95 protein-coding genes, 1 tRNA gene and 4 pseudogenes (2 of these 100 running past the window's edge) are annotated in these 115,343 nt (G+C 41.4%); 53 read left to right on the top strand and 47 right to left on the bottom strand.

Going from position 1 to position 115,343, the window contains the following annotated elements; translation table 11 throughout:
- Nucleotides 1–759 carry the 3' portion of an ATP-dependent sacrificial sulfur transferase LarE gene (larE, locus tag RMY16_RS00780; RefSeq protein ID WP_322669300.1) on the top strand. It extends 69 nt beyond the left edge of the window, so the window shows 759 of its 828 coding nt (coding positions 70–828); the start codon falls outside the window, past its left edge; the stop codon is at nucleotides 757–759.
- A 25-nt stretch (nucleotides 760–784) separates the two neighbouring features.
- On the opposite strand, the gene RMY16_RS00775 is transcribed toward larE, so the two are convergent.
- Nucleotides 785–1,141 (bottom strand): DUF4864 domain-containing protein, encoded by a 357-nt coding sequence (locus tag RMY16_RS00775; protein WP_322734749.1) that lies wholly within the window; start codon nucleotides 1,139–1,141, stop codon nucleotides 785–787.
- 63 nt (nucleotides 1,142–1,204) lie between these two features.
- Nucleotides 1,205–2,260: an SGNH/GDSL hydrolase family protein gene (locus RMY16_RS00770; RefSeq protein ID WP_322734748.1), complete on the bottom strand. Its 1,056-nt coding sequence runs from the start codon at nucleotides 2,258–2,260 to the stop codon at nucleotides 1,205–1,207.
- Nucleotides 2,261–3,207: 947 nt separating this feature from the next.
- Between RMY16_RS00770 and RMY16_RS00765 the strand changes: the two genes are divergently transcribed.
- Nucleotides 3,208–3,402: a hypothetical protein gene (locus RMY16_RS00765; protein ID WP_292740248.1), complete on the top strand. Its 195-nt coding sequence runs from the start codon at nucleotides 3,208–3,210 to the stop codon at nucleotides 3,400–3,402.
- 97 nt (nucleotides 3,403–3,499) lie between these two features.
- Here the strand turns inward: RMY16_RS00765 and RMY16_RS00760 are convergent, their stop codons facing one another.
- Nucleotides 3,500–4,387: a site-specific DNA-methyltransferase gene (locus RMY16_RS00760; protein ID WP_322669298.1), complete on the bottom strand. Its 888-nt coding sequence runs from the start codon at nucleotides 4,385–4,387 to the stop codon at nucleotides 3,500–3,502.
- A 286-nt stretch (nucleotides 4,388–4,673) separates the two neighbouring features.
- Here RMY16_RS00760 and RMY16_RS00755 point away from each other — a divergent pair, with 286 nt between their 5' ends.
- Complete coding sequence (locus RMY16_RS00755; RefSeq protein ID WP_322734747.1) at nucleotides 4,674–5,867, top strand: tetratricopeptide repeat protein; 1,194 nt, start codon at nucleotides 4,674–4,676, stop codon at nucleotides 5,865–5,867.
- Nucleotides 5,868–5,951: 84 nt separating this feature from the next.
- Here RMY16_RS00755 and RMY16_RS00750 read toward each other — a convergent pair whose 3' ends face one another.
- The 3 genes from RMY16_RS00750 to psaA all read right to left on the bottom strand — a co-directional run bounded on the left by RMY16_RS00750 (nucleotide 5,952) and on the right by psaA (nucleotide 11,225).
- Complete coding sequence (locus RMY16_RS00750; protein WP_322734746.1) at nucleotides 5,952–6,422, bottom strand: REP-associated tyrosine transposase; 471 nt, start codon at nucleotides 6,420–6,422, stop codon at nucleotides 5,952–5,954.
- Between the two features lie 171 nt (nucleotides 6,423–6,593).
- Nucleotides 6,594–8,825, bottom strand: a complete 2,232-nt coding sequence (gene psaB, locus RMY16_RS00745; protein WP_322734745.1) for a photosystem I core protein PsaB — start codon at nucleotides 8,823–8,825, stop codon at nucleotides 6,594–6,596.
- Between the two features lie 141 nt (nucleotides 8,826–8,966).
- A complete protein-coding gene (gene psaA, locus RMY16_RS00740; RefSeq protein WP_322667605.1) occupies nucleotides 8,967–11,225 on the bottom strand; it encodes a photosystem I core protein PsaA in 2,259 nt (752 codons plus the stop codon).
- Nucleotides 11,226–11,758: 533 nt separating this feature from the next.
- Between psaA and RMY16_RS00735 the strand changes: the two genes are divergently transcribed.
- Nucleotides 11,759–13,417 (top strand): hypothetical protein, encoded by a 1,659-nt coding sequence (locus RMY16_RS00735; RefSeq protein WP_322734775.1) that lies wholly within the window; start codon nucleotides 11,759–11,761, stop codon nucleotides 13,415–13,417.
- 177 nt (nucleotides 13,418–13,594) lie between these two features.
- A complete protein-coding gene (locus RMY16_RS00730) occupies nucleotides 13,595–15,412 on the top strand; it encodes an ATP-binding protein (RefSeq protein WP_322734744.1) in 1,818 nt (605 codons plus the stop codon).
- Here RMY16_RS00730 and glsA read toward each other — a convergent pair.
- Complete coding sequence (glsA, locus tag RMY16_RS00725; RefSeq protein ID WP_322734743.1) at nucleotides 15,377–16,291, bottom strand: glutaminase A; 915 nt, start codon at nucleotides 16,289–16,291, stop codon at nucleotides 15,377–15,379. The genes RMY16_RS00730 and glsA overlap by 36 nt on opposite strands.
- Nucleotides 16,292–16,699: 408 nt before the next feature.
- Here glsA and RMY16_RS00720 point away from each other — a divergent pair, with 408 nt between their 5' ends.
- The 6 genes and pseudogenes from RMY16_RS00720 (at nucleotide 16,700) to RMY16_RS00695 (ending at nucleotide 22,093) form a co-directional block, all read left to right on the top strand.
- Nucleotides 16,700–17,152 (top strand): hypothetical protein, encoded by a 453-nt coding sequence (locus RMY16_RS00720; protein ID WP_322734742.1) that lies wholly within the window; start codon nucleotides 16,700–16,702, stop codon nucleotides 17,150–17,152.
- A gap of 350 nt (nucleotides 17,153–17,502) precedes the next feature.
- Nucleotides 17,503–19,017 (top strand): thioredoxin-like domain-containing protein, encoded by a 1,515-nt coding sequence (locus RMY16_RS00715; RefSeq protein WP_322734741.1) that lies wholly within the window; start codon nucleotides 17,503–17,505, stop codon nucleotides 19,015–19,017.
- 94 nt (nucleotides 19,018–19,111) lie between these two features.
- A pseudogene (locus RMY16_RS00710) lies at nucleotides 19,112–19,678 on the top strand (HAD family hydrolase); the annotation flags it as partial.
- Nucleotides 19,679–19,801: 123 nt separating this feature from the next.
- On the top strand, nucleotides 19,802–20,152 hold the full coding sequence (locus RMY16_RS00705; protein ID WP_322734774.1) for a DUF952 domain-containing protein: 351 nt from the start codon (nucleotides 19,802–19,804) through the stop codon (nucleotides 20,150–20,152).
- A gap of 154 nt (nucleotides 20,153–20,306) precedes the next feature.
- Nucleotides 20,307–20,957: a Uma2 family endonuclease gene (locus tag RMY16_RS00700; RefSeq protein ID WP_322734740.1), complete on the top strand. Its 651-nt coding sequence runs from the start codon at nucleotides 20,307–20,309 to the stop codon at nucleotides 20,955–20,957.
- A gap of 218 nt (nucleotides 20,958–21,175) precedes the next feature.
- Entirely contained in the window at nucleotides 21,176–22,093 is a 918-nt protein-coding gene (locus RMY16_RS00695; protein WP_322734773.1) for an RluA family pseudouridine synthase, read from the top strand.
- A 243-nt stretch (nucleotides 22,094–22,336) separates the two neighbouring features.
- On the opposite strand, the gene RMY16_RS00690 is transcribed toward RMY16_RS00695, so the two are convergent.
- From RMY16_RS00690 to RMY16_RS00680, 3 genes are all read right to left on the bottom strand, one after another.
- On the bottom strand, nucleotides 22,337–23,104 hold the full coding sequence (locus RMY16_RS00690; RefSeq protein WP_322667611.1) for a phycobilisome rod-core linker polypeptide: 768 nt from the start codon (nucleotides 23,102–23,104) through the stop codon (nucleotides 22,337–22,339).
- Nucleotides 23,105–23,564: 460 nt separating this feature from the next.
- Nucleotides 23,565–24,113 (bottom strand): hypothetical protein, encoded by a 549-nt coding sequence (locus RMY16_RS00685; RefSeq protein ID WP_322734739.1) that lies wholly within the window; start codon nucleotides 24,111–24,113, stop codon nucleotides 23,565–23,567.
- Nucleotides 24,110–24,718 carry a phycobiliprotein lyase gene (locus RMY16_RS00680; RefSeq protein WP_416211633.1) on the bottom strand — a complete coding sequence of 203 codons (609 nt, stop codon included), beginning with the start codon at nucleotides 24,716–24,718 and terminating at the stop codon, nucleotides 24,110–24,112. Before RMY16_RS00680 ends, RMY16_RS00685 begins: the two co-directional genes overlap by 4 nt.
- 303 nt (nucleotides 24,719–25,021) lie before the next feature.
- Here RMY16_RS00680 and RMY16_RS00675 point away from each other — a divergent pair, with 303 nt between their 5' ends.
- The 4 genes from RMY16_RS00675 to RMY16_RS00660 all read left to right on the top strand — a co-directional run bounded on the left by RMY16_RS00675 (nucleotide 25,022) and on the right by RMY16_RS00660 (nucleotide 27,389).
- Nucleotides 25,022–25,192 carry an NblA/ycf18 family protein gene (locus RMY16_RS00675; protein ID WP_242060871.1) on the top strand — a complete coding sequence of 57 codons (171 nt, stop codon included), beginning with the start codon at nucleotides 25,022–25,024 and terminating at the stop codon, nucleotides 25,190–25,192.
- Nucleotides 25,193–25,469: 277 nt separating this feature from the next.
- Nucleotides 25,470–26,027 (top strand): bleomycin hydrolase, encoded by a 558-nt coding sequence (locus RMY16_RS00670; RefSeq protein WP_322667613.1) that lies wholly within the window; start codon nucleotides 25,470–25,472, stop codon nucleotides 26,025–26,027.
- A 78-nt stretch (nucleotides 26,028–26,105) separates the two neighbouring features.
- Nucleotides 26,106–26,600 carry a bleomycin hydrolase gene (locus tag RMY16_RS00665; protein ID WP_322734738.1) on the top strand — a complete coding sequence of 165 codons (495 nt, stop codon included), beginning with the start codon at nucleotides 26,106–26,108 and terminating at the stop codon, nucleotides 26,598–26,600.
- A gap of 180 nt (nucleotides 26,601–26,780) precedes the next feature.
- On the top strand, nucleotides 26,781–27,389 hold the full coding sequence (locus tag RMY16_RS00660) for a HEAT repeat domain-containing protein (protein ID WP_322734737.1): 609 nt from the start codon (nucleotides 26,781–26,783) through the stop codon (nucleotides 27,387–27,389).
- 51 nt (nucleotides 27,390–27,440) lie between these two features.
- Here RMY16_RS00660 and RMY16_RS00655 read toward each other — a convergent pair whose 3' ends face one another.
- Both RMY16_RS00655 and RMY16_RS00650 read right to left on the bottom strand, forming a co-directional pair.
- Nucleotides 27,441–28,349 (bottom strand): HEAT repeat domain-containing protein, encoded by a 909-nt coding sequence (locus RMY16_RS00655; protein ID WP_322734736.1) that lies wholly within the window; start codon nucleotides 28,347–28,349, stop codon nucleotides 27,441–27,443.
- A gap of 32 nt (nucleotides 28,350–28,381) precedes the next feature.
- Entirely contained in the window at nucleotides 28,382–28,621 is a 240-nt protein-coding gene (locus tag RMY16_RS00650; protein WP_322667616.1) for a hypothetical protein, read from the bottom strand.
- A gap of 614 nt (nucleotides 28,622–29,235) precedes the next feature.
- Between RMY16_RS00650 and RMY16_RS00645 the strand changes: the two genes are divergently transcribed.
- A complete protein-coding gene (locus RMY16_RS00645; RefSeq protein ID WP_322734735.1) occupies nucleotides 29,236–30,504 on the top strand; it encodes a HEAT repeat domain-containing protein in 1,269 nt (422 codons plus the stop codon).
- Here the strand turns inward: RMY16_RS00645 and RMY16_RS00640 are convergent.
- The 4 genes from RMY16_RS00640 to RMY16_RS00625 form a co-directional block, all read right to left on the bottom strand.
- Nucleotides 30,475–30,660 carry a hypothetical protein gene (locus RMY16_RS00640; protein WP_322734734.1) on the bottom strand — a complete coding sequence of 62 codons (186 nt, stop codon included), beginning with the start codon at nucleotides 30,658–30,660 and terminating at the stop codon, nucleotides 30,475–30,477. The two genes, RMY16_RS00645 and RMY16_RS00640, sit on opposite strands and share 30 nt — an antisense overlap.
- Before the next feature lie 82 nt (nucleotides 30,661–30,742).
- Nucleotides 30,743–32,179 carry a glycogen synthase GlgA gene (glgA, locus tag RMY16_RS00635; RefSeq protein ID WP_322734733.1) on the bottom strand — a complete coding sequence of 479 codons (1,437 nt, stop codon included), beginning with the start codon at nucleotides 32,177–32,179 and terminating at the stop codon, nucleotides 30,743–30,745.
- A 137-nt stretch (nucleotides 32,180–32,316) separates the two neighbouring features.
- On the bottom strand, nucleotides 32,317–33,288 hold the full coding sequence (hemC, locus tag RMY16_RS00630) for a hydroxymethylbilane synthase (protein ID WP_322734732.1): 972 nt from the start codon (nucleotides 33,286–33,288) through the stop codon (nucleotides 32,317–32,319).
- A 209-nt stretch (nucleotides 33,289–33,497) separates the two neighbouring features.
- Nucleotides 33,498–34,235 carry a phycobilisome rod-core linker polypeptide gene (locus tag RMY16_RS00625; RefSeq protein ID WP_322734731.1) on the bottom strand — a complete coding sequence of 246 codons (738 nt, stop codon included), beginning with the start codon at nucleotides 34,233–34,235 and terminating at the stop codon, nucleotides 33,498–33,500.
- 863 nt (nucleotides 34,236–35,098) lie between these two features.
- Here RMY16_RS00625 and RMY16_RS00620 point away from each other — a divergent pair.
- Entirely contained in the window at nucleotides 35,099–36,070 is a 972-nt protein-coding gene (locus tag RMY16_RS00620) for a YegS/Rv2252/BmrU family lipid kinase (protein WP_322734730.1), read from the top strand.
- A gap of 161 nt (nucleotides 36,071–36,231) precedes the next feature.
- Nucleotides 36,232–37,794 carry a metallophosphoesterase gene (locus RMY16_RS00615; protein WP_322734729.1) on the top strand — a complete coding sequence of 521 codons (1,563 nt, stop codon included), beginning with the start codon at nucleotides 36,232–36,234 and terminating at the stop codon, nucleotides 37,792–37,794.
- Between the two features lie 112 nt (nucleotides 37,795–37,906).
- On the opposite strand, the pseudogene RMY16_RS00610 reads toward RMY16_RS00615, so the two are convergent.
- The 6 genes and pseudogenes from RMY16_RS00610 to RMY16_RS00585 all read right to left on the bottom strand — a co-directional run.
- Nucleotides 37,907–38,674 (bottom strand): annotated as a pseudogene (locus tag RMY16_RS00610) (NADPH-quinone oxidoreductase); the annotation flags it as partial.
- Nucleotides 38,675–38,732: 58 nt separating this feature from the next.
- Nucleotides 38,733–39,086, bottom strand: a complete 354-nt coding sequence (locus RMY16_RS00605) for a hypothetical protein (RefSeq protein ID WP_322734728.1) — start codon at nucleotides 39,084–39,086, stop codon at nucleotides 38,733–38,735.
- A gap of 169 nt (nucleotides 39,087–39,255) precedes the next feature.
- On the bottom strand, nucleotides 39,256–39,663 hold the full coding sequence (locus RMY16_RS00600; protein ID WP_322734727.1) for a hypothetical protein: 408 nt from the start codon (nucleotides 39,661–39,663) through the stop codon (nucleotides 39,256–39,258).
- Nucleotides 39,664–40,006: 343 nt separating this feature from the next.
- Nucleotides 40,007–40,441 carry a CAAD domain-containing protein gene (locus RMY16_RS00595; RefSeq protein ID WP_322667626.1) on the bottom strand — a complete coding sequence of 145 codons (435 nt, stop codon included), beginning with the start codon at nucleotides 40,439–40,441 and terminating at the stop codon, nucleotides 40,007–40,009.
- Nucleotides 40,442–40,634: 193 nt separating this feature from the next.
- Nucleotides 40,635–41,096, bottom strand: coding sequence for a BON domain-containing protein (locus RMY16_RS00590; RefSeq protein ID WP_322667627.1), 462 nt, complete (start codon nucleotides 41,094–41,096; stop codon nucleotides 40,635–40,637).
- 142 nt (nucleotides 41,097–41,238) lie between these two features.
- Nucleotides 41,239–42,519, bottom strand: coding sequence for a histidine kinase (locus tag RMY16_RS00585; protein WP_322734726.1), 1,281 nt, complete (start codon nucleotides 42,517–42,519; stop codon nucleotides 41,239–41,241).
- A 578-nt stretch (nucleotides 42,520–43,097) separates the two neighbouring features.
- Between RMY16_RS00585 and RMY16_RS00580 the strand changes: the two genes are divergently transcribed.
- From RMY16_RS00580 to ilvD, 6 genes and pseudogenes are all read left to right on the top strand, one after another.
- Entirely contained in the window at nucleotides 43,098–46,220 is a 3,123-nt protein-coding gene (locus tag RMY16_RS00580; RefSeq protein ID WP_322734725.1) for an MFS transporter, read from the top strand.
- Nucleotides 46,221–46,317: 97 nt separating this feature from the next.
- Nucleotides 46,318–46,395 (top strand): annotated as a pseudogene (locus RMY16_RS32960) (hypothetical protein); the annotation flags it as partial.
- Between the two features lie 19 nt (nucleotides 46,396–46,414).
- Nucleotides 46,415–46,591 (top strand): hypothetical protein, encoded by a 177-nt coding sequence (locus RMY16_RS00575; RefSeq protein ID WP_322734724.1) that lies wholly within the window; start codon nucleotides 46,415–46,417, stop codon nucleotides 46,589–46,591.
- A gap of 903 nt (nucleotides 46,592–47,494) precedes the next feature.
- On the top strand, nucleotides 47,495–48,193 hold the full coding sequence (locus RMY16_RS00570) for a calcium-binding protein (protein WP_322734723.1): 699 nt from the start codon (nucleotides 47,495–47,497) through the stop codon (nucleotides 48,191–48,193).
- A gap of 1,194 nt (nucleotides 48,194–49,387) precedes the next feature.
- On the top strand, nucleotides 49,388–50,050 hold the full coding sequence (locus RMY16_RS00565) for a calcium-binding protein (RefSeq protein ID WP_322734722.1): 663 nt from the start codon (nucleotides 49,388–49,390) through the stop codon (nucleotides 50,048–50,050).
- A 599-nt stretch (nucleotides 50,051–50,649) separates the two neighbouring features.
- Nucleotides 50,650–52,335, top strand: coding sequence for a dihydroxy-acid dehydratase (gene ilvD, locus RMY16_RS00560; RefSeq protein ID WP_322734721.1), 1,686 nt, complete (start codon nucleotides 50,650–50,652; stop codon nucleotides 52,333–52,335).
- Nucleotides 52,336–52,484: 149 nt separating this feature from the next.
- Here ilvD and RMY16_RS00555 read toward each other — a convergent pair whose 3' ends face one another.
- Together RMY16_RS00555 and RMY16_RS00550 are read right to left on the bottom strand one after the other, a co-directional pair.
- Nucleotides 52,485–54,380, bottom strand: coding sequence for a sensor histidine kinase (locus RMY16_RS00555; protein ID WP_322734720.1), 1,896 nt, complete (start codon nucleotides 54,378–54,380; stop codon nucleotides 52,485–52,487).
- 98 nt (nucleotides 54,381–54,478) lie between these two features.
- Nucleotides 54,479–60,367: an AAA family ATPase gene (locus tag RMY16_RS00550; RefSeq protein ID WP_322734719.1), complete on the bottom strand. Its 5,889-nt coding sequence runs from the start codon at nucleotides 60,365–60,367 to the stop codon at nucleotides 54,479–54,481.
- Nucleotides 60,368–60,581: 214 nt separating this feature from the next.
- Here RMY16_RS00550 and RMY16_RS00545 point away from each other — a divergent pair, with 214 nt between their 5' ends.
- The 4 genes from RMY16_RS00545 to RMY16_RS00530 all read left to right on the top strand — a co-directional run bounded on the left by RMY16_RS00545 (nucleotide 60,582) and on the right by RMY16_RS00530 (nucleotide 63,533).
- Nucleotides 60,582–61,307 carry a pyridoxine 5'-phosphate synthase gene (locus RMY16_RS00545; RefSeq protein WP_322734718.1) on the top strand — a complete coding sequence of 242 codons (726 nt, stop codon included), beginning with the start codon at nucleotides 60,582–60,584 and terminating at the stop codon, nucleotides 61,305–61,307.
- A gap of 183 nt (nucleotides 61,308–61,490) precedes the next feature.
- Nucleotides 61,491–62,210: a SnoaL-like polyketide cyclase gene (locus tag RMY16_RS00540; RefSeq protein ID WP_322734717.1), complete on the top strand. Its 720-nt coding sequence runs from the start codon at nucleotides 61,491–61,493 to the stop codon at nucleotides 62,208–62,210.
- A gap of 62 nt (nucleotides 62,211–62,272) precedes the next feature.
- A complete protein-coding gene (locus RMY16_RS00535; protein ID WP_322734716.1) occupies nucleotides 62,273–62,602 on the top strand; it encodes an MgPME-cyclase complex family protein in 330 nt (109 codons plus the stop codon).
- A 271-nt stretch (nucleotides 62,603–62,873) separates the two neighbouring features.
- A complete protein-coding gene (locus RMY16_RS00530; RefSeq protein WP_322665884.1) occupies nucleotides 62,874–63,533 on the top strand; it encodes a hypothetical protein in 660 nt (219 codons plus the stop codon).
- A gap of 291 nt (nucleotides 63,534–63,824) precedes the next feature.
- Here RMY16_RS00530 and RMY16_RS00525 read toward each other — a convergent pair whose 3' ends face one another.
- From RMY16_RS00525 to folD, 3 genes are all read right to left on the bottom strand, one after another.
- A complete protein-coding gene (locus RMY16_RS00525) occupies nucleotides 63,825–64,280 on the bottom strand; it encodes a divergent PAP2 family protein (protein WP_094350479.1) in 456 nt (151 codons plus the stop codon).
- Between the two features lie 280 nt (nucleotides 64,281–64,560).
- Nucleotides 64,561–65,493, bottom strand: coding sequence for a geranylgeranyl diphosphate synthase CrtE (crtE, locus tag RMY16_RS00520; RefSeq protein WP_322734715.1), 933 nt, complete (start codon nucleotides 65,491–65,493; stop codon nucleotides 64,561–64,563).
- Between the two features lie 156 nt (nucleotides 65,494–65,649).
- Nucleotides 65,650–66,537 (bottom strand): bifunctional methylenetetrahydrofolate dehydrogenase/methenyltetrahydrofolate cyclohydrolase FolD, encoded by an 888-nt coding sequence (gene folD, locus RMY16_RS00515; RefSeq protein ID WP_322665880.1) that lies wholly within the window; start codon nucleotides 66,535–66,537, stop codon nucleotides 65,650–65,652.
- A 301-nt stretch (nucleotides 66,538–66,838) separates the two neighbouring features.
- Here folD and RMY16_RS00510 point away from each other — a divergent pair, with 301 nt between their 5' ends.
- The 6 genes and pseudogenes from RMY16_RS00510 (at nucleotide 66,839) to RMY16_RS00485 (ending at nucleotide 71,279) form a co-directional block, all read left to right on the top strand.
- Nucleotides 66,839–67,255 (top strand): hypothetical protein, encoded by a 417-nt coding sequence (locus RMY16_RS00510; protein WP_322734714.1) that lies wholly within the window; start codon nucleotides 66,839–66,841, stop codon nucleotides 67,253–67,255.
- A 21-nt stretch (nucleotides 67,256–67,276) separates the two neighbouring features.
- Complete coding sequence (locus RMY16_RS00505; RefSeq protein ID WP_094350476.1) at nucleotides 67,277–67,711, top strand: NUDIX hydrolase; 435 nt, start codon at nucleotides 67,277–67,279, stop codon at nucleotides 67,709–67,711.
- A gap of 129 nt (nucleotides 67,712–67,840) precedes the next feature.
- Nucleotides 67,841–68,944, top strand: a complete 1,104-nt coding sequence (locus tag RMY16_RS00500) for an AI-2E family transporter (protein WP_322734713.1) — start codon at nucleotides 67,841–67,843, stop codon at nucleotides 68,942–68,944.
- 387 nt (nucleotides 68,945–69,331) lie between these two features.
- Nucleotides 69,332–70,078 carry a hypothetical protein gene (locus RMY16_RS00495; RefSeq protein ID WP_322665872.1) on the top strand — a complete coding sequence of 249 codons (747 nt, stop codon included), beginning with the start codon at nucleotides 69,332–69,334 and terminating at the stop codon, nucleotides 70,076–70,078.
- A 132-nt stretch (nucleotides 70,079–70,210) separates the two neighbouring features.
- A pseudogene (locus RMY16_RS00490) lies at nucleotides 70,211–70,684 on the top strand (DUF4231 domain-containing protein); the annotation flags it as partial.
- Between the two features lie 274 nt (nucleotides 70,685–70,958).
- Entirely contained in the window at nucleotides 70,959–71,279 is a 321-nt protein-coding gene (locus tag RMY16_RS00485; RefSeq protein WP_322734712.1) for a hypothetical protein, read from the top strand.
- A gap of 156 nt (nucleotides 71,280–71,435) precedes the next feature.
- Here the strand turns inward: RMY16_RS00485 and RMY16_RS00480 are convergent, their stop codons facing one another.
- The 6 genes from RMY16_RS00480 to RMY16_RS00455 all read right to left on the bottom strand — a co-directional run bounded on the left by RMY16_RS00480 (nucleotide 71,436) and on the right by RMY16_RS00455 (nucleotide 76,341).
- Nucleotides 71,436–72,170 (bottom strand): HAD family hydrolase, encoded by a 735-nt coding sequence (locus RMY16_RS00480; RefSeq protein ID WP_322734711.1) that lies wholly within the window; start codon nucleotides 72,168–72,170, stop codon nucleotides 71,436–71,438.
- Between the two features lie 232 nt (nucleotides 72,171–72,402).
- A complete protein-coding gene (locus tag RMY16_RS00475; RefSeq protein ID WP_322734710.1) occupies nucleotides 72,403–73,497 on the bottom strand; it encodes a 30S ribosomal protein S1 in 1,095 nt (364 codons plus the stop codon).
- Between the two features lie 315 nt (nucleotides 73,498–73,812).
- Nucleotides 73,813–73,920 (bottom strand): photosystem II reaction center protein T, encoded by a 108-nt coding sequence (locus RMY16_RS00470; protein WP_084227385.1) that lies wholly within the window; start codon nucleotides 73,918–73,920, stop codon nucleotides 73,813–73,815.
- Nucleotides 73,921–74,031: 111 nt separating this feature from the next.
- A complete protein-coding gene (psbB, locus tag RMY16_RS00465; protein WP_322734709.1) occupies nucleotides 74,032–75,561 on the bottom strand; it encodes a photosystem II chlorophyll-binding protein CP47 in 1,530 nt (509 codons plus the stop codon).
- A gap of 142 nt (nucleotides 75,562–75,703) precedes the next feature.
- On the bottom strand, nucleotides 75,704–75,880 hold the full coding sequence (locus RMY16_RS00460) for a hypothetical protein (protein ID WP_322734708.1): 177 nt from the start codon (nucleotides 75,878–75,880) through the stop codon (nucleotides 75,704–75,706).
- A 134-nt stretch (nucleotides 75,881–76,014) separates the two neighbouring features.
- Nucleotides 76,015–76,341 (bottom strand): hypothetical protein, encoded by a 327-nt coding sequence (locus RMY16_RS00455; RefSeq protein ID WP_289795423.1) that lies wholly within the window; start codon nucleotides 76,339–76,341, stop codon nucleotides 76,015–76,017.
- Nucleotides 76,342–76,877: 536 nt separating this feature from the next.
- Between RMY16_RS00455 and RMY16_RS00450 the strand changes: the two genes are divergently transcribed.
- The 3 genes from RMY16_RS00450 (at nucleotide 76,878) to RMY16_RS00440 (ending at nucleotide 80,778) form a co-directional block, all read left to right on the top strand.
- The gene (locus tag RMY16_RS00450) at nucleotides 76,878–78,530 is read left to right on the top strand and encodes an ABC transporter substrate-binding protein (protein ID WP_322734707.1); all 1,653 of its coding nucleotides are present in this window, start codon (nucleotides 76,878–76,880) and stop codon (nucleotides 78,528–78,530) included.
- 249 nt (nucleotides 78,531–78,779) lie between these two features.
- Nucleotides 78,780–79,805 (top strand): ABC transporter permease, encoded by a 1,026-nt coding sequence (locus tag RMY16_RS00445; protein WP_322665859.1) that lies wholly within the window; start codon nucleotides 78,780–78,782, stop codon nucleotides 79,803–79,805.
- 286 nt (nucleotides 79,806–80,091) lie between these two features.
- A complete protein-coding gene (locus tag RMY16_RS00440) occupies nucleotides 80,092–80,778 on the top strand; it encodes a hypothetical protein (protein ID WP_322734706.1) in 687 nt (228 codons plus the stop codon).
- Nucleotides 80,779–80,847: 69 nt separating this feature from the next.
- Here the strand turns inward: RMY16_RS00440 and RMY16_RS00435 are convergent, their stop codons facing one another.
- Both RMY16_RS00435 and RMY16_RS00430 read right to left on the bottom strand, forming a co-directional pair.
- A complete protein-coding gene (locus RMY16_RS00435) occupies nucleotides 80,848–81,447 on the bottom strand; it encodes a hypothetical protein (protein ID WP_322734705.1) in 600 nt (199 codons plus the stop codon).
- Nucleotides 81,448–81,488: 41 nt separating this feature from the next.
- Nucleotides 81,489–81,821: a hypothetical protein gene (locus RMY16_RS00430; RefSeq protein WP_322734704.1), complete on the bottom strand. Its 333-nt coding sequence runs from the start codon at nucleotides 81,819–81,821 to the stop codon at nucleotides 81,489–81,491.
- Between the two features lie 10 nt (nucleotides 81,822–81,831).
- On the opposite strand from RMY16_RS00430, the gene RMY16_RS00425 reads away from it, so the two are divergent.
- A complete protein-coding gene (locus tag RMY16_RS00425) occupies nucleotides 81,832–82,122 on the top strand; it encodes a helix-turn-helix domain-containing protein (protein WP_322734703.1) in 291 nt (96 codons plus the stop codon).
- 119 nt (nucleotides 82,123–82,241) lie between these two features.
- Here the strand turns inward: RMY16_RS00425 and RMY16_RS00420 are convergent, their stop codons facing one another.
- Together RMY16_RS00420 and RMY16_RS00415 are read right to left on the bottom strand one after the other, a co-directional pair.
- Nucleotides 82,242–83,357, bottom strand: a complete 1,116-nt coding sequence (locus RMY16_RS00420) for an ABC transporter permease (protein ID WP_322734702.1) — start codon at nucleotides 83,355–83,357, stop codon at nucleotides 82,242–82,244.
- Nucleotides 83,358–83,477: 120 nt separating this feature from the next.
- Nucleotides 83,478–84,359, bottom strand: coding sequence for an Npun_R2479 family HD domain-containing metalloprotein (locus RMY16_RS00415; RefSeq protein ID WP_292728868.1), 882 nt, complete (start codon nucleotides 84,357–84,359; stop codon nucleotides 83,478–83,480).
- Between the two features lie 570 nt (nucleotides 84,360–84,929).
- Between RMY16_RS00415 and RMY16_RS00410 the strand changes: the two genes are divergently transcribed.
- The 6 genes from RMY16_RS00410 (at nucleotide 84,930) to RMY16_RS00385 (ending at nucleotide 93,939) form a co-directional block, all read left to right on the top strand.
- The gene (locus RMY16_RS00410; RefSeq protein ID WP_322734701.1) at nucleotides 84,930–86,387 is read left to right on the top strand and encodes an efflux RND transporter periplasmic adaptor subunit; all 1,458 of its coding nucleotides are present in this window, start codon (nucleotides 84,930–84,932) and stop codon (nucleotides 86,385–86,387) included.
- 98 nt (nucleotides 86,388–86,485) lie between these two features.
- On the top strand, nucleotides 86,486–89,650 hold the full coding sequence (locus RMY16_RS00405; protein WP_322734700.1) for an efflux RND transporter permease subunit: 3,165 nt from the start codon (nucleotides 86,486–86,488) through the stop codon (nucleotides 89,648–89,650).
- 290 nt (nucleotides 89,651–89,940) lie between these two features.
- Nucleotides 89,941–90,417, top strand: a complete 477-nt coding sequence (locus RMY16_RS00400) for a hypothetical protein (protein WP_322665850.1) — start codon at nucleotides 89,941–89,943, stop codon at nucleotides 90,415–90,417.
- 286 nt (nucleotides 90,418–90,703) lie between these two features.
- On the top strand, nucleotides 90,704–90,928 hold the full coding sequence (locus RMY16_RS00395) for a hypothetical protein (protein WP_322734699.1): 225 nt from the start codon (nucleotides 90,704–90,706) through the stop codon (nucleotides 90,926–90,928).
- A gap of 246 nt (nucleotides 90,929–91,174) precedes the next feature.
- Nucleotides 91,175–91,642, top strand: coding sequence for a DUF29 domain-containing protein (locus RMY16_RS00390; protein ID WP_322734698.1), 468 nt, complete (start codon nucleotides 91,175–91,177; stop codon nucleotides 91,640–91,642).
- A 626-nt stretch (nucleotides 91,643–92,268) separates the two neighbouring features.
- Complete coding sequence (locus RMY16_RS00385; RefSeq protein WP_322734697.1) at nucleotides 92,269–93,939, top strand: MBL fold metallo-hydrolase; 1,671 nt, start codon at nucleotides 92,269–92,271, stop codon at nucleotides 93,937–93,939.
- Nucleotides 93,940–94,003: 64 nt separating this feature from the next.
- Here RMY16_RS00385 and RMY16_RS00380 read toward each other — a convergent pair whose 3' ends face one another.
- The 5 genes from RMY16_RS00380 to RMY16_RS00360 all read right to left on the bottom strand — a co-directional run bounded on the left by RMY16_RS00380 (nucleotide 94,004) and on the right by RMY16_RS00360 (nucleotide 97,669).
- The gene (locus tag RMY16_RS00380; protein ID WP_012408115.1) at nucleotides 94,004–94,315 is read right to left on the bottom strand and encodes a DUF6679 family protein; all 312 of its coding nucleotides are present in this window, start codon (nucleotides 94,313–94,315) and stop codon (nucleotides 94,004–94,006) included.
- Between the two features lie 578 nt (nucleotides 94,316–94,893).
- Complete coding sequence (locus RMY16_RS00375; RefSeq protein ID WP_104904795.1) at nucleotides 94,894–95,112, bottom strand: hypothetical protein; 219 nt, start codon at nucleotides 95,110–95,112, stop codon at nucleotides 94,894–94,896.
- Between the two features lie 281 nt (nucleotides 95,113–95,393).
- Nucleotides 95,394–96,182 carry a Nif3-like dinuclear metal center hexameric protein gene (locus RMY16_RS00370; protein ID WP_322734696.1) on the bottom strand — a complete coding sequence of 263 codons (789 nt, stop codon included), beginning with the start codon at nucleotides 96,180–96,182 and terminating at the stop codon, nucleotides 95,394–95,396.
- A 32-nt stretch (nucleotides 96,183–96,214) separates the two neighbouring features.
- The gene (locus RMY16_RS00365; protein ID WP_322734695.1) at nucleotides 96,215–96,964 is read right to left on the bottom strand and encodes a hypothetical protein; all 750 of its coding nucleotides are present in this window, start codon (nucleotides 96,962–96,964) and stop codon (nucleotides 96,215–96,217) included.
- Nucleotides 96,965–97,255: 291 nt separating this feature from the next.
- On the bottom strand, nucleotides 97,256–97,669 hold the full coding sequence (locus RMY16_RS00360; protein ID WP_322734694.1) for a secondary thiamine-phosphate synthase enzyme YjbQ: 414 nt from the start codon (nucleotides 97,667–97,669) through the stop codon (nucleotides 97,256–97,258).
- A 435-nt stretch (nucleotides 97,670–98,104) separates the two neighbouring features.
- On the opposite strand from RMY16_RS00360, the gene RMY16_RS00355 reads away from it, so the two are divergent.
- Complete coding sequence (locus RMY16_RS00355; RefSeq protein ID WP_322734693.1) at nucleotides 98,105–98,851, top strand: class I SAM-dependent methyltransferase; 747 nt, start codon at nucleotides 98,105–98,107, stop codon at nucleotides 98,849–98,851.
- Nucleotides 98,852–99,218: 367 nt separating this feature from the next.
- On the opposite strand, the gene RMY16_RS00350 is transcribed toward RMY16_RS00355, so the two are convergent.
- Together RMY16_RS00350 and RMY16_RS00345 are read right to left on the bottom strand one after the other, a co-directional pair.
- On the bottom strand, nucleotides 99,219–100,304 hold the full coding sequence (locus RMY16_RS00350; protein WP_322734692.1) for a glycosyl transferase: 1,086 nt from the start codon (nucleotides 100,302–100,304) through the stop codon (nucleotides 99,219–99,221).
- 79 nt (nucleotides 100,305–100,383) lie between these two features.
- The gene (locus RMY16_RS00345; protein WP_322734691.1) at nucleotides 100,384–101,571 is read right to left on the bottom strand and encodes an aminotransferase class V-fold PLP-dependent enzyme; all 1,188 of its coding nucleotides are present in this window, start codon (nucleotides 101,569–101,571) and stop codon (nucleotides 100,384–100,386) included.
- A 477-nt stretch (nucleotides 101,572–102,048) separates the two neighbouring features.
- Here RMY16_RS00345 and RMY16_RS00340 point away from each other — a divergent pair, with 477 nt between their 5' ends.
- The 8 genes from RMY16_RS00340 to ftsH2 all read left to right on the top strand — a co-directional run bounded on the left by RMY16_RS00340 (nucleotide 102,049) and on the right by ftsH2 (nucleotide 113,250).
- The gene (locus tag RMY16_RS00340) at nucleotides 102,049–103,509 is read left to right on the top strand and encodes a TM0106 family RecB-like putative nuclease (RefSeq protein WP_322734690.1); all 1,461 of its coding nucleotides are present in this window, start codon (nucleotides 102,049–102,051) and stop codon (nucleotides 103,507–103,509) included.
- 222 nt (nucleotides 103,510–103,731) lie between these two features.
- Nucleotides 103,732–104,916, top strand: coding sequence for an esterase-like activity of phytase family protein (locus tag RMY16_RS00335; RefSeq protein ID WP_322734689.1), 1,185 nt, complete (start codon nucleotides 103,732–103,734; stop codon nucleotides 104,914–104,916).
- Nucleotides 104,917–105,221: 305 nt separating this feature from the next.
- Nucleotides 105,222–106,832, top strand: coding sequence for a serine/threonine-protein kinase (locus RMY16_RS00330; RefSeq protein WP_322734688.1), 1,611 nt, complete (start codon nucleotides 105,222–105,224; stop codon nucleotides 106,830–106,832).
- 113 nt (nucleotides 106,833–106,945) lie between these two features.
- The gene (locus RMY16_RS00325) at nucleotides 106,946–108,472 is read left to right on the top strand and encodes a serine/threonine-protein kinase (RefSeq protein WP_322734687.1); all 1,527 of its coding nucleotides are present in this window, start codon (nucleotides 106,946–106,948) and stop codon (nucleotides 108,470–108,472) included.
- A 110-nt stretch (nucleotides 108,473–108,582) separates the two neighbouring features.
- Nucleotides 108,583–108,656, top strand: a tRNA-Asp gene (locus tag RMY16_RS00320).
- A 134-nt stretch (nucleotides 108,657–108,790) separates the two neighbouring features.
- Nucleotides 108,791–110,236, top strand: coding sequence for a glutamate--tRNA ligase (gene gltX, locus RMY16_RS00315; protein ID WP_322734686.1), 1,446 nt, complete (start codon nucleotides 108,791–108,793; stop codon nucleotides 110,234–110,236).
- A gap of 223 nt (nucleotides 110,237–110,459) precedes the next feature.
- Complete coding sequence (locus RMY16_RS00310; RefSeq protein ID WP_322665820.1) at nucleotides 110,460–110,954, top strand: hypothetical protein; 495 nt, start codon at nucleotides 110,460–110,462, stop codon at nucleotides 110,952–110,954.
- 409 nt (nucleotides 110,955–111,363) lie between these two features.
- Nucleotides 111,364–113,250 (top strand): ATP-dependent zinc metalloprotease FtsH2, encoded by a 1,887-nt coding sequence (gene ftsH2, locus RMY16_RS00305; protein WP_322665818.1) that lies wholly within the window; start codon nucleotides 111,364–111,366, stop codon nucleotides 113,248–113,250.
- Nucleotides 113,251–113,401: 151 nt separating this feature from the next.
- Here the strand turns inward: ftsH2 and rnc are convergent, their stop codons facing one another.
- The 3 genes from rnc to RMY16_RS00295 all read right to left on the bottom strand — a co-directional run.
- The gene (gene rnc, locus RMY16_RS00300) at nucleotides 113,402–114,088 is read right to left on the bottom strand and encodes a ribonuclease III (protein ID WP_322734685.1); all 687 of its coding nucleotides are present in this window, start codon (nucleotides 114,086–114,088) and stop codon (nucleotides 113,402–113,404) included.
- A gap of 96 nt (nucleotides 114,089–114,184) precedes the next feature.
- Complete coding sequence (locus tag RMY16_RS32955) at nucleotides 114,185–114,421, bottom strand: HNH endonuclease (RefSeq protein WP_416211632.1); 237 nt, start codon at nucleotides 114,419–114,421, stop codon at nucleotides 114,185–114,187.
- A 451-nt stretch (nucleotides 114,422–114,872) separates the two neighbouring features.
- Nucleotides 114,873–115,343 carry the 3' portion of a hypothetical protein gene (locus RMY16_RS00295; protein ID WP_322734684.1) on the bottom strand. It continues 138 nt past the right edge of the window, so 471 of the gene's 609 nt are visible here — the last part of the coding sequence; the start codon falls outside the window, past its right edge; it ends in the stop codon at nucleotides 114,873–114,875.

The following is a 115,343-nucleotide window of genomic DNA, read 5'->3' as shown; positions in this document are numbered from 1 at the left end:
TCTGGGGGCGTTGATAGCACTTTGGTTGCCAAAATTGCTTATGATGTGTTGGGCGATCGCGCTTTGGCTGTCACTGCTGTTTCTCCTTCACTGTTACCAGAAGAATTGGAAGACGCGAAAATTCAAGCTGCAACAATTGGGATTCCTCATAAAATCGTCCAGACTCACGAGATGGAAAATCCCAATTACACTTCTAACCCGGTTAACCGCTGTTATTTTTGCAAAAGTGAGTTGCACGACACTCTCAAACCTTTAGCTTTAGAACTGGGTTATCCTTATGTGGTAGATGGGGTGAATGCTGATGATTTGCATGATTATCGCCCAGGAATTCAGGCGGCTAAAGAAAGAGGGGCGCGATCGCCTTTAGCAGAAGTGGGTGTCACCAAAGTTGAAGTTCGCCAACTTTCGCAACAACTCGGTTTACCTTGGTGGGATAAACCTGCTCAACCTTGCCTCAGTTCCCGGTTTCCTTACGGTGAAGAAATTACTGTCGCTAAGTTGCAACGAGTCGGCAGAGGAGAAATTTATCTGCGAAAGCTAGGCTGGCAGAATTTGCGCGTGCGATCGGAAGGGGATACAGCACGTATTGAATTACCACCAGAACAAATCAAAGAGTTTGTATTAACTAACGATTTACAAACATTAGTTTCGGCATTTCAAGATTTTGGATTTATCTACGTAACCTTAGATTTAGAAGGTTATCGTAGCGGTAAGTTAAATCAGGTTTTAAATAGGGAAGCCTTGGGCGTTAAAGTATAGGATTTTAGTTCTATAAATATAGGGTTTATTTACCTTCTAGAGAAACTAGAAAGCAACCGTTAATTCTCCAGATATTATTGGGCTGTTTTTCCATAAAATATAAAGCCCTCAAGGGGATTCCATCAGGAGCAAGTAGCAGCACTGGTTGAGTTATGTTTCCCTGGATGGTTGTTATCTTCTCAAAAAATACAGAACGAGGACGGTATACTGCTCGGTAGCTTGTTTTTACCATCTGCATAAAATTTTCTGGGCTTTGGAATTGCGCCTGAATCGCCGGACTAGCAAAGGCAAAAGCGCCTTGGGCATCATCTTTTTTAAAGGCTGCCAATTGGTATTCAATTACAGAACGTATGTTGATGGCATCAGTATCAGTAACTTCCATAAATTTAAAAATTGCGTAGGCGCAGCCCATCGTAGACATTGCAGCAAGTGTTGGCACGATCGCTCAATTCTCACGCTGAGTGAGTGTGTATTCTATCTGCTGTAGTGCCGTTCGCCACACATCATATCCCTCTTGAGACAGGTGCAACCCATCTGTCGTCAACTCTGAGCGCAAATTGCCTTCCATATCCGTAAACCAGCTATAAATATTGAGATAATTAGCACCTTCTTGTTTAGCAATTACGGTTAGTTGGATGTTGAGGTGACGAATACGGCTATTGGAAATTTTTGGTAGACGAGTAGGCAAAATTGATTGGACAATGATTTGAGCTTTGGAGTGAGTCTGGCGTAAACGCCGGACAATCCGGCGATAATTATGCAAAATTGTTTCATCACTAGCGCCTTTTCGTAGGTCGTTAATCCCAGCCATGAGGTAAATAACATCTGGCCGTGTTGCTGAAAATGCCCCCAATCTTTTTAAAACGCCACTAGAAGTATCTCCAGATATGCCTTGATTCAGCCATAATTTACCAGTAGGCAGTTTTTCTCTGGGAAACCACATGCTCAAAGAATCACCAACCAAAATACTTAGATGATTGGCACCTTGACCTTGAGCGATCGCTCTAGCTTCTAAAGCTAATAAACTTTTCCAGTCGTCATAAGTTAGTTGACGTTTCTTGATCGACTCCCACAATGATTGTAAATTATCACTATTTACGCGTGTATAAATCTGACCTGTTTTCAGAGCTGCCAATCTTTGGTAGTAAAGTTGATTTCCAGATGTCAATAAGAGGCTAGTTGCTTGGGTGCTGGGCTTGAGTGATGACTCTGTTGATACTGGTAATCCCTGACTGCTGAATTCTGGTACGCTAGAGACGTTTTTCTCACTTACTATTGGCTGCGAACTTTTTAGGGGTTGGAACGCTTGAGAGCTGAGTTCGGGTAAGGAAAGATCGACGCTGGGGATAATTTTTGTACTGACTATTGTCTGCGAACCTTGTTTTAAATCCCACAGGAATCTAGAACTTTCTGGCAGGACAATTGACAGATGTGGAAGAGCCGATGCTGGTATTGCTAATCCTGTTAACAAGCCTGCTGCCAACAGATAAGGGTCCCTCATCGCTTTCTCTCTCCTCTACTCACTGCTTTTCCTTATGACGGCATTAATTGCCTGTATTCAGGAAAATTTTACTTCGGTTAAGTTATTATTCTTATTTACGCTGTATAGTTCTGTAAAGCGTGTTCATGAGATTATATTTGACAATTTACGATCTCTTTAAAGTAGGGTTTTCCCGGTGGTATACAAGTCTTATTTGTGCGAATACTTCTACTGAAAGCACTGTTTTCATCAGCCACTCGCTTTTTCTAACTCAGTTATCACAAATATAACTAGGTTTGCAAACTGGCGATTAGTGAGTTCTTTTAGAGGATCTAAGAACAGAGGTTTTTGCTTTTGATGTTGCTAATATGTGAAAGAAACAGCAGATTTTAGGTTTCTATATTTCAGCTAATTGTCGCGATCGCGTGAGAGTTGGCTAGACCGATAAGGCTACGGGAATACGTATACATTTTCGTTTTGTCATCTAAAATTAAGCAGTGCATTTGCACCAGTTCTTAAAGATGTGATTAGTTTAAATTACACCTTCGAGAACTAGCATAAGTGAAAGTCTGGTCACTAAAAGAAATTTCTGACCTTTGTAGGGTGATTTGCAGCAGAGTTACAAGTTATGCGCGTCGTTACAAAACGACAACAGTTGACTTTCCTGCTATATCCAAATTAGCTCGTATCTTTAATATGACGATTGAGAACTTAGTGAAATTTTGGGAAAAAATAGGCAAAATTTTAACTATTAAGAATATTTATATCATACGATAACATGTCGTCCGTGAGCAAGTATGACGTTTGCCATACTGAAAATTTAATAACTCACTATACGTAATTTTAAATTTCTGTTTACTCATTGAAGTATGAGTTGAAACACACTTAAATTAAGTTTTAACTCTAGAGAATAACCTCATTGAAAGTGCTAAGATTTAGGCTGAATCATTAGTGTTTTCTTTTCTTCTGTGGCAAGAGCTAGTACAGCAATTGGTGTCAGTCCCATTATTAAAGAGATTGTGCAAAAACAGGCACATTCCACACGTTTGACCCTGAAAGAAGTTATTCTCATGGGTATGTTAGCTATTGATAAACTAGATGATCGGGGCCGTCAAGAGCTAGCAGATCAAGTTCATCAAATGCAGGTGAATGGAGAAATTTAATTGAGTAACTATGAGTTAAGAGTTATAAGCGATGCCCTGAGCCTGCCGAAGGGTTATCAATTTTAACTTCTCACTCCTGACTCTTTACTTAATTTGGTTATTGGCTAAATCGATAACGACTTCCCATTACATAATTTTCATTAATTTCAAAAGATATCCATCGGCGTTGCAGAGTTTCAGCAACAAACCCAGTTGTATTAGAACCTGCGAACGGATCTAATACCATATCACCTTCATCAGTTAAGAATTTGATGAAGAACTCGGCGAACCCTTGAGGAAACCGTGCTGGATGGGGTCTAATTTTTGCTGTTTTGCAGCGTTGTAAATAAGCACTATTCGATTCAGTATTAGCAATTTCTAGTAAATTCGGCGGAATTGCACCTTGGTTATTTTTTTGAAATTTATCAGAAATATCATGTCCACTAGGACGTATTTTTGCTTTATAGCCATTTTTGAGTAACTGTTTCATACTTTGGCTATAGGGCTTTAAAACTTTTCTGTTATCTGCTTTAGGATTTGGTGTTTTAGACAACCACCAAACTGTATTTACAGAATCTTTCACACGAATTCGCCTGATTGTCACCCACTCAGCAGGGGTTGGCAGTCGAGCCGGATTATAGTGGTAAAGTTCTTGAGCCAGAAAGAAACCTACTTCTTTGCATAATCTGACTAAAAGTTCGTATTGGTAGATACTCCGCACTGGATTACCAGGGAGGTAAGCGCCGCCTAAATCTAATACGAATGAGCCAGTCTCTGCTAGTACTCTTTTAAATTCATAGGCAAAAGGTAAAAACCACTCGATATATTTTTCCGCAGTTTCGTTACCGTATTCTTTTTTTCTTGTAAGAGCAAATGGAGGTGAGGTGAGAATGAGATTAATACTGTTGTTTTCAATAGATTTTATTAGTTCTAGGCTATCACCTAGATATATTGCGCCGTGATTTTGGGTGTAATATGATTTTAAATTTATTTGTTGTGAGTTCAAGAGTTATAAAATTATCTCGGCTTTGGGGACTTACAAATCAAAAATAGTATCCAATAATATCTTGTGGGGTGGGCATCTTGCCCGCCCTTGGTTATGGGCAAGATGCCTACCCCACAAAAGCCATCAAGATTATCCGGCATATAATGTCAAGTCAGCAGTAGCCAGTATTTATATCAGCATAATATCAAAAATTTGGTACATCACATTAGTATAATACCGACAATGCTACAAAAAATTTTTACTCTCAGAAAAAATTCTATTCAATCAAGAAATCGGCGTGATTTATATGACAAGCAACTTAGAGAATCACAAGTCTAAATATTCTTTAATACCTTATATAGGTGCAGCAATTATAGGAGTGAGTATAATCTGGTTTAACTATACTAATTTTACTTCTCCATCAGAGTATATTAAGTCAAGTAAAGCTCACAGGGCTTCTGGAAATTATAAAGCAGCTTTAGAGGCTCTTAACACAGCTATTAAGCTAGATTCTAAAAATCCACAGTTATACATTGATCGGGCTGAAGTTCGTGAGAAATTAGGCGATGAGTCAGGATTCATAGAAGATTACAAAAAAGCGATTCAAATTGACCCTAATAACAAGGATAGTTATCTATTCGACTTAACTTCATCAGGGAATAGTGATGAAAAATCACGGTTACAACGCTACAACCAAGCAATTCAAATTGATCCAAATAATTACAAACTTTATATTGTTCGAGGTGAATTACGTCGCGGCTATCCCTTAAATGACACAAAAGGAGCTTTGCAAGACTACAATAAAGCAATTGAGCTTGACCCTCAACATTTATATTTCTTTGATTATAGCGAGCGCGCTAAGTTGCGGAGTGAATTAGGGGATAAGCAAGGAGCTTTGGAAGATTACAACAAAGCAATTGAACTTAACCATAAAAGTTATAGTATACTTGACCGGGCGGAGCTTCGTCATGAAATTGGCGATAACCAAGGTGCTTTACAAGATATCAACCAATTTTATAAACTTCATCCGCCTAAATATGCTGATACCTATCATGCTAGAGGGTTGCGTCGCAGTAAATATGGTGATAAACAGGGAGCTTTACAAGATTTAAACACAGCAATTCAGCTTGTTCCTCAATACTATATATATTATAAATCTCGAGCTGATTTTCGCTCCGATTTAGGTGATAATCAAGGAGCATTGCAAGACTACAACATAGTAATTAAGCTTGAGCCTGAATATGATGTAGCTTATAGTAATCGAGGTGTTGCTCGCTACAATTTAGGTGATAAACAGGGAGCTTTACAAGACTATAATAAAGCGATTCAGTTAAATGCAAAAAATGCTACTGCCTACTTTAATCAAGCTTGGGTTCGCGATGGCTTAGGAGATAAGCAAGCTGCAATTAAAGATTGGCAGCAAGCTGCTAACCTTTATTTACAACAAGGGGATACAAAAAAATATTTAGAGACAATAGAGAGAATTAAATTGATTCAATAGTCAATCCTAGACTGGTATTTAAGGTTACAAAAGGGGCGGGCAAGATGCCCACCCCACAAGAAAGAGAGAATGTGATGAGTGAGATTATTCAGGAAGTTGCCACAAGAAGGGGTAATTTTCTGGGCTTGATGACAACTCTGCTTTTACAGGATTTTGTCTGATATATTCCCAATATTGTTGAAACTCTTCATCATTCCTAACAATACGGTCATATCTTTCATCTTGCCAAACTGTTCCTATATGTTTCATCACTTTGTGAATTTGTTTAGCACTATAACCTTTAATACTTTTCATAATGCTACTCAATGACCAAAACTCATTTTCCGACTTGAGTAATGGCTGAATGAGCAGATGCACATGATTTGTCATTACCACAAGGACAAATATACGATATCTATTTTTATTAAAAAACAAGCACGAATTAAAAACTATTTCTCTAGCTTCTAGGCTAAGTTCTAACTTTTCCCAAGTATTAAAGGTAATGAAATAAACTGCCCCATCTAACTCCCAATGAGGTAATCTTCTCTGAAAAATTTTCAACTTTGGCTCTTGCATTCAGAATAGAGAACTATTTGTAATTTTTCTGTAACTTTTCTTTCTTGTGGGGTGGGCATCTTGCCCGCCCCTTCTCTATTGTTCCCATCCTCTCCACCTAAAACCCAAAAAAAATCCCCCACCTTGCGGCAGGGGATTTTTATTACTTACCCACAAAACTAGCAGTCGAAATTAACCGAACTTACCAGCAGTAGAAGCAATCAAGAATGCAGCGTAAGTTACGACGTAGCCGACAGTGAAGTGAGCTAGACCAACTACACGACCTTGAACAATGGACAGAGCCACGGGCTTGTCTTTCCAGCGAACTAGGTTAGCTAGAGGAGTACGTTCGTGTGCCCAAACTAGGGTTTCAATCAACTCTTGCCAGTAACCTCTCCAGGAGATTAAGAACATGAAGCCAGTAGCCCAAACTAGGTGTCCAAACAGGAACATCCAAGCCCAGACAGACAGGTTATTCACGCCGTAAGGGTTGTAACCGTTAATCAACTGAGCAGAGTTAGCCCAGAGGTAATCGCGGAACCAGCCCATGAGATATGTAGAGTTCTCATTGAACTGAGCTACGTTGCCTTGCCAAATACCTAGATGTTTCCAATGCCAGTAGAACGTAACCCAACCAAGGGTATTGAGCATCCAGAACGCAGCAAGGTAGAAGGAATCCCAACCTGAGATGTCGCAAGTACCGCCACGACCAGGACCGTCGCAAGGGAAGGCATAACCGAAGTCCTTTTTATCGGGCATCAGCTTAGAACCACGGGCATCCAAAGCACCTTTGACCAAGATCAAGGTGGTGGTGTGCAGACCTAAAGCGATCGCATGGTGTACCAAGAAGTCGCCAGGGCCAATTGTCAAGAACAGGGAGTTAGTACCAGCATTGATGGCATCTAACCAGCCTGGCAACCAAACGTTAGCGTAGTTGGGCCATGCTGTGTAAGCAATACTATCTGGGTTAGATAACAAGGCATCTAAACCGTAGAGTACTTTACCGTTAGCAGCTTGGACGAACTGGGCAAACACTGGCTCAATCAGGATTTGCTTTTCAGGAGTACCGAAAGCAACCACTACATCGTTGTGGACGTACAAGCTGAGGGTGTGGAAGCCTAAGAAAAGGGATACCCAGCTAAGGTGGGAGATAATCGCTTCTTTGTGCTTCAACACGCGCTCAAGGACGTTGCCCTTGTTTTGTTCTGGATCGTAATCACGTACCCAGAATATAGCTCCGTGAGCAAAAGCACCAAGTATCAGGAAACCAGCAATGTATTGATGGTGCGTGTACAGCGCTGCCTGAGTTGTGTAGTCCTTAGCAATAAATGCATAAGGAGGCATGGCGTACATGTGCTGTGCCACCAAAGAGGTGATGGTTCCTAGAGCAGCTAGGTGAATACCCAACTGGAAGTGCAGTGAATTGTTATAGGTGTCGTACAATCCTTGGTGAGGTAGGTTGAACTGACCTTCACTTTTGCTACCAGGTACTAAACCGGATTTGGAGTTCAGCATTTCTTTGATGCTGTGACCAATTCCGAAGTTAGTCCGGTACTGGTGTCCGGCAACTATAAAGATAACTGCGATCGCCAAGTGGTGATGAGCTATATCAGTCAGCCACAAAGCTTCTGTCTGGGGATGAAAACCACCCAAGAAAGTCAGAATTGCAGTACCTGCACCTTGAGATGTGCTGAATATATGCCCAGGAGTGTCAGGGTTTTGAGCGTAAACGCCCCAGTTACCGGTGAAGAAAGGTGTCAAACCTGCTGGGTGGGGTGGTGTGTTGAGGAAGTTATCCCAACCTACGTGCTGTCCGCGAGCTTCGGGGATAGCAACGTGAATTAAGTGACCAGCCCAAGCCAAAGAACTAACACCAAACAAACCTGCTAAATGGTGGTTTAGGCGATGTTCAGCGCTCTTAAACCATGCCAAGCTAGGACGGTACTTGGGTTGCAAGTGCAGCCAACCAGCAAACAACAGTACAGCTGCTAACAGCAATAGGAATACTGAACCGTTGTATAGTTCGCTGTTCGTCCGCATCCCGATGGTATACCACCAGTGGTAGATACCAGAATAGGTAATGTTTACGGGATTACTAGCGCCAGCTTGGGTAAAAGCTTCGATCGCTGGTTTACCAAAGTGGGGGTCCCAAATCGCATGAGCGATGGGACGGATGTGAAGGGGATCTTTAATCCACTGTTCAAAGTTACCTTGCCAGGCCACGTGGAACAGGAGGCTGGATGCCCACAGGAAGATGATTGCCAAGTGACCGAAGTGAGTAGCGAAAATCTTTTGGTAAAGATTTTCCTCTGTTATGCCATCATGGGTTTCAAAATCGTTGCCTGTAGCGATCGCATACCATATCCGACGAGTCGTCGGGTCCTGTGCGAGATCCTGGCTAAATTTCGGAAATTTTGTCGCCATAGGTTTAATAAATCCTCTGACCTTTAGCCATCAAATACCAGCGTCTAGAGTCCTGAGTTTTGAGTCTTGAGTACTGAGTTTGGAGTATTTTTTCAACACTCAGCACTCAGCACTCATCACTCAGCACTCAATAACTGATTGCTACCCTACTGAAAGGATGTGTGCATGGAAGAACGCCCAAGTTGTGGCAATTCCTCCTAAGAGGTAGTGAGCTACCCCTACAGCCCGACCCTGAATAATACTCAAAGCGCGAGGCTGAATTGCTGGTGCTACCTTCAGTTTGTTATGCGCCCAAACAATGGACTCAATTAGTTCTTGCCAGTAGCCGCGACCACTGAACAGGAACATCAAGCTGAATGCCCAAACAAAGTGAGCGCCTAAGAACATGAGTCCATAAGCAGATAGCGCACTGCCATAGGAATTGATGACTTGCGTAGCTTGCGCCCACAAGAAGTCTCGCAACCAACCGTTGATGGTGATGGCGCTTTGGGCAAAGTTACCACCAGTGATATGAGTCACAGCCCCATCTGCATCTACGGTTCCCCAGACATCTGATTGCATCTTCCAGCTGAAGTGGAAAATTGCAATGGATATTGTGTTGTACATCCAGAAAAGTCCGAGGAACACATGGTCCCAACCAGACACTTGACAGGTACCACCACGACCAGGACCATCGCAGGGGAAGCGGAAGCCCAGGTTTGCTTTGTCTGGAATCAGACGAGAGCTACGGGCAAACAGTACACCTTTGAGCAGAATTAGGACAGTAACGTGGATTTGGAATGCGTGAATATGGTGGATTAAGAAGTCCGCCGTACCCAAAGCAATGGGCATCATCGCAACTTTACCGCCTACAGCCAAAATCCCACCGCCGAAAGCATAGCTAACGGGTTCTAGCGCATTGGGAGCAGTGCCACCAGGAGCTAGGGTGTGGATATTTTGTACCCACTGGGCAAACACTGGCTGCAACTGAATTGCATTATCAGAGAACATGTCTTGGGGACGCCCCAAAGCACGCATTGTATCGTTGTGGATGTAAAGCCCAAAGCTATGGAAGCCGAGGAAGATACACACCCAGTTAAGGTGAGAAATAATCGCATCGCGGTGACGAAGCACCCGATCCAGCAAGTTGTTTTGATTCACAACTGGATCGTAATCCCGCACCATGAAGATGGCAGCGTGAGCTGCACCGCCGACTATAAGGAATGCACCAATCCACATGTGGTGGGTGAAAATGCACAACTGTGTAGCATAATCAGTTGCCAAATATGGATAGGGGGGCATCGCGTACATGTGATGCGCGATGATGATGGTCAGCGAACCCAAGAAGGCCAGGTTAGTAGCCAACTGAGCGTGCCAGGATGAGGTCAGGTTTTCGTAGAGACCTTTGTGACCTTCACCGGTGAAAGGACCTTTGTGGTTTTCCAGGATCTCTTTAATGCTGTGACCAATACCCCAGTTGGTACGGTACTGATGTCCAGCAACGATAAAGAGAACTGCGATCGCTAAGTGGTGATGAGAAATATCAGTCAACCACAAGCCGCCTGTAACCGGGTTCAGACCGCCCTTGAAGGTAAGGAAGTCAGCATACTGACCCCAGTTCAAGGTGAAGAAAGGTGCTAAACCAGCTGCAAAGCCAGGGTACAGTTCGGTCAACAAGTCTTTGTTCAAGATGAACTCGTGGGGCAGGGGTATGTCTTTGAGAGCAACGCCTGCATCCAAAAGCTTGTTGGTCGGTGCGGACACGTGGATTAAGTGACCTGCCCATCCCAAGGAACCACAACCTAGCAGTACTTGCAAGTGGTGATTCAGCATCGATTCCACATTCTGGAACCATTCCAGTTTGGGAGCGCGTTTGTGGTAATGGAACCAGCCGGCAAATAAGAATAAGCCTGCTAATACCAATCCACCGATCGCAGTCACGTAAAGCTGGAAGGAGTTTGTGATACCCCAGCCACGCCATACTTGGAACAAACCGGAGGTGATTTGAATACCGTGGAAACCACCGCCAACATCACCGTTTAAAATGTCTTGTCCCACGATGGGCCAAACTACTTGAGCACTGGGTCTAACGTTCAACGGGTCGCTTAACCAAGCTTCGTAGTTAGAAAACTTTGCGCCGTGGAAAATCATCCCGCTCAACCAGATGGTCACTACAGCCAAGTGGCCGAAGTGGGCTGAGAATATCTTGCGGGAGATGTCTTCTAAATCGCTTGTATGTGTATCAAAATCATGGGCGAGTGCGTGCAGGTTCCAAATCCATGTGGTGGTTTTGGGACCTCTGGCTAAGGTTCTGTCAAAGTGTCCAGGTTGCGCCCATCTTTCGAATGAGGTTGGAACTGGGTCATTGTCGACGATTACTCTTGCCTTTTTTTCCTCTCGCTCCGGAGGACTTATTGTCATTCGACCTCCTCTCTTGATAAGGAATGAGGAATCATGAATACCACAAAGTTAACCATTACCGCAAATTCCATTTTGCTGAAGCCGCGATGAAGACCTATGTGGATTGTTGTTTCTCGTTGAATTATAAAGTCTTCACTTGTACATTGTTGGAGATATTTTAACAATAATTCAAACTTGCTCAAATATTGCTGAAATTCATGCCTTAACTGGCTTTTAACTCCAAACTTTTTGTCCAAAAGTCAATAGTTTAGCTATTTAATTTACAAACAATAACAATTCGTAAAATTTATGGTGTGACTGTATGTAGCCGATGTCCCAGCTTTTACTGCGATTACTCATGAATATTTATGTCATATTTCAATTTTTGCAAGTAAAACGCTGTAAGGAATATGACTTATTTTAAAATTTTATGAGATACAAAGGAAAACTTATAGGATGTGAGGCAGATTTCACCTTTTGGGCTATAGTTCCAGATGGACAGTTTGAGCCAAAATAATCTGTCAATTGTCGAAGACTATCACTGGGTGCAACGCATGAACTCGTGGCAGAAAAGGGTGTTAGAAAAGCTCCTCCCTCAGAGGTTCCCGATTCTCAGGTGGGTAATGATATTGGTGCTGGTATTAAGCTTGACCAGTTGCGGCGAGAAAGCCGACAGCCAAGAAGTATCTACTGGCTATAGAGAAAACTCCCCACAGATTTCTCAAATTTCAAAGCAATTTTCGGAAGTTTCCCCTCCATCTGTTATTCAAGAACTGCGTCCAATTTTGGAAGTCTATCAGCCACAAGTGACAATTCTTACTCCAAGATTTGATGAAGTTCTTCAAGACAACAAAGTTACAGCCAGTTTTCAGGTTAAGGATCTACCAATATTTAAAGACCCACAATTACAACTGGGGCCACATTTACACGTAATTCTGGATAATCAACCTTATATACCTGTTTACGACCTGAATCAGCCCTTAGTTTTGCCAGACTTATCTCCAGGTAGTCATACCTTGCGTGTATTTGCCTCTCGTCCTTGGCATGAAAGCTTTAAGAATGAAGGCGCTTATGCCCAAACAACATTTCACGTCTTCACCAAAACCGACGACAACACCCCAGATTCTAAATTACCTCTGCTAACTTACAGCCGTCCTCAAAGTAGCTACGGGGCAGAACCAATCTTACTGGACTTTTACCTCACTAACGCTCCTCTGCACCTTGTTGGTAAGGAAAACCCCAACGACGAGTTCAGTGATTGGCGCATCCGTTCCACTATTAATGGTGAAAGCTTTATTTTTGATCGTTGGCAAGCAGTTTACCTTAAAGGCTTCCGTCCAGGGAAAAACTGGGTAAAGCTAGAATTTCTCGATAACCAGGGAAATCCTGTAAAAAATGCTTTTAATACTACAGTTAGATTGATTGACTATCAGCTAAATGGTAGGGACACTCTGTCGAGAATCGTCAGAGGAGAACTGACAGCAGATGATGTACGCGGTATTGTAGACCCGAATTATAAACTTGCACCTAAACCCACACCTACACCGCCCGTTGAAAAAACACCCCAAACACAACCGAAAGTAGAAAAACAGCCTATTCCTGAAACTGAAATTCCAGAACAATCCAAAACACAGCCAGAAAAACCAAACTTAGAAGTTCCAACGGCTGCACCATCTCCCAGCTTGTCCCCAACGTCACCAGAAATTATTGAGTCTCCAGCACCAGAACTACAGCCAGAGGTAACACCAACTCCTGAATCAACGCAGTTACCCGAAAAAGTAACGCCTCAGCCAACAAAACCTAAATTTGGTGGATTTTTTAACCGTAGGGCTGGTAAAGTTCCTACACCAGAAGCACCAGTTGCACCATCTCCTAGTTTGCCACCGACACTGCCAGAGATTATTGAGTCTCCAGCACCAGAAATTATTACGCCAACACCAGAACCACAGCCAGAGGTAACGCCAACTCCTGAATCAACGCCGTTACCCGAAAAAGTAACACCTCAGCCAACAAAATCTAGATTTGGTGGATTTTTTAACCGTCGAACGGCTAAGACACCTACTCCCCAAGTAACAGTTACCCCATCTCCTAGTTTGCCATCCACGCTGCCAGAGATTATTGAGTCTCCAGCACCAGAAATTATTACACCAACCCTAAAACCACAGCCAGAGGTAACGCCAACACCTCCGTCTGCTGAATTACCCGAAAAATAAGTGTAACAGCCATAAAAAAGAAGACTAGTAGAGGCAGCAGAGAAGTTAAATAAATCACTTTTCTTCTGCGTTATCGGACTCAGCAATATGCGTTAGAAAATTTCAAAATTTTGCTTTTACTGAATAACTGGGGAACTCTAAGTAAGCATTGACTCTTATTGCTTACTTAGGATTAATATGGCTTTCCAAACTCCAGATTCAGATTTTCCATCAGTTTGCGGTGATATCGCCTTCGTAAAATCGAACCAAAAGGGATGGTTCTCAAAAATTACCAATGGTCTGAGTATTGGCAACAAAATTAAATTTGGCTACAGTCTGGCTGTGGGTGTGGGAATTGTCGGAACCACAATTGGGTTAGTTTTAGGGGATCGCTATCACCAAGAGGCGTTGCAGCAGCAACAAAATGCTTTTAAGGAACTCAATTTGCTCTATCGCCTTCAGACAAGTGTCCTGCAAACCCGGACGCACCAGCAGCAGCTCATTCCCTTAGTGGGAAATCTAGAGCTTTACAAAGAGGAATATGCCCACATTACTAATACACATGCACCTGAGATTAAGCAGATTTGGTTGGAACTCCAAACATATATAAAAACTGTCGGTTATGCGAACCAAAAGCACACTGAGAATATTCCCCTGCTTCTAAAAACTTATGAAGCCATAACACACACTTATGTCCAGCAACTTGAGGAAGTATCTCAACAACTTGATTTATCTCCTCTAACTGAGAATAAAATTGCGATCGCACAACAAAGACTGTTGAAGTTTACCAATAGTGAGTTAGCAATTGAGTTTGATGGTATCTCCGATGAACTAGTTACTGTCATCAATGCTTCTTATCAAGAATTACAAGCAGCAACGATGACGTTCAAGACAGTAGCACAAATACGGATTCAAATTATTGTTGCTAGCATTCTGTTGTCAGCAGTAATTGCTACTCTTTTAGCTTTTTTGACGAGTCGAACTATTACCCATCCTGTCGAAGTGTTGACAAATGTCGCGCAGCGAGTCACTAAAGAATCTAACTTTGATCTGCAAGCACCCGTCATAACTACAGATGAAATTGGCATACTTGCTACTGCATTTAACCAAGTTTTGCACAGGGTTAAATGCTTACTGGAAGAAGAGCAAGCAGCCGCCTTTCGTCAGCAGCAAATGCAAGAAGCGCAATTGCTTCAAAGTGAGAAAATGTCTAGTTTAGGACGAATGGTAGCTGGCATTGCCCACGAAATTAATAATCCGGTAAATTTTATCTATGGCAATTTAGATCATGCTATTCAGCATGTAGAAGATTTATTAGCATTGTTACAAACCTATCGCCAAGAAATACCTAGTCCACCTCTAGCGGTACAAGACCACGCTAGCGAAATTGATGCAGAATTTGTAGAAGAAGATTTACCTAAAGTTTTGCAGTCGATGAAGTTCGGCGCTGATCGCGTCCTGCAAATTGTCCTGAGTTTGAAAAACTTCTCTCGTCTAGATGAAGCAGAGGCCCATGCAGTTAATTTGCATGAATGTATTGATAGTACGTTACTCATCCTGAATAACCGGATTAAAAAAGGTGTTACGGTTGAGCGCTGCTACGGTGATATTCCTAACATTGAAGGTTTTTCTAGCTCGCTTTACCAGGTGTTTATGAACATTATCAACAATGCACTTGATGCTTTGGACGAACAGCACAATACTCAAGACAACCCACAAATTACGATCGCTACCGAACTTCAAGAAAAAAACTGGGTAGTTATCCGTATTGCTGATAACGGTTCTGGTATTGCCCCTGATACTCAAGAGAAAATTTTTGAGATGTTCTTTACCACCAAGCCAACAGGCGTTGGCACTGGGATGGGACTTTCGATTAGTCATCAGATTGTTGTCGAAAAACATGGAGGACAACTAATCTGTAAATCTGAGGTGGGTAGTGGTACGGAATTTATCATTTCTCTGCCCATTCAAAAACAGGATTTAGCCAAAAATGCTCAACTGCAACTCTTGTGCTAAAGCCTCAATGAAGACAAGCCCTGCTACCGGATTTCCTACTCGATCCAAAGCTGGACTATAACAAGCGATCGCTCCCTCTCCTGGTACTATTGCTACAAGTCCACCACCAATCCCTGATTTCATCGGTAAGCCAATTCTGACTGCAAACTCGGCAGAAACTTCGTATAGTCCACAAGTTGACATTACAGCATTTACAATCCGGCGGTTTTGTGAGGATAAATAGCTATTTTCACAAGCTAGGAGTTTTCCTAACAGGGCTAAATCTTCAACTCGCCCAGATAAAGAGCATATTTGCTCATAAGTGTCAAGTGCTGTTTCAATATTTTTTATATAACCGACTTGGGCGAGATAATTAGCGATCGCTTCATTAGCTGTTGAACGGGTTAGTCGCACTGAAGCCAGCATTTCCTCATCTAAACTTAGTTGGCAACCTGCTAATTGGTTAAGCCATTGACACAATAAGAGAGTGCGATGATTAGCGTCCTTTCCTGGTAACTTCTCAGACAAAGTAATTGCCCCACTATTAATCATCGGGTTACGGGGATGACCGCGATCGCTAATTAATTGTTCTAAAGAATTGAAGGGTGCATCTGATGGTTCAACCCCAACCCAACCGAAAACCTTTTCTGCTCCTAGATGTTCTAGCAGATAAAGTAGAGAAAATGTCTTAATCACGCTCATTAGCGGGAAAATAGAAGCTGTATCCCCAAAGCTGATGGTTTTCCCCGATTCACAGCAGATATGAACTGCAAACCAAGCAGAATTAGCTTTAGCTAATAGCGGAATGCGATCGGCAACTTGTCCTCGTTCAGCTTGGGTTTTGGCTAGTTGCACCCAGGCTAATAACTTCGTAGTAGTTAGTTTGTTAAGTCTTTTCAAATTGTAAACTTTTTAACAGTTTATTTCTTAAATAGCAATTAACAGTATAGTTCGATGTTAGTATAATTTGGTGTTAATCAAAGCTGACTTTACTCCTAAGTGGTTACGCAAAATTAAATTATTTATGTCATTGTCAGCGAAATGAAATGTAGGGTTCGCGGTAGCTCTCTGATAGAGAAAGAATTCTAAACTGCAAGCGAATTGCTTCGTTTTGCTTGGCTTTATTCACAATGACAAATTGTATATAGTGTTTCCTGAGCAACTGAGGTACACTTAAATCTTTTCTAGCAGAATAAGCAGCTTTAAAAACGTACCTCACCAGGCCGAAAACCCCTATATTTAATTTTGCACTACTTATCAAACCTCAGCACTGTCTATAAAAAACAGAACTTTATTGGAGGTAGGTTTGTGAAATTATCTAAACTCTCAAAAATTCTAGGTTTAACAACAGCATTTGCAATTTCATCACAAGCTACATTGCTTATTCAACAAAACAAGGCTCTAGCGGGTGCTGGTACATCTATCCTTTATGCAGGTGAATACTTATTCGCCAATCAAAATCAATACTTGATTTCAGGGAATGGGCGATATAAAGCTATACAGCAATCTGATGGAAACTTTGTTCTTTATGATGACACCACTCCTCTATGGGCATCAAACACTTACAATGTAGCAGTTTACTACACCATCATGCAAACTGACTGCAATTTAGTCAGTTATAACTATAGTGGAACCCCTGTGTGGGCAAGTAATACAAATGGGCGTGGTTCTAGTTGTCGTCTCCAAGTTCAAGATGATGGAAACTTGGTAATTTATACAGGTTTTAATGTTCCTGTATGGGCAACGAATACCTACAGATAACCTACGTTGCTTAATCCGATAAATATATTGCTGTATCTGGATATTCCGGTACAGGTAATGGTGTGCCATTGCAACTTTTTGATTGTGAAATATCCATATTTAGCATAAGCGATATCAGATCAGAGGTAGCCGTGGCAACCAAGTTTTTAATGGATTAAGGGCTGGGGAAATCATAACTAAATTACCTGAACATGATATTAATTACAAATTACAAATTAGTATGAATCTATCCCACTAAGTAATATTTGTGCTAAAAAGCTTAAGCTTATTGAAAACCGAAAATGAAAAATCAAGGTTTTTAAGCACATTTACAAAAAAAAGAGGGATTTTTAAAATAGTGGGATAGGTTCATGATTCCTCGTGTCAGAGCGCCAGAATTACCGCCAAATTACTCTTGGCTCAACAGCGATAAACCTTTGTCTCTCAAACAACTCAAAGGTAGAGCCATAATTTTAGACTTTTGGACATACTGCTGTATCAATTGTCTGCATATTCTGCCATATCTAAAATATTTAGAACAAAAATATAAAGATAGCCTTACCATAATCGGCGTTCACTCCGCCAAATTTGACAACGAAAAAGAAACAGAAAACATCCGCCAAGCTATTCTGCGCTATGACATTGAACATCCTGTTGTAGTTGACAGCGGTTTTCGGATTTGGGAAGAGTATGCTGTGCGTGCTTGGCCTACGTTAATAATTATTGATCCAGAAGGTTACGTGATTGGCCAGATTTCTGGTGAAGGAAACCGTAATACTTTAGACGAGTTGATTCAAAAATTAATTCAGCAGCACCAAGACAAAGGCACAATTAATTTCCAAGAAATCAGCTTGACTTTAGAAAAACAGCGCCAACCATTAATCACACCCCTAGCTTTTCCTGGTAAAGTTTTAGCTACTCAAGCAGGTTTGTTTATCGCTGACTCTGGACATCACCGCCTGGTTATGAGTAGCTTTGATGGAGAAATTTTACAGTTAATTGGGACTGGAAAATCTGGCTTAACTGATGGTGCTTTTAACGAAGCGCAATTTTTTGCACCGCAAGGAATGGCTTATGATGCCGAAAATCAGATTCTTTACGTTGCTGATACAGAAAATCATGCGCTGCGGCGAGTTGATTTAAAGCATCAAGTAGTCGAAACTATTGCGGGGACTGACGAACAAAGTCGTAATATCCATCCTCATGGCGGTGCTGGTTTAGAAACCCCACTGAATTCCCCTTGGGATTTAGTGAAAGTAGGAGATACCCTATTTATTGCAATGGCTGGGCCGCATCAAATTTGGCAAATGGATTTAGAAACTGGCATCATCAAAACTTATGCTGGTACTGGTGCAGAAGCGTGTATTGATGGTTTACTTACTGAATCTGCCTTTGCCCAACCTAGTGGTATTACTAATAATGGGCAAGAATTATATATTGCTGACAGTGAAGTTAGTTCAATTCGTGGTGTGGGAATTGTCGAACCGTATCAAGTAAGAACTGTTTGTGGTAGTGGCGGTTTATTTGGGTTTGGCGATGTAGATGGACAAGGTGAAGATGTCCGTTTACAACACTGTTTAGGAGTTGAATTTGCTCAGAATTTTTTGTGGGTGGCAGATACTTATAACCATAAAATTAAATTAGTTAGCCTCAGTGGAAATTGTCAAACAGTTTTGGGAGATGGTTCTGCTGGTTTACAAAATGGCCAGGGTAAGAACACTCGGTTTTTTGAACCTTCGGGATTGAGTGCTTGGAGTTCACATTTATATATTGCTGATACTAATAACCATGCTATTCGTTGCGTAGATTTGGATAGCTTTGAGGTGACAACGCTGGAATTTCCTAGTTTATGTGCGCCAGATGTTTGTATTCCACCGAATTTATAGAACGATAACCTTACGCAAAAGCGTAGAGGAAAATTCTCTGTTTCAGACCTCTGCGTGATATTTTAAAAAATAATTTTTTAGAGCGATCGCTTCTATGCAATTAGTCGTTTTTGATATTGATGGTACGCTAACAAATACCAACAAAATTGATGAAAATTGTTTTGTACGTGCTTTTGCATTAGAATTTGGAATTTTTGGTATAAATACAAATTGGAATGAATATGCGTACACCACGGATTCTGGAATTACTCAGCAAATTTTTCAAGAAAAATTAGAACGTCTTCCTTCAAATGAAGAGTTAGTAAGACTTAAAGCACGTTTTGTTAGCCTCCTCCAGGAAGCGTTTATTAACAAGCAAGATTTATTCAGCGAAATTCCTGGTTCGGCAAATGTATTAGCTAAATTACAACGAGGCCCTGATTGGTGTGTTGCGATCGCAACTGGTGGTTGGGGTGAGTCTGCTAAATTAAAACTTCAAAAAGCTAACTTACCAATAGAAGGGATACCGTTGGCTTCAGCAAATGATGCACTTTCACGAGAAGATATTATTAAAACAGCTATTATCAAAGCAGAAAATGTTCATCAAGTTGAAAATTTTCGGAAAATTGTTTTTGTAGGCGATGGTGTTTGGGATGTAAAAGCAGCCTATCAGTTGAGTATTGCTTTTATTGGAATCGGTAATAATAAATTAACAAATGTTGGTGCTACCAAAGTAATTAAAGACTTTACAAATCTAGAAGATTTTCTGAAAATATTACAATCCGCAGTCATCCCGAAATTTTCTATGAACACCATTCTCCATATTACCAAACGCCAACAATGGGAACAAGCAAAAAATCTTGGTACATATCGTGCTGATTCGTTAGATAGTCAAGGTTTTATACATTGTTCAAAATCAATGCAAGTACTCAAGGTTGCAAAGAGATTCTTTGATAATCAAAAAGAATTGGTACTACTTTTTATCGATTCTGAAAAAGTTCAAGCTGAAATTCGCTATGAACCTGCTGAAATAGGGGAATTATTTCCTCATATTTATGGTGAGTTAAATATTGATGCAGTGTATCAGGTAATTGATTTTGAAGCTGGGGAAGATGGTTTATTTGAGTTGCCGCAAGAAGTTATAGATTTAGAATAACGAACCGCAGAGGCGCAGAGGACACGGAGGAGGAGAGATGGAGAAAATTTAAGCGATCGGTTTTGGGGCGTTTGCTACATCCAATTTGAGAAAATTCCCTTTTCGCTCATCTCAAATTTGAGTAAAAATGAAGTTATTTAACAACTAAAATCCTATGGTTACTCTTGAACTCAGACAAATTCGAGTTCCACCAGGGCAAAGAATAATACTGGAAGATGTGAGTTGGCCAGTATTTGAAGCAATTCTCAACGAGTTAGGAGAACATCGCAGGAGCCGAGTAGCATACAGCCAAAGAACTTTAGAAATTATGGCTCCATTACCAGAACACGAACGATCTAAGGTAATTATCGGAGACTTGGTGAAAGTTTTGTTAGATGAACTCAATCTGAATTGGGAGTCTTTAGGTTCAACTACGTTTAAGCGAAAAGATATAAGTGCGGGTATCGAACCTGATGATTGTTTTTATATTCAAAACTACAAGCTAATGATTGGGAAAGACAAGATCGACCTAACTGTTGACCCTCCTCCTGATTTAGCGATTGAAATTGATGTCACCTCTAAAACTCAAATTAGTGCTTACGAAGCGTTGAGAGTACCTGAAATTTGGCGATATGAAAGCAAAAACCTAGAAATTAGCTTGCTGCAAGGTGAGCAATACGTGAAGTCTCTTATCAGCCCCACATTTCCTACTTTTTCTATTACAGAACTTATTCCTCGGTTTGTGGAAATGGCGCGAACTATAGGAATGAGTTCAGCACTTAGAGCGTTTCGACAATCGGTAAGAGAACAAATACAAAATAGCTAAGGTAAAATCAAGGTTTTGCCTGGGTAGACGCGATTTATAACGCCCTTTTAAAGCATTTCGCGTTTTACTTAAAAAAGGGGAGTTAATCTAGAGCAATTGTGACCGAATTTAATTTACAAATCCAAGAAAATAGCGATCGCTCTCCCAACGCCAAGGGCGAACGCTTGTCAACTCCACTTGAGGATGCTACACCTAGCTTGCTTCCCCTTAAGAGTTCAATACACTGCGTCAACACCAAAGGCGATCGCCTTGACCGTTACCTTTCCCAAGAATTACCAGACTTATCCCGTTCTCGCATCCAACAGTTAATCGAACAGGGTAATGTCCAACTTAACGATCAAGTTTGCACATCTAAGAAGATCAATGTCAAGGTAGGCGATCGCATCACTCTCGAAATACCAGAGGTTCAACCTTTAGAACTGCAAGCAGAAGATATCCCCTTAGATATCCTTTACGAAGACGACCAGTTACTTATTCTCAACAAACCCGCAGGTTTAGTTGTCCATCCTGCGCCCGGCCATCCAGATGGTACTTTGGTAAATGCCCTCTTGGCTCACTGTCCTAATTTACCAGGAATTGGCGGAGTTCAGCGTCCAGGAATCGTCCATCGATTGGATAAGGATACTACAGGAGCGATCGCGATCGCTAAAACAGATATTGCCCATCATCATCTACAAGCACAACTGAAAGCAAAAACTGCACGACGAGAATACTTGGGCATAGTTTACGGTGCGCCAAAAACTGAAAGTGGCACTATAGACTTGCCTATTGGTCGCCATCCCCAAGACCGCAAAAAAATGGCTGTTATGCCTGTTGAACAAGGCGGACGAGTCGCCGTCACTCACTGGAAAGTATTAGAACGCCTTGGTAACTTCACTTTAATTCACTTTCAATTAGAAACTGGACGCACCCATCAAATTCGTGTCCACAGCAGCAAAATGGGTCATCCCATTGTCGGCGACCCAGTTTATAGTTCTGGCCATTCAGTGGGTGTAAATTTGCCTGGTCAAGCACTACACGCTTGGCGACTCAAATTGCAGCATCCTATATCTGAGGAGTTGATTGAGGTGACAGCTACTCCTCCCGCCCACTTTACAAAACTTTTAGAGATACTAAAAAGACGAACGACACTTTAACCTAATCCACTCCTGAAACTACCCAATTTTAAACACATCAAGCATAACTCCTAACTCAACACTCAGCACTCAGCACTCAGCACTCCTAACGCCCAATCCCAATTAACAACTAGCGTGCATTAGACATGGGATAGAGTCTGTTTCATTTAGTTATATCTAAATAAAACTCCTACATAACCCAAGACTTATGCACGCTATAAAACGATCAAATAGATGTACTAGCCAGCCACCGACTAAAAATCGTTATTTAATTCCTGACAGTTGCCGATAAGGTACAGACTTTTCGATATCGATGTTGTATGGCGAGATCCGTTGTGGAGCATTGCCAGTTGCATTGATACTTTGTGCCAAAGCCAAGAATAAAGCTGGATCGCCAGCCTTGGGCTTTTGCTCTTGTGGAAGGAATCTGCGTACTTCGACCTGCCAAATGATTTGAGGGAAACCCAATTTGGCACGGTGATAATCTTCGTATCGCGGAGATTTGATGTTGAATGGCAACTCACCCTGAGATTGAGATGGCAGTATCCGACGGCGCTGATAAGGCACTGTGGAGTATCCAAAATTGCTCAGGTACTCTTCAGTGTTGAGTACTTCATCAATAAAGCCTACAATACCCTTTGTAGCGACTACAATTGACCAGGCGATTTTTTCCCGCTCGTTGTATGGATCGCGTCCTAGAACCCGCTGAATTACTTGCTCAACAAAGCGATAATTATTGTTGAGGTCGTAGAAGCTTTTCTTAAAGGTATTGGAAAGCACCAATCCACGAATAAAGTCCCGTACTGTAATTTGTCCATTACGGAGTTGAGACTCTAAATATGTTTCGCGATCGGCAGCAAAGGCATAAAAGAAAATTTGACGATATGCTGCTTCAATCAGATCGCCTAAATCTGACGGAGAAAGTATATTGTCTGTAGTGAAAATCCTGGGTTGTTCATCACCAGGTACTTCGTATCCAGCTACACGCTGATTTTGACTTGAAGGTTCATATTCTAACAGAGGAAGTGGCACTCTAAAGCCTCCATGTTCTTAATTAAAGTTAACAACTTTTAATCACATATTAAGGGAGTAGTTGTATCAGAACTTCAGATTCTGATAAAATTTCACGAAACTTAACTAAGAGGAATTTAAGTATTCGTAGGATAAATGATTAGTCTGCTGGATTCAAACCATAACTAATCAATAAATAGGTAATCAGACTTCCAGCTTAATGACTACGTAAATGACTAAAAAAATTTATTCACATATTTTAGATTAGGAGATTCAGTTTCACCTTTTTGAACTGAAGCAATAATTTTTAACATTTAGCAAAAGAAATTAATGGGGCATTGGGCGTTAGGAGTGCTGAGTGCTGAGTTAGGAGTTAGGAGTTAAGAGTTAAGAGTTTTGTTTATCCCTTTGTCCCCTCATCTCCCTCATCTCCCCGCTCCCCTGCTCCCCTGCTCCCCTGCCTTCTGCTTCCCTCAGCGACTCAACGACGACCTATCCAAAATTCCAGGGGATCTATGGTTGATTTACAGTAAGGCCAGCTACGCAAACTTGCTTCCATTCCTGCCTCCCAGTAGGGTGGTTCCAATCCCAGTCCTAAGCATAGATGAGATAGAATGTTAGCAAACTGCTCATTGTGACCAAACTCTCCTAGATGGGCATGAGCGTATTCATGGACGACTACACCAAACCAATCTCTAGGTGCAACTCGACCAACATCAACCAGAATAGTAATTGGGTTTGTGAGAATGTTACATAGCCCATCTATGCCGAAGGATTGAGCTATGGGGACTGCAAAAATTTGGATTTGGCGACGCTCTTGGGGATGAAAGCACTGATGACAAACTTCCAGATAGGCGTTGATCTGACCGTTTACAGCGTTAATATTTTCGCCGATCCAAGTGCAAATGGGAATGCGATCGCGCAGGTTATCAAATACATCCACCATACCCGGTTCTAGGGCGAGTCCCTGTACCAGACGCAGATAATCTTGCCCGCGAGTAAAAGCATCGCTCTGCTTGAGATGGTTCACCAGCCCAAAACTGAATAAAATTGTCTTTTTTCTAGAACATCTGTCTCAAGTTTTTCTGTTACTTCTTCTGAACTGGAAACCTCAACAGAAGTTTCAATGCGTGTTTCTGTACAAAATGATGCCGTGCTGAAGCCGCCAAACCGCTTAACTGTACTGGTTCGCATTCGCATATTTGGGCTGGCGAACCAAAACCGCTCAATGGAACTCATTGTTTCGTATTCGGTTGTCAACACCAGTCCATCTTCATCATCCATGTGAAAAAGACCGACTACAGGCACTATTTCGGCGTAGCCTCTTTCGCGGAGTAATTTGCCTTGCCTTGGATTATCGCTATCAGGCACGATCGCAAATATGGTTTTTCCCTGATGATTCTCCTCGTCCTCTCGATCCCAAGCCATTGTCCCTAGCCAACGCACGCGCGAGCCACCGACTGAAAGGCTGGGGTCAATCTCATGATATCGGCACAGTTCAATGATTTCGGGATGATCGGCATCGAGAGTTTCTACCTGTATATCCGATTCTCCTGTCTCTGAGCGCTTGAACGCCAGATGATGAGTTGCACGTTGCGATCGCCACTTACCAGCACTTAGCTGAAAAAATTCCATTGCGTCTATCAATCTTCTGACTCCTACTTATTGCTCCTGCGGATGATGTTTTACGAGTTCTTTCTTTTTAGAGTAGTTGGTATATAAACATTCTAAACATTACAGCGATTAGCGGCCAGCTTCAATAAACACCCTAAAAAGGGATATGTAGAGGTGTTATTATGCAATTGTAAATTTTTATGACTCTAATTTCTTATAGCTTGACAATGTAGACATTTTAATATCTAAGTGCTAGACTAGTAGAAAGCGATCGTCTTCAACTAACAACAAAATACCTTTCGATGCAGTCAATCACAGGAGTGAATGATGGACTTTCCAGTTGAATTAACTTTAGAACAACAGTTTCGCTTACAAAATTTGAAAGACCAAGTAAAAAATTTGAGTCAACAAGAGGCTCAAGAATTTTTACTAGAAGTTTTACGGCAGATGATGGTGAAAGATAATTTGGTCAAACATCTTCTAAAACAAGCTTGATACAGTAAAAAACAAAATTTTTTCCTTAAGACTTACGCAATGGCAGAGTTCCATGAAAATGCGTAAGTCTTAATTTTTTGCCCAATTTCGGCTAAATTTTGATTTTTTGATCGGGACAGCCAATTATAGGTAAATATTACAGATTATTACTTTGTCTCTCATAGTAAAGACTAGGGTACTATTGATCCCCTATGTTTTTGTTTGGCTACTCGCAGTTAACCTGATCGAGAACACGCCAAAAATAATATCCGCCATTTGTGAATATTAAGGAGAACTCATGGTTCTTGATGCTTTTTCCAGAGCTGTAATTGCGGCTGATGCCAAAACCGCTCCTATCGGTGGTGCTGACTTGGCAGCCCTGAAGTCTTTCATCGCTGAAGGCAACAAGCGCCTTGATGCAGTGAATGCGATCGCCAGCAACGCTAGCTGCGCGGTTTCTGATGCCATTGCTGGAATTGCTTGTGAAAACACAGGTTTGATTCAATCTGGTGGTAACTTGTACCCCACTCGTCGGATGGCTGCTTGTTTGCGTGATGCTGAAATCGTTCTGCGCTATGTAACTTATGCGCTGTTGGCTGGCGATTCTTCCGTATTGGATGATCGTGCTTTGAACGGTTTGAAAGAAACCTACACAGCTTTGGGCGTACCCACTGGCTCTTCTGTACGGGCTTTCCAAATCCTGAAGGCTATCAGTGTCGCTCACATCACCAACACCAACACTGAAGCTAACGCTGGTAAAAAATTCCGCAAACAAGAAGTTGTTCAAGGCGACTGCTCTGCTCTAGCTGCTGAAGCTGCTAGTTACTTCGATCGCGTTATTTCTGCTTTGAGCTAATCGCTCATGGCTAAAGGCTATTAGCCAAGCAAACTGAAATTAAAACTCGATCAAATCTAATCTGGAGTATAAAAAGCAATGAAATCAGTTATCACTACAGTTATTGGATCTGCTGATGCAGCAGGTCGTTTTCCAACCACCTCCGATCTAGAATCCGTTCAAGGTAGCATTCAGCGTGCTACAGCTCGTCTAGAAGCTGCTGAAAAGCTAGCTTCTGGTATCGATGCCGTAGCTAAGGAAGGTTATGATGCTGCGTTCAAGAAATATCCTTACCTAAGCCAAGAAGGTGAAGCTGGCGACACTCAAGTTAAGAAAGACAAGTGCCTGCGCGACATCAAGCACTACTTACGCTTGATCAACTACAGCTTAGTTGTGGGTGGTACTGGACCTTTAGATGAGTGGGGTATTGCAGGTGCTCGCGAAGTTTATCGCTCTTTGAATCTGCCCACCGCTCCTTATGTTACCGCGTTGACTCATACTCGTGATCGCGCTTGCGCTCCTCGCGACTTGTCTCCTCAAGCGTTGGTTGAGTTCCGCAATCTTCTCGACTACGTAATCAACTCCCTTTCATAGTAATAGGGATTGACTAGACGTAGACGAGCGATCGTCATACTCTAAAACTCAGGGACTCTCAGTCTGTTGCTTTGCCTGTATCAGGTTGGGTGATTGACCAAGAGTCCCTAAGTTGTTATTAATTCGTAACTAGTAATTAATGATTGAACTTGGGGGATTTAAACAGGGAAATTTTCTTTTATGACAATAGATTCTTTATTTGCACAGTTAAAACACCCCAATCCCAACTTGCGGGAACGAGCCATGTGGGAACTGGCTAATGTCCGTGATGAAAACACCATTCCTCGGCTGATGGGTATTTTAGATGAAGAAGATGTCACTTATCGTCGAGCTGCGGTAAAAGCACTGGGTGCTATTGGTACAGATGCTGTACCGCTACTGGTAGAGTCATTAGTAAAGAGTGATAATGCAACCATTCGGGGTAGTTGTGCTAAAGCTCTAGCACAGGTTGCTGCTAATCATCGCGATGTTCCCTTCCCGAATGAGGGCTTACAGGGATTGCAAACAGCGCTAAATGACCCTAATCCAGTTGTTTATATTGCATCTGTAATGGCACTGGGTGAGATTGGTTCTCCTGCCTTTGAAATTTTGACTGAAGCTCTGAAAACAATAGATAATGTTGCGGTGGCTGTAGCGATCGTCAATGCACTCGGTTCAATGGGTGATATCCGCGGGGTGGAAGTGCTGACGGCATTGACAAATGATGAATCTGTTGATCCGTATATTCGAGAGTCAGCAGTGAGCGCTTTGCCCCGATTAGATCAAGTGATTAAATATAACGGAATATAACAAAGAGTAGCGATCGCTAATTATGCGCTCAAATTGGAAATGTCGATCGCCTTATTCCCAAGCTTCTTCCTCTAACTGCCTCTCAATTTGAGAAATCGCCAACTTCATCACTGCCTGAACCCCCGCTTCTTCTTCCTCAGTTAATGCGGCTTGCAGGGGTTCTAAAACAGCACCATCACCAATTTTCATCAATGCTAAAGCGGCTGCTTTTCGAGTTTCCCAATCGGGATGACGTAGTAATTCAACAAGGCTAGGAATTGCCGATCGATAAGTCAGGCTACCCAAAGCAGCTGCTGCTTCACACCTGACAATTTCAGATGGATCGTTGAGGGCATTAATTAAAATATTAAATGCTCCTTCTTGAGTGCCTTCTTGAGCAATTTTAGCGATCGCACCCACTACCGCAGCCCGAACTTCAGCGGAGTTGGAGTTAATCTCTCGATATAAATGCTCTTTGGCTTCTGCCCCAATAAATCCCAACGCCCATACTGCATGACCTTTTGCACTTTCTGGATACTCGGTTGACGCTAAGATTTTCAGCAACGCTGGCACAGCTGCTTCACCTATTTTGGCAAGCCCCCCCACTGACGAGGTTTTGACCACCATATCTTCATCATTTAACAGGGCATTAACCAAAGTTGGAACTGCGATCGGGTCAGCAATGAGTGTCAAGGTTTTAGCACTGGCTCTCCGCACAACTGGGTTTGGGTGATTTGCCACAGCTTCCATCAATAAAGGGGTGGCTGGTTTGCCGATTTTCCCCAAAGCCTCTGCAAAACTCAACCTAACCATGCCTCGTGAGTCCGCCATACTCTCAACCATTTGCTTTAGTAGTTTTTGGTCATCTGAGTTGAAGGTGTTTAAGCTTAATTGCTCGCTCACTACTGCAAATAAAGCATCAGTTTCTGCATGGGACAGATTTAACGAATCTGCACCGGATTGAGTTTCGGAGTTTAGCATATAATCTCTAGCTAAATTATCAAGACAAATGACTAGTTGCTTCCACTCAAGGCAGCCTGCTGATTACGGAGTTCCTGGAGGGCAGAATCAATCTTGGCAAGCTCAGGCTCTAGTTTTGCCATAACGCTTACTCTCATCAACTTAGCCCGTTTTGCCGTTTCCGTAGTTTCTTGAACTAGACGTTCCCGATATTGCTCAAGTTCTGCAATCACTTCTGCTACATCTTGAGCAGTGACGTTATTGGTTGTTGTAAGTTCTGAGGTTTCATCCATAAGTTTTGTTTCCTAAATGCGTGTTTATATGAATGATGTGTAGTCAGTCTTCCAAAGAATCTTTGTATTTGGTTATTCTCTAAAGAGAAGCAACTAACTAATAGCTGACAAATGTATGTATTTCGATCTTCTCAGATCGCGTTACCACTGGTAAAGCTTTTTGATGTAAATCTTCAAAAGTCTAACCCAACTACATTTCTGATAAGTCTTTTAAGCACGCTGCTGTACATCACTGTACGCAAGCTGAAATGCTAGAGCGTATTGTTTTGGAGTGGAACACCTAACAGCGTGCAATACGGTTCGGTTAAAGGGGAAAGGGAAAGGGGGAAAAAACTTTTAACCCTTAACCTTTAACCTTTTCCCCAAAGGTAATTCTGAGTTCAAAATGCTTATCCGAACCGTATTGCAACAGCGCGAGAGTGAAGACCATCAAAAAATGAAGATGAATAGCTTTTTATACAGCTTTTTTGAGGGCAATGATCCGCTCTTTTTAGTCGTTTAATCCTCAAATATAATTTACCGCTATTTTCCAATGCCCAATAACTAGTACCCAGTCCCTAGTACGATAGTAAAAGTGACTTCAAAGCAATTATCCAAGAGCCATTTACAGATCAATGGATAAACGTTTTTTTAAAATGTTTGGGCTAACAGAAGAAGAAGCGATCGCAATTATTGATACACCATTAGAACAACTCGAAGACGCTTCTGATAAATATATTGCTGTTTCCCATTTAATTAACTTCCCCACTCAACAATCGATCGCGGCTTTGGTGCGGGCGATTGAAACTAGTAACCCTGATGAGTTAGACCACCGCATTGTTCGACGCAAAGCTGTAGAAAGCTTGGGGCGATTGCAGGCACAATCAGCTTTACCTGTAATTCGGCAGTGCCTTCAAGATGATGATATTTATACTGTTGAAAATACTGTGTGGGCAATTGGGGAAATTGGCACTAGAGAGCCAGAAATTCTCGAAGAGGTGGCACAACTGCTTGATAAACCAGGTCAAATCTATCGAGTCATTATTCACACTCTAGCTAACGCAGACTATCAACCGTCTCTAGAACGTGTGCGAAAATTTACTTTATCTGAGGATGAACCTACCCGTAGTGCGGCGATCGCTACAGTTTGTCGCTTCACGGGTGACTATTCCCAAATTAGTGAAGTGATAGCGCTACTACAAAGTTCTAGTGTCAATGCACGGCGCGGTTGCATTCAAGACCTGATTGATTCCCGCTACTACAAAGCCATCCCAGAAATTGCCCGTTGTCCTGTATCTCTAGTGTTTCGGTTGCGAGCATTGCGGATGCTTTTGGATGCAGGGGTTCCCAGTGGTGAAATTACCTTTACAGAAATTCAACCTTACTTAGAGCAAGTACTCTACGATCATCCCAACGATCTCGATCTAGTACATGAGTATGATGCTACCCCTGTTCTAGATTTTGTAATTAACGAACTCTACGAAACCGATTTTGGACGTTGCTATTTAGCGACAAAAACCTTACTAGATATCTATCCACAAGAAGCACCCCAAGCACTTATAGTAACTTATGCCGACAAAGCATATAACGACTATGGCGCTCATTATCATGTGATGAAACTTTTCGGTTGGCTAAAATATGCACCCGCCTACGATTTATTAATAGAAAATCTGCACAACCGCGAACCTCAGTTTCAGAAATCTCGTGCGGCGTGTGCGATCGCTCTTGGTGAATTGGGTGATTCACGAGCAATTCCTGAAATCAAAGTTTGCCTGAATACACCGATTTGGGATTTGAAATACGCTTGTTTATTAGCGCTAGACCGTTTAGGAGACTCCTCCGGTCGGGAAATTTGCACTGGTGATCGTGACTGGTTAATTAGGGCGAAAGCGACGAGTAACTAATAGCGCTGGTGAGTGGAAGTCGCGGCTATGCAAACATAGACGCTTTGCGGTTTCCCGCAGGGTAGTCCGCACTTCTCTACGAGACGCTGCGCGTAGCTTGCTTCCACGTTCGCACAGCGTGCCGTAGGTAAGTGGTACGACAGGGTTAGTGACCACCTCTGCGGACTAAGGAAAAATTGAGGTTTTAAACCCACGGAAGTGGGTTTTGCCTATGTAGACGCGGTTTCTAACTGCCCTTTTACTTACTAGTGGTGACTGCTTCGTTTAAAACTAACTTTGGTTCTGGTGTCTCCTCTTCTTCTGGCAAACCGAAAATTGACCTGTACAACTTTACGTACTCTTTAGCAGATTGATACCAACTAAAATCTTGACTCATACCCCGTTTTTGTAGTTCTTGCCATTGCGGTTTGAAACGGAAGCCTTCCCAAGCTCGGATCATACAAGTGAAAAGGTCTAGGGGTTCATAGCGATCAAAGCAATAACCGGTACCAACAGCATTTTCAGGATCGTGATGGGTTACGGTGTCCACTAATCCACCAGTACGGCGGACAATGGGTACAGAACCGTAGCGCAAAGCCATCATTTGGCTAATACCGCATGGTTCAAAACGACTAGGCATCAAGAAAGCATCAGTACCAGCGTAGATGCGGCGAGACAGGGCATCGTTATACAGTAGATAAGTTGCCATGCGTCCGGGGAAGCGGGATGCTAATTGCCACATCTGAGTTTCATAGTTGCGATCGCCTGTCCCTAACAGTACAAACTGGGCATCTGTATAAGATAGGAAGCGATCAAGGATTTGCAATATCAAATCAATGCCTTTTTGTTCCACTAATCGGGTAACAATCCCAACAAAAAAGGCTTTGGAGTTGACTTCTAATCCTAATTCTTGTTGCAAAGCAATTTTATTGGCTTTGCGTTTATCTAAAGTATCAGTACTAAAGGTTTGCTCAATGTATTTGTCATTTTCTGGGTTATATACCTCAGTATCAATACCATTGATAATTCCAGATAATTTACCGCTAATAAAAGACAGCAACCCTTCTAATGTTTCACCGTAAGTAGGTGTCTTGATTTGCTCCGCATAGGTGGGTGAAACTGTATTTACCTTGTTGGCAAATTGTACCGCCGCCGCCATTGTGTTGTGTCCTTGCATATACCAGGGACACCAAGTAATTTTCTCTAAATACCAACGCCATGGCCCTTGATAAGCCAGGTTATGGATGGTAAACACTGTGGTGATATCAGGATCTTGGTGCATCCACACCGGAATCATTCCTGTGTGCCAATCGTGGCAATGGATAATTTCTGGCTTCCAGTAATTCCAGGCAAACTCGGCTGCACCATTAGCAAACAATGTGAACCGCCAATCTTCATCATCTCCAGAATAGATGCGGCGCGGCATGAAAGACGGATGTCCAAATAAGTACAAGGGAACATCAGTACCAGGCAGAACACTTTCGTATACTGCGAAGTGCTGGAACATGGCATCTCCCCACCAGATCGGTTCTTGGGGAATTTCCATTTTGTCTGGCAGGAAGCCGTAGTAAGGCAAGAATATCCGCACATCATGCCCCATTTCTCTCAGGACTTTGGGTAATGCCCCGACAACATCACCCATTCCTCCTACTTTCGCAACGGGTGCTGCTTCTGCTGCAACAAATAGAATCCGCATGGTAATTTTTGCTTCCCTGAGTCTATATTGTCAAATTAACTTTCTCAAATCTCGACCAACGCGACTTGTCGCGTCTGGCACATCTTTAGTGCAACGGCGATCAATTCTTATCTAATCACATTGGCTTGCCCAATTACTTAGGAACCGCGCTGAATCACCGCAAAAATTTCTGATAAAATTTCTTGCGCTCCCTGTTGTCGCAACAGTTCTGCTAGTTCTGTGCCTAGTGCTTCGGCGTTATTGGCAAGTCCGGTGACGGTATCTTTGACGAACTTTTGACCATCTACACTGGCGACTATCCCGGTTAAGGTCAAATTCTCCCCAGATATTTCTGTATTTACACCGATAGGTACTTGACATCCACCTTCTAGAGAACGGAGAAAAGATCGTTCAGCGAGACAGCGATCGCGTGTTTCAGTATGTTCAATTGCTTTGAGTAAAGATAGCACTTCACTATCATCAGCACGGCATTCTATACCCAAAGCTCCTTGTCCAACCGCGTGGAGGGAGATTTCTTTGGGTAAGATTTGATGAACGCGATCGCCCATTCCCAATCTCTCTAATCCTGCTGCTGCCAAAATCAAAGCATCGTATTCGCCTGCATCCAGTTTTGCCAATCGTGTAATCAAGTTTCCCCGTACATCCTTAAAGGTAAAGTGAGGGAAATGGTGGCGTAACTGTGCTAACCGCCGTAGAGAAGATGTACCAATTACCGCACCTTCTGGCAACGTATCGATTTGTTTATCTTTGTGCTTTTCATGCACCACTAATGCATCGGCTGGGTTTTCTCGTTCAGTAATTGCTGCTAACGTTAACCCTTCTGGTAAGTGAGTTGGCAGATCCTTGAGAGAATGAACTGCAAAGTCAATCTCTTGATTGATCATTCCGAGTTCAAGTTCTTTAGTAAAAAGTCCTTTATCGCCAATCTTAGCTAATGCTACATCCAAGATTTTATCGCCTTGGGTAGACATGGTGTGGACTTCAAAAGTGATGTCAGGAAAGCAATTCTTGAGTTGCTCTTGTACCCAGTAGGTTTGAACCAGAGCAAGTTGGCTTTTACGTGAGCCGATCCGAATAGTGCGTGGGGGGCTAGAAACAACTGAAGTCATAAAACAATATAATATCGCACGCGATAAATTCACTTTCATCTAGACTACCGTAGTCAGGGACTCATGCGAATTTTGGGTTTTAGATTTGGGATTTTGGATTACAATTCTTTACCAAAAGCTTGTTTGTGAAATCTCAAATAATAGAATTTTTATGCATTGAGGGTATTGCGATCGCCATTGTGAGCGATCGCAACACCCTCAAGTTTCAGCTAGTACCCACCAAATTTTGGGAAATAACCAAATGTAGTCAGTAAACTAAACAAGACAATCAGTGCCAGTGTCGAAGCTAATAGCAATAACACCACATCTCTGTCAGAACTGCGTAAGAAGGTCTGTAAATTAAAAGGCTCAACCTGCTTTTTCGTTATGGGAAGCGGCAATTTATCGCGATAATCTTCGCCATAACGAGCCATTCTGGCAAATGGTAATTCCCCTACAGAGCGTCCTTGTAAAATCCGTCGCCGTTGATAGGGGACTATATTGTAACCAAAGTTACTCATATACTCCTCACTATCCACCAAATCGTCGATAAACCTGTGCAGTCCTTTACTAGCTAGCACAATTGACCACGCTAGTTTTTCGCGTTCATTGTAAACCTCACGACCCAATAAGCGCTGTACGCATATCTGCACAAAGCGGTAATTGTTGTTGCTTTGGTAATTTAGTCGCCGAAATGCATCAGATATTGTTAACCCTCGAATGAAATCCCTGACTGTAATTTGACCAGTTCTCAGTTGGGATTCTAGACAGATTTGGCGGTTGCTATCTAGCATCTGTTGTTCGTGGAAAATCTGGCGATAGGCTGCCTTAATCAAGGCATCCATTTCTAGTGATGATTGCAGATATTCGGCTGTATAAATTCTAGGTTGCTCGTCGCCAAGAATCTCATATCCAGATACACGATGATTTCGAGATGAGGGGGAATAGCTTAACAAAGGAATAGGCATATTAGAGCTATAAATTTGCAGGGATTGGCAATTATGTATGAGGCAAAACAGTTCCGTTAGCGAGGCGTTGAGTCAGTACCTAGTTCTGAAGATTCCCAACTCAACACTCCTGAAGGGCATTTGTTGCTCTTGTCTCCCTTATCCCTAGTTATTAGCCATTTGATTTGTAATTGCAGCAAAACTGACTATTAGTATGTCAAATTTAAGTTCGTAGTAAGGACTTCAGTCCTTATTTTCTAAGCACTAAAGTGCTTACTACAAACCCTCAAGATTAACTGAGATATTCTACTAGTAGCCTATAGTGGAACTTTGTCTACCTTTAATAAGTTGCTTAAGCAACTTGTCTGATTCATAGAGATGTTAGCTGGATTTACGCATTGATGGGAGCGTAACTTAAAAGATGCTTAAAGTTCAATCAAATTGCCCGATAACAATGGCAACTCCTAAAAATAGGCAACGATACAACTCAAATTTCGCTACTAAACAGATAAACTTGCGATCGCTGATTTCACTTTGCTGAAACTACGACTCAAGAACAGTAATTTGCTCACTTCCCATAATATAGGAATTTCCTAAAACCTGTCTATATACAATTCTGATGATGGCTTTAAATTTTTCTACCGACTAACCAAATACCTTTGTAGTTGAGTGAGTCTTTTGAAACAAACGACTAAAAATAGACTTCATTGGGAAGGTTTTAAAGATTTTTGCCTTTTCTTGGTGTATGATGCGATCGCATATCGCGCTGAACTTGGTCAATATATCTAAAAAACTCAGCCCCAAAAGGGAAGTTGAAAATTTCCAGGAATGCTAAGAATAATTTGTTATCTTCATTAGTTATCCAAGCTTAGTTATTATACGTTATGAATCGTTCCGCCTGTCTGATCTTCAATCCTGTTGCGGGTCAGGGCGACCCAGAGACAGAGCTAGCAGAAATTCGGGCAATATTAGAGCCAGAGATCGATCTAGATATTTATTTTACAACTGAAGAAATCGATGCCGACCAACTGGCATATCAAGCTGTAGAGCGAGGAGTAGATGCAATCATTGCTTCTGGGGGAGATGGTACTCTCTCAATAGCGGCGGCGGCTTTAGTGGGAACTGATATCCCATTTGGGATCATTTCTAGAGGAACAGCGAACGCTTTTGCCACAGCTTTAGGAATTCCTGACACGATCGCAGGTGCGTGTCAAACAATTTTGCAGGGAGCAACCACCCATGTAGATGTAGCCTATTGCAACGATCGCCCAATGGTACTTTTGGCAGGTATTGGCTTTGAAGCTGAAACTGTAGAATTGGCAGACCGAGACGCCAAGAACCGCTTTGGGATGATGGCCTATGTTTTGGCAGGAATCCAGCAATTAAGAAGCTTACATAACTTTGATGTTGAAATTGAAACTGAAGATAGGATAATTAAAACTAGTGCCTGTGCGGTAACAGTAGCAAACGCCGCACCTCCCACTTCTGTTTTGGCTCAAGGCCCAGCAGGTCTGATTTATGATGATGGGTTACTAGATTTAACGATTGTAGCTCCAGTTAACAGGGCAGGAGCGATCGCTGCCACATTTCATCTATTTCAAACGGCTTCCACAGGTAACGCCGTTGAACGAGATGATATTGGTTTCCTGCGAGCGAAACAATTTAAAATTACCACTGAGCCACCACAAAAAGTTGTTCTAGATGGTGAAATAGTCGGCACAACACCTGTAGAAATTAAGTGTGTACCAGCAGGCTTAAGAATTTTCGTGCCATTAGTAGAAGAAGTTGAGCCGACCGAAAAACTAGAGGGACTCCCTAATTTGACTATTGAGATGAAAGACACAGCAGAAGAATGAGGGTATTGGGCATTGGGCATTGGGCATAAGAGGCAGAGGTGCCAAGGTGCAGAGGGGAAAAATTTACTGCAACTTCTCCTCGCTCGGTCACTGAGCGTAGTCGAAGTGCTGCTCCCCTGCTCCTCTGCTCCCTTCAATTAAAGATTTAGGAGTAGGTTGCATTGAAACTTGTATCTGATCCAGCGATCGCTAAGAAAATTCGGAAAATGAATCAGCGGGTGCGGTGGCAAGATCCGTTAATTGTGGAACGGGATATCGACCAAACTCGGCTGGTTTTGGAAGATGGTCAAACAGACAATTCTGAGTTCTCATTTTTAGTCATAGGTGATAGTGGTTCCGGCAGGCACCGGGGACACAATCCTCAGCGACAAGTGGCTGAACTTATGCTGCCCCATCACAACGAATCCCGGTTTATGCTGCATACGGGGGATGTGATCTATTTAGTAGGATCGAGTGAATATTACCAGCAAAACTTTATTGAGCCTTACCGAGAGTTTATCTCCGGCACAGAGCATCGCAAACGGATTGCTTATGACCAGATGGTTTTTAAGCTGCCTATTTTACCTGTGCCGGGAAATCACGATTACTATAACTTACCGATTTTATTGACCTTGGCATCTCTAACAACATTACCCATTCGTCACCTGTTGCGATCGCGGTTAGACCTAGATGTGGGCTTGCATGGCTCAGGATGCGGTGACGCTTACGCAAAGGCATTTCTCGACTATCTTCAGGCGTTTCAGCTTCCAGGAGAGTTAGCCAGTCACTTGGATCAGTATTATACAGCCAAGACAGATACAGGTCGTTGTCTTTCATATCAACCTGGGCACTTTACCCGCCTTCCCAATCGCTATTACACTTTTCGTTATGGCGGTATTGATTTCTTTGCTTTGGATTCTAATACATTCAACGATCCACCACCGCTGCCGAAAACAAGAAAAGGTGACGCCGATCGCAAACTCTTAGAAAAACGCCGTGAAGATTTAGAGCAAGAAAAGCAGCAAATCATTGAAACCTCAGCCAAACTTCGCCCGGAAAACCCTAATGAAGCCGATCAATTAGACGACTTCCATGCCAAGCTGTCACAAATTGAAGAAATTATTGTTGATATTGACAAGCAACTAGCTACTAATAAAACAACACTGACTGACACTGAACAACTCGATTGGCTCAAGCACAGATTAATTGAATCTTGGAATAATTCTGAAGTTCGGGGAAGGATAATTTATTTCCATCATCCTCCTTATGTAACTGAGGCGACGAAGTGGCAACAAGCACAAACTCTAATCGTTCGCGATCGCTTGCGTAGCGTGCTGGATGCGGTAGCTAAAGAAATCGGTTCCTTAAATCAGGGTCGTCCTTTGGTGGATTTGGTAATAAACGGTCACGCACACTGCTTGGAACATTTAGAAACGATGGATACGGGACACGCTGATTCTCATATCCACTGGATTGTTTGTGGCGGTAGCGGGTTTAGTTTGCGACGCCAGCGAATTGAGGGAGCAGATTTAATGGAGACTTTTGGGAATGAAAATAGATTAGTAGCGCGATCGCACCTTTTCATCGGTCGCGACGGTCAAGGTTCTCAGAAACGGCGACCTTATTCAGGTTTACGTATTGACGTTAAAGGCGATAAACAACCCAAGTTTATTGTTCGTCCTTTAGTTACCGAATGGTATCAGCGGCAATGGCATAATCGTGAACTTGAACCACTAATCATTTAAGGAATGGGCATTGGGCAAAAGGGGCAGAGAGGAAAGACTTACTACTTCTCCCCTTGTCTCCCCTGCTCCCCTGCTCCCCTGCTCCCCTGCTCCCCTGCTCCCCACTCCCCACTCACCGATCTACCGATCCCATCACAACATCAATACTTCCCAAGATGACGAAAATATCTGCTACTTTTTGACCTTTGATTAACTGAGGTAAAACTTGTAAATTATTGAAATCGGCTGGACGAATTTTCCAACGCCAAGGAAAAATGCGATCGTCTCCAATAATATAGACTCCTAATTCTCCTCTTCCTGACTCTACACGGACATAATTTTCACCTTGAGGAATTTTAAATGTGGGTGCAACTTTTTTGGCAATGAATTGATAATCAAACCCGTTCCACTCAGATTTATAATCTGCTACCATACGTTGAGCTTCTAAATTTTCGTATGCACCACCAGGTAATCCCTTCAGTGCTTGTTGAATAATCTTGACTGACTCACGCATTTCTCCAATTCTGACGATATACCTAGCAAAACAATCTCCTGCTGTATTCCATTGTATTTCCCAGTTAAAATCGTCGTAGCATTCGTAGTGGTCAACCTTTCGTAAATCCCACTTCACCCCAGAAGCGCGTAGCATCGGGCCAGAAATTCCCCAATTAATCGCATCTTCGCGACTTAAAACACCTACACCTTCAACTCGTCGGCGAAAAATGGGATTATTGGTAATTAGTCTTTCATACTCATCAATCTTTGGTGCAAAATAGTTACAAAATTCTTCGCATTTATCCACCCAGCCGTAAGGAAGGTCAACAGCAACACCGCCGATGCGAAAATAATTATTGTTCACCATTCGGTAGCCTGTAGCAGCTTCAAACAAATCGAGAATCATTAGATGTACTGATAAGGCATTTACCATCGTCTCTGCGTAAAGACGGCTCCCTAGAGGATCACTTTCCAAAAGGTTCAATAGCAAATAAAATAAAGTCCCCTTCAGCATCCCAAGTCGCCTGATGCCCGACGTTAACGGGAGTAATCATAATATCCCCTCCAACTACAGCGTCATGGCGCTTGCGTCCATCCATTTTCCGTTCAGCGTGAATTACCCGCGCTCCATGAGTGAAAATGACAAGAGAGTGCCACAAGGGTGTGCAAACTTCAGGAAATTCATAAGCAGGTTGACACATATATCCAAATGAAGCACCGTGCCAACCTGCTTCAAGACTTGTGAGAATTGGTAAACGTGAGAATAGCGGAAATAAATCATCTTCTTTAGTGATAACTAAGGGCTTTTCTTCTAACATGGGCTACCACAAGTTATTACAAGCCCAATGTATCAAAAGCTAAAAAATTCTGATATGTCAGGTTGGGCTTTATTTGCCCATAAAATTAGAGACGCAATTATTGCGTCTCTAGAAACCACCTATTTAGCCTTTTTACGTGTAATTGCACCCAGCAAAAGGAAGTTGTTAATTAAATTATTCCTGGGCCTCTACCGCGGCTATCACCCTTATCTGTCAATTTGCCTTCCTCGTCCTGATTAATTTCTCCAAGTTCTTCAATACGTTCTTCCGTATCTTCTGCCGCTTGCTGGCGTGCATCACCGGGTTCTTCGTAGTACATTTCTGGTTCAACTGCATAGTTATTTAACAAACCTTCTTTGTCCACGGTATAGCCATCAGTGGTGCGAATACTTCCTGAATCGGTTTGATCGTCTGTAGGTGCATCTGCTTCCCGTTCTTCTGTGGGGCGGGTTTTGTAACGATCTCCTTCTCTTTCCATTCTAGCGGCGGTTTCAGCAGGGATAATGCCGCGATCATAAGTATCGACTTCCGCTCTATCGGATGAATCTGTATCTCTCTTAACTGCTTCATTAGCCATAATTTATGTCCTCGTTAAAGAATGTATTAAATAACTTACAAAAACTAGATTAGGCTGTTTTTTATCTCTGGCCTACTATCTTGAGAAGTGACTTAAAATTAAAAATAATGTTATGTTCTCTATCTTTTGATGTATCCAAAAGACTAAAATGGAATCCGATTAAATACTATTATTTTACATTTATTGCCATAACAAGGGTTTTGGTTAAAGTCAACTTAAAATTAAAAGGGCAATTAGAATCCGCAACTATACAAGGCTTTCCCCAATCCGTAGAGACGGACGTGAGTGTGTGTAGGTGTGAATTCTATTTGCCCTTTTAATCCTAGTTTAATGCTTAGTAAATTTACTCACCCACGAATTGGTTTTTCAGGGATTGAATTTCATCGGCTAATTCTTGGCGAGTTGAAGCCTTCAGTAGATAACGGAAAACAAACCAACTGGTGTAACTAATTCCAACTAACTCAAAAAGTGGTGAGAGTAGTGGAATATCATTGATTGCAGCTAGTACCGTTAGTACTATTCTAACTGTAACAATCGCTGCCAAAATTAAAGCAACGGTTATTAAAGGCTGCTTATAGTCCCGAAAAAAGTCACTTAAGTATTGCGGCAGTTGCTCTAAAAATTGAGAAATTTGTCTGCTAATTTGCTGCCATTGAGATTCAGGTTCAGGTGCTGGCGGTAACTTTGGCAAGTTTGCAGTATCAGTACCTTCAAGCGCTAGCGTACCTTGTGATAAGGAGGCATTGATGGATTCACGTTGCTGTTGTTCGGTTTCCATAGTTTTTATGTTTGGTAACTACAAGACTTTGTATAACTGAACTGAGCATCAATAAATATAGTTATTAAGGTTGTCAGTTGTCAATTATTAGTGGTCAGTTAAACTTGTTACTGACCACTAAGACCGAGCAGGGGCATTTAAATCTCTTTACATCTCTTTACGCCTACCTACTCACTTGATGTTGTTTACTGCTTTAGTTAGTTACTGTGGAGACAGTTGCTTTTACAACTACACTGTTAACACCTTTAATTTCCTTAGCTAATCTTTCAATTTTACCTAACTCCTGCTGATTAGTGACAGTTCCGGCGACAGTCACAACACCACCGTCGGCGGCATTAACTGTTAGCTGACCTTTGGGGATATTAGCCTCTAACTTGGAGCGAACTTGACTTGCTAAGTCACTTGGATCTCTTTTTGTATCGCCACCAGTGACATTATTACGCTGTTCGCGGGCGCGAATATCCTCATTGAGTTGTCTTCTACGAACTTCACTTTGTGCGTCTTTTTGGGAAGCTTCTGTAGTTTTTGCACTCGGTGCTTGGGGAGCTTCATTAGGATTATTGGGTGCAGATTCACTTGTTTTAGAAGCGTTATCACAAGCAGCAACACCAAAAACTAAAAGGCAACTAATTACGAAGGGGGTTAGTTTTTTCATTGGTTTAAATCTGAATCAGAAAGTGAAATTTGTTGATACTTTCGGCAAAAGTGAAGAGCAAGTTTTCTTTGTCAGGAGCAAAGTTTTCAAATTATTGCTCCTGCAATTTTGTCTAATTGATGTGAGTGAAAATTACTTTAGGTTAAAGTACTTCATCACGACGATCGACAATAATTACAGCAGGATCGTTTCTATGAGGCTCTGTTGAGTAATTGGGGCGAATGGGATCGACTACTGCTGCGTCATGATGCGTTACCCGGTCGGAACCTGGGCGATGTTCACTGATTTCAGTGGCATCATAGATTGCAAATTCTTCAATACCTCGATGTTTGAGAATCGCTTCAGCTTGGCGGATTTCAGCTTCCGTGCCATCAATAATTACTAAGTAGTCGCCTCTTTGGAAGCGATCGCTATATACTCGTGCCTTGTCTTCGGGAATTCCTAAGCCAACGAGCGCGCCAACGATACTACCAGCCGCTGCACCGATTGCACCACCAGCTAATGTCGTCGCCAAAGCTGTTGCAACTGCGCCACCAGCAATCACGGGCCCAATTCCTGGAATTGCTAAGCTCCCCAGCCCAACTAGTAAGCCAGTCAAGCCGCCTAAAACACCACCTGTCGCGGCTCCAGTTTTTGCACCATCATCTGCTTTATTACCACTACCAACATTTTTGTCTACATCTACACCACCGATCCCATGACCGTTCGCATCTTTGGCAATAATGGAGACTTGATTCAACGAAAAACCTGCATCTCGTAAATCTGTAATTGCTACTTCAGCATCTCGACGATGAGAATATACCCCAATCGCGCGTTTTGCAACACCACTATGACCAGCAGTAGAAGTTGGAGTCACATAACCAGTGGTTGCATTTGTCGCATCTGGGTGGTCGTAAATGCCAAACTCTTCCACACCCTGATGATTTAAAATTGCTTCTGCTCTAAGTATTTCTGCCTCTGTACCATCGAGAATGACTAAATAGTGTCCTCGTTGAACACGTTCGTCGTAAACTTTGGCTCGTTCTTCAGGAATTCCTAAACCAATTAATGCACCAAGCAAACTACCAGCTACTGCACCAATACCAGCGCCAGCGAGAGTTGTAGCTAGGGTAGTTGCTGCGGCTCCAGCCAACATAATTGGCCCGATTCCAGGAATTGCTAAAGTGCCAAGACCGACTAATAAGCCAGCTAATCCGCCCAAAGCACCGCCTGTAGCTGCTCCAACTTTAGCACCTTCGTCAGACTGATCGCCCACGCGATCGCTCACATCTGCACCAGCAATATCGTCTCTATCTCCATCTTGGGTAATGACAGAAACTCTATTCATGTCAAAGCCGACTTTTTTTAATTCATGTAGAGCATGTTCAACATCTCGACGATGAGAAAATACACCTACAGCACGTTTATGTAGACCTACTACCATTATTCTTTCTCCTCAGCCAAATCAATTATTCACTAATTCATAGCTCCTAATAAGCTTTATTAATACATTTTTTTATTTAGTTTTCATCAATCGCTTGGAAGAATTTTTACCTCTATCATTAGACATAGGTGGTTTTATCTAAAGTTAGTAACTAAATCTCAACGAGAAAATATATTTTATTTTCTAAAGTTTATATAAAAATTATTCCATTTTTTTAAATATCCTAATAAAAATTGATACTAGATAAATATTAGTTTTTAACGTTGGCTACTGTAACTCACCTGGTCGAAAATAGCTATATCGGTAGATACATTTTTAGCAGATTTACTTTTAAGAGAAATTTTGACTAAAATAACCTAATTTTCTTTGAAAAAGCCTTAAATAAATCATAAACAATACATTACTTTATTTCAGTAAAAATTGAGCAGAATATTTACTTTATTTTACTTTTTTAAATACGACTTTTGGTAACTAAACCTATTACCTGAGAAAGTGCCAGCTTACATAAATAATAATTAATCTGATAAATAGACCATTTTATAAATGGATATTTAATTGAATAGAAGTGAGGAAATCCTATGTTTCAAGGTGTTTTAACTATTTTGGGATGGAATCGGCTACTTTTTGGATTAGAACCAATAACTTTAGCCCAGGAAGTACTAACTCCAGAAGAAGCGTCAGTTGTTTTTTCTGGGCCTAAGTTGTTGGTAGCACTGCTAGCTGGGGTTTTGATGGCATTTGCCTTTCAATTATTATTGACAAACTTTTCAGTTGCTGTCGGAATTTCATCTTGGGAAATTGGCTCAGATTCTGATGATGAGTCTGAAGGTTTGGGTAAGACAATTCGTAAAGGTCAAGCTAAAATTGGTGCTTGGGCATTAATAACCGTTAGCATCGCGTTATTTATTGCTTGTTTTTTAGCAGTAAAACTTAGCTTAATCGAAAGCGCATTTTTAGGATCAATTATTGGTGTAGTCATTTGGTCTACCTATTTTTCACTAGTAATTTGGTTGGGTTCATCGGCAGTAGGTTCTTTAATTGGTTCTATATCTAATACTGTGACTTCTGGTTTTCAAGCTCTCATGGGCACGGCAACTGCTGGTATCGGTGCTAATACTGCGAAAAAACAGTTAGTTTCTACTGCTGAAGATATTACAGCCGCAGTCCGGCGAGAGTTAACTTCAGGTTTTGATTCGGAAGGGATTAGAAATACGCTCCAAAGTTCTTTAGGTTCTCTACAATTCCCAAGGCTGGATATTAAAGAAATTCGGAGTCAATTTGACCAGTTGCTTAAAGATACAGATTTACAATCTGTTGCTAACAGCGACCTCTTGCAAAACATTAACCGCCAAACATTTGTTGATTTAATCAGCAGCAGTGGCAATTTATCTAAAGAAGATATCAATAACATTGCTGACCAATTTGAAGGTGCATGGCAACAAGCTTTAAATCGCAAAAATCCCACAGAGCAAGTAATTAATTTACTCAAGTCTGCTACTCCTGAAGAACTTAATTCTGAGCAATTGGGTGAACGGCTTCAAGAACTGGTTACAATCGGAGGCGGTAATGGCAATGGTGTAATCAAGCAAGCTATTAGGTATGGCTTGAGTGCAGCTGCACCAGCAGTTCTGGAACGGGTAAACCTTTCTAATATCGATGTGAACAAAATTACAACTCAGTTGCAAAAGCTGAAAGAAAAAGTTCAAGATGTCGATGTTGAGCAAATCACAGAACAACTTCAAAAGTTTAGAGAGGAAGCAACTGAGCAAGTATCTGCTAAATTGCCAATATCACAGGAAAACACGATTAAGGCAGATGTAGAAGACTACATATTACATTCGTTTCCTTGGCACTTTAACCGAATTACGTTAGTAGATGAATTTAAAGAAGTTATCTATGACGTGAATGCAGATCCGACAACTGTAAGACGGGAGTTGGAAGAAATCAATCAAGAATTTTTCACTAATTTGCTGAAGCAGCGGGACGATCTTAGTGAAGCCAGGGTGAAAGAGATTTCCGAACAAATGGAAAGCGATCGCCTGGAAGTTCTAGAAACTGTCAAACAGGCCCAAGCACGAGAACAAGGGCAAGATTTCCGCAGCCGCATCGAAGATTATCTGCGTTCAACGGGTAAAGAAGAACTCAATCCTGAAGGTATTGAACGAAATTTTTCAAGATTGGTGGAAGATCCAGAAACTGGGTTTGAAGATTTAAGTAGCCGCTTCGGGCAATTTGACCGCGATACTTACGTACAACTGCTTCAACAGCGTCAAGATATCAGCGAAGAGGAAGCTAATAATATTGTTAGTCAACTTGAACGCAACCGCGATAATTTCTTGAATCGTGCTAGAGAATTGCAAGAGCAAGCAAAAGCGAAAGCCGATGAACTGCGCCAAAGAGTTGAAGAATATCTGCAAAATACTAACAAAGACGAACTTAATCCTGAAGCTATCAAACGTGAGTTTAGAATTTTACTAGACGATCCCCAAGCCGGAATTAGCCTATTGCGATCGCGCTTATCGCAATTTGACCGCGATACCTTGGTACAATTGCTCAGTCAGCGTCAAGATTTGAGCGAAGAACAGATAAACCAAACTCTCGATCAGCTCGAAGCAGTCCGAGATAGTATTTTGCAAGTACCGCAACAGGCGAAAGAACAGTACGAAAAGACTACAAAAGCGATCGCCGAATATCTCCGCAATACCAACTTGGAAGAACTTAATCCAGAAGGTATCAGAGCCGATTTGGAAAAATTACTCGACGATCCTCAAGCTGGAGCCTTAGCACTGCGCGATCGCTTGTCTAATGTCGATCGAGAAACTTTGGTTAAACTCGTGAGTCAACGCGGCGACTTGAGCCAAGAGCAGGTTAATCAGATTATTGATCGCGCTCAAGATGCCATTGGTGATATCCTGAGAGCGCCACGACGTTTAGCGAAGCGTACCACTCAACAAGCTTTAGATTTTGAAGCCAATCTCGAAGAATATCTGCGTAATACCAACAAAGAAGAACTCAACCCTGAAGGAATCAAACGCGATTTACAATTGTTGCTGTCTTCTCCCCGTGCTGGAATTGGCAATTTAAGCGATCGCGCCGCGAAATTTGACCGTTCGACAATTGTGGCGCTATTATCCCAACGTGAGGATATCTCAGAAGAGGAAGCTAACCGAATTGTCGATCAAATTGATTCTGTTCGCAGCTCGATTGTTGAACAATTCCAACAGATTCAGCAGAGAGTGCAATCAGTGCTAGATGGAGTTTTTGCCAAAGTTCGCAACTATCTCAACTCCCTGAATCGTTCCGAACTCGACTATGAAGGGATTAAGCAAGACTTTACGAAAGTGTTTGACGATCCCCAAGCTGGATTTGAAGCATTGCGCGATCGCCTCAGTCAATTCGATCGTGACACCTTAGTTGCTGTATTGAGTTCTCGTGAAGATATTTCCGAGGCGGACGCTAACCGCATTATTAACCAAATCGAAGCGGCGCGGGATGGCGTATTGCAACGAGCCGAACGCATCCAGAAAGAAACTCAAAAACGCTTGAAAGCGATTCAAGAGCAAGCTAAAAAGCAAGCCGAAGAAACCAAGAAAACCGTTGCAAATGCTGCGTGGTGGATATTTGGGACAGCAATTACTTCCCTTTGCGCCAGTGCGATCGCTGGAGCAGTGGCTGTTATGGAAATACCTCTACCTCGTTAAAATATCTCCGTCATCAGGAGTTTTGATAAATACAAAGTGGTATTCAGTCCTTATAAATGAATGCCACTTTTTTGATTTATAAAACGGAGCTGGCAACGATAGGATTCAAGCCGCCGTAGGGAAGGACACGGTTAATGCCGGATCTGGTGACGATACAATTACTGGTGAAAAGGGAAGCGATACGATTAACATCGGTGATAGCAACAATACGATCTTTCACTTTCATTGGGAATCGCGCCTTCTCTCCAATTGGTCAAATCCGTTATTCAGGAGGTATTCTCCAAGGTAGCAATGATGGGGATCTGTCGGCTGAGTTTGAAATTAGGCTTGCAGGAGCGTCACAACTAGTGGAAAGCGACATTATCCTTTAATTTAATATTATCTGCCTTTAAAATAAGCCAAAATGCAGAATTTTGATAATTGAATAGTCACTAATTAGAGATAAGTTTAGCTTGTCTGTCTGATAGTTTATAGTTATTAAATTGCGATGCGTATACATCAGAAAATCAGGTAATACAATTGCAACAGTTCCGATGATGCCACCTAATGAAAAAGATATCAGAGAATTTGAGAAGGCATATTCTAACGCAAGGGATGTAGCGATGTCTACGATGGTCACTGAGCCAAGTCGAAGTGCGGGCTACGCTTACGCATTGGTTAACAAGGTTTTTAAGTTATTGGCAATTAATTTCTTATACATAACTAGATAAATTACCAAATAAATCTCAAAAAGCAAAACCAACCCTATCTGAACAAAGGTTTCAGATTTTGTTTTAGTGAGAGGAATAAAAGAACACTAATCACTCTTTCTTATAGATAGAAAAAACTAGGGTTGAAAGTAATAGTATAGTCTTGTGATTCTGAATAAAATCAGAACGTTATAAAAACTATGCGCTTCTGTAGGAGGAAATTTGCTTGTTTCATAGCAGCCTACTACTACAACCAGTAAAGATATAAGGACATCACATTGCTCTTGGCATAATTTTGATGCCAAATCATCAATACATCTAGTGCTTGCTAAATCTTCAAACTTAATAGCAAAGACCTGTTCCAATCAGGTGCGGTTGAGTTATCTCTTTGCACTCGTTATTTCTTTGCGTTGTTTTCTCGGTGTTGCTGAATGAAAGCGTGAAATTTCAAAATTCAATATTTAAAACTGTTTCCTTTACACCTTTGGGGGAAACCAAATTCATACTCTTAATCAGCAACACCGTTTTCTGATAGGAAAGTGACGAGGTTATTTTTTACCCACTCAGTTCAGGAGAACCTTACTAATGGCAATTATCAACGGTACCAATTTTAATGACAACAATACTAGCAACGGTTCCCCACTAATCTTTCGCCCTGCCCTAAATGGGGGTGCTGGCAGCGATATCCTTAACGGTAACGCCGGCGACGATATCTTAAATGGGGGTGCTGGCAGCGATATCCTTAACGGCAATGCCGGCGACGATAGTCTAGATGGGGGTGCTGGCAGCGATATCCTGAACGGTAATGCTGGCAGCGATACCCTTACTGGCGGTGCTGGCAGTGATATCCTGAACGGTAATGCTGGCAGTGATATTCTCACTGGCGGTGCTGGCAACGATACCCTTAACGGTAATGCTGGCAGTGATATTCTCACTGGCGGTGCTGGAACTGATTCTCTTACTGGCGGTGCTGGCAACGATATTTTCGATTTCAATTCAGTTTCAGATAGCCCTACTGGTTTGTCACGAGATGTTATCGCTGACTTCGCTGGAAACGGTATCTTTACAGGCGATCAAATCAATCTATCTAACATTGATGCTAACTCCAGTGTAGCAGGCAACCAAGCCTTCCTTTTTATAGGTTCTACCGCATTCTCAGCAGCCCGTCAGGTTCGTTATTCAGCAGGTAGTCTTCAAGCTAACACAGATGGGGATCTGTCAGCTGAGTTTGAGATTGGACTGACAGGAGCACCATCACTAGTCGCAAACGACATCATCCTCTAATCTAATAAACCTCTTGCAAAAGCGCTCAACACCCTACTTTTAAGAGCAAGCGCTTAGGAGTGGGGTTCTTATTTATGATTTATACAAGAAGTCTAATATTGAAGAATAATTTAGGTGCAAACCCAAACATACTCCAACTGTGAGAAAATTCACTAAGCTTTAACCTGTCAAACATCTAAATACTAACAAAGTTGCTTATATCAACTGTACCTAATAGAAGCACATCTAAAAATAGAAAATTACCAGTGCTTGCCAAGGTTTGATCGTGCCGCGTATGCATGAGAAAATCTGTTAATGTAATCGCAACAGTTGTGATGATGCCACAATAGCAAAATGTAACGCTAGGAATGCAGCGATGTCTACGACGGGCTACGCCTACGCACTGCTATAACAAGGGAATAGCACTAAGTTAAATACAGCCCCGCTCCTGGGAGGCTCCGCCTCCAGTGGCTTTACCAGAGACAGCAGCCCTCTCAAAATACATTTCCCGTCTTAAGACTGGGAACAAATTCAAGTTACATAAATTTTTAGGCTTTTCTTTGTGTCATTCGTCTAACAAAGCTTTTAACTTATTGGCAATTATTTGTTATATATAACTACAGAAACCGCTAAACAAACATCAATATGCAAAACCAACTCTATCTCTATAAAGGGTTACGATTTTATTTTGATCAGAGAATAAAAAAGTTAATTACTCAATTTTCTATTTATAAAAAAGTCGGCTGGATGATACTACTATGTATTGTTATTATAAATACAGTAATAATATCCTAAAGCCTATATAATTACGTAGACAAAAAATCTACTTATTCCTTAGTATTTTCCAACTGCAACAACTGAAAACATAAGGTACAAGGACATCAGATGATTTTTTGTAAGATATTGATGTAAACCTCATAAAATACATCTAGTACTTCTTAAATATTCTCAAATATTCTCAAATATTCAAACTTAATACTAAAGACCTGTTCCAATCAGCTTTATTCAAGAATATATTCGGACTCTTGATCTTTTGACCTAGTTTTGTCAACATTACTGAATGAAAGTATAGAATCCCCAAATTCCATGTTTGAAATTGTTTACTTTATGCATTTGAAGGAAATCAAATTCATACTCTTAATCAGCAATGCCGTTTTATAATGGGGAAGTAAAGACGTAATTTTTTCCCCCTCTAAGTTTAGGAGAAACTCATCAATGGCAACTTCAATATCAATTTCTTCCGGTAGCGGCAGTGTTAGAGCCAGCTCTAGTAGCAGTAGCAGTAGTAGCAATAATGGTCAGAGCGATAACGTTAATGTTAGTGGTGGCAACGGTACCCTTATAGGTGGTAGTGGCAACAGTTTACTTAACGCTGGTAATGGCAATGATAGCCTCTTTGGTAATGCAGGTAACGATACTCTTAACGGTGGTGGTGGCAACGATAGGCTGAATGGGGGTACTGGCAACGATATCCTCACTGGCGGTACTGGGAGTGATAATCTTATCGGCGGTGATGGAAATGATGTCCTGACCGGTGGTAGTGGAAATGATATTCTCACTGGAGGATCGGGTAATGATACTTTCAAGTACAACTCAATTTCTGATAGTCCACTTTCGTCACGCGACATAATCGCTGACTTTCGTGGAAATGGTAGCTTGGCAGGCGATCGAATTGATCTATTTACTATCGATGCCAACTCCACTATTGGGGGCAACCAAGCTTTCACTTTTATTGGGAGTGCCCAATTCTCCGCACCCGGCCAAATCCGTTATTCAGGAGGTATTCTCGAAGGTAGCATTGATGGGGATCGGTCGGCTGAGTTTCAAATTCGGCTTATAGGAGCACCACAAGTAGTGTCAAGTGACCTCATTCTTTAATTTAATATTCCTGCCTTGAAAATAAGGCAGCAGGCAGATCGCTTTTAGCGTCTCCCCTTGGGAGAAGGCAGAAGGCACTAGAGAATGAAAATATCTTTTTCCCAGTCCTCAGTCCCTAGTCACTATTTTCAAGGCAGATATAATTTTGAAGAATAACTCTAGTGCAAAGTTAGAGTGTCTTCAACTTTGCATCGGAATCAATATCAATATACTAAGCTATAAACGTTGGAAAGTCAGAGCCTCAGCTTGGGGCAATGACTTTTTTTCATATTTAAATCCATATCGCTATCCCTAGTACCGCAAAGCGGAAGTCAAAAGTCAAAAGAATTGTATTCCAAGCTCTTGCGCTATTTGAAATGGTATGTTTTTTTACGCAATTCTATACTAGTATTTATTTCCGGCACTCTAGATGTCTAACATACAAAAATCATCCCTATTTTACACAAACGTTTAGATGAAGATTTATTCTAATTAGGGCTGACCAAAAGACACGGTGAAACATAGAGAATTACTCATATTCGATCGCACCGCCCAGGCATGAGAAAATCATCAGGTAATACAATCGCAACAGTTGCGATGATGGCACGGAAGGAAAAAAGATGTCGGAGAATTTGAGAAGCCAAGTAGTGACGCAAGGAGTGCAGCGATCGCCTAATCGAGCTATGCTGCGTGCAGTTGGTTTTAAAGATGAAGATTTCAACAAAGCCATTGTCGGTATTGCCAATGGCTATAGTACGATCACTCCCTGTAATATGGGAATCAATCAACTGGCACAAAGGGCAGAAGTTGGTATTAAAACTGCTGGGGCGATGCCGCAAGTGTTCGGCACCATTACCATTAGCGATGGGATTTCGATGGGAACTGAAGGGATGAAATATTCCTTAGTGTCGCGGGAAGTGATTGCTGATTCCATTGAAACCGCCTGTACTGGACAAAGTATGGATGGTGTGCTGGCGATTGGCGGTTGTGATAAAAATATGCCAGGGGCAATGATTGCAATGGCCCGGATGAATATCCCGGCTATCTTTGTTTACGGTGGCACAATTAAACCCGGCCACTACAACGGACGCGATTTAACTGTTGTCAGTTCTTTTGAAGCTGTTGGTCAATACAGTGCTGGAAAAATAGACGAAAAAGAATTATTAGAAGTTGAAGGTCGGGCTTGTCCGGGTGCTGGTTCCTGTGGGGGAATGTTCACAGCTAACACCATGTCTTCAGCATTTGAAGCGCTGGGGATGAGTTTACCCTATTCTTCGACAATGGCGGCGGAAGATGCCGAAAAAGCCGACAGCACGGAAAAATCAGCATTTGTGTTAGTCGAAGCCATTCGTAAACAAATCTTGCCTCGTCAAATTATCACCCGCAAATCTATAGAGAATGCCATCTCTGTGATTATGGCGGTGGGTGGTTCGACCAATGCAGTGCTGCACTTTTTAGCGATCGCTCACGCCGCTGATGTAGAGTTAACCATAGACGACTTTGAAACTATCCGCGCCCGCGTTCCCGTTTTGTGTGATTTGAAACCAAGTGGTAAATATGTCGCTACAGATTTGCACAAAGCTGGTGGCATTCCGCAAGTAATGAAAATGCTACTTGTGCATGATTTATTACACGGTGATAGCCTCACCATCAGCGGTCAAACCATTGCAGAGATATTAGCAGATATACCAGAAGAACCATCTGCCAATCAAGATGTGATTCGGACTTGGAATAACCCGATGTATCCTCAAGGACATTTAGCTATCCTCAGAGGTAATTTGGCAACGGAAGGGGCTGTCGCCAAAATTACTGGGGTGAAAAAACCAGTAATTACTGGGCCTGCACGAGTATTTGAATCAGAAGAAGCCTCTTTAGATGCAATTTTGGCTGGTAAGATTCAAGCTGGTGATATTCTCATAATCCGCTATGAAGGGCCTAAAGGTGGCCCTGGAATGCGAGAAATGTTGGCTCCCACTTCGGCAATTATCGGAGCTGGTTTGGGTGATGCGGTGGGATTAATTACCGACGGACGTTTTTCTGGCGGTACTTACGGCATGGTGGTTGGTCACGTTGCTCCAGAAGCGGCAGTTGGTGGGGCGATCGCGCTTGTAGAAGAAGGCGATAGTATTACTATTGATGCACCCGCTCGTTTATTGCAGTTGAATATATCCGAAGAAGAACTGGCCCGTCGTCGTGCCAACTGGCAACCTCCGGCTCCGCGTTACACTAAAGGCGTGTTGGCGAAATATGCCAAATTGGTATCTTCTAGCAGTATTGGTGCTGTAACAGATTTGGACTTGTTTTAGTTAACCTGACATTATTTGAAGCACCTACACTGTATCATCAGGTCGGTGTAGGCTTCCTAATTCATAGAAAGTGCTCAGTGAGAAATCTCCAAGCTGCCTATTACAGTCGTGAACAAATGGATGGCGCTCTTAGATATTATCAGTAATTTTTACTTGTTACTTGTTAAAGGAATAACGATGGTAAACTCTGTTCCATATCCTGGGATTGAATCAACTTTAATAGTTCCTCGATGTTTATCTACGACAATTTGATAAGCGATCGCCATTCCTAATCCGATTCCTTTACCCACAGGTTTAGTAGTAAACATATAGTCAAATACTCGTTGTTTCACCTCTTCTGACATCCCAATACCATTATCGGAAATCTGAATAATCACTTGTTTCTCATCAGTGAGTTCAGTCTGAATGTCAATTTGTCCTTCATTGTTTACTAACAATGACTCTTCTACAGCATCAATTGCATTCACTAGAACATTCATAAACACCTGATTTAGTTGCCCTGCATAGCATTCTACTAGAGGCAAATCACCGTACTTTTTAACGATCTGAATTTCTGGTTGATTAGGTGTGGCTGTCAGGCGATGATTCAGAATCATCAGAGTGTTGTCTAATCCTTCATTAATATCTACAAATTTCATTTCTGCTTCATCAAGCCGTGAAAAATTACGCAGCGACAATACAATCTGACGAATGCGTTTGGTTCCTACTTGCATTGATGCCATTAATTTGGGTAAATCTTCTGCTAGAAACTCAATATCAAGGTCTTGGATGCGATCGCTAATTTCTGGCGTAGGATTTGGGTAGGTTTGTTGATAAAGCTTGAGTAAATCGAGGATGTCTTGGCTGTAAACGCTTGCATGGTTGAGATTGGCATGAATAAAATTGGCAGGATTATTGATTTCATGTGCCACTCCAGCAACCAATTGTCCCAAGCTAGACATTTTTTCGGTGTGGATAAGTTGAGCTTGGGTATTTTGCAATTCTTTCAGCGTTTTGCTGAGTTGTTGCGCCTGCTGGCTAGAAATCAAGGCGCGATCGCGAATCTGTTCATATAGTTGCACTTGTCGCCATGCACTAATCAACCCAACCAATAGCAATCCTCCCAAAACTGTAGCCAACAGGTTCAACGCCTGTAATGGCGATTCAATATTTTCTTTTGGCACTATTAACGCTACTGACCAATTTGCCTCTCTCAGAGGAGCGTAAGCAACATAGCTCCATTTACCATTAAGTTGAACCAATTCAATATTTGTGCGTTTAGCTACCATTTTTTGGGTAATTTCAACTAATTTTGGATTGCGTGAGTTGAGGAAACTCTCGGCAGCTTTTTCGGGTGTACCAATTAGTTCTGTATTGCGATGAGCAATGGGAACTCCTTGAGAATTCAGGGCAAAGGCATAGCTGCCCTTACCTTGATGTAAATTGCTAATAACTTCAACTACCCGATTAATTGGAATTCCTCCCATTAATACACCTGCTGGCTTTATGCCTGTTTCGGCAGGAATCGGAGTACTAATTTGAATCTGTAACTGTTTAGTTGTACGTCCAATAATTGGATCGGCTGCTACTGTTTCACCCGCCATACTCCGCTGAAAAAATTCTCGGTCTTTAACATTGAGATGATCTTGGTGAGTATTGATTAATGTACCATCTGGTATGCTTAATGCCATGAGCAAAAACGTTTGCAGCCGCTTCACTTCAGATTGCAAGTAAGGTTCCATCACAGACCAATCTAGCGATCGCACCACAGCAGAATTTGCCAAAGTCTTAATTTCTGTCTTACGAATGGCTAACCAGTTATCAATATCATCCTCACCTTGCAGTGTTTTTAACAGTGCTTGCTCCCTAAGACTATCAAGCAGCAATCCCTTAACAATCTTGTAACTAGTGATAGCTGTGGCGCTAATGCTAATAGATAAAATTACCACAATTGATAATAATACTAAGTTTTGCGATCGCCATTTAAATGAGTAGTATTTTTTGTTGATTTTGGTACTCCATCGGGAATTTATTTTCAACCAGAGTTTCCGCAATTTAAGCATCATCGTCACTTTCCTCCAACCTAAAATTTAAAAAGCAAAAAGGAAAAGTGCCGAGTAAAGTAGAAATTACTCAGCACTTAGCACTCAGCACTCAGCACTAATTATTGTTGTTGAGTAGAGATTTCAATGACAAACTCTGTGCCTTTTCCAAGTTCGGAAGTGCAAGAGAGTGAACCACCATGTGCTTCTACCACAATTTGACGAGCGATCGCTAATCCTAATCCAGTGCCTTTTCCGACAGGTTTGGTGGTGAACAAATGGTCAAATACTTTTTGTTTGACCTCTGGTGACATCCCCACGCCATTATCAGCAATCTTAATCAAAATATTCTGACCTGAGTCTCCTACACAAGTTTGAATGGTGATGCAATTGGGGTTAGCAAGAATCGCTTCCAAACTCCGTTCTGTATTATATTGTTCAAGTGCATCAATGGCATTTGCTAACAAGTTCATAAACACCTGATTAAGTTGTCCAGCAAAGCATTCCACTAGTGGTAGCTTGCCATAATTCTTTACTACCTCAATTCCTGGACGGTTTTCATTAGCTTTTAAACGGTGTCTGAGAATCAGAATAGTGCTGTCAATGCCTTCGTGAATATCAAAAGGAACTTTATAATCCTTGTCTGCTCTGGAGAAGGTTCGCAAACTGTTACTGATACTGCGGATACGGTGAACACCCAATTTCATCGAGTCCAGCAACTTAGGCAAATCTTCGCGTAAATAATTCAGGTCGATGGCATCAATTTCGTCTTGAATATCTAAACCGGGATTGGGAAACTTTTGTTGATAAAGATTAATTAGTCCAAACAAATCTTTAACATAATCTTTGGCTGGTTCAATATTACCAGCAATAAAGCCCACAGGATTGTTTATTTCATGGGCAACACCTGCCACCAAATTACCAAGGGCAGACATTTTTTCACCTTGAACTAATTGCAATTGCATCGTTTGGAGTTCTTGCAATGCTTCTTCTAATTGTCGTTTTTGCTGTTGTAGCAATTGTTGTGCTTGCTGGCGTTCGGTGATGTCTTCAGATGTACTAAGGATGCCAAAAACGTTTCCTTCCCTATCTTTTAGAGGAATTTTATTTGTATTAGACCACTTTTGTTTTCCATCTGCTTGCTGTACAGTTTCGATAATGTTGAGTTCCGCTTCCCCAGACTCAATGATGCGGCGATCGCGCGCTACAAAAAAATCTGATTGCTCACTAGTCCAGGGAAGGTCGTAATCTGTTTTACCAATAACATTTTCTGGCACTCCTAAACCCCAAGTTTGCGTAAAGTTATGGTTACAGCCTAAATAAACACTATTGCAGTCTTTCCAGAAAACAGACTGGGGAATATTTTCGATAATTAACCGCAAAAATTGTTCAGTCTGTCCCAGGTTTTCTAGAGTATTTTGTGCTTGCTGATAAAGTCGGGCATTTTCTAGGGAGATTGCAGCTTGAGTGCATAATAGATTGAGAATTTCGACGCGATCGCTAGTAAACGCTCCACTCATCAGATTGTTTTCTAAATATAAAATCCCTAAGAGTTTCCCTTGATAAAAAATTGGTGTACACAGCAAACTTTTGGGTTGCTGACGAATAATATAGGGATCGGCTATTAACGCCGGATGCAATGCTGTATCAAAGATAACAGTAGGTTCCAGGCTGCGTTTGACGGCGTAAATTAGGCTATGAGGAACGTCTGCACTATCTTCCACAAAAATGGACTGTAACACCGTTGATTGCTGCCCAACTTGAGTAGTCGCCTCAACTACCAATCTACCTTCTTTAAGTAGTAGTAACGCACACTTATCTGCCCCAGCATTTTCAATCACCACTTGCAGCAGCTTCGTAAGTAATTTATCAAGTTCAATTTCACTGGAGAGAGTCTGAGAGGCTTTTAAAACTGTTGCCAAATCTAGCATTACTGATGTATTGCTGCTAGAAGTTACTGATTTATGAATGCTTGGATGGAAGGTAGCAATGCTGTCAATATTGGCGAACGTCTCATTGGGTGTGAGTAGTGAACGCTTCTGTTGTAAAATTGGGGCTAGCAGTTGTGGATAACGCTGTTCTAAGTCATCGACTTTGGCTTTAGCATCCCAGCGGGTGTAGCAATAGTAAGCATTAATCAAATACTCTTGAGCAATGCGTTCTTTGCCCCATTCTAAATAGAACTTGGCTGCAAGTTCGTTGGCGAGAGCTTCTTCGTTTACGTATTCATTTTCTTTAGCTTTAGCAATGGCGCGATCGTATGACTCGATTGCATCCATATACTTGCCAGAAATTCTTGCTATTTCAGCAGATAACAAGAGATATCGATGTAGAAAGTTGTCTGGACAACTATTCGCCCAGGTTTTCTGAATTTGTTGATGCTCTTGAATAATGGCCCAATACTGCTTTTTCTTCTCTAATGTCACATTGGGATAGAGAGCTATCAAGCTGAGTGGATAATAGAAATGATACTGAATAATTGGGAAGAAACCAGAGTTACAAGCAAGCGTTTTTTCAGCTTCTGCTGCTGCTTGCACAGCATCTGCGTAGCGACCATAAAGGTATGATAACTGGATTTTGAGAAAGCAGTACCAATTAATTCCATGTTCAAAGTTATTCTTCTGTCTCCAAACTTCGATATAAGGAATATCTTCGTTATTGCGATCATCTAATAAATCGGTGTTTTTAGATCTATCTTGCAAATTCAATAAGAACTGCCTCTGTAAAGTAAATGCATACAGCATATTGGCATCATTAACCTGTTTGACATAACTCAGATATTTTTCAGTTTCCGCGTAAACATCTGAGAGGCGATCGCCTTTTATTAACATTGCCCAAATCAAAAACGAAACCGCCCAAACACCAAACACCAAATTTCCAGTTTCTTGACAGACTTGGAATGATTCCTGAGAAAGTGGCAAATTCGTTTTAAAATGCTGATTATAGGGATTAATCGTGTGTGCAAAGATATTATTGGTCTTAAAAATAAATTGAGTACTATTAAAGTAACGATCGAGTTTTAGTGCTAATGTACCGAACTCATAAGCAGTTTGATAATTTCCTTGATTTGCCAGACTCATCCCATATATACAGTAAGCAAAACCAGAGCTTTCTGCATTGCCATATTTCAACGAGAAACCGATCATTAATAGAGAAGCCAAGCAACTGAGATATTGATCTCCTCCCATATAAGCTGCTGCCCAAAGGTCAGCTAAAATACCCATACAAACCTTTTTATCTCGATCTGTCATCTCAGGCAGATCGAATAAATCTGATATACGAACCGTTTGCAGTTTAGCTTTTAATTCTTGAAGTTCAGTTTCGATAGCAGGTTGCTGTTCTTCAGAAGTGACTGGCAGATGCATCCCCATAATGCTCAAACCTTTTACCCCAGCTTGAATACTAGCTGCTATATTTTCACCCTGAGTCATTTTCAGATACATCTGAATCCTATAAATCTCTACTTGCTCAAACCTATCTTGGCTTTGAGATAACGCTATATCAAATAATTTTTCAGCTTGGTCAAAGCTGCCAGTAAGATATTCACATTCTGCGGATTCTCGATGTAACTCAAAGGTAATTTTATAATTATTTATCCAGCTTTCCTCTATTAACAATCCTCTGCCTAAAGTGAAATATTTTAGGGCTGCTCTATAAGCAGTAGAAGCTTTTGCTTTTTTACCAGCAATTAGATTTAGTTGAGCAAGTTCATATTTTTGGGATTGTTCATCAATTATGTCAATTCCCTCATTTAGCTGATTAACAATGTCAAAAATACTGGTTTCAAGCGCTTCAGGTGATGTATTGTTTAACAGTAATTGCCCAATCTTGAAATGAGTAGCTTTTCGTTGAGATTCAGGGATAAGAGAATAGGCCGCTTGCTGAACACGGTCATGAAGAAATCTGTAAGAGCAAGATTCCGGAGAATTATATTGCTGAAATTCTGAATTCTGAATTATAAATTCAGACTCATCATGGTAGAACTTATAAACCTCATTTGTAGGAATAATCAACCCATCTTGTACAGCTTTCCAAAAATTTGTGGCTGTTTCCAACTGAGATTTTTCATGGACGATCGCTAATGTCTCTAAATCAAATTGGTTTCCTACACAAGCTGCTAACTTCAAAACTTCTTGAGTTGCTATTGACAACTTCTGAAGTTGAATTGCCATGAACTCTACTACATCATCGGTAAGAGCGAGCGATCGCACCTGAGCAATGTCACATTCCCAATAACTACCATTAAAATTAAATGTAATTAGTTGATCTTGATGTAGCGCTTTGAGAAACTGGGTGCTGAAGAAAGGATTACCTTTAGTTTTGCTCAATACTAATTCTGTTAAAGGTGTGGCTAAAGCTAAAGAGCAACTCAATGTATCTGCAACCAAATGATTAATAGAAACCCGATCGAGAGGTAATAAGGTAATTGTATTGACTGTGGCATCTAATTTCTGAATCTCTTCCAAAGTCAGCATCAGCGGATGTACTGGGTTGACTTCATTATCTCGATAAGCACCAATTAACAGTAGATAGCGGATGTCAGCTTCGCTCATTAACAAGTGCATTAACTTTAAAGAAGCAGAATCTGCCCATTGCAGATCGTCAATAAAGATCGCCAATGGATGTTCTGATGCAGTGAAGACTTGAGTGAATTTCAAAAACAGCGAATTGAAGCGATTCTGTGCCGCACTACCAGAGAGTTCTGGCGCAGCAGGCTGTTTACCAATCATACTTTCCAGTTCTGGAATCACCTCAATCATTACTTGTCCGTTCTCACCCAAAGCAGAAAGAATTTTGCGCTTCCATTGCTCGAATTGGGCGTCAGTTTCACTCAGCAGTTGCCCGATTAAGTCTCGAAAAGCTTGCACAAAGGCAGAGAAAGGAATGTTGCGCTGAAACTGGTCAAATTTACCTTTAATGAAATAACCCCGTTGTCGCACAATTGGCTTGTGGACTTCGTTCACCACAGCAGTTTTGCCAATACCAGAGAAGCCTGCTACCAACATAATTTCGCTGCTTCCTTGGCTGACTCTCTCAAAGGCATCCAGCAAGCTTTCAACTTCAGCTTGGCGACCGTAAAGTTTTTCTGGGATGATAAAGCGATCGCAAATATCTCGTTCACCTAATTGAAAAGATTTAATTGAGCCAATTTCCTGTAATTGAGACAAACATTTTTCTAAATCAAATTTCAGCCCTAATGCACTCTGATAGCGGTCTTCAGCATTTTTCGCCATCAACTTCATTACAATCTCACAAAGAGCTTCGGGAATTTCTTCTTCCCTCCTGGCTCCTAATTGCTCTGGTTGCTTGGCAATATGACAGTGAACCAACTCCATCGGATCGTTAGACTCAAAGGGTAGATGTCCAGCCAGCAATTCATAGAAGGTAGCGCCGAGGGAATAGTAATCACTGCGATAGTCAATTCCGCGATTCATCCGTCCGGTTTGTTCGGGCGAAAGGTAAGCGAGAGTACCTTCTAAAACGTTAGGACTGTGAATTTCGCGGGTTTCTCTAGGTAAAAGCGAGGCAATACTAAAGTCAATCAACTTGACTTGCTTAGTTTCCGGGTTGATGAGGATGTTAGCAGGCTTAATATCTTTATGGATAACCCGATGGCGATAGAGTCCGTCAAGAATATTGCTCAGAGCGATCACAATATCCAAGAACTCTGTCAAAGTATATTGGTTGCTCGCCATTTTTTGATTGAGCCAATCTCTCAGAGAAATGCCACCAAAATCCTCCATCACCAAAGCATAGCTGTTGCGGTAAGGTTCCAGACTGTAGGGACGAACAATACCGGGTAGATCAAGATTTTTAGCAATAGTGTACTGATTACGGAACAGCAGCAGTTCATTGAAGGTAGGATACTCTTGCTGGAGCAGTTTAATCACAACCGGAAGTCGATCCGCCTCTCGAATAGCACGGTAAACTAAGGTTCTAGAGCCTGCATAAAGTTGTTCGCTAATTTGATAGTTCAAAAGCTTGTCCATCGGCTCAACTGCTGTATTCATACTTCATCAACTCTTGTGAAATCAGCTACTTATTTAAAGTAGTTTGCCCAAGGATAAGCTTTTGCTAACTTAGTTTTCTTTTGGGCGACACCGAAAAGCCCGTTGTCGGCATCGCATTTTACGTGTGTAATCTGTCTGTAGCTTATTAAGCAAAACTACCGCTATTTCCGGTAAAATCAAGTTCTAAAGACTGTGGATTTGGGAGAAACTTGGGGTGCCTACACTTGGCGTTAACATTGACCACATCGCCACTATCCGGCAAGCCCGGCGGACAGTGGAACCAGACCCAGTAGCGGCGGCGGTACTGGCAGAATTAGCAGGTGCAGATGGAATTACGGTGCATCTGCGTGAAGATCGGCGACATATCCAAGATCGGGATGTGCGGATATTGCGGCAAACAGTGCGATCGCATCTTAATTTAGAAATGGCCGCTACAGATGAAATGCTCGCGATCGCTCTCGATATCAAACCAGATTACGTGACTTTAGTCCCCGAAAAGCGCGAAGAAGTGACAACAGAAGGCGGACTAGATATTGCCCTCCAAATTGCTAGAATAGGTAAAATCGTCGATAAATTGCAAAGCGCTAGCATTCCAGTTAGTTTATTTATCGATGCCGAACCAGCACAAATTGAAGCATCTGTCAAGACACAGGCGCAGTTTGTTGAATTGCACACCGGACAATATGCTGAGGCTAAAGATGAAACAAATCGCCAGCGAGAATTAGCCATATTAGCTAAAGGTTGTGAACAAGCAATTCAAGCCGGATTACGAGTCAACGCTGGTCATGGACTCACCTACTGGAACGTCTATCCAGTGGCTGCGCTTCCAGGCATGGAAGAACTGAACATTGGTCATACCATCATCAGTCGGGCAGCATTAGTAGGTATGGAAAGGGCAGTCCGCGAGATGAAGCAAGCTATAAGGGGGAATGGGGCATAGGGCACAAGAGGCAGAGGGGCAGAGGGGCAGAGGGGCAGAGGGGCAGAGGGGAATAACTTACTGCAACTGCTCCCCTGCTCCCTAGCTCCCCTGCTCCCTCTCCCCGCCCACTCCGCATCTTAGAAAGAGGGGTTGTCACTGCGAAATCTAGAAATTGGGATCAAATCTTCAGCAAAAACTTCTATGAGCGCAACACAATCTAACAACCTGCCACTTTGGGTACAGAATAGAGATAAGGTGATAGCAGAAAGCACTGATGTCGAGTGGCGCTATCAGACACCGCCTGATTATTCCCGTTCAAATGAGAATCTTGCGAAAGAAAGTACCTACAATCATCTTGAAGGCACACTGGAAGCGATCGTGCAAAACTTAGTAAGAACCTTCGAGATGGAGGTATCTTTCAAAGCTAACCCGCAAGAGTGGTTATCTATTGTGAATGACAACTTTCGCGTAAGTACCAATGGCGGAGCAGAGTATACCGCAGCAGATTTATCAGCCCAAGGTACTTACAATTTATTTATGGCTGATTCAGAACATTACAAAGCTTCAGAAGAAAGTTTTGAATCATCCGCAAAACTCTTCCACACAACATTTCCCCAAGGATTTCCTTGGGAAGTACTGGAAGTTTTCTCAGGGCCGCCGAATGTAACATTTAAATGGCGGCATTGGGGACATTTTAACGGAGAATACAAAGACCATGCACCTACTGGAGAGACGCTAGAAATTATTGGCATGACCATTGCCAAAGTTACCGATGACTTGAAGATTATTTCCTTAGAACATTACTTCGACAATAATCTGTTTTTGGAAAAGCTAACATCTGGTGGCAAACAGACAAAATCTGAAAACCAAAAAAGTGCTTGTCCGTTCAGTTCTTGGTTCAAGAAATCCCAGAAAAGTTAGTTTTGTCAGGGTACAGAGTCACTGTGCCCTGAAATTATTCACATAGCAAGCAAAGGATGAAAATGCAAACATACCATTACGTTTTGGCAAGTCACCGCTTTCTTCTCGAAGAAGAACCGATACACGAAGTTCTCAATGAACGCACCCGTAACTACCACGAACAAGAAAAACAAATAGATTTTTGGTTGGTTGAGCAACCAGCTTTCTTGGAAACACCGCAGTTTAAAGAGCTAAAAGCAAAGTGTCCCCAACCAGCAGTAGCCATTATTTCTACAAATCCTCAATTTATTACTTGGTTAAAACTGCGTTTAGAGTACGTTATTACTGGCGAATTTCAGGCTCCTTCTGAGGCAATACCAGATGCTTTAGCATCGTTAGTTACCGTATCTTAGGCATAGGGCATTGGACATTGGGCATGGAAAAAAGACAAGGAAGATAGAGGAGACAGGGAGAGAGTTGTTCAATAATTCCCCCTTGTACCCTTGTCTCCTCTGCTCCCCTGCTCCCTTGCCCCTCTGCCTCTTCCCCATTCCCTAATTTTATTTTTGAGTAACAAAATATATTTTTTGACACATATTTCATCACCATACTGAAGTAGCTAGGTTTTCAGCTTTTTTCTTATAAAATCTTCTAAGACACCTTAATTTACATAATCTAACTTTTGTGCATAGATTTCAGAATTTACCAAGTGTTTTAGGATTAGCGATTGTAGGGTTGATTGGTGGTATGAGTTCTGTACTTGCTCAAAAAACCATTCCCTCTTGTCAACCACCAAATGCGGGTGAGTATCTTTTATTAGTAGTCAGTCCCACAGCAAATAATCAAAAGCAGTTACGTAGTGCCTTACCACCCGAACTTAAAACTATCACCTGCAAATATCTCAACGAAACCGTGACGCGAGTCGGGGGTTTTAATAAAATTGACGATGCCAATCGTTGGGCAAGATATGTCAGCAATATTGTTGGCTTGTCTGCCATAATTACCACTCGGCCAACAACAACGGCAGATGTGCAGCCGCAGCCACAGTCACAGCCAAAACCACCTCAGCAGACAGTCAGCTATAATCCTCAAGCATTAGGAGAAGGTTATGCAGTACTGGTAGATTATTACAACCGTCCAGAATTAGTAAATAATGTGCAGCAAGTAGTCGGAGGTAACGTCGGTTTTGTTTCTTATGGACAACGCCCTTACCTGCTAGCAGTTTATACCACTAACCAAACTGAAGCTTATAATACATTGCAAAAGCTAAACAATGGCGGTTTCGTTGCCAGCCTAGTAGATAGTCGTAAGGTGATTCTACTGCGCTCGACTGTGCGGTTTTAGTAATATTAACTTCACTGGCATCTTGATGCGATCTACCAGATTGGTAATTTGTCAATTGACCTAATTTTGGATTTTAAATTTTGGATTTTAAATTCAAAATTTAAAAGGGTTTTCAGCGAATATATTTATACTCGCTCTGTGAAAAACAAGTTATTTGGAACAAATCCTTTCATTCTTAATCCCCTGAATTTATTCATGGGATAAATCTAAAATCCAAAATCCAAATTTGATTGACAAATTACCAATTACTAATTATCAATAGCCGCTCAAACAAAGATTTATTGCCCTAGTTCAATAAGCAGACCTAGCCAACCAATAGATGGTTATACCCAAAGCCGACCCAGCGATTACCTGAACTGGTGTATGTCCGAGTAATTCTTTCAGACGGTCTTGGCTAAAGTCTGGTTTTTCATGGAATAATTCATCAATCATTTGATTGAGAATACGAGCTTGCTTACCAGCCGCTTGACGAACTCCGGCTGCATCATACATGACAATGATGGCAAAAACGATCGCAACGGCAAAATCAGGAGATGCCCAACCCAGTGTTTGGCCTACACCAGCGGCTAGAGCCGTAACCAGAGCCGAATGGGCACTGGGCATACCTCCGGTTGTCACCAAAACACGCACGTTCAATTTGCGATGTTTGACTATTTCAACTACGAGCTTTAATGCTTGAGCAATTAAACAAGCTACCAGAGCAACCAGCAGCACCCGGTTGTCTAAAATGTTGCCTATGTCCTGCATGTTATTTTGGTTAGGTTAGTAAATATTAGCAGCAGTTGTTGGTTGAGGAAACATTTAGATTCAACCCAAAATTCCTAAATTAATCTATCACGTTAGAAAAAGACCAGCGATTCAAAATAACCTCAAAGCTTACGTGATAAGCTTTTGTAATTTTGAATCAGTGAATTTTTAATTTCGCTGGGCAGTAGTAGTACAGTATGGTGTAAATAAACTACTCATTCCCAATCAATGAAACGCTTGCGGTATAGGAATTACGAATTACGAATTACCTAAAGCGTTACTAATTATTACGGCTGGTAATAAAATGAGCGATCGCTTGGAGTGGTTTAGCTCTGTCTCCAAATGGTTCTAATTCCACGCAAGCTTCTTTAACTAGTTCTTGGGCTTTTGAGCGCGATTCCTCAAGTCCCCAAAGGCTGGGATAGGTAACTTTTTGGGCTTTTTGGTCTTTGCCAGCTGTTTTACCTAATTGCTCTTGGGTAGAAGTGATATCCAAAATATCATCGATGATTTGGAATGCTAGCCCAATATTTTGAGCATAACGGGTTAGTCGTTGCACATCTTCAGGTGATGCATTAGCAATCAGCCCGCCACAAACTACGCAAGCTTCCAAGAGGGCGGCAGTTTTGTGTTTATGAATGAAATTTAGGGTTTCTAGGGAAATATCAGATTTACCTTCCGACTCTAAATCGACAACTTGACCGCCGACCAAACCAGCTGCCCCCAACGCCCGACCAAGACGGGCAATAACCTGCAAGACTACCTCTCTCTTAACGCTTTGGGGGGTTTGAATGGCAACAGACTCAAAAGCAAGAGCCAATAAGCCATCCCCAGCCAAAATCGCTACATCTTCACCATAGACTTTATGATTTGTCAGCTTGCCACGGCGGTAATCGTCATTATCCATCGCTGGGAGGTCGTCATGAATCAACGACATTGTGTGGATCATCTCCACAGCACAAGCTGTTGGCATGGCCATTTCGATGGTTCCACCCATCATTTCACAAGTGGCAAGACAAAGAATGGGACGTATGCGCTTACCTCCAGCTAATAACGAGTAGCGCATCGCCTCATAAATCTTTTCTGGATAAATGACTGGGATAGCCCGATCCAAAGCATTATCACAAAGCTTTTGTCGCTCTTTTAGATAGCCTGCTAAGTTAAATGTGGCTTCCTCTGGTGGTGTCTTTTGCACGTTATCAGTTGCTACCATTCTTTAATTCCTAACATTTTGCGATTTTTGCGTTATACGTCACAATTTTAAGGTGCTGTGGGGCTGAAAAAAATGAAAAGTTAGGAGCAGAGACGCGATTAATCGCGTCTGTACAGGATTTAGGAGTTAAGAGTTGTTAAGAATAACTTTTAACTTTCACTCTCTTTCTTCTTTTGCCGCTCTGGAATAGCTAGCAAATGTATTTTCCAACAATATGGCAACAGTCATCGGGCCAACACCACCAGGAACTGGGGTGATAAATCCTGCAACATCAGCGGTTGATTCAAAATGGACATCGCCAATAAGGCGACTTTTGCCATTAGCATCGGTGACGCGATTCATCCCCACATCTACCACAACAGCGCCGGGTTTCACCATATCAGCAGAGATCAATCCGGGACGACCTACTGCTGCAATTAGAATATCAGCATTTTGGGTGATGGTTTTTAGGTCATGCGATCGCGAGTGAGCGATCGTGACTGTGGCATCAGCTTCTAATAGCATCAGCGCCATCGGTTTACCCACCAAAATACTGCGCCCCACTACTACTGCCTGTTTTCCCTGCAAAGGAATCTCATATTCTTGTAAAAGGCGCATCACACCAGCCGGGGTACAGCTACGTAAACCGTTTTCTCCCCGCACTAATCGCCCCAAGTTAACTGGGTGCAGTCCATCAGCATCTTTATCGGGATCAATTTGATGTAGCAGAGTTACAGCATCCAGGTGGTTAGGTAAGGGCAACTGCACAAGAATGCCATCCACTCTTTCGTCGTGGTTGAGTGCAGCAATTACCTCTTCTAACTCCTCAAGGGTAGTTTGGGTAGGAAAATGCTTACCAAAAGAAGCGATCCCAACTTTAGCGCAGGCTTTTTCTTTATTGCGTACATAAGCGGCTGACGCTGGGTTATCACCAACCATCAACACTGCTAAACCAGGTGGCCGTCCAATTTTTGGTTGTAATTGTGTAATCGCAACAGAAAGTTCTTGCTGAATTTTTGCTGCTATTGCTTTCCCATCAAGGAGTTTGGCAGTTTTTGTTTCCATGAAAATTCCCAGCTATGTTCGCTTGTTGTCCAAAGTCCAAAATGAAAATATTGATTTTTAACTCTTGACTTTCGACTATTATTGTGTTGCTGTTTGATGTCGTAGCGTTTCTCTCACAGTAAATTCATAATGTTTATTTTCTCAGATCAACGGCATCATCTGAAGAATAAAGAATTGGGGGAGTGGGAGTGAGGGAGCAGAGGAGCAGAGGAGCAGGGAGAAATAAGTTGCAGTAAGTCTTTCGCCTTTGCACCTCTGCCTCTTGTGCCAAATGCCCAAAATAAATAAATCGGTGGCTTTTATGCGACAAATAAGAAATTTATCTTTTTCGTTCTTGTACGGGCACAGTATTGTTCCTTACCGTTTGGGGTTGACTTTTTTTCTGATAACAGGACTTTGTAGTTGTGGTAACTTGACATCGCCTGGTTTGCGTGGTGCTGGCTTAAAAATTGGTACAAATGTCACTCCAATTGAAGAAATTAAACCAAAACAAGACAATCAGGCTATAGTTTACATCCAAGGTCAGGTAGAAAAGCAAGCTCCCCTGATCAAACAGTGGGCTTATAAAATTAAGGACTCAACAGGCAAAATTTGGGTAGTCACCAATCAAAAAAATCTGGGTGAAGGTTCAGAAGTTGTAATTAAGGGTAAAGTTCGCTACCGAAGTATTCCCTTAGCTGGCAAAGAATTGGGGGAAGTTTATTTAGAAGAAGAATAATCCGCAATTAAAAATAAAGACATGAACAATCAACAGGTGCACGTAGCGATCGCAATTCTCTACCAGAAAAACAAGTTTCTTATGCAACTGCGTGACAACATCCCCGGTATTCTCTACCCTGGTTACTGGGCGCTGTTTGGTGGACACATCGAACCTGGTGAAACGCCGGATGTAGCAGTAAAACGAGAAATTTTAGAAGAAATCGGCTATAATTTACCACCTTTTGTTGAATTTGGCTGTTATCCCAACGAAAGAGTTGTCCGTCATGTCTTTCATGCACCACTCTTGGTGGAATTAAATCAACTGGTTCTGAATGAGGGTTGGGATATGGCGTTATTTACGCCAGAAGATATTCGCCAAGGTAACTGTTATTCACAAAATGCTGGCGAAGTGCGACCTTTAGGGGCAATGCATCAAAAAATTATGTTGGATTTTATTGAGAAAAATCCAACATAATTTGGGGATAAGTCATTTGTCATTGGACATTGATTATTAATTCTTCTTCCCCTACTCCCTCGTCCCCCATTCTTCACACCCCTAGAAGCCAAAATAAAGTTAGAACGAACTCTTATGAGGTCATCACTAATGCAATCAGCAAACAAACTGCCGCGATGGTTAACTATAGGATTGGCATTTCCCATTGCCATTCTCAACGGCTGGCTATTGCTCCAGGTTATACAGTATTTTCAGCCCTTAGTTAGCATTATTGCTGCCGCCATCCTGCTAGCTTTTGTCTTGAATTATCCAATCCAGTTTCTCCAGGAACAAGGGGTAAAACCCAACTTAGCGATCGGAGGAGTGTTGCTTTTAACTCTGGTGGTTTTAGTAGCTTTAGGCATCACTTTGGTTCCTCTGATTATTCAACAGCTCGTTGAACTGGCTAATATTTTGCCTAGTTGGATTGATTCTGGTACTCAGCAACTCCAAGCTTTTCAGGATTGGGCGTTAAGCCAACAGCAACTTCCGATTAATTTAAGTGGTTTATTCACCCAAGTTCTGGAACGATTATCTAACCAACTTCAGTCCTTCACTGGTAGAATTCTTGGTTTTGCTGTCGATACCATTGGTATTGTCCTCAATGTGCTGCTGGCAGTAGTGTTGACTATCTACCTAATATTGAATGGTGAACGTCTTTGGGACGGAATTTTTCAGTGGTTTCCTCCTAATATTGGGTCAAGAGTACGGGAATTACTGCGAGAGGATTTCCACAATTACTTCATCGGTCAAGCAACATTGGGAGCTGTGTTAGGGGTGACAATTACACTGGTATTTTTAGCACTGCAAGTTCCCTTAGCTCTATTGTTTGGTATTGGTATTGGCTTATTTTCACTTTTCCCCTTTGGTACAGGAGTCGGTATCGCCATAGTAAGTTTGTTGGTAGCGCTGCAAAATTTTTGGTTAGGGGTGGAAGTCTTAGGTGTAGCTGTTGCGATCGATCAAATTAATTCTAATATTATTGCACCTCGAATTCTCAGCAATTTGACTGGCTTAAATCCTGTGTGGGTGGTAATTTCTTTATTGCTGGGCGCAAAGTTGGGAGGAGTATTGGGTTTGTTAATTGCGATCCCGATTGCCAGTTTTATCAAGGATATAACAGATAGCTGGCGAGCTGGAGAGTTTAATAAGATAGAGGATATACAGTCAGAACCTGTTACGGTAATAAATGATAGAGCAGGAACTTATAGTTAAAATCCAATCATTCCGATTAATTTACAAACTGGTGATTTTGCCCATAAATAAAGTGCAAAATTCTAATTTATGATGCTAACAAACAAGAAGCTATTAATTTGTGCATCAAAAATTTTCCAGTAAGTAAAATTATCGTAAAAAACTTGAATATTAAGTGTAGTCTGCACTTTTCTACGAGACACTACGCAAATAACAAAGCTCTGTTACCACAGCAAGCATCGCTATTTACATATAAGAGCAAATCTGGTAGCACATTAATCAACGGGCAACCCCTACAAAAACATCATAAAATTCCTTATTCTTCATGTGAGAACGAAATACAACACTTGCAGAAAATGACTGCGAAGCACTACGCTGGAAAACCTAAGCAGTCAGTATTTTTAAAAAATGAAAAGTTGTTTAAAACTTACCTTTGATAATGGGCAAACAGCATTAGCTACTCAAGTTAAGCAGCAAGCAGAATTGCCAAATGCTCTTGAGGAAATAGGGCTTGGCGGTTCGCGTCCTGTTTTAGTAGTAGTGGGGGGTGCAAGTAACATCAGTAAAGCTGACTTTCTCCGAATTCAACGGTTGTTTGTGGAAGTTTTAGCCCCCATTGCTGAAACTTTAGGGGCTTATGTCGTGGATGGAGGTACGGATGTAGGAATTATGCGAATGATGGGTGCGGCTCGTACCCAGATAGGTGCTAAGTTTGCTTTGGTTGGTGTGACACCCGAAAGCAAAGTGGCTTTACCTAATCATTCGGAAACTGCTGCTGATTTAATACCCTTAGAGCCAAACCATACTCATTTCGTGCTAGTTCCTGGTAATGATTGGGGCGACGAGTCTCCTTGGATATCTTGCGTTGCGACTATGCTGGCCAATGATGCACCTTCGATGACACTACTCTTAAACGGTGGCGAAATTACCTTTAAGGATGCGTTTTCTAGCGTTGATAGTGGAAGGTTAGTTATTGTGATTGCTGGTAGTGGTAGAACCGCAGATATACTTGCAGATGCTTTGCGTGGAAAGGCTAGTGATGAACGAGCCAAAAAGCTAGCTAAATCTGGTACATTACAATACATCGACTTACTCGACATAGAGAAAGGAGTTGAGAATTTAGGCAAAGTAATTAAAGGGTTACTTTCTAATTAGGAGTAAAAAATGGCAAAAAAAGATAGTTATCACGATTTTTTAAAAGAAGATTTTAACAAATTATTTGCAGAGATTAACTTAGGTGATATGCAAAAATATTTTTTGCGATCGCGCTAGTTAGACCAAGTACTCTGGATGGAAAGTAAAGCAAATTTATCGCGCGATCGCCATTATTTTTTACGGATAACAACGATTATTGGTGGTGTAATTCTTCCAGCATTGGTAAGTCTAAATATTAACACTAATTTTCAACCTAACAATAGCAATAGGAATATCATTATATGGTCAACTTTTGGTCTGAGCCAATTAGTTGCTATCAGTGCTGCCATTGAAGAGTTTTTTCACTATGGAGAACGCTGGCGACACTATCGCCTAACAGTTGAGTCTTTGAAAACCCAAGGGTGGCAATTCTCACAGTTGACTGGCCCTTATCGTATTTATCCAAGCCACGAACAGGCATTTAATCTATTTGCAAGTCATGTAGAAGATATTATTCAGGGAGATGTGGAAATATATGCCACTCAAGTTGTACAAGAAAAGAAAGAAGAAAAACATAGTCAGGAAGAATATATCCTTCCCCAAAATACAAAAACAATCAATTTATAAGAGAAGAAAGACTAAGTATAAAATTGATTCAATAAATTCTTTTCTGTTAAATCAAAACATAATAATAGTTAGAAATAAAGTCCAGTATAGTAATCGGGGTACTTCAGTTTTGATTATTTATGGACTTGTTATGATTGCAATAAATTAACGTAATTTAAATGTATAAAAAAACTAAAAAGTATAACTTGTAAAGATTACAAACATCAGTGCTTCAGAGAAATGCCAGTGTTTATTTATAATCAAGTCAAGACAATGGACATGCTACCAACAATTTTTGAATAAGTTCGCTGCCTGTTATCCCAACTCACTCAGCGTTCTACAAGTTGATAACGGCTTGTTTCATAAAGCTAAACCTTTACAAATTCCAGAGAACATCATTCTGTTGTTTCAGCTAGCCCATTCTCTTGAACTTAACCCCATAGAGCGCGTCTGGGAACATCTCAAGCAAGACCTGAAATGGGAGTTATTTGATAACCTGGAGCATCTACCAACCAAGGTTGCTCAACTTCTAGCTGAACTGACTCCTAAAATTGCTGCTTCTTTGACTGGTTATGATTTCATCCTAAATGCCTTATTTGTCGCAAACATTTTTTGAATTGGTATTACTCTCAGGTATAGATGGACACTATAGTATCTTGATTGATTTCACACAGAAATTCTGTGACGTAGATGATTTCTATGCCATCTGAAAACTAATGTGGCAGAAAACGCCCCAACTGCCGTTTTTTGAGTTCATCGAACTCACATTAAATTAATCCTCTAAAATCTTGATTTCATCAAGTTGATTAATTACCACATCCGCACCTCGGACATTATCTGGTTTACCTACCCAAGTGATACCAATACAACCTGCGGCTTTAGCATTACGTGCCATTTGCATATCACCAACTGCATCACCCACCATCAAGGTAGCATTCGGTTCAACTCCCAAAGCTTGACAAGCTTGCAAAAATAGCACGGGATCTGGTTTACTCGGCCCCTCATCTACTCCCATTTCCAACTGGATATAATCGCTTAACTGGTGATTGGCTACAAAATTACGTACTTCTTGAGTTGTCGCAGCCGAGAGGATGCCAAGTTTTAACCCACCCTCCCGCAGGTATTTCAAAATTTCTAGGCTACCTACAAACAGTGGTGAAGGAGTTTGTCCAATGTATTTTTCCGCTTCATCCAAGGCTTGACGGGCTATTTTTAAGCATTCAAACCATCCTCTTCCTGTTTCGGCAATATATGCCGCAGCCGCAACTTCTGTTTCACGGCGGCTTGCTACTGATATTAAACCTGCGGGATCTAGAAAATTGCCATTGATGCCAAATGCCATTAATAGGGGTTCCCCAGTTCCAGGGATTTGAGCATCTATTAACCTTGCTGCTTTTTGTGCTAGCGATCGCAAATACGTTTCTGAATCTTCTAGAGTACCGTTTTTGTCAAACAAAATTGCTTGGATATTATCAAAAGTGATATTTCTACATTGAATGGTTGCCATAATATTTCACCCCACTTATTTAGTTAAAAGTTAAGAGTTATTATTCCTAACTCTTGTACAGATGCGATTAATCGCGTCTCTACTCCCACCTCTTGTACAGACGCGATTAATCAATCGCGTCTCCCAACTCTTCACTCTCACCGATTCTCCACATAAAAAAAGAGGGAAAAACCCTCTTTATAAAATGATTTGATACTCTTACTCCAAGACAAGTAAAACTATAAAAAATCTATTAGTCTTCAATAGCTGCTGGAATTTCCTCTTCAATTTCCGTCGCTGCTGGAATCTCTGTTTCAATTGCCGCAACTACTGGAATATCCTCGTCAAGTTCTGCTGCTGGCGGAATATCTTCGTCAAGTTCTGTTGCTGATGGAATATCTTCGTCTGCAAGAACTTCCGCAGGTGTAGCCGCAGCAGTAGCACCTTGCTGCTTGGCTAATAGCTGTTCGCGATACTTAGCAGCCATTTCTTCCGCCTTATCGTAAACCAAATCCCGGTTTTTAATCATGTCGCCGGGTTCGGGTTCTAGCTGCTTGGTAGATAGGGAAATGCGACCCCTTTCTGCATCCAAGTCAATGATCATAACTTTCACTTCATCATTGACATTGAACACGCTATGAGGTGTATCAATATGTTCGTGAGAAATCTCAGAAATATGCAGTAGACCACTGACACCGCCAATGTCGATGAAAGCACCGTAGGGTTTGATACCACGAACAGTACCAATTACTACTTCGCCGACTTCTAGGCGGTTCATCTTCCGCTCAACTAGCGCCCGACGATGAGATAGAACGAGACGATTACGTTCCTCGTCTACCTCTAGGAATTTCAATGGCAGATCCTCACCTACCAATTCTTCTTTAGGTTTGCGGGTACTGATGTGGGAACCTGGAATAAAGCCACGTAATCCCTCAATTCGTACCAATGCTCCACCGCGATTGGTTGCAAATACGCCAGAACGGACAGTCGCATCTTCTGCTTGCAGCTGTCGCACGCGTTCCCAAGCCCGCATATATTCAATACGGCGAATGGAAAGGGTTAATTGACCATCTTCATTTTCATCAGTAAGGATAAAAAATTCGCGTGTTTCGTTTGACTGTAATACTTCTTCCGGGCTATCCACCCGGTTAATAGACATTTCTTGTATGGGTATATATGCTGCGGTTTTAGCACCAATGTCAATCAGAGCGCCGCGCGGCTCTATACTGAAAACTGTTCCTGGGACAACATCGCCAGGGCTAAAATGATAATCGTATTTGTCAAGTAGAGCAGCGAAATCTTCGTGAGTGAATCCAATTTCTGTAGCGGTTAAATTCTGATTGACCATGCTGATTTGTTCCTGGTTCTAGTCTCCGTAAAGGTGGTGCGACAAGCGCGATGCGCTATGTAAGCAGTACTATGGCAGCTTACACAAAACATCCTTTTTCATCCTAGCGCAGAAAAGCTAGCATTAACACATATCTACTCCCAAGATTGGAAATTATATCACAACATTTAGTCATTGGTCATTGGTTAATAGTCAGAAGCAACATAAAAGACAAAGGACAAATTACAAATAACAAACATAATAATATCCGTTGCCACCATACTTAGTAGCAACGGATATTAAGATTAAATCCGCTTAAAAGTCTGTGGATAGGATCTACTTATCTTTTGGTTTCTCAAAGCGAGGGGGTTCGCGAAATGCGATCGCAAAGAAGAGAGTACCTATACACAGAGTAAAAATCAAGATGTACGCAACGCTTTCCATATTACGATTTCCTTTTTATCCAGCCAGTAATTAAAGTTCTGAGTGCTGAGTGCTGAGTGCTGAGTCAGAGGCTTAACTCAGAACTCAGCACTTCTTTACTCAGCACTGAAATTAAAGGGCTTCTTTCCGGCGGGTTGACTTGTCACCCACTTTCTGGAACAGACCCCACTCAACTTGCTCTTCAAGATCGGCATCAACACCAGCAAATACGTCTCGGTAGATTGTCCGAGCGCCATGCCAGAGATGACCAAAGAAGAACAACAGAGCAAATACGGCGTGTCCAAAGGTAAACCAACCTCTAGGACTGGTGCGGAATACACCATCAGAGTTCAAGGTTTCCCGGTCAAATTCAAAGATTTCACCGCCTTGAGCCTTACGAGCGTACTTCTTCACATCAGCTGGTTCTGTAAAGGTCTGACCATTCAGATTGCCACCGTAGAAACTAACGGTAACACCAGATTGCTCGAAGCTATACTTAGATTCTGCCCGACGGAAGGGAATGTCAGCGCGGACAATTCCATCTGCATCAGTCAAAATCACTGGGAAAGTTTCAAAGAAGTTGGGGAGACGACGCACGGTCAATTCCCGTCCTTCAGAATCTTTGAATACGGCGTGACCTTGCCAAGATTGAGCAATGCCATCACCCTTCACCATCGGCCCTGTACGGAATAGACCGCCTTTAGCGGGGCTATTACCGACGTAATCGTAGAAAGCCAATTTTTCAGGAATCTGCGACCAAGCTTGCTCAAGGGTTGCACCTTCAGCAACGCTAGTTTGGACGCGGCGCTGAATTTCTTGACCGAAGTAGCCTTGATCCCATTGATAGCGGGTAGGGCCAAACAATTCGATGGGTGTGGCAGCGTTACCGTACCACATAGTACCAGCAACAACGAAAGCAGCGAAGAAGACTGCTGCAATACTGCTAGAAAGTACTGTTTCAATGTTCCCCATCCGTAGGGCTTTGTATAGCCGTTCGGGGGGTCTAACTGTCAGGTGGAATAAGCCTGCAATAATACCAACAACACCAGCAGCAATGTGGTGAGCCGCAATGCCACCAGGGTTATAGGGGTTAAAACCATCTGGTCCCCATTCTGGTGCTACTGCCTGGGCAGCGCCAGTTATACCATAAGCATCAGAAACCCATATCCCCGGCCCAAATAGTCCGGTGACGTGAAAAGCACCAAATCCAAAACAAAGTAGACCAGATAAGAACAGGTGAATGCCAAACATTTTTGGCAGGTCGAGAGCGGGTTCACCAGTGCGGGGATCTCTAAAGAGTTCCAAATCCCAGTAAACCCAGTGCCATACGGCGGCTAGGAACAGCAGACCGGAAAGAACAATGTGAGCGGCAGCAACGCCTTCAAATGACCAGAAGCCAGGATCGGTTGATGGTCCACCAGTAACGTTCCAACCACCCCAAGATTGGGTAACACCCAAACGTGCCATAAAGGGTAGGACGAACATCCCTTGACGCCACATCGGGTTGAGAACTGAATCACTAGGATCAAAAACAGCTAGTTCGTAGAGTGCCATCGAACCAGCCCAGCCTGCTACTAAGGCTGTGTGCATTAGGTGTACAGAAATCAGTCGCCCTGGATCATTCAGAACGACTGTATGTACTCGGTACCAGGGTAGTCCCATCGACTACGCTCCTCCTCGATGAGTTAGTTTACAAAGCAATTTTCTTACTGAGGTTATGAGAGACGAAGATCGCCACTCATAAAACTCTCTCTTGTTTTTTGTTATTGCCACCAGAGTATCACCACAGCTTAGTCTTAATAAGTCAGACAGCGTGGGTGCTTTGGCAATGCTTACTCGCTTCGGGAGGTTTACCTATGTTAGGGTAGCCATCGCCAAGCAAAAATGAGAATGTTTTAAAAAGTGTAACTATTGATGGAATTGTTTGCAAGCGTGTAAATTGATGCGATCGCGTAGCATCTCCAAGTTTTTTCGCTACCAATACCCGTCGGGGATGAAATTTGCTTATCTTTTCTTTACCTGGGGAGTGGGGAGAAGGGGAGCAGGGGAGCAGAGAAGTTTTAGTAAGTTTTATCCCCTCTGCCCCTCCGCACCTCTGCCTCTCATGCCCCATATTTACTGAACCACCAAGTGGATATTTTGCAGTTGACACTTCGCCTCAGCTGTACCCAGGCGTTCAATTACCTGTTCGGCGCTCATCAGACGCTTGAGTACTACTTGGCCGATGGTCTGACTACCAATTACTGGTGTTGTTGGCTTGACTTCCACGGTTAAAACGGCTTCTTCAACTCGATAAAGCCAGAGCAATTCATTTTCTTCGACTAAACAAATATTCATTCGCTGAATATCTGGTTGACGTCGCCATGCAGTTATTTGCCAGAGTCCATCAGATGCCCAGACTCTTGCAACTGCCCATCCCTCAGATAGAAAGAAATACTTCACGGTCTTAGTCTCACTATTAGACTTTCAATCTGCTGTTAACGATATCGCGATCGCTTTAGTCGCTAATGTTCAAACACTGTTCTTTTTGAGAATACAGCTAATCTTGACGATAAACTGCTCTATCGGTGTCTGTTCCCAAGCAGCAAGAGCTAAAATCTCAACTTACACTACTTGGGCTAAGGTCAAACCTTAACAAGACCTATTTTCCTAGTAACTATGAATTTACGACAAATTTAGCCAATGTTGAAAATTCTAATTAAATAAAAACTTTTCAATACTTAATAAATCTTAAATATTAAATTTTGTATTTTATTAATGATTTTTGTAACAAAATAGTGCGTAGGCGTAGCCCGTCGTAGACATCTTACAGTAGCAATTAACTTAATTATGAAGTTGAGTATCCGCCATAAATTTTTAATTTAGATAGCAACGGAGTGTTCCCTCAAAACAATAACCACTATAAATTATGAAGATTCAGCAAAAGAGTCACAAATGTAGTAAAATTGCTGACCGCTGATATCAAGTATATTACTGCTATGACCTGGTTTTCCTTGTCCGTGAAACGGTGGGGTCGGATTACACAATTCCTATCTTTGTTCTGTCTATGTTTATTTTTAGTTGTTAGTTGCGCTCCTCGTCCGCAGTCAACTACGCCGCCATCTGGTTCTGTAAATACCCTTACAGGTGATGGCCGTATTACTATCGGTACAACAGCCAAGCCAAGAACCCTCGATCCGGCTGATGCTTATGAGTTAGCAGCTTTAGGTTTGGTGTTTAATATGAGCGATCGCCTCTATAATTACGAACCAGGAAGCACCGAAATTAAACCCCAACTAGCTACAGCATTACCCAAAGTCAGTCAAGATGGCTTAACTTATACCATCCCCTTACGTCAGGGAGTAGTTTTTCATGATGGTACTCCCTTCAATGCTCAAGCAATGGCCTTTACCATCCAGCGCTTTATTGAAAATAAAGGAAAACCCTCATTTTTACTAGCTGATATAGTAGATTCGATAAAACCGACAAGGGAGTATGAGTTGACAATCAAGCTGAAAAAGTCCTTTGCAGCTTTTCCCTCACTGCTGGCATTTCCTGGAGTGTGTGCCGTTTCACCAAAAGCTTACGAAGTCGGCGCTGGTAAATTCAAGCCGAATATTTTTGTGGGAACAGGCCCTTACAAATTAGGACAGTATGGTACTGATTCCATCCGATTTGATGCGTTTGATAAATATTGGGGAGAAAAACCAGTTAACAAGGGTGTTAATCTCCAAATTCAAACTAGTCCAGTTAATTTGTTTAATGCTTTCCGTACAGGGGCAATCGATGTAGCTTATCTGTCGCTGCAACCAGATCAAAATCGGAGCTTAGAAGAAGGTGGTAAAAAAGGGGATTGGCAAGCGATCGCAGCTGAAGGTAGTGTAGTAAGTTATCTAGTATTAAACCGGAATCAAAAGCCTTTAGATAAATTAGAGGTAAGACAAGCGATCGCATCCATAATTGACCGTCCACTTTTAAATGAGCGAGTCTTACTTGGTCAAGCAGATCCGCTTTATAGCATGATTCCCACAACATTTAAAGTTTCTGTGCCATTATTCAAAGATAAATATGGTGATGCTAACTTCGATCAAGCTAAAAAATTATTAGCTACTGCTGGCTTCTCCAAAGAAAATCCTGCAAAAGTACAAGTTTGGTATCCTTCTAGTTCACCTACTCGTAGTTTGGCAGCACAGACACTCAAATCCCTTGTGGATGTCAAAATGGATGGAATACTCCAATTTGAAGTTACCCAAGCGGAAGGGCCTGCCTTCTTTAAAGACATTGCCAAAGGTTTGTATCCGGCAGCTTTACTTGATTGGTATCCAGACTTTTTAGATCCAGATAATTACGTCCAGCCATTTTTATCTTGTGACAAAGGTTCAGTTGCTAAAGGATGCGAAGATGGAGGCAGTCAAACTCAGGGTTCGTTCTACTATAACGAAGCCATAAATAAATTGATTGATGGTCAACGCAAAGAACAAAACCCCGAAGCACGCCAGAAAATTTTTAACGAAATTCAAACGCAAGTAACTACTGATGTACCTTACGTTCCCTTATGGCAAAACAAAGACTATGTATTTGCCCGAAATGGTGTTAATGGCGTAAAACTTAACCCTACCCAAATTTTGCTTTACCAGACACTTAAAAAATAAGTTGAGAGTTAGGAGTTAGGAGTTAGAAGTTAGGAATTAGACTTGTTGCAAAAGTCAAAAAATCATGGATGTGATTCTGAGCAAAATAAAGATGTTCAACTTCACTAAATATAGTAATTAAAAAATTTTTGCAAGCTAGCTGTCTATCTTAATTCCTAATTGCTAACTGCAAATTATCAACTCCTAACTCTTAACTCCTAACTGCAAATTATCAACTCCTAACTCTTAACTCCTAACTCCTAACTAAATATGTCTCGTTCTAAAGCTTTACAATATTACATTGTTTCTCGCTTGCTTCTTGCGCCACTTCAGCTATTAACGATCATCACCATTGTATTTCTTTTACTAAGAGCAACACCAGGAGATCCAGCAGATGCAATCCTTGGTGGACGTGCGCCAGAAGCTGCTAAAGAAGAATTGCGAAAACAACTCGGTTTAAACCTACCGGTGTGGCTACAGTATCTAAATTATTTGGGAAGTATACTGCGCTTTGATTTGGGAACTTCTTTAATGAGCCGCGGACAAAATGTCTGGGACATAATTGGGCAATATTTCCCGGCGACGGTAGAATTAGCAGTGTGTAGTATGGCGGTTGCACTCATCGTCGGAATTGCGGTTGGGACTCTTTCGGCTTCTCGTCCTGGGACATATTTTGATGTCGGCGGGCGCCTATTTGGTATCATCACTTACGCACTCCCTATGTTTTGGGCGGGAATGCTTTTGCAGTTGATTTTTTCAGTCCAATTGGGTTGGTTTCCTAATTCCAACCGCTTCCCGCCCAATCTGCCGGCTCCAACTACTGTGACTGGATTGTATACAATTGATAGCTTGCTTGGTGGAAATTTCACTCAGTTTTTCACATCTTTGCACCATCTGGCTCTACCGAGTCTCACTTTGGGAATTTTGCTCAGTGGGATTTTTGAGCGAATTGTGCGAGTGAATTTAAAGCAAACCTTGCAAGCCGATTATGTAGAAGCTGCTAGGGCCAGAGGTATTGGTGAAAATAAAATTTTAGCCTCTCATGCTTTAAAAAATGCGCTAATTCCAGTGATTACAGTCTTAGGATTAACTTTTGCTTCTCTGTTAGGTGGGGCGATTTTGACAGAGGTAACATTTTCTTGGCCTGGGTTAGCTAATCGATTGTATCAAGCGATCGCCGATCGCGATTATCCCACAGTCCAGGGAGTATTAGTCTTTTTTGGTGCGATCGTTGTGAGTGCAAGCATTTTGATTGATATTTTAAATGCTTATGTAGATCCGCGAATTCGATATTAGTAAAGAATTATTACAATGATTCGTAATTCGTAAATATAGTGTTTTTCGCTTACTCTTACCTCTCTCCTAAAAGGAGAAAGGCTTTGAATCTTACTTCCCTTCCCTACGAGGGAAGGGGCTGGGGGTTAGGCCTATATTCGGCTCAACTCAAAAGCGCCATAATACTATTTTTATCAAAGCTTCAATTAAATAAATTAAACTCAAATTTGACCACACAAGCTAACATAAAAACTACTATGTCTTCTTTTATATAAAAATGATAATAAAAAGTTATAAAAGATTTCTGATGGAATGGATAATTATAAACACTGTTAATTGTTTTTTAGGTTTTTTAATCTGGTTAATTTTAGGAGTATTGATAGATAATGTTCAACTTAAACCAAATTTAGCCTTCTATCTTATTCTGTTTATTTTACCTGGTGTTGTAATTGGATTATCACAGTGGTTACTACTTGTAGAAAAAATTCCCACGATAAGTTGGTTATGGATACTCTCGAATTTACCCGGATTGTATTTAGGTTTCATCTCTACAGTTGTAGCTTGTTTTTTTAATTGGGCATTTCTTATTAATTTGCTACAAGTTAATCATGAACTAACACAGACATTTTTAATAGGCAGTATAGGAGGTGCGATTGGAGGTGCTGTAGGAGGAATTATTACTGGAATAATTCAACATCTTTTAATTAGAAAGAATTTTTATGTAAATCGCTTGTGGATAATCACTAGTACTGTAAGTTGGTCTCTAAGTTGGAGTCTAGGTTGGACTGTAGCACTTATGATAGCCTTTCACTCTCCTATTTTTAATGCAATTTTTAAAGCAGTAGGTTCTTTTTCCGGTATCTTATATCACTCAAACTTTGAATTTGGTGTTCCATTCCCTCTTTTTGGAATTATTTTTGGTTTTGTAAATGCAATTATTACAGGAAAGGTACTGATTCGGCTATTGAGACAATCTAAACAAACCCATTCATGACATAATCCCAGTGATTACAGTCTTGGGATTAACCTTTGTGTCACTATTGGGTTGGACAATTTTGATCTTTTATTGAGAAATACCACTGGCTAAAATCCCCAGAATTTTATTTACATCTTTGAGATAATATTCGCTTAAATCAATGGTCAATGTTTGTTGTTGTAATTTGAGGAATTGCCAAATACTGCCCGTTGTAACTGCGCCGTAAATTGTTTGAATCTCAGTTGCAGCTTGCTCATTAAAAATTTGCGCTGCTACCATTTCTGCTGCACACTGACCAAAACCCGCATTAATATTCTCTTTTTTAGCTTCTACAACTGTAATGACTGGTGCTGTCAAAATGAGAATTTCTGGAGATTTAGTAATAATAAAATCGCAAGTGCCGTTTAATCCTTTGCTATTATCAACAGTGAAATCTACTCCAGAAAATAAACTAACTTGTTCGTGTAGTTGTCGGCGTAAATCAACTAAAATTGGCGCAATAATTAACTCAGAACGAGCTTTTTCACTATTACTGCCTAAAGCAATATCGAGGTTATAATTGAGTGTTTCTACAAGTAAATTACTCGCTGTTAATTCAGGAGCAACAGCGAAAAGATCGCGTTTTTCTAACGTGGTTAAACTAAACTCTTGTTTTGCTTTAGCTAAACTAAACTCGCTGTAAGCCATAAAACTATTACTCGCTTTCCCTTTCAAACAGAAGACTGAAATTACTGTCCAACATCCAAGTTAAAGTAGAAACTATTGTCTACAATTCTGTTGCTGCCAACATATTTGATAATGGGTATGCTAACTCGGTGCTGTCCTGGTTCAAGCTTCCAAGTTTGTTGGAAGTTACCAATATTATGACAAGCAGCATAAATCGGGAAGGTGCTAGGAGTGAAAAGACCATTTTTATAACTCTCAACTCCATGTTTAAATAAATATCCTCTGATTTCTACTTTATTGAGTAGAGTTTGAGATGGTATGCAATAATAGACGTTTGATAATCTTAGAGTATCTCCAGATTTGAGAAAGAGGCGATCGCGTGACCCAGTTTTCACAGTCGAAGACGTGGAAGCAGTTATCAATAACCCTGAGTTTTTCCAACGGGGACGTTACTACTTTGATGGGGTTTGGGGTCAGGCGGCGCGGGGTGCTGAGGGTCAACAAGCAATTGTACAAGTACTTGCACCTCACCCAGAAGGGCTAAGTCTGGATACCTTAGCTCAATCTACAGGTATGAACGACACCAATTTACAGGAAGCGCTGAATACTCTGAAGCGTCATGATGTCGTTGAGGAAATTCAGGGAAGCTGGCGGATTATGGTAGAACTTTTTCGCCGTTGGGTTTTGCAGCAGTAGAGTACGAGCGTTCGCATTTGTTATTTCAGCGTTCGCATTTGTTACTTTGGCGATCGCATTTGTTATTTCAGCGAACTCATTTGTTATTTCGGCGACACCATTTACTATTTATTGAAGGCTTATCTTCTCAAACTACGAGGATCGAGTGCATCTCTGAGCCCATCACCGAGTAAGTTGAATGCCAACACTGTGAGAATAATCAGCACAGCCGGCGGCCAAATTAGCCAAGGTTGCAATACCAAAATTGAAGCATTGCTAGCCAGAGATAACATATTGCCCCAAGAGGGATCTGGTTGTTGAATACCCAAGCCGATGAGACTCAATATCGCCTCTGCACCAATAAAGCTAGGAATTGCAAGAGTCGCAGAGATAATTACATAACTAGCCGTTTGCGGTAAAACATGACGGATAATGATATAAATTGGGTTCGCGCCCATTGCACGCGAGGCTTGGACAAATTCTCGCTCTTTAATTGATAGTACCTGTCCCCGAATCACCCGTGCTAAACCAGCCCAGCTAATCACCGAAGTAATCACTACAATCAGCAAAAAGCGCTGGGTACTACTTAAACCAGCTGGTAAGACTGCGCCCAATGTTACCAAAAGATAAATACTAGGGAAAGTCATTAGTACTTCAGCCAAGCGCATAATGACGCTATCAGTCACACCGCCGAAATAGCCGGAAATTCCCCCGATGAGCAAACCGAGGGGATAGGTAATGATAATGCCAAAAATCCCGATAAACATACTGATGCGACCGCCATGCAGCAGGCGACTAAATTGGTCGCGGCCTTGGTCATCAGTGCCCAAAATATTGACTTTTGCGCCAGTTGTTGTGCCAAATAAATGCCGATTTAAGGGGATACCACCAAAGATTGTGACTTCATCCCACTTCGGCGGTAGTGGCAAACTCATCTGCAACAATCGGTATTCTGGCCCGGAGACAAATAGACGCAGAGGCGAAGGCTTTGTTGAGTCTACAATGATTTGGCGATCGCCTGTATCTAAATTCGTATCTCCCTGCGTCGTCGGATAAACATAAGGCCCGATAAACTGCCCTGACTGAGAAACCCAGTGTATCTTCGTTGGTGGCAGCAGTGAACCATTAGGTTGTGAAGTATAGGGGTCATAAGGAGCTACGAAATCAGCTGCAATTACTCCTATATAGAAAATTAACAGCAAAATGGCCCCAAATCGTGCCAAAGGATTTTTCTTAAGTCGTCGCCACCAATCCATAGTAGTTAGGAGTTATAAGTTAGGAGTTATGAGTTATTAAGCTTTTATCTTAATTCATAACTTATGATTAATAATTTTCAACTCTTAAACTCCTAACTCTTAACTTTTAACTCCTAACTCCTAACTGCCAACTGCTAACTTCTCTAAATACCGCTGCTGTTCTTCCTGTTGTTTTTCATGTTCCACAACAAACACGTTTGAGTAGAGATTAGCGAGAATTTGTTTTCCCTGTTGTGTCAATGATAGGTAATGCAGTCCTTCTTGGATATAGGGATAGACGCCATTCCAATAAAACTTAGCGTAGTTATTGCGTAAATCGGCAGGGGTTTTATAGCCCAAAACTTTATTTACACCAGTTTCTTCAAATTCGTAAAATAAAGAAGTAATTTTCTTCAGGTAACGCGGGTCGCTTAGTTGACCAATCAAATCAGCAGCACGGACTAATCCTGCAAAGCACTTTGTATCTTGATGATCTTCTGCCGCAGGTACGGGAAATCTAGTCAATTCAATATTGCTCTTGATTGCGTCAGCATCTATTAACTTGTGACCTCCAAAACGCTCATCAATAAAAAGCTTGGCTCTATCAACATGATACGGCGTCAAACTGGCATCAGAAGCGCCAGCAGCCACAGAAATCATTCTGCCATTTTTACCTGTGGCATATAAGTTTGCTGTTTCTCGGTCTTGCCGACAAACCCCTTTAACGTAACCAATATCGTGACACACTAAGGAAATAATACAATGCAACCAGTCTTCACTGGAAACACCGCCTTCTCTGATATGTTTGCCACGTAAAATTTCTTGCCCCACTAGGGCGACTAGGACTGTGTGTTCAACATTGTGATAAAGGGCGTCGCTATTGGCAATGTTTTCCAAAGCCATGTTACCTGCCCAGGCGATAATATCCTGATAATCATTTTTAAAGCAGCCATAAGTGCGACGGTAGCCGTCTCGAATTTCATTTACAAAGGCATCAATTAAAATTTCAGTGGCATTAAACATATCTGCTTACTCTGGTAAATACCAATTTGTTATTGATTGGATTGATTTCAAAATTCCATAGTCAAGGCCACCCTTGCTGAATTTAAGACAATGGAGTTTGCTCCTTTGTAACTCACGTATAGCTGTGGACGCTAGCTTTATCTATGCCTGGATGCATAGCTTCCTGGCAACACAAAGCCTTTAGAAAAATGATTGATTACGTGTAAAAAATAAGTTTTTGGTGTACCAAGGTACATAAATACTTTCGATTCTAATTAGATAAATCTAGATGAGCTATATCAGTTTTTCATATTTAACCATTGGTTGTCAGTGATCTAAATACAGATGGTGTGTGACATAGAGTAGCTCTATGAGATGGGATAATTTTTTGTATCATAATCTACATAAAATTTATTATCATTTGAGTTGATAGTAATTTCTCTGACTTGCAAAGTTGTATTATATACTATTGCAGATAAAAGACATTTACTATGAAATGCGTCATAGTTGATATCGAAGTAAATAAACTTCAAGTTTTCTTAAGAAAATACCAAGATTTGGTATGCGTAGACAGCAAGTAGAGGTGTAACTGTGAGCGATGAAAGTCTTTCAGAAGTCGAGGTGGAAGAAGCTATAACCTCTGAAGATAGGAGTTTTTTAAGCAAATCAGATCAAAAACTAACCAGGGCGTGGCTGAAGCCATTATTCTTAGGTACTGGTTTAGGAATTGCGATCGCCTTGGCTGGGATGAGTGTATTAAATCGTTTTCCATCCCGTCAACAAAGCGCGGTAGCGGATAAAAAAGTTAACCCAGCGATGACAGTTACTATCGCCACAGTAGAAACCGCCCGTGTTGTCCGTACCCTCAAAACGACTGGGACTGTAGCCGCGAGTGATTTAATTCCGGTGCTACCGCAAACAAACGGTTTACAAATTAAAAGCATCCCCGCAAATGTCAAAGAAGGAGCTTTTGTCAAACAAGGTCAAGTGTTGGCGGTGTTGGATGATTCTATAGTGCAAAGCCAAATTAGCCAAGCAAAAGCAGATGTGGAATCGAAACAAGCAGATGTGGCATCTAAACAAGCCGATTTGGCATCCAAACAAGCCGATTTGGTATCAAATAAAGCAATAGTCCAGCAAAGACAAGCCGATTTAGCTCAAGCTAAGGCGAGGTTAGAAGAAGCAGGCAAAAATTATCAGCGCTATCAACAACTTGCTGATTCTGGGACGATTAGCAAACAAGAACTTGATACTCGTTCCTACAATGTGAAAACTGCCATAGAAGTTGTGAACCTGTCCCAAGAAAATGTGCGTAGTGCCCAGGCTAATATTGGCAGTGCCCAAGCCAATATTAATAACGCCCAAGCGATCATTAACAAAGCCAAAGCCGATGTCAAGAGCAGTGCTGCTAAGGTGCAACAACTGCAAACTCAGTTGGGACAAACTGTAGTACGTGCGCCGGTTTCGGGAGTAATCGCCGAGAAACTGGCTAGAGTCGGTGATGTCACTGGTGTACCGCCGCAAACTCAGGTGGGAACCGTGATTGGTGGCGCACAAAAACTATTTTCGATTATCCGAGATGAAAAGCTAGAACTTCAGGCGAAGGTGCCCGAAACTCAACTAACTCAGGTGAAAATTGGCGCATCGGTGCAAGTTACTTCTGATGTCGATCGGCGGGTGCGATCGCAGGGACGAGTCAGAGACATACAACCACAGGTGAACGATCAAAGACGGGAAGCGACAGTGAAAATTGACTTGCCACCAACAACTTTACTGAAACCAGGAATGTTTGCTAGTGCTGCAATTACTACTAATTCAGGGATGAGAATGGTAGTGCCACAAAAAGCAGTGCAGTCTCAAGCTGACGCAAGTGTAATTGTATTCATCTTATCGGGTGAAAATATAGTCCGCAGCCAGAAAGTAGAGTTAGGAGATCCTGGTAATAACGACACAGTGGAAATCAAGAGTGGCTTACAGTTAGGCGATCACGTTGTAGTTGATGGTGCAGGTTATCTCAAAGATGGCGATCGGGTTCGAGTTGCAAATTGAAAGGAATGGTAATGAGAAATCGGGAATAGGAAAAATAACCGATGACAAATGACCAATGACAAATGACAAATGACTAATCCAAAATCTAAAATTTCCCAATGTCTTTTAATATCTCAGCCTGGTCGATTAAAAAACCTGTTCCCACAATAGTTTTATTTTTAATTTTGACGGTTATGGGTTGGTTCTCCTTTATATCCTTGGGGATTGATACTAACCCAAATATTGATGTGCCAACAGTTTTGATTAAAGTCACCCAACCAGGTGCAGGCCCAGCAGAACTAGAATCTCAAGTGACGAAAAAAATTGAAGATGCTGTGGCGGGGTTGGGCAATATCGATTACATGATTTCCACCGTCAGCGATGGGAATTCTAAGACGACAATCAACTTTGTTTTGGGTACAGATAGCGATCGCGCCACTAATGATGTTCGGAATGCGATCGCTCAAATTCGCCAAGATTTACCCCAAGACATTAACGATCCAATTGTGGAACGCCTAGAATTTTCCGGCGGCCCGGTGATTACCTACGCAGTTAAATCAGACCGACGCTCTGTAGAAGAATTAAGCAATATCGTAGACCAAACTATTAGCCGCGCCTTATTGGGAGTTCGTGGTGTAGCACAAATTCAGCGCGTGGGTGGCGTTGACCGAGAAATTCGCATTAATCTTAATCCAGATCGCTTACAATCTTTAGCGATTACCGCCACTCAGGTAAACGACCAAATCCGTGCTTTGAACATTAACTTACCTGGCGGACGTGCCGAAGTCGGTGGTAGCGAACAAAGTATCCGCACACTTGGAAGTGCCGCCAGTGTAGATATTTTGAAAACTTATGAAATCCTCCTACCACAAGGTGGTTCCGTACCTTTATCCAGCCTGGGAACCGTAGAAGATAAATTTGGTGACGTGCGCCAAGCTGCCAGTTTAAATAATCAACCTGTCGTAGCTTTCCAAGTTTTACGTAGTACTGGCAGCGTTCTGGTGACTGTGGAAGAAGGAGTGAAAGCAGCAGTCAAACAACTGGAAAAAACTCTTCCTCCAGATGTCAAGCTGGATTTAATTTTTACTAGAGCCGATATTGTCCGTCAATCTTACCAAAGCACCATTGATGAGTTAATTCAAGCTTCAGTGTTGGCGGTCATCGTTATTTTAGTGTTTTTGCGGGACTGGCGAGCAACATTAATTACGGCTGTTGCCTTACCCCTATCAATAATTCCCACCTTCGCAGTGCAGCAAGCCCTTGGTTACACCCTCAACAACATGACTTTGTTGGCATTAGCGCTGGCGGTGGGCAACTTGGTAGATGATGCCGTTGTGGAAATTGAAAATATGGAACGGCATATCGCTATGGGCAAGTCAGCTTGGGAAGCTGCTTTTGAGTCTTCCGACGAAGTAGGATTAGCGGTAATCGCAAGTTCAGCAACGATTATTGCAGTGTTTTTGCCCGTTGCTTTTATGGGTGGGATTCCGGGGCAATTTTTTCAACCATTTGGCGTTACCGTTGCCGTTTCCACAATTTTCTCAACTCTTGTCGCACGGATGGTTACGCCGATGATGGGGGCGTATCTTTTAAAGGAGAAGGAGGGGCACACTTCGACTACGCTCAGTGACCGAAGGGCGGAGGGGCAGGGGGGCAGGGGAGTAATAAAAATTTTTAATTTTAAATTTACACTTCCAGGTGGCGGGAAGGGAAGTAGAAAACTTGGAGATGAAAAGCGTCAAGGGTTTCAACCTTATAGATCGCTTTTACAGTGGGCGTTACGCCATAGATTGACAACAATAGCGATCGCCTTAGCTTTTTTTATTGCCAGTGCAATGCTGGTTCCTTTAATTCCCAAGGGTTTTGTTGATGATGGCGATTTTGGAATTTCTAACGTAGCTATAGAATTACCTCCTGGTTCTACATTAGAAGACGTTAACAAGGTAGTCACACAAACGACTGACATCATCCGCCAAAACCCAGTAGTAGAACGTGTACTAGCAACAGAAGAGATCAATTCTGCCAGCCTTGCGATTAATCTCAAACCTAGAGAAGAACGAAATATTTCCCAAAAACAGTTTGAGGAACAAGTGCGTCCTTCCTTTGAGCAAATACCAGGAGCGAGAATTAGTTTTCAAAGTCAGTCACCGGGTGACAGTCGCAAAGGTTTATCAATTGTCCTCAGAAGTGAAAATCCCAAAGCATTAAATCAAGCTGCTGATGCCCTAGAAAAGCAGATGCGATCGCTAGCCGGATTGGTAGAAGTGGCTTCGACTGCAAGTTTAGTTAAACCAGAGATTTTGGTAATTCCTAACCCGCAACGGGCGGCAGATTTAGGGGTGACAGTGCAAGCGATCGCTCGTACTGCGTCCCTTGCCACCATCGGCGATAATGATGCCAACTTGGCAAAATTTAATTTAAGCGATCGCCAAATCCCGATTCGTGTGCAAATTGATCCGCAAGCGCGGGCTGACATTAACACAATCACAAATCTGCAAGTCCCTAGTCAAGATGGTAGATTAATTCCCCTCATAGCAGTAGCAGATATCCGCTTTGGTAGCGGCCCTGCTACCATCAACCGTTACGATCGCGCCCGTCAAGTCGCTGTAGAAGCCAATTTGCAAGGGCTTTCTTTAGGAGAGGCAGTCCAGACAATCAACCAACTACCTGCAATGCAAAACTTACCGCCAGGAGTAGTACAGCAACCATCAGGCAGTGCCAAAATTATGCAAGATATTTTCGGTCGCTTTGGCGGTGCGTTGGGGCTAGCATTAATGTGTATTTATGCAATTCTGGTACTGCTGTATAACAACTTTCTTCATCCATTATCGATTATGGCAGCCTTACCCTTTTGTTTAGGCGGCGCATTAGTAGCATTGATGGTTGCTCAAAAACCTTTGGGAATATATGCCCTGATTGGTATTGTGTTGCTGTTGGGAATTGTCACCAAAAACTCAATTTTGTTAGTTGACTATACCATTATCAATATGCAAGAAGGTAAAACCCAACGTCAGGCACTTATTGAATCAGGCGTGTCACGTCTACGCCCGATTATGATGACTTCTCTGGCAACGATCGCAGGTATTCTGCCTTTAGCATTAGGAATTGGTGCGGGTTCTGAAGTTCGCCAACCGATGGGAATTGCCATTATGGGCGGTTTTACAACTTCTACTTTGTTGACACTGGTGGTAGTACCAGTGATTTTTAGCTACATCGACAACTTTCAAACTTGGATTATGGATACATTGCGCTATGGCTTTGGTAAAAAACCATCGCGGCCATAATGCCTTTTCAAGTTTGGATTTTATAATGCTTATCGGCTGAGTTCAATACAGACCTAACCCCCAGCCCCTTCCCTGCTAGCGTTGGGGAGTAAGACTCAAAGCCTCTCTCCTTTTAGGAGAGAGGTTTGGAGAGAGGTCAAACTGTATTGCTTCCATTTGAAAACTACTATAGATTATTTAATTCAAAATCTAAAATTCAAAATCTAAAATTATTCCGTCTCTCTGCCTGTTGTGCGATCGCATTTACCCCTGGGAATCATAACAAACAGATTCACCTGAGTAAATAACCAATGGCTTACCAAAACATCACCGCCTCCCTTTCCCCAGCAGATATCCAGGAAATTAAAGCAGCCTTCGCGACTATCCAAGCAAAAATGCCTTTTCTCGTTACCCTGAGTGTGGAAGAACGACGCAAGTTATTTAAGATGGGCGATAAAAGACTCGCTTTTGTCAACACTAGCCTGATTGCTGCCCAGTCTAACAAGGAAATCTTACCAGCCAGCTTTGATTTAGATGAGTTTATTCGGGATTATCAACTAGCCGCTAACCTCACCGAACTATTGATTGGACTGCGACAACTGACAGAACAAGTAGATGATACCCTAATGGCAGTTGGTAGCGAAGCAATGGGTAGCAGCTTGACAGTTTATGATTACGTCAAGACAGCTGCTAAGAAAACTCCAGGGTTAAAAACTATAGCTGAACAATTAGGCGATCGCTTTAAGGCTATAAAAAGTAAACCTGCCAAAGCTGCATCTGATTCATAGTCTGTAAATATTGCCAGATGCACCAGAAAAGTTCAAGGGGAAAGGTTAAAGGGAGATGTAATTCCTTTTTCTTTTCCCCTTTCTGTTTTCTCAACTTCTGCAAGAGTCTCATGATTTGCAAAACAAAGTGTATTTTTTAGTGAATGACTTGAATTTGATAGGTGATATCGTGTCCGCCCAAAAGACCTCTCCCCGGTTTTACTACGCAAAACCTGTCCCTCTCTGAGTCGGAGAGGGACAGACTTGAACTTTAGTTCAAGGCAGGGAGAGGTTTTTTAAACTCACGGTGAATGAATATCAAAGCTTTGTCGATGAATATCAAAGCTTCGTCGATGAATATCAAAGCTTCGTCGATGAATATCAAAGATTCAGCGATGAACCTCAAAGCTTCGTCGATGAATATCAAAGCTTCGTCGATGAATATCAAAGATTCAGCGATGAATATCAAAGCTTCGGCGATGAATATCAAACATTCGTCAATGAGTCTTTAATACTCGTCCACAAGTATTAAAGGCTCTCAATCAGTAATTAGGAATTGCAAGGTTGTTATTATACTTTTAGCCGCGTGTAATCTGCCACCTTGCCCCCAATTATGCTCATCACACCCCGCCAAAACAGCAAGCTTTCCCTCTTTTTCCTTTTCTGTTTCACCCTACTCCTAACTTTCCTCCTCTCTCTACCTTGGGTAAACGCCGATTAGTGCAAAACTCGCTTTCATCGATATGATCGAGTGAGTAACTAGGAGCTAATCTGAGAAATGCCTAACCCGCTATACGATCAAGATTTGCAATTATGGATTGAGCAAACCATTCAACAGTTACAAAATCATGAATTTGAGGCGTTGGATATTGAGCATTTGATTGAGGAGCTAGTTGATTTGGGCAAAGCAGAGAAAAATGCGCTCAAAAGCAATCTGACAATTTTGTTAGCACATTTACTCAAGTTACGCGTTCAGTATGATGTCCCCGATAGCATGAAAGGCAGCTGGTATAGCTCCATACTTGAACATCGTCAGCGAGTTATCAATAATTTGGCAGATACTCCTTCTCTCAAAAGTTTTCTAATAGAGGCGGTGGAAAAAGCCTACCCAGATGCTCGAAAGCTAGGGATTAAGGAAGGTAAGCTGGCTAAGTTTGGAATTCGGATACCGGAAGAAAGTGAGTATCCCACCGTTTGTCCTTTTTCGATTGAGCAGATTTTAGATGAAGATTTTTACGGGCTGTAGAGGATTGCTCCTGCTGTCATATTGCTTTACATCTAGATAGATAGACAGCTTGACCGAAAGGTTCTACAATCTGACTGATTGCGGTAAATTTACCTATTGCCCAATCCATATAAGCATAGTAAAGATTTTCTAGTGATTCCGTTTGATTGCAGAAACACTAAATTAATATAGGAAAGTCTTTGAGTAAAGGGCAGCAGACAAATGGATGTAAAGCTGATTCTAGCTGGATTAACAGTTATATTTACGATTTCGTGCTTATTTTTCGGCACGAAAAACGGGTTCTATGATTCAGATAACTATCATGGCAATGGCTCCGCACATTGAGATAAATCTGTAAACGCTCGATCGACTTCCCCGAGGGTGAGTTGGCTAAGAGCGCTCAAAACTTGTAAAGGGAAAAGAAACCAGAGGCAAACTGCTGTAGCTCCTAGTTTGATAGCTTCTCGTTAGCCCACCTTTCCGAACCAGTGCGGGTTCGGTGCAGGCGTCCTCCCCAATCCAAAATCCGTATTCTCAGGGTGTAGGGGCGCACGATAAAACTTACCCCTAAGTCACAAAACCAAAATTTGTGTAACTTTTGGCTTTTGGGATATGTCCATGATGATGAGGTTTGAGGGGAGGAGAGCATGAGGGATAATCTGTCGGCATCCTCTCGCGTAGATGCTGGGGAAGCGGGTAGCGAATTAGAATGTTTGCCCTATAGTGTCCAGCATGACAATGAGGGCGTGTGTTTATTGGTAAAAATGGGGCCACACCGCATTCTGTTGGACTGTGGTTTAGATGATATTTCATCGCTGGCTAACGGGTTTACTAAATCGGGACGTGGAACTAGTTCGCCCCTACCAGCAGATTTAGTTTTGATTAGTCATGCTCACCCAGATCATGCTAAAGGCTTACTGGCGCTGCATAAAACTTTTCCCAAGTTACCTATTTATGGTAGTGAAGTAACTAGCAAGTTATTACCGCTGAATTGGGTAGACGAAGATCCGAAGGAAATTTCCCAATTTTGCCATGCTTTGCCATTGCGATCGCCTGTGGAATTCCAAGATGGTTTGGTGGCAGAATTATTTCCCGCAGGACATTTACCAGGGGCAGTAGCAATTCTCCTGACCTACACCACCCAGCAGCGTACTTACAAGCTACTGTATACGGGGGACTTTTTCTTATCGAACTCCCGGTTGGTAGAAGGTTTGCGTTTAGAGGAACTGCGGGGTTTAGACTTGGATGTGCTAATCATTGAAGGTAGTTATGGCACATCCCGTCATCCTCACCGCCGCAACCAAGAAAATCAACTAGCCGAGCGAATTAATCGCGCGATCGCTGACCATTGTTCTGTAATTCTTCCCACGCCGGCTTTAGGATTGGGTCAAGAATTATTAATGCTCTTGCGATCGCATCACCACTTCACCGGACGAGATTTAGATATTTGGGTAGATGGTGCTGTCGCCACTGGGTGTGATGCCTACCTTGAACTGCTACCGCATCTCCCTCCATCGGTACAGAACTTCGCCCGCCATCAACCCTTATTTTGGGATGAACGGGTACGTCCCCGCGTGCGTCGCCTACAAGCAGAACATCGTCCCAGTGTGGGCAAGTCACCTTGTATTGTCCTCACCGATTCAACATCTGATTTAGGCGAACACTGCCAATTAGACACCGGCCCCTGGCTGATTCTCCTACCAGAGAAAATTGATATAAAAGTTAACAAAGAATATTTAGCACCCAGCACTGTCGAAAGCTATCTTTTAGCTCAACATAGTGATGGCCCTGGTACTACGCAGCTAATTCATAATTTGCGACCCCAGCACGTGATTTTTGTCCACGGTTCTCCTGCCTACTTGGCAGACTTGACGAGCTTAGAAGAGTTGCAAAACCGCTACCACGTACATTCTCCGGCGGCTGATACCTTAGTAGAACTGCCCATTGGCGACACATTTTTACAACCGGCAGCTCCAGAGACTAACTACGAAGGCGAACTGACAGAGTTAGGAACAATAATCACAATTACCCTACCCAATGTGATTACTGCCGATCCGCGTTGGCGGCAATTTGCCGATACTGGTTTAATCGAAGCTCGTTGGCAAGGGGAGGAACTAGTATTAAGGGGATTGTCTCAACGAGAACTGCTCAACCAAAATAGCGATCGCTATACATGGACAGACGTAGACTGTTGTGGTACTTGCCGACATCAAAGGGGGCAGCGGTGTTGGAATCCAGCTTCCCCGTTGTATAACTTTAAGGTAACTCTCGAAGGTTACTGTCCTGCCTTTGAAAGTTTATCTAGTCCTGAGTCCTGAGTTCTGAGTCCTGAGTTAGGATTTATTACTCAGCACTCGATACTCAGCACTCAGCACTGATTATTTATTCTGGATTCGAGTCAGTGTAACGGTTGTGAATGCGCTCTGCTTCGGGACAATCTTCAGTCATCAGAGGTTCTACATTACCGCGTGGTACTGAAGCCAATTTTTGCGTTACAGCACCAATGCTCTCGAGGCGAACCATTTCTTCCCAAGAACAAACTTCGTCCTCTTCTTCTGTTTCATAACGTAGGGTCACTAAATCTCCCTCTATGTCTATGATGCGGGCGCGTTCAATCCAGCGTTGCTGGTCCCGCAAGAAAACACATACCTCGCGCCCATCGCAACAGAGTTGATAAATCTTGCGGTGTAGCATGTACTGTTTCTGCCTTTTTAAACAACGTAGTTAAACCTGTAAAAATCTGGGTTTTACCCCATTACATTACACCTTTAAGAGGTTAATTTCACTGTTTAGAACAACTACGCTTCATAACCCAATCCTAACATTTGCTTCTAGTTGTCAAAATACCAGGATAATGTTGGGTCATAAATCAATGGTTGCTCCAGCAATGAACTCAGTCTCTCTCCGGCTTATTCTAGGGAATGTCTGCTTCTATGGAAGTCAAACAATTCGGTACCTGTCCTAACCAGGTTTATATTTCTTGGTGAGTCATTCTTACCATTATGTAATAAAGAATACTCCAAAACAATCGTTGATTGCGGTTGTTTAACTTGCCTACTTTTAATCATTGGCATTACTGGGAAGTCCGGAGACTTGGCTTTACTTTTACCCACTTGTATCTGATCTTAACTCATTCTCTTGCTGACCTTGATGCTTTTCAACAACAACAGCCAAATAGTTTTGAGTTTTTCAGGTTTTTGCCTGAAAAAAGGCAACAGCGTAAGGAAAGAGGTAGAGGGAAAAGACCATGAGAAAATTCTACTCCAGAAGTCTCAGGAGGATTTATGTGGTAAAGGAAATTCTATAAGCACGTTCGACGAGGATGCTTCTCGTTTAATTTTTCCTGCGCGAACTGCATCGTATAGAGCTGCTAGGTCTGGCAAATCCTCTGACTGATAGCATTTAGTGGCTAGCACCTGCTGGAGTAAACCCTCAGATTCAACACTAAGATATCCGGTTTGGAAAGCAGATGCAATAATTGTGCGAATCATCTTAATTAGGGCAGAGTGAGCAAACTATTAGGTCTAGTGTGGAACATTTTCCTCTATTACTAATTGATATGAAACATTAATACTGTGTGATTAGTATTACGCTTAATCGGTGATTTACATCACAATATGATTTTTATATACTCCATCTATTAATATACAGAGATAAAAAAGAATAGGAATTTTCAGCATCAATATTGAAAAGCTGAATGTTTTAACAAAATTAAAATACAATAATCAATTTTTTCGACAAGCATCCACAAAGTCCGATCAAACATCAGGAATCAAGCAAAAAACTGGCGGAAATCTTCATCTTTTTGACTTAATTGCACCCAGTCTAAGTTTAAAGACTGGAATTTTTGCGCCAAGCGATCGCAAGCCGGACGTTCGGTAGCATAATGTCCAGCATCGATTAAAATAAGATTGCGGTCGCGGCTTTCTTGAAACTGATGAAACTTACAGTCAGAAGTCAGATAAGCTTGGGCACCTGTTTTGGCAACGGCTGAAATGTAACTAGCCCCCGAACCACCCAAAACAGCAACTCGTGAAATTGTTTGCTGTAAATCAACAGTCGGGGAAAAAATCAAATTAGGGGGAGCGAGTCGGCTTTGAATAGTTGCAAGTAATTCCTGCAATGTCATAAATGGCTCTAGCAAACCAACACGGCCATATCCTAATCCTCCTTGTGTAAGTACTATGGGAGCAACTTCTTTGAGTTCTAAAATCTGAGCCAAAACGTCAGCAGTCCCATCTTGCACTTGGTCAAAATTCGTGTGGGCAGTGTAAATACCAATATTGTGGGTAAAGGCTAACCGTACCATTTGTGCGATCGCTTCACCAGTGCGTAAAGATTTGAGGGGATTAAAAATTAAGGGGTGATGGGCGAATATCAGATTAGCATTTTCTGCGATCGCTTCCTCCATTACCGCTAAAGTCGGTGTCAAGCACACCAAAACCCGTGCTTTTTCCTGCAAGACTCCTGGTTCAATTTGCCACCCACAATTATCCCAGCTTTCACACCAAGCGGGATTCGCCCATGCTTCAAACCAAGTAATTAAATCAGCAATTTTCATAATTATTTTCTTCAGCAATTTTTCATTGCTAATCAGCGTCTCTGTGGTTGAATATTTAATTTTAATGCTAATTGCTGGCGCATTTCTTGAAAAGGTTTGTTCCACACAGGGCTAGCATTCCAGTTCCATGCCGCTACTGGAATAAGTTCTTCTTCAGCAAGACAAGTTAGCAGACGGTATTCATCTTCTGGTTCACGAGAAAAGGTAAAGGGGTTGCGGTAGCCCGTCTCACACAGTTTATAAGATACGACCTGACCATGATTAATACGTTGTAAAAGTTCCTTACCTTTTACGAGCAAATAATCCAAAAATACCAGACTAAAAGGTTCTATATGTGCGCGTTTTTGCGGTTCTTTTTGTACCCATCTTGCCCAGTCAAATCCATAGATAAAATCATGAACATAACGGAAGCGTATTTCCGTGTGATTTCCGAACATTTCTGTCAGACAAACCATCTTTTCACCAAAAACTTTTAAGAATGCAATAGCGCCCTCCTCTGCATTTAAAGCCTGCCTAAGCATACTACTTACTAGAAAATCGAAATCCCAGAAGATGTTTTCTGGGAAGTTTTGTAACTGAGTACGGACTATGCTTTCGAGAGTTGCTTGAATAGTTGTGAGGATTTGAATGTCGGTCTTTTGTTCCACAATCAAATTTCCCAATTCCGCAAAGCTGGTAATTAATGTTTTTTGAGGACTAAGTGACAATAATTTAACAGACTGCTGGGCAAGTATTTCATCAATAAGTTTAAAAGTATTAGTTGGTGTTAGTTCTTGCTTCATAGTAATAGAAATAGCCCAGACAGCTTACACTCAATATTAGTGTATATCGGTATAAGTAAATTATTTAATATTTACAAATAAACTTAACTTTTTAATTTACAAATATACACAAATTATTTAGTGCATATTTGGTTAATTTTATATCAATAATTGTCATCAAAAAGTTATCAAGGCGATATTCATTTAATGCATATTACCGTGACTTTAGGAGATTATATCCAAAAGGTAGACAGTATAACCAGAGTATTCAAACTCTACAAAACCCCACCTTCAAGAAAACTTGAGAATCGGCTATGCAGAAATGTGAACAATCAATTCTCTGGAATGACTGCGCTGGCGGTGCTCCCAAACATAAATTCCCTGCCAAGTTCCCAGTACTAAATGACCACGATTAATGGGGATATGTTCAGAAGTGTGGGTGAGTGCAGTACGGATATGTGCTGGCATATCATCGGGACCTTCTGCATCGTGGATGTATTTGCCTGATTCTGGGACGAGTTTTGCCATAAAATTTGCTAGATCCATAAGAACATCAGGATCGGCATTTTCTTGGATAACTAAACTGGCTGAAGTATGGCGCAAAAATAAAGTACAAAGGCCAGTTTCAACACCCGATTCGGCAACTATAGCTTCAATTTTCGTGGTGATGTTTTGAAAAGATTTGCCCCTAGTAGAAATTTTAAGTAACTTTTGATAGTGAGTCATCTGAAATACTGAGATTGAGGTTATTACAAGCATATTAAACAACTTGTTCTTGCGATCGCCACACTACTCAACTATTATTAAAATTGGCATCTAATCAAAATATCGTGTCCACGCTCAAAATTAATAGCCCACCCAACGTTTAAATTTGATATCTCCTCTATACAAACAACGTTGGAAGTCAAAGCATCTTTTTACAAAACTAATACGTCCTTCTACGCTGTTATGCCAATAACTATCCTTTTTAAAGAATTCTCGCTCAATCTAATATTTTTTCTGTAATACCTCAAGTCTGCCTTAGGATTGAGTATATTTTTCGCTATCTCAATCACTGTTAAGCTTTTGGGCTCCGCACCGTAGCCTAGTCTAAAGTCCAGTATAATTAATATCTACTTATAATATTTTTTTGCTTCAAGCGCCGACTTTGACGAGGGTTTTATGAATATATTTGCCGACAATCCAGCAAACTATTATGATTTATTATTTCAATATATTTACACTGAGTACCACGATGAGGTTGTTAGAGGTCTGTTTCCTATAATTAGAGACTCTAATAATATCCTAGAGATAGGAGTAGGTACAGGTTTAGTAGCAGAAAGAGTCTTAAAACTAAAACCGAGTTGTAACTTAACAGGAATTGATATTTCTAAACAAATGTTAGATGTAGCAAAAAAACGACTGGGAAATAAAATTAAATTAGTCGAATCTGATGTTCTTAATATGCAACTAGAAGAGAGTTTTGATCTAGCTTATTCAAATAGTGGCGTTTGGTTTTTTTTAGATACAAATACCGACAATGAATACTTACTATGTAGTAGTATTAATAGTATTGAAAATAATGTAATAGCATTAAGGCGTGTCGCTGAACATCTCAAAATGAATGGTCTATTGGTTCTGAGCGCTCAAGGTATGCATATAGATAGGGTAGAGAAATTACCAGGAGATATAATCCATCAGGTCAAAGTTTCAAAAACAGATACAGGCGTTAAGAAGCAGTATCTCTGGATCAGAGAAAACAATGGTGAAATAATCAGCGATACAACTGCTGATTTGTTAATTCTTGATAGCAATAAAACAAAAGAATTGATGGAGCAGTCTGGATTTGAACAGATTGGCATAGAAGGGAATAAAAAACTTATGAAAAACTTTTTACTGTCAAAGTTTCATATTTACCAGAAACGTTAACAAATAATTGTTTTGTCCAAAACCTGCAAACATAGCAATTTGTGAAATTTGTTCAGTGCTCAGAGCAAACTCACCTAAATAATGACGAATGGCTACGCATTAGTCATGTGTTTTTTAATAAAAGAGTGAAAATGTATAAAGTAGATATAGCAGTAGTTTTAGTAATTGAAGTCAAGAATTGATAAGTAGGTAATTTGGGTAAAAGCCAGGGCGAATGCATTTAAATATAGATTATAGCAACTTTTAGGATTATTTATATTCTTTTGAAATCTTTTTTAGTTTTTATTAGTAAAGAAGATGCGTTTGCCCTGGGGATAAGTTTTGTTAGTAATTAGCCAATCTCATCTATTCTGAGGAATATTATCTACTATCTTTTAATCTGGCAATAATTGATGACAGCTTGAGCTATAGTTTCATTACCATCCTTAGCAATTGGTTGAGATTGCCTTGAAGGTTGGGGTAACTCATGGAGAAAATTCCAAGTTCCTTGAAAAAACTCAGATGGGGTGATGATTTGATGCTGATTATAATTAGTTATGCCTTCTACTATAAAAGTTGCTTCGGCAAAGTCTTCACGCGGTATGGTGACAATTGGTACTCCTAGTATCGTGGCTTCCGAAAAAGTACTATAACCAGGTTTAGAGACGACTCGCCCACAAATAGGCATAAAATCTACAGGGCGGTATTTGCGGTCATTAATTTTCACCAAATTAGGTAAATCAGGGGCAGATTGATCGAATACTATAAATTGCCAATCTGGAAATCGCTCTAGGTTATCATAAGGAATTTGCTGTAAACCCAACCCACCAAAGGTCAACAAAATAGTTTTTTCAACTGGTGCAGTTATTCCCCAAAGAGAACGTAAATCATTAATAGAATGACGGGGGGAACCGCCTGTTAAGCCGACATCGGTGATATTATTAAAAGCTGGCATTGATTCGTGGAAAGGGAGACGAAACAAGCGATCGCACTTTGAATACCAATCACTAATCCAATCTGCAACTGCTGTAAATTCACCTCCCCAATCTCGGTAAATAAAGTCCCAGCCAAAATTACTCATCATCCAGCAGGGAATATTTGCACCTTTGGCAAACCCAGGAGCGAGGAAGGGAATATCTGCCAAAATAAGATTAACGCGATTTTGACGGATAAAATTCACTTCTGAAGCTATCAGCGAATTTTGATGCTTCTTAATATCCAGCAACTTTTCTAAAGTCGCTACTTTATCCATAGTCAAACTATCCGTTTGCACCACACCCAAATCAAATGCACGAGGACGATAAATAAAATCGCCTTCTATATAGCACTCTAGCAGCCAGCGTGGGGCAGTACTCACCACAATTAGCAGAATTTTTGGACATAACTTTTGAATTGTTGCAGCTATAGAAGCGGTGCGGGTAGCATGACCAAAGCCGTGGTTAGTTATCGCTAAGTATAAGATTGGGCGTTCCATTTTTAAGTTAGGAGTTAGGAGTTAGGAATTAGGAGTTAGAAGTTAAAATCATAATTTCCAAACTTCTAACTCCTAACTTTTAATTAATTTTGCAAAAACTTTGAATCGTCTCAATCAATAAGTCGATTTCCGATTCTAAAGTAAAGTAATGAACGGTAACACGTATACAGCTAGGATCGGCAATTGTCCGAGTTAATATCCTTTGTGAATCCAAAAATTTTACCAACTTCAAATTAGCTTGGGGTTGATTATTTTCAAGTTTAAAGGAGACTATACCGCTTTCAGGTGGGGAAGTTCGCAAACATTTAATATCGGGTAAGGCCATCAATTGTCGCCAGAGATACTCACTGTTATGGCAAATTTGCTCGTAACGTTCCTGTGACGTTCCCCATTCTTGATGAATTGCGATCGCTTCCTTTAACCCAAGATACAACGGATAAGCTAATGTAGACACTTCGTATCGCCGCCCATCTGGAAGCCAATCCACAGGCTGAGATTGACTATCTACAACAACACCATTCAAGCCGATAAACGTAGGTTTCAGGCTTTCTCGTGCTTCTGGGCGGACATACAAGCCACCAGCACCCGCAGGGCCACATAACCATTTATGACCAGTGAAAGCATAAAAATCTACTCCCAATTCAGTCAAGTTTAAAGGCAATAAACCAGCAGATTGAGCAGCATCTATCAGTAAAAAAGAGTCATTACTTTTGCATATCTCGGCAATTTTGTCAAGAGGTAAAACTTGACCAGTATTCCAGAAAACATGACTCAAGATCACAAGACGGGTATTGGGACGCAAATGCTGGACAATAACTTCTACCGGATCGCCCTCATTTAAAGTTGCTTTTAGAGGACAGGTAGTAACTTGCACAGCGAATCTCCGCGAGATTTCCTGAGCTGTGGCAATTACGCCTGGATGTTCGCAGTCTGAGAGTAGGAGATGGTCGCCAGCACGCCATTCAATGCCCCACATGGCGATATTACAGCCAATTGTGACATTTTGCGTGAGAGTAATTGTTTCAGATGGTGCATTTAACTCCGAAGCGATCGCAACTCTAGCAGCTTGAGTCTGAGGCGCTATCCAGCTAAACGCCTCATTACCAAAGGGGCCTATTTGCTGAACATAAGCTTGAGTTTGGGCGATCGCATCCATTGCCCTTTGGGGCATCGGCCCTTGTCCCCCATAATTGAAATAAGTCTTATTCGCTAAAGCCGGAAATTGCTCTCGATGCAGCTTGATTGATGATGCAGAAATACTAGTCATAAGTCACAAGGGATATCTGCTATTTGCAGGCTATTGATATTCAGAAGTATTTGCACTTTGTGGTAGAAGCAATGAAATTAATTTAAGCATTCGCTGCTAAATTTCATCTCGTCATCACTAACGATAAATGTTCTGTAACTTTATGTGCTAAATTTTGGGCTGTTTGAGAAGTAATCAAATGGTGTTTGAACTCTGATACATGATGCCACGGATTAGCCTTACGATCTGGATCGGACTCGTAACGGGGGAAGAGATGCCATTATGCTGTTTACCCACTCAGCACTCTTCATGCCAATAGCTAGCTGTTGACAGTATAAAATAAACAGCAAATTAAGCGTAGACGCGTTGGCGTAGCCCACCGTTTGCGTAGCGTGTGTCTACGACACGCTGCGCGAACGCAGAGAAGGTATCGCCACTTCCCGATTTTAATTGCCAGAGTTACTGCCAGATTGTGCTAATTCTTGTTAACTTAAAAGGATGCTAATTAATGCTGAACTCTTACTGCAATACCAACGCTGTAAACGCCGACCTTTTCTAGATATCCACGGTGACAAAAGTCAGCGCGATGCTCCCAATGAGTTGCTACGGAAACTGCAACAGGACAAAATCGCTCATCAGTTGAGTGTTTTGACAAACGTAACTTATTACCAACCAGATTATTCTTATGGAAACTGGGAAAAGGCAGAGAAAGCAACTTTAGAATTGATGCAGCGTGGGGTTGAGTACATCTATAAAGGAGTACTGTTAGCAAATTATTCTGAAGCAGATACCCTGCTAAGTCGTCCAGACTTACTCGTGAAACAACCGGGGCAATCCGATTTTGGAGATTGGATCTACATTCCGGCAAGTATTGAACTGGGTAAGCGTCCTAAGCAAGAATATCAGGTTGTCGCTGCATTTCATGTCCAAGTGTTGGCATCAGTACAGGGAGTTGCACCTGAAACAGCTTCGCTTATATTGCGAAGTAAAAATACAAATTATACAGTGGATCTGTTTAAATGGATGCCACGGATGCAGCAGATTCTAGAGGAGTTTATTCAAGTTTTAGAGTCGCCGAATCCGCCAGAGGTGTTTATTTCTCGCCAAAAGTGCAATTTTTGCCATTGGTATAGTGAATGTTATGCGATCGCTCAATCTAAAAAACATCTCTCCCTGCTACCAGGTGTAACACCACTGCGCTACACTCAACTCCAAGCCTTAGACATTACCACACTGGAATCTCTTGCTAACACCAGTCCCAGCAGCTTAGAAAATCTACTTGGTTTTGACAGCCAAGTAGCTCCCAAATTGGTAGTGCAAGCTCAATCTGCACTAGAAAAACGACCTCTAATTTTACCCTACCCGCTACCAACAGAAGATATTACATTTACAGCGCCCATAGAGCTTTATTTTGATATTGAAGCCCAGCCAGACTTAGATTTAGATTATCTCTTAGGGGTTTTGGTCGTTAATAGACAAGCTAATACAGAACAATTTTATTCCTTTTTAGCAGATAAACCAGAAGACGAAGAATTAGTTTGGCAGCAATTTTTGGATTTGGTTTGGCAATATCCCGAAGCGCCAATTTATCATTTTTGTGTCTACGAGTTTGATACAGTTAAACGGTTGGCAAAACTTTACGGCACTCCACATTCCTTAGTGCGTCCTGTACTGAATCGATTTGTGGATGTGTATGAGCAATTAACCCAAAGTGTAGCATTACCCGTAGAAAGCTATGCCTTGAAAGCGATCGCTCGTTGGATAGGATTTGAGTGGCGTGATAAAGAAGCCAGTGGTGCTAAGTGTATTTACTGGTACGATCAATGGTTAGAAACAGGCGATCACACCTTACTAGAAATTATCCAACGCTACAACGAAGATGACTGCCGCGCCACTCATAAAGTCAAAGATTGGCTTGTCAACTTTTTTCAAGATGAATATGATTTACAATCAGCTTAAGTAATTTCTTCTTTTTTAAAGGTCTTCAAATTCAAAATACGTCTTGGAAAGTCCAATTAAAAGGAACATTCACTCAAACTTTCTAAAGAATTAAAAATTAATAAAGCCTGATTTAGTCAGGATTTACAGGGTTTTAGCTGTCAGATTGTTTATTTAATTGATATTATTTGTAGGGACGTACAGTTATACGCCCCTACAAATATTTATTGAACGAAAAAATCTATGCAGCTAATTAAAAAAATTTTCGTACTTCCACGAATATTTTTCTTTTTAATTACAATTACAATTATTAGCATTATATTCACAAACTTACCATCAAATGGTATTGAAATAAGTAGCATAGAATTTATTGGCGAAGCTACCTTACCGAAAGGTTTAATCTTTCAAAATACTGAAGTAGGAGGCTTATCTGGAATTACATATAATTCAAAAAATAACCTTTATTACGTTATTTCCGATGAGCGTGGGCAAAAAGCTGCCACCCATTTATTCACTTTGAAAATCGATTTGAGTAAAGGTTTACTAGAAAAAGGCGGAATTATTCCACTCAGTGTTACTACGTTATTAAATGAAAATGGTAAAATATTCCGCCCTGGTGAAACTGATACAGAAGGTATTGCATTAACTAATAAAGCAACTGTGTTTGTTTCTTCTGAAGGCGATGCTACAAAATTAATTAATCCTTTTATTAAAGAGTTCTCGCTATCTTCTGGAAGAGAAATTGCAAGACTCCCCATCCCAAATAAATTTTTGCCAGATAAAACTAGTCAACAAGGTATCCGCAACAATTTAGCTTTTGAAAGCCTCACCATTACACCCGATAACAAGCATCTATTCACAGCCACCGAAAATGCTCTAATTCAAGACGGTGTTGCAGCTAAACCTAATATCGGTAGTCCTTGCCGAATTTTGCAATACAACTTGCTCAACAAGCAACCCGAAAAGGAATTTCTTTACCAAACTGAATCAGTTACACCATTTTTGAATCTAATTGGCAAATTCGCTAGTGGATTACCTGATTTACTCGCTCTCGATAATCAAGGACACTTCTTAAGTTTAGAAAGGTCTTTTACTGGTTTAGGATTTGCTATTTCCCTGTTTCAGGTTTCCTTAGAGGGAGGCAATGATATTCATAATATTGATAGCCTTTTAGCAGTTGACTCCAAAAATATTAAACCAGTTAAGAAAAAGCTACTGTTAGATTTGAGAAAACTAGATGTACTGCTAGATAACATCGAAGGCTTAACTCTTGGCCCAAAACTACCGGATGGTCAACAATCATTAATTCTCATCAGCGATAATAATTTTAACCCCCTGCAAAGCACCCAAATACTAGCCTTTAAAATTAAAATTGAAAATCCACTAATTAAATTATTACGCCGTTTACTGCCGAATATTAACTTTTAACTGTACAGAGTTAAAAGGGCATTCGCGGCTTGAGCGCTATTTATTTATTTATGATTATTCCTGTGTATTCACGGAATCTGCTAAGTAAGTTTATCTAGCTTATTTATAGTTTACGTGTAATTTCTCAACCGTAGTCATTAATAAATATGTTACACAATGTTTAGCAACTTTTGCAGAGAGCTTAAGCATATTTACAGTATATAATTAATTTTCTCACAAGTCGGATATTTCTTAGATTTAAATTTAATAATTAGCTAGACTTAATTAAAGTATTTTGCCAATAACATTTTTTATAAATGATTTTTATGCCAGAAAATAAAATTGAGAGTATGGTAGGGCAAAAAGCAGAATTAGACGATTACATCGGACAATTTTTAAACAATCGATATTTAATCAGAGATTTGATTGGCAAAGGGGGGATGGGTAGAGTTTATTTAGCAGAAGATACTGCTAAAGGCGGTATGCCGATCGCAATCAAAATCTTATCACTTAGTTTGGCAAACCAACAAATGTCCCAGCGTTTTGCCAGAGAGATTTTTATTGGCGCTCAATTGGGTCGTAAAAGTAAGCATATTGTTCGCATTTTAAGTTATGGGGTTACTGAGGATAAAACTCCATTTTATGTAATGGAATACCTCCAAGGGAAAAACCTCAAGCAAATTCTGAAAATTCAGCCCTTAACAATATCGAAGTTTTTAGAAATTTGTAATCAAATTTGTTTAGGTTTACAATGTGCCCACCAAGGCATCAGTCTTAAAGGAGAGATTTATCCTATTGTTCACAGAGATATTAAACCAGAAAATATATTTATTGCTGAAGATAGTAAAAAAGGTGAAATTGTTAAAATCCTAGATTTTGGTATTGCCAAGTTTTTAACAGAACGAAGTGGGATGACCCTAACAGATTCTTTTATTGGCAGTTTGCCTTACTGTTCTCCAGAACATATGGAAGGACGTAAACTGCTAGATGTCCGCTCTGATATTTATAGCTTGGGAGTACTAATGTTTGAGATGCTGACAGGGAAACACCCATTTCAAACAAAAAGTAACTCCTTTGGTACTTGGTATCAAGCCCATCGCTTTCAAATGCCACCTACAGTTGAAGAAGTAAATCCGCAAGTTAAAATACCGGAAATATTAGAAAAAATATTGATGAGTTGTTTAGCTAAAGAAGTAAGCGATCGCCCTCAGAATATCAACCAAATATTAGAAGGTTTAGAAAAAGTTAATAATGTTATTTATAACAATAGTACCGACATTGTTAAAGTCTCAGTTCCAGTCCAATTAGTACCAGCCACTTTATTATCAGAAAAAGAGTGTTTGCAGAAAACTTGGCCTAAGAATAAACCAATTGCACCAATTGGATTTCCTCATTTATTACAGAGTCATCAAAGACCTATACCAACTTTTTGGGCAATGTTGCCCAAACAAGAGATTGCAAAATTTTTGGATAAAATATATAGTACTGAATTTATTACTAAAATGAGTGTATACCCAATGTTACTGTGGGTAACAGTACTATTTGATAGTCAACCTTCTACAACTAAGTGGCTACCTTATTTTCTGGATCTAAAAGATAAGAAAGGTGAAAATATAGCACGTAGTTTAGCAGAAGTAGGTTACTATCATTTACTATTTTTCACCCTAGAGGATCCAACTCATTGCTCTCATGTCACAACTTTAAACCTCACGGCTAAACAGCGCCAACAACTTGTAGATTGGTTAGATATGAGTCAACAGTCAAATGAATTAATTTTGCCTAGTCAAGCCAAAAATATTCTAAAAGCAGAGTACGAAAAGCTCAAGTTAGAGATATTACGAAACTTAGCCACACATCAAAAATCTGAGACAGAAGGTTTAAAAACTTGGATGACTAAATTCTTGGAAATGTTTTTAAAACTTCTATTACGTCATTGAAATTATACTATTATAATCAAAATTATTGCTATCATTACCTAAATCTAATAATTAATATTTTTTTATGTGTGGATTACTAACTTTAAATGGACTCAGCACCAGAGGTGAACAAAGTGAATCAAAGCCCATTGACATCTCCAAGTAATACGGGCTTGCTTGCCAATCGTTATCAACTAAAGCAATTAATTGGCAGCGGTGGCATGGGTGAAGTTTTTTTAGCAAATGATGTTTTGTTAGGAGGTATACCAGTTGCTATCAAGTTTTTGACTCAAACTGTTGTTAATACCAAGATGCAACAAGACTTTGCTCGTGAAGCTTTAATGAGTGCAGCCTTGAGTCAAAAAAGCGTACATATAGTGCGGGCGTATGATTATGGTGTGAATGATAAAGGAAAACCATACTACGTCATGGAATATCTATGTGGCAAGAGCTTAAAAGATTTAATTCCGCTACCTCTGCCTATGTTTTTGACTCTCGCTCGCCAAATTTGTTTGGGCTTACAGTGTGCCCATCAAGGGATTAATATTGATGGCAAAATTTGTCCGTTGGTTCATCGAGATATCAAGCCTGCCAATATATTAGTTATTCCCGATCCGATATTGGGCCAGTTAGTTAAAATTCTCGATTTTGGTATTGCTAGATTTTTAAATTATGCATCAACAGCTAGTACAAGTAGCGGATTTAATGGCACTTTACCTTATTGTTCTCCAGAACAGCTAGATGGAGAAAAATTAGATAGTCGTTCTGATATTTACAGCCTGGGTGTGATGATGTTTGAGATGCTCACAGGTAAAAAACCTTGGCAACCGGAAACTGATTACTTTGGTGCTTGGTATAAAGCACATCACTTTGAAGCACCAAAAACGATTGCAGATGTTAAACCCACTCTTAAAATACCTCAGAAACTAAATAATCTAATTATGGCTTGTCTGGCTAAAAAAGTAAGCGATCGCCCGCAAAATATTGCTGAAATTTTGCAACTATTAAATAGTTTAGAACAGTCTAATTGCCCCAGTTTACCTACAAATATCGCCTCTAACTCAGTTCTTAACCGTCCTTTAAACTCTACATTACCAATCACAGTAGAACAAAGCTATCGGCAACTTTTGTGGCCTCCAAATAAACCAATTCAAGAAATTGTTTTTCCCCAGCTTCTAGACACCCCACAAGGCTCGATCACAGCGCTATGGTTGATGTTGTCTAAACAAGAAATCAAAAATTATGCAGTTTCTATCCGTTACAACCAGTTCATCTTTGTGACATCCCCTCACCCAATGTTGTTGTGGGTAACTGTACTCTATAATCGGCAATTCGCTCCTAAGTGGCTACCGTGCTACTTAGATATGCAAAATCCCCAAAATCTGAGGATGGTAAGTTTCCTGGCTGAAAATGAACAATATCCTTTGATTTTCTTTACCCTGGAAGCACCACATTCTTGCATCAAGGTTCTCAGCAGTCGCATTGAGTCAACTCAGCGGCAAATGTTAAAAACTTGGGTGCAACAAAGCCATAGGCTACCACCCACTTCTCAACCCCAATTGAGCAAACAGCTATTGAAACAGCAGTATAAACAAATGCAATCCCGAATATTGCAGCATCTGGAATCAGAGCCACAGGTTGTGTTATCACGGTCTTTTTAACGAATAATTCGCACCTGAGAGATACATAACAAAAATCATTTTTAATTTCTAACTCCGAAACACTTGACAAGTAGAGAAAAAATAGTGATAATAGCAAAGTTGCCAAACAAGGGACTGTAGTTCAATTGGTTAGAGCACCGCCCTGTCACGGCGGAAGTTGCGGGTTCGAGCCCCGTCAGTCCCGTTCTAAATTTATGAGTAGCGAATCACTTAACTTAGGTTGTTATTGGATTTTGAATTATCCAAAGAGGTTGACTCAGGATTCAAGATTTAAATATAAGCTACATTTATCATGCTTTGCGAAAGAGAGAATTAACTGTGACTGTTAGAGTCCGTATTGCGCCGAGTCCAACCGGAAATTTACATATTGGTACAGCTAGAACGGCTGTATTTAACTGGTTATTTGCCCGCCACCACGACGGGAAATTTATCCTGCGAATAGAAGATACAGATTTAGAGCGATCGCGTCCCGAATACACCGACAATATTCTTGAAGGACTGCGCTGGCTAGGACTTAACTGGGATGAAGGGCCATTTTTCCAATCCCAACGCTTGGATCTTTATAAAGAAGCAGTAGAAAAACTGCTAGATCGAGGATTAGCCTATCGCTGCTACACTACTTCCGAAGAACTAGAGGCGCTCCGGGAAGCTCAAAAAGCTAGAGGCGAAGCTCCTCGCTATGACAACCGTCACCGCAACCTTACCCCAGAACAACGCGCCGCCTTTGAAGCAGAAGGTCGTTCTTCTGTAATTCGCTTCAAAATCGAAGATGGGCGGGAAATTGTGTGGAATGACTTAGTAAGAGGCAAGATGTCTTGGCGAGGTAGCGATTTAGGTGGTGATATGGTGATCGCCCGCGCCTCAGAAGAGGGTAGCGGTCAACCTTTATACAACTTTGTTGTTGTCGTGGATGACATCGATATGCAAATCACCCACGTCATCCGCGGAGAAGACCACATCGCCAACACTGCCAAACAAATTCTGCTGTATGAAGCGATGGGTGCAAAAATTCCAGAGTTTTCCCATACGCCATTAATTTTGAATATGGAAGGGCGCAAGCTTTCTAAACGAGATGGCGTCACTTCCATTTCTGACTTTCAGAAAATGGGCTTTACTGCTGAAGGTTTGGTAAATTACATGACATTGCTGGGTTGGTCGCCACCAGATTCGACACAAGAAATATTTAGCTTAGAAACAGCAGCCAAAGAATTTGGCTTTGAGCGCGTCAATAAAGCAGGTGCAAAGTTTGACTGGGACAAGCTGGATTGGTTGAACAGTCAGTATATTCACAGCACGCCAGTAGATAAACTCACAGATTTACTCATCCCCTTTTGGGAAGCGGCTGGCTATAAATTTGATGGTGGACGCGATCGCCCCTGGTTAGAACAGCTAGTAACTCTAATTAGCCAGAGTTTGACTCGCCTGGTAGATGGAGTAGCTCAAAGCCAACTGTTTTTTAGCGATACAGTTGAATTTAGCGATGAAGGCAGTACACAACTCAAGCAAGAAGGTTCGACTGCTGTTCTTGAAGCGATTGTCACAGCTTTAGAAAATCAGCCGCAACTGTCAGAAGCCGCTGCACAGGAGATTATTAAACAAGTGGTCAAAGAGCAAAAAGTCAAAAAAGGCTTAGTAATGCGATCGCTCCGAGCAGCTTTAACTGGAGATGTTCATGGCCCAGACTTAATCCAATCTTGGTTACTACTAAATCAGATTGGTTTAGATAAACCGCGCTTGAGTCGGGCTATAACGGAAGCTAAGTAGCGATTACTTCCAGATTTTAGAAATATTTCAGATTTTAGGGGCGCACAAACGTGTGCCCCTATCCATAAGGGAAAGCAACTATAGGAACAAGAAATCATTGACTAATTACTAATGAATTATCCCCAGTTTCAAATCTAAAATAGGTAGTCAATTCTTCTCATATTGGGAACTTGGTGTGTAAAATTCATGTCTTCAAAAACACTTAGAAGCGAACGTAATTACAATGCCGACAAAAGCGCTCAATAGAGGGATGAGATTATCGTTTATGATAGTTACGCTCTTCATCACATCGACAGTTAATGCTGCGGTTGATGCTCAGGAAGCGCCAACGATATTTGGAGATGTCACCATTAGCCCTCAGTTTTCGCCAGACCCCCTGACAGTTCGCGGGATGAGTGGTGGCTCAATATCTGGGAGTCAAGTAGGTGGGAGAAGCGAAACAGCCACTGGCCCTTGTACCGGATTTGTGGATGAAACACCAGACCACACATTAGCGTTAACAAGTAAATTTGACTACCTAAAGCTGCAAGTGCAAAGTCCTGAAGACACCACCATGATTATTAAAGGGCCTGGTGGTACTTGGTGCAATGACGATTTTGATGGCAAAAATGCTGGCATTGTTGGTGAATGGCTACCTGGAAGTTACCAAATTTGGGTTGGTTCTTACGAAAAAGGCAAGTATCTTCCTTACACTCTAAAAATTACAGAAGTAAAGTAGGGGATTGGGCGTTAGGAGTGCTGAGTACTGAGTGCTGAGTGCTGAGTTAAGAGTTAGGAGTTTTGTTTATCTCCTTGTCCCCTCATCTCCCTCACTCCCTACTCTCCCAGAATCATGATTGAGAGCGGCTGGAACGATACAAGGAGCATTCTGGAGAAATTCTTCCTGTCTTTGCATTCCGTTGCGCTCCCTTTTCTCGTGCGATATTGTATTAAAATTAAGTTAACTTTGATTAAGATTCTTGTTGGCATCGCCATAATGCTCTAATCGGCTTATGGCACTGCATGTAAGAGATCAAATTAAACAAAATGGATTTATAAACATCCGTTTAGCAGCTTAAAGTAACAGAGTGATAAACATTCGGTTACTAGAGCTAACAAGTTGTATAGGCATCTAGAGGCAAATTAAAATGAAATTCTCTTGGAAAGTCGTAGCACTCTGGACATTGCCAGCTTTGGTAATTGGCTTTTTCTTCTGGCAAGGGGCCTTTGCAGGCGCTCCTACTGACATGAGCAAGAATGCAGCTAATACCCGCATGACTTATGGTCGCTTTCTAGAATACTTGGACAGCGATCGCGTCAACAGTGTGGATCTTTACGAAGGCGGTAGGACAGCAATTATAGAAGCCCGCGATCCAGACCTGGAAAATCGTGTCCAAAGGTGGCGTGTGGATTTGCCTGTTAATGCTCCTGAGTTAATTAGCAAGCTCAAAGAGAAAGCTATTAGTTTTGATGCTCACCCCATACGGAATGATGGCGCAATTTGGGGATTGTTGGGCAATCTCATCTTTCCAGTTTTATTGATTACTGGGTTGTTCTTTTTGTTCCGGCGTTCTAGCAACCTTCCTGGTGGCCCAGGTCAAGCTATGAACTTTGGCAAATCTAAAGCGCGTTTCCAAATGGAGGCAAAAACCGGCGTCAAATTTGACGACGTAGCTGGAATCGAAGAAGCTAAAGAAGAACTACAAGAAGTCGTCACCTTCCTGAAGCAGCCAGAAAGATTTACGGCTGTGGGCGCACGGATTCCCAAGGGAGTGTTGTTAGTTGGGCCTCCTGGAACTGGTAAAACTTTATTAGCAAAAGCGATCGCAGGCGAAGCAGGCGTACCTTTCTTCAGTATTTCCGGTTCGGAATTTGTGGAAATGTTCGTTGGTGTGGGTGCATCCCGCGTCCGCGACTTGTTCAAGAAAGCCAAAGATAACGCCCCCTGTATCATCTTCATTGATGAAATCGACGCAGTTGGACGGCAACGCGGCGCTGGTATCGGCGGCGGTAACGACGAGAGAGAGCAAACCCTCAACCAATTGCTCACCGAAATGGACGGGTTTGAAGGTAACACCGGCATCATTATTATTGCTGCTACCAACCGTCCCGACGTACTAGACTCAGCCTTGCTGCGTCCCGGTCGCTTTGACCGTCAAGTAACAGTCGATGCACCCGATATCAAAGGGCGTTTGGAAATCTTGCAAGTCCATGCGCGAAATAAGAAACTAGACCCTAGCGTATCTTTAGATGCGATCGCTCGCCGCACTCCTGGATTCACTGGTGCTGACTTAGCCAACTTGCTCAACGAAGCAGCAATTCTCACAGCTAGAAGACGCAAGGAAGCAATCACCCTCCGCGAAATTGATGATGCGGTAGATAGGGTAGTCGCTGGGATGGAAGGTACTCCTTTGGTAGATAGCAAGAGCAAGCGCTTAATTGCATACCACGAAATTGGACACGCTTTAGTTGGGACTTTATTAAAAGACCATGACCCAGTACAGAAAGTTACCCTGATTCCACGAGGACAAGCACAAGGTTTAACTTGGTTTACTCCCAACGAAGAACAGGGATTAATTTCCCGTTCTCAGTTGAAAGCTAGAATTACTGGTGCTTTGGGTGGTCGCGCCGCTGAAGAGGTTATTTTTGGCGCTGCGGAAGTCACAACTGGCGCTGGTGGAGACTTGCAGCAGTTATCGGGAATGGCTCGGCAGATGGTGACTCGTTTCGGGATGTCCGACTTAGGGCCATTGTCGTTAGAAAGCCAGCAGGGAGAAGTATTCTTGGGTCGTGACTGGACAACCCGATCTGAGTATTCTGAATCCATCGCTTCTCGCATTGATGGACAAGTCAGAGAAATTGTTGAGCAGTGCTACGACAATGCTAAGAAGATCATCCGTGACCATCGCACTGTCACCGATCGCTTAGTAGATTTGCTCATTGAAAAAGAAACCATTGATGGTGAAGAATTCCGCCAGATTGTAGCTGAGTACACTGAAGTACCTGAGAAGCAACAGTACGTACCGCAACTGTAATAGTTGACTCTTTTCTGGTTACTATCTGGAAATGAGTAAAGTAACAAAAAATAAAATGAGGGTGGCGTATACCATCCTCATTTTTTTGCGGTTTTTCAGTGTTAGGAAGCTCTTAATTTTAAAATTATCAAAATTTATAAACGCATAAACTCTACAATAAACCTTGTTTTTTCAACTTAGCTAGCGCATCTTCAGCCGCAGCTTTTTCAGCTTCTTTTTTATTGCGTCCCTTACCTTCTCCATAAATCTTTTCATCTACCAATACTTTGGCTATGAATTCTGGCGCATGAGAAGGGCCTCCTATTTGGTCTGTAAAGTATTTTGGGGGATTTGGAGTAACGTTGCGTTGCACCCATTCTTGAAAGCGGTTTTTTGAGTCTACATTAGAACGAGGCAAAATTATATGCTTAGGATCTACAGAATCAAATAGTGGTTCTATAATTGCGCGAACTGTTTCAATATTAGAATCATTATCCAAATAGTAAGCACCAAGAACTGCTTCAAAGGTACTACTGAGTAAATTGGGATTTTGGTAGCCTCCGTCTCGAATAGCGCCTTTTCCTAACCGCATTCTAAAGTCTAAGCCTACCTCCTCAGCGAACTTTGCCAATTGTTTCTCATCTACCAACGCCGAACGCCGCCGTGTTAATTCATCTTCTCCCATTTCTGGGTGACAACTATATAGATACTCGCCACTTAAGAAATTCAGTAAAGCATCACCGAGGAATTCTAGGCGTTCATTATGTTCGCCTTCTCCGGGGTTTTCATGGACGTAAGAACGATGTGTAAGCGCACGACGTAGAAGTTTTTCATTATTGAACATTAGAATTTTATGCATTTTGATTTGTTCCTTTTTTTGGTAGTTAATTCAATTGAAAAGGCGGACAAGATGCCCACCTTATAAGATCAGAGCCTAATAAAATTAAGATGCTACCTAGAAACAGTTATTCTTGAGCCGGAGAGGCGGATAGAGACTGTTTCCGCGAGAATTGTTACATGAAAAGCAAGAAAGTCGTAAGTTTTCAAAAGAATTAGAACCGCCACGACTCTTAGGCAAAAGGTGATCAAATGTCAGATTTGCTTGTGGGGTATTTTGACGGCACCACCAACAGCAAGAACCATAAAAATCAATGAGTTGCTGCTTCTTATTACGTTTTTGTTTGGAATTCATTTTGCCGATGTTCCATTTCGCTTATTGTTTGGAACAGCATTGGAATATTAGGCATCTACAGATAACAAATTTCTGTAGAGAGAATTAATAAAAAATTAATTTTTCCATACAAAAAATTTGCTATGTACGCTTTCGTTTGGTTCAAGTCTCAGCCGTAGAACTCCTGGCTTCCTACTAAGTTTCGCGTCATCCTTTCCCCTGAACATTTATCCAAACATCTCATCTTCCCGTTAAAAGTCTACTCAATCAGTTGACTTGGCATTAGGCTAAATACTCAGCCGAAGGGATGACACGAAGCTTGGCAGGAAACAAGGAATTCTGCTGCTGAGACAACACCAAAAACTTGCGCTTTAGAGTGCGGTTACTTTGCTGTCTTAAATACAGATTGGCATAGCTAATGCTGGATGTCAATATAGTTTTTTATGAAGATTTTGTAAAAGAAATAAATAATTTACGGTTTACTTTGCGCGATCGCACCATACAAAATACCTAAAATCCTCTTAATATCCTTAATATAATATTCACTCAAATCAATCGAAACTACATTGCCTTCAAGCTTGAGAAATTGCCAGATAGTACCGATAGTAACAGCACCATATATAGCTTTGATTTGATTCCCACCTCTCTCGTTAAATAACTGAGCCGCTACCATTTCGGCAATACATTGGGCTAAACCAGACCTCAAATTCTCATTTTTACTTTCTACTAAGACAATTACCGGACTGCGTACAAGCAACTGCTCCGAAGAAAGACTCAAAATAAAATCACAAAATCCGTTTAATCCTCGCTGGCTATCAACAGTAAAATCAACTCCCGAAAAAAAGCTTATTTCATAATTAAATTTGCGTCTAATTTCTAATAAGATTGGACTAATTATCATTTCACTACGAGCTTTTTCAGAACTGATCGCTACTGCTAAATC

Source organism: Nostoc sp. DedQUE12b (genome assembly GCF_034530835.1).
Lineage (GTDB): Bacteria > Cyanobacteriota > Cyanobacteriia > Cyanobacteriales > Nostocaceae > Nostoc.
This window is presented reverse-complemented; position numbering and strand designations above follow the sequence as displayed.

Bases quoted from the DNA above. Each gene is read 5' to 3' on its own strand.
- RMY16_RS00715 (WP_322734741.1), top strand. From the start codon at position 17,503: ATGATTCCTCGTGTCAGAGCGCCAGAATTACCGCCAAATTACTCTTGG.
- RMY16_RS00655 (WP_322734736.1), bottom strand. From the start codon at position 28,349: ATGCTAAACTCCGAAACTCAATCCGGTGCAGATTCGTTAAATCTGTCC.
- psbB (WP_322734709.1), bottom strand. From the start codon at position 75,561: ATGGGACTACCCTGGTACCGAGTACATACAGTCGTTCTGAATGATCCA.
- rnc (WP_322734685.1), bottom strand. From the start codon at position 114,088: ATGCATAAAATTCTAATGTTCAATAATGAAAAACTTCTACGTCGTGCG.
- RMY16_RS00730 (WP_322734744.1), top strand. From the start codon at position 13,595: ATGGCTTTCCAAACTCCAGATTCAGATTTTCCATCAGTTTGCGGTGAT.
- RMY16_RS00585 (WP_322734726.1), bottom strand. From the start codon at position 42,519: ATGGTAGTAGGTCTACATAAACGTGCTGTAGGTGTATTTTCTCATCGT.
- RMY16_RS00570 (WP_322734723.1), top strand. From the start codon at position 47,495: ATGGCAATTATCAACGGTACCAATTTTAATGACAACAATACTAGCAAC.
- RMY16_RS32955 (WP_416211632.1), bottom strand. From the start codon at position 114,421: ATGAATTCCAAACAAAAACGTAATAAGAAGCAGCAACTCATTGATTTT.
- RMY16_RS00605 (WP_322734728.1), bottom strand. From the start codon at position 39,086: ATGTTAGAAGAAAAGCCCTTAGTTATCACTAAAGAAGATGATTTATTT.
- RMY16_RS00650 (WP_322667616.1), bottom strand. From the start codon at position 28,621: ATGGATGAAACCTCAGAACTTACAACAACCAATAACGTCACTGCTCAA.
- RMY16_RS00750 (WP_322734746.1), bottom strand. From the start codon at position 6,422: ATGCAAGAGCCAAAGTTGAAAATTTTTCAGAGAAGATTACCTCATTGG.
- RMY16_RS00355 (WP_322734693.1), top strand. From the start codon at position 98,105: ATGAATATATTTGCCGACAATCCAGCAAACTATTATGATTTATTATTT.
- RMY16_RS00595 (WP_322667626.1), bottom strand. From the start codon at position 40,441: ATGGAAACCGAACAACAGCAACGTGAATCCATCAATGCCTCCTTATCA.
- RMY16_RS00625 (WP_322734731.1), bottom strand. From the start codon at position 34,235: ATGCCTATTCCTTTGTTAAGCTATTCCCCCTCATCTCGAAATCATCGT.
- RMY16_RS00450 (WP_322734707.1), top strand. From the start codon at position 76,878: ATGACCTGGTTTTCCTTGTCCGTGAAACGGTGGGGTCGGATTACACAA.
- RMY16_RS00670 (WP_322667613.1), top strand. From the start codon at position 25,470: ATGGTTCTTGATGCTTTTTCCAGAGCTGTAATTGCGGCTGATGCCAAA.
- RMY16_RS00660 (WP_322734737.1), top strand. From the start codon at position 26,781: ATGACAATAGATTCTTTATTTGCACAGTTAAAACACCCCAATCCCAAC.
- RMY16_RS00535 (WP_322734716.1), top strand. From the start codon at position 62,273: ATGCAAACATACCATTACGTTTTGGCAAGTCACCGCTTTCTTCTCGAA.
- RMY16_RS00540 (WP_322734717.1), top strand. From the start codon at position 61,491: ATGAGCGCAACACAATCTAACAACCTGCCACTTTGGGTACAGAATAGA.
- hemC (WP_322734732.1), bottom strand. From the start codon at position 33,288: ATGACTTCAGTTGTTTCTAGCCCCCCACGCACTATTCGGATCGGCTCA.
- RMY16_RS00645 (WP_322734735.1), top strand. From the start codon at position 29,236: ATGGATAAACGTTTTTTTAAAATGTTTGGGCTAACAGAAGAAGAAGCG.
- RMY16_RS00400 (WP_322665850.1), top strand. From the start codon at position 89,941: ATGGCTTACCAAAACATCACCGCCTCCCTTTCCCCAGCAGATATCCAG.
- RMY16_RS00380 (WP_012408115.1), bottom strand. From the start codon at position 94,315: ATGCTACACCGCAAGATTTATCAACTCTGTTGCGATGGGCGCGAGGTA.
- RMY16_RS00330 (WP_322734688.1), top strand. From the start codon at position 105,222: ATGCCAGAAAATAAAATTGAGAGTATGGTAGGGCAAAAAGCAGAATTA.
- RMY16_RS00735 (WP_322734775.1), top strand. From the start codon at position 11,759: ATGAACTCGTGGCAGAAAAGGGTGTTAGAAAAGCTCCTCCCTCAGAGG.
- RMY16_RS00565 (WP_322734722.1), top strand. From the start codon at position 49,388: ATGGCAACTTCAATATCAATTTCTTCCGGTAGCGGCAGTGTTAGAGCC.
- RMY16_RS00335 (WP_322734689.1), top strand. From the start codon at position 103,732: ATGCAGCTAATTAAAAAAATTTTCGTACTTCCACGAATATTTTTCTTT.
- RMY16_RS00600 (WP_322734727.1), bottom strand. From the start codon at position 39,663: ATGGCTAATGAAGCAGTTAAGAGAGATACAGATTCATCCGATAGAGCG.
- RMY16_RS00555 (WP_322734720.1), bottom strand. From the start codon at position 54,380: ATGATGCTTAAATTGCGGAAACTCTGGTTGAAAATAAATTCCCGATGG.
- RMY16_RS00525 (WP_094350479.1), bottom strand. From the start codon at position 64,280: ATGCAGGACATAGGCAACATTTTAGACAACCGGGTGCTGCTGGTTGCT.
- RMY16_RS00675 (WP_242060871.1), top strand. From the start codon at position 25,022: ATGATGGACTTTCCAGTTGAATTAACTTTAGAACAACAGTTTCGCTTA.
- RMY16_RS00370 (WP_322734696.1), bottom strand. From the start codon at position 96,182: ATGAAAATTGCTGATTTAATTACTTGGTTTGAAGCATGGGCGAATCCC.
- RMY16_RS00445 (WP_322665859.1), top strand. From the start codon at position 78,780: ATGTCTCGTTCTAAAGCTTTACAATATTACATTGTTTCTCGCTTGCTT.
- RMY16_RS00435 (WP_322734705.1), bottom strand. From the start codon at position 81,447: ATGGCTTACAGCGAGTTTAGTTTAGCTAAAGCAAAACAAGAGTTTAGT.
- psaA (WP_322667605.1), bottom strand. From the start codon at position 11,225: ATGACAATAAGTCCTCCGGAGCGAGAGGAAAAAAAGGCAAGAGTAATC.
- RMY16_RS00375 (WP_104904795.1), bottom strand. From the start codon at position 95,112: ATGATTCGCACAATTATTGCATCTGCTTTCCAAACCGGATATCTTAGT.
- RMY16_RS00440 (WP_322734706.1), top strand. From the start codon at position 80,092: ATGGAATGGATAATTATAAACACTGTTAATTGTTTTTTAGGTTTTTTA.
- psaB (WP_322734745.1), bottom strand. From the start codon at position 8,825: ATGGCGACAAAATTTCCGAAATTTAGCCAGGATCTCGCACAGGACCCG.
- RMY16_RS00500 (WP_322734713.1), top strand. From the start codon at position 67,841: ATGCAATCAGCAAACAAACTGCCGCGATGGTTAACTATAGGATTGGCA.
- RMY16_RS00705 (WP_322734774.1), top strand. From the start codon at position 19,802: ATGAACACCATTCTCCATATTACCAAACGCCAACAATGGGAACAAGCA.
- RMY16_RS00665 (WP_322734738.1), top strand. From the start codon at position 26,106: ATGAAATCAGTTATCACTACAGTTATTGGATCTGCTGATGCAGCAGGT.
- RMY16_RS00360 (WP_322734694.1), bottom strand. From the start codon at position 97,669: ATGACTCACTATCAAAAGTTACTTAAAATTTCTACTAGGGGCAAATCT.
- RMY16_RS00310 (WP_322665820.1), top strand. From the start codon at position 110,460: ATGCCGACAAAAGCGCTCAATAGAGGGATGAGATTATCGTTTATGATA.
- RMY16_RS00495 (WP_322665872.1), top strand. From the start codon at position 69,332: ATGAAAAGTTGTTTAAAACTTACCTTTGATAATGGGCAAACAGCATTA.
- ftsH2 (WP_322665818.1), top strand. From the start codon at position 111,364: ATGAAATTCTCTTGGAAAGTCGTAGCACTCTGGACATTGCCAGCTTTG.
- RMY16_RS00480 (WP_322734711.1), bottom strand. From the start codon at position 72,170: ATGGCAACCATTCAATGTAGAAATATCACTTTTGATAATATCCAAGCA.
- RMY16_RS00470 (WP_084227385.1), bottom strand. From the start codon at position 73,920: ATGGAAAGCGTTGCGTACATCTTGATTTTTACTCTGTGTATAGGTACT.
- RMY16_RS00550 (WP_322734719.1), bottom strand. From the start codon at position 60,367: ATGAATACAGCAGTTGAGCCGATGGACAAGCTTTTGAACTATCAAATT.
- RMY16_RS00385 (WP_322734697.1), top strand. From the start codon at position 92,269: ATGAGGGATAATCTGTCGGCATCCTCTCGCGTAGATGCTGGGGAAGCG.
- RMY16_RS00420 (WP_322734702.1), bottom strand. From the start codon at position 83,357: ATGGATTGGTGGCGACGACTTAAGAAAAATCCTTTGGCACGATTTGGG.
- RMY16_RS00340 (WP_322734690.1), top strand. From the start codon at position 102,049: ATGCTAATTAATGCTGAACTCTTACTGCAATACCAACGCTGTAAACGC.
- RMY16_RS00580 (WP_322734725.1), top strand. From the start codon at position 43,098: ATGTTTCAAGGTGTTTTAACTATTTTGGGATGGAATCGGCTACTTTTT.
- folD (WP_322665880.1), bottom strand. From the start codon at position 66,537: ATGGAAACAAAAACTGCCAAACTCCTTGATGGGAAAGCAATAGCAGCA.
- RMY16_RS00770 (WP_322734748.1), bottom strand. From the start codon at position 2,260: ATGAGGGACCCTTATCTGTTGGCAGCAGGCTTGTTAACAGGATTAGCA.
- RMY16_RS00390 (WP_322734698.1), top strand. From the start codon at position 91,175: ATGCCTAACCCGCTATACGATCAAGATTTGCAATTATGGATTGAGCAA.
- RMY16_RS00345 (WP_322734691.1), bottom strand. From the start codon at position 101,571: ATGACTAGTATTTCTGCATCATCAATCAAGCTGCATCGAGAGCAATTT.
- RMY16_RS00510 (WP_322734714.1), top strand. From the start codon at position 66,839: ATGCGACAAATAAGAAATTTATCTTTTTCGTTCTTGTACGGGCACAGT.
- RMY16_RS00700 (WP_322734740.1), top strand. From the start codon at position 20,307: ATGGTTACTCTTGAACTCAGACAAATTCGAGTTCCACCAGGGCAAAGA.
- ilvD (WP_322734721.1), top strand. From the start codon at position 50,650: ATGTCGGAGAATTTGAGAAGCCAAGTAGTGACGCAAGGAGTGCAGCGA.
- RMY16_RS00405 (WP_322734700.1), top strand. From the start codon at position 86,486: ATGTCTTTTAATATCTCAGCCTGGTCGATTAAAAAACCTGTTCCCACA.
- RMY16_RS00680 (WP_416211633.1), bottom strand. From the start codon at position 24,718: ATGGAATTTTTTCAGCTAAGTGCTGGTAAGTGGCGATCGCAACGTGCA.
- RMY16_RS00590 (WP_322667627.1), bottom strand. From the start codon at position 41,096: ATGAAAAAACTAACCCCCTTCGTAATTAGTTGCCTTTTAGTTTTTGGT.
- RMY16_RS00365 (WP_322734695.1), bottom strand. From the start codon at position 96,964: ATGAAGCAAGAACTAACACCAACTAATACTTTTAAACTTATTGATGAA.
- RMY16_RS00350 (WP_322734692.1), bottom strand. From the start codon at position 100,304: ATGGAACGCCCAATCTTATACTTAGCGATAACTAACCACGGCTTTGGT.
- RMY16_RS00415 (WP_292728868.1), bottom strand. From the start codon at position 84,359: ATGTTTAATGCCACTGAAATTTTAATTGATGCCTTTGTAAATGAAATT.
- RMY16_RS00475 (WP_322734710.1), bottom strand. From the start codon at position 73,497: ATGGTCAATCAGAATTTAACCGCTACAGAAATTGGATTCACTCACGAA.
- RMY16_RS00505 (WP_094350476.1), top strand. From the start codon at position 67,277: ATGAACAATCAACAGGTGCACGTAGCGATCGCAATTCTCTACCAGAAA.
- RMY16_RS00620 (WP_322734730.1), top strand. From the start codon at position 35,099: ATGAATCGTTCCGCCTGTCTGATCTTCAATCCTGTTGCGGGTCAGGGC.
- RMY16_RS00775 (WP_322734749.1), bottom strand. From the start codon at position 1,141: ATGGAAGTTACTGATACTGATGCCATCAACATACGTTCTGTAATTGAA.
- glgA (WP_322734733.1), bottom strand. From the start codon at position 32,179: ATGCGGATTCTATTTGTTGCAGCAGAAGCAGCACCCGTTGCGAAAGTA.
- RMY16_RS00755 (WP_322734747.1), top strand. From the start codon at position 4,674: ATGACAAGCAACTTAGAGAATCACAAGTCTAAATATTCTTTAATACCT.
- crtE (WP_322734715.1), bottom strand. From the start codon at position 65,493: ATGGTAGCAACTGATAACGTGCAAAAGACACCACCAGAGGAAGCCACA.